The following is a 115,343-nucleotide window of genomic DNA, read 5'->3' as shown; positions in this document are numbered from 1 at the left end:
TCGAAGCAATCCGCTACCAAGACCGGTGCGCAGACTTCTTTCGAAGCGCTGAAGCAGATCGAAGCCGGTGTGCTGAATGTCGGTTATGCCGAGGCCGGTCCGGCGGACGGCCCTGCCGTCCTGCTGGTGCATGGCTGGCCTTATGATATCTACAGTTTCGTCGATGTCGCACCGGTCCTCGCTTCGGCCGGTTATCGCGTCATCATCCCCTACCTTCGCGGTTACGGCACGACGCGCTTCCTGTCCAAGGATACACCGCGCAACGGTCAGCAATCGGCACTCGCCGCCGACATGATCGCGCTGATGGACGCACTCGGCATCGAGAAGGCGATCGTTGCCGGCTACGACTGGGGTGCACGCACTGTCAACATCATGGCGGCGCTCTGGCCGGAACGGTGCAAGGCCATGGTGTCGGTGAGCGGCTATCTGATTGGAAGCCAGGAAGGGAACAAGAAGCCGCTGCCGCCGGCGGCGGAGCTTTCCTGGTGGTACCAGTTCTATTTCGCAACCGAGCGAGGCCGTCTCGGTTACGGGGCGAATACGCGTGAATTTGCCAAGCTGATCTGGCGGACGGCATCGCCGACCTGGAAATTCGATGACGCGACCTTCGAGCGGTCGGCCGTCGCCTTCGACAATCCGGATCATGTCGCGATCTCCATTCATAACTATCGCTGGCGGCTGGGTCTTGCCGAGGGCGAGGGGCAATACGATGCCTACGAGGAAAAACTTGCCAAGGCTCCGGTCATCGCCATTCCCACGATCACGATGGAGGGCGATGCGAACGCCGCGCCCCATCCCGATCCGGCGGTCTATGCCAAGAAGTTTTCCGGCAAATACGAACACCGCACCATCACCGGCGGCATAGGCCACAACCTGCCGCAGGAGGCGCCGCAGGCCTTCGCCCAGGCGGTTCTCGACGTTGCGAAATTCTAGAAGACCGTTGGCTGCCGCGAGGACATTTCTCCGCTTCGCGGCGGCATTTTTCAGGGTTAGAAAAGAACAAAGCATACAGCCATAGCGGGCGAGGGATTTGAAGAGCTATCCATGGAGCATGTTGACCATATTCTGATCGTCGATGACGACCGCGAAATCCGCGAATTGTTGTCGTCCTATTTGAAGAAGAACGGCTTGCGGGCATCGATGGCCGCCGATGGCCGTCAGATGCGCAATTTTCTGGAAGCCAACGCCGTCGATCTGATCGTTCTCGATGTGATGATACCGGGTGATGACGGGCTCGTGCTCTGCCGCGAACTGCGCGCCGGCAAGCACAAGGCGATCCCGATCCTCATGCTGACGGCTCGCAGCGACGAAATGGATCGGATCATAGGCCTCGAGATGGGGGCCGACGACTATCTCGCCAAGCCCTTCGCCGCGCGCGAACTGCTGGCGCGCGTCAAGGCCGTGCTGCGGCGGACGCGCATGTTGCCGCCCAATCTCCAGATCAGCGAGGCCGGGCAGGTGCTGGCGTTCGGCGATTGGCGACTCGACACCATCGGCCGCCATCTTCTCGACCCGCAAGGCACGGAGATCGCTTTGAGTGGTGCAGAATACCGTCTGCTGCGGGTCTTTATCGACCATCCTCAGCGCGTTCTTAATCGAGACCAGCTTCTCAATCTGACTCAGGGCCGGGAAGCCGAGCTGTTCGATCGTTCCATCGATCTTCTGGTCAGCCGTTTGCGCCAGCGGCTCGGCGACGACGCGCGCGAACCGACCTACATCAAGACGGTGCGCAGCGAGGGGTATGTATTTTCGGTGCCTGTCGAGATATCGGAACCGCGGCCATGAAGGCCGGTGATCTGGTCCGCTCATTGCCATGGCCGAGCACGCTGCGCGCCCGCATCTTCGTCATCCTCTTTGTCGGGCTTGCGATTGCGTACGGTCTCTCTTTCAGCGTGCTCTATCTGGAGCGCTACATGTCGGCGAAGGCGGTGATGCTCGGCACGCTCGAGAATGACGTCGCCACGTCGATCGCTGTTCTCGACCGGCTGCCGGCGAACGAGAGAGGAAAGTTCACCAACTGGCTCAGTCGCGGCAACTACCGGTTCGTGCTGGGCGATGGGCTCAAGGGCGTCCCGGACGCATCGCCTCGGAGCGCCGAAATCGCCGCCAGGATCGAGGATGCGGTCGGTCATCGTTTTCCGCTGCGGGTTGAGGCCATTCCCGGTGATGTGATGCGGCTTCAGGCGCATCTGGCGCTCACCGACGGAAGCCCGCTGACGATCGATATCACGCCGCGCGGCGTCATGCCCGTTGCGGACTGGCTGCCTTACGTCTTCGCCCTGCAGATGGTGCTGCTCGTTCTGTGCGCCTGGTTCGCCGTCCGGCAGGCGATCCGGCCGCTGGGTGCGCTTGCGGATGCCGCTGATGCACTCGATCCGAACCGGCCGGGGCCGGCTCTCGGCGAAGCGGGACCACGCGAGGTCGCGCATGCGGCGCGCGCTTTCAACTCCATGCGCGAGCGTATCGCCCACTATCTCGAAGAGCGGGTGCAGATTCTCGCGGCGATTTCCCACGATCTCCAGACGCCCATTACCCGCATGCGACTGCGTGCGGACATGGCCGAAGATTCGCCGGAGAAGGACAAGCTCATCAACGACCTACGTGAGATCGAAAGACTGGTGCAGGATGGGATAGCCTATGCCCGCAGCTCCCACGGCAATGGCGAAAAGACAGCCCGCATCGATCTTGCCTCATTCATCGACAGCATCGTCTATGACTATCAGGACACCGGAAAAGCGGTCACCGTCCTCGGCATCGTCCAAGGCACGGCCTCGACCAAGCCGCATGCGCTGCGGCGTATCCTGACGAATTTCATCGACAATGCCCTGAAGTTTGCCGGTAGCGCCGAGGTCGGAGTCGAGAAAAAAGAGGACGGCAGCACCGTCATCACGGTGCTGGATCGCGGGCCGGGTATTCCGAAGGACATGCTGGATGCTGCGATGCAACCCTTTTTTCGGTTGGAGCAATCCCGCAGCCGCGAGACTGGTGGCGCGGGGCTTGGGCTTGCCATCACCCAGCAGCTCGCCGGGACCATCGGCGGTTCGGTCAAGCTCTACAATCGCTCCGGCGGGGGACTGGCGGCGGAAGTGACACTCCGCTGACGGACATTCGGCACCTTGTATGAGAAGATGTCCCTCCGGTCCGCTGCTATGCTTCGATACACTTCGGCCGTTCTGTGAAACATGCCGGATACGTCAATCCTTCAAATCACCTTTCGTCAACAAACGTCGCGGTGAGCGACAAACGAAGGAGTGTTCCATGACGAAGATCGAAAAGGTTCTCTACACCGGCAAGACCCACACGACCGGCGGGCGCGACGGCTTTGCGCGCAGCGACGATGCCGAACTCGACGTCAAACTGTCTCCTCCGGGCACAACCCAGCCGGGCACCAATCCCGAACAGCTCTTTGCAGCCGGCTGGTCGGCCTGCTTCATCGGTGCGATGGGGCTGGCTGCAGGCAAGCGCAAGCTCAGGCTTCCTGCCGATACGGCGGTCGACGCGGAAGTCGATCTCGGCACGACGGACGGCGCCTATTTCCTGCAAGCCCGCTTGAATGTCAGCTTGCCGGGCCTCGATGCGGAACTCGCCCGGGCGCTCGTCGGGGAAGCCCATGAGACCTGCCCGTATTCCAAGGCGACGCGCGGTAACATTCATGTCGAGTTGAATGTCGCTTGACCTTCGTGTCGCATCCAAGGAGCGTTCGATGAGGCGCATCATCCTTGTCGGCATGCTGGCGATGGCCATTTTTGCGGCGCCTTGCGCTTATGACGTGTTCTCACCGGAACCCTCGCCGCTCGCAGGTCTCGTGGCGATGTCGGCGATTTCCGGCAATTTACAGCGATAACCGCGGCCGCCACCGTTTGCGTAAAATGCGTCCGCAAACGGATATGATGCTGAACGAGGCGATATTGCAGATAGCCGCCTCGTTCGACCTTCTCATGGTTTGTCGCTGGGAATGGAGTTCATGGCCGCCTTGAAAATTGTCCAGCGGCTCTCAAAGAGCATCAGGCATTCGGCTTCGCTGAGGCTCTTCGACAGACCAAGACGCATCCGGTTGTTGGCGCCTTCAAGCAGATCGACGAGAACTCCACAAATCTCGGCAGCATTTCCCGGTGCGATCTCGCCCGCCTCCTGGGCGGAAGCGATCACGGCAACCAGCGGCTACGGGATCAAAAGCAGTTTACCAGTGGTCACGCGGCTTTCCATGTCGGCATGGGCGCGGGCCGCGTCGGCGAGGGGATAAGTTCCGCCGATGCTCACTTTGAGCGATCCGTCCTCGATCCAGCGGAAAAGCTGATGCGTACGGACCCGAAGGAGTTCGGGCGTGTGGATATGATCGAAGAAGGTCGCATAGCCGATCTTGATGCTTTTCGGCAGGCTCATGATGTCGAGCGGTCCCGGGCCGCCGAGCACCGGACCGTACCAGCAGAACGTACCGGAACGGCGTAGCGCCTCTAGCGAACCTTTGAAGGTCGCCGGACCTGAGCCATCATAAACGACATCGACACCCCTGCCGTCGGTGAGGCGCAAAACCTCATCGGCGAAGCGTCCTTGGGTATCGACGATGACGTGCTCGGCGCCCGCCTCTTTGGCGATTGCGATCTTGTCATCGGACGAAACGCGACCGATCACACGACCGCCTCTCAGCCTGATGATCTGGGTCAGCAGAAGGCCCACTCCGCCTGCCGCGGCGTGAATGAGAGCCGTGTCGCCTGGCTGCACAGGATAGAAATCGGTAGCGAAGTGGCTGGCCGTCAGCCCCTGCATCATCACAGACGCGGCTGTCCTGTCGTCAATGGCATCGGGAACCTTCACAAGGGACGTCGCCGGAATCGAGTGGTACTTCGCATAACTTCCCGGCGCATAGACCCAGGCGACGCGGTCGCCGGCCCCCAAATCGTTCACTCCTTCGCCGACGGTGAGCACACGGCCGACGCCCTCGACGCCCAGGACCTTTGGGTTCGGGATCTCGCCCCAGGCCATGCCTTGACGCACGCCGATATCCATGAAGTTCACGCCGGCGGCGGCGATCTCGACCAGAACATGCCCGGGTGCTGCTGCGGGCTCCGGACGATCGACAAATTCCATCACGTCGGTCCCGCCGACCTTGTTCATAACCACGGCTTTCATCGGATTTCCTTTCTTGATCGTTTATTCCAGAATTGTCCAAATTTTTTGCTTCAGGTGAGGGTCCGAAGCGCCAGCCCCGCGATGGAATGCAATTGCTCCCGGCTTGCGCCCCCGCGAGCTGCAATTCGAATTCCGGCAACGCTGGCGAAGAGGAAATCGGCTGCGGCGTCCGCGGATAATGAGGTGTCGACGTCACCTGCGGCCTGCGCTTGCCTGATGTGTTCGGTGGCGACTTTCTTGAGACGAAGATCGGCTGCGCGATGCAATGCTGTCAGTTCCGGCTGGCTCTGGCCGAACTCGCAGATCGAACTCACACCGAGACAGGCTTGGCCGGCATTCTCCACGACCCGCTCCATCATCGCCCGGATACCATCGAGGGCACGCGGTCCGCCGCGCACCATCGCGATATGGGCATCGGTCTCCGCGGCCGAATAGCGTTCCACGGCGAGGCAATAAAGCGTCCACTTGTCGCCGAACGTGTCATAGAGACTTTGCCTGCCGATCTTCATCGCGCGCACCAGCATTTCCGTCGACGTGCCCTCGAAGCCATGTTCGCGAAACACGTCGATTGCGGCGTCCAGTGCCTGATCTTTGTCGAATTCCTTGGTTCGCGCCATAGCCGGCATGTAGCTATATTGGAATGATCTGTCAAGAAACCATCGTCACCAGGCGCCTGTTCCTTATCGTTGAGGTATCATTGTTGCCTCCGTCGGGACAGGGCATGCGTCCGCCGCGGCGATGCCCGTCTTACTCGTGGCGTCGGGCCGTACAGGCAGGCGGGTCTGCTCCTTCCACCCTGCGACCGCCGCTTACCTAATCACCGCGCGAGGCTCGAGGAAGGCTTCGAGACCGAAGACTCCGAATTCGCGGCCGAAGCCGGATTGCTTGAAGCCGCCGAAGGGTGCAAGCGGCTCGTGCGGTGCGCCATTGATGATGACCCGCCCGGCTTCGATCTGATCCGCGACCCGTTTCGCCCGATCGGGATCGGAGGAAAAGACATGCGCCTGCAAACCGTAGTCGGTGTCATTGGCGATCCTGATCGCCTCGTCCTCGTCGCGATAGGAAATGACGGAGAGAACCGGCCCGAAGATTTCCTCGCGGGCGATGCGCATGTCGTTTCTGACACCGGCAAAGATTGTCGGCCGCACGAACCAGCCACGATCGAGACCTTCGGGGCGTCCTTCGCCACCAGTCAGCAGGATGGCGCCTTCTTCCTGGCCGAGGCGCAGATAGCTCTGGACGCGCTCCCACTGTTTGCGGCTGACCATCGGCCCGACACGGACTTCTCTGTCGGCGGGATCGCCGACCTTGAAGGCCATGGCCGCTCTCTTGAGGCGGGCTTCGATCTCGCCCTGCATAGGCTCGGGAACGAGGATGCGGGTTCCGGCGATACATGCCTGGCCGCTGTTCAGAAAGCCGGCGGAAAGAACTTGAGGTATCGCCACATCCAGATCGGCATCATCCAGAATGATGCTCGGGCTCTTGCCGCCGAGTTCCATGGTCACCCGTTTCATCGTCGCCGCTGCCGAGTGGACGATTGCCCGGCCGGTGGCGGTCGAGCCGGTAAACGTAACCTTGGAAACGTCACGATGCGCGGTCAGGGCTGACCCGACGACATTGCCGTAGCCGGTTACGATGTTGAGCACCCCTTTCGACAAGCCCGCCTGGTGCAAGCATTCAGTCACCACCTGCGTCTGGATCGCACTCATTTCCGAGGGCTTGATGACCATGGTTGCTCCCGCAGCGATTGCCGCCGAAAGCTTGCCGCAGATGAAGCTGTAGTTGCTGTTCCACGGTGTGATTGCCACGGCGACACCGGAGGGACGCATCTCCACCTCGGCGCGACCGATATGGCGCCGGAAATCGTAGCTCTCCAGCGTGTTCGCCATGTCGAGAAAGACGTTGCCTGCCCGCGGCGCTGCGAAATCAATGAATGTGGACGGTGCGCCATATTCCTCGCGCATGGCGTCGACAAGATCGCTTGCCCGCGCCGCGACCGCGGCATGTAGCCGCTTCAGCATGTCGATCCGCTCCGCCTTCGTCGTTGTGGAGAATGCCGGGAAAGCGCGCTTCGCCGCAGTCACGGCGCGTTCGGCATCTTGCGCGTCGGCGAGACGAACGGTGCCGATCTGCTCCTCGGTCGCCGGATTGAAGAGCGGCGCCCATTCCCGGCCGTGAGGTTCGACGAACGCCCCGTCGATATAGATCTTGTCGATTATACGCATTTCATTCTCCCATGTTGCCTTCACGGAAGAAATGGCGTGCGCTATCTGTTGTTTGTAGTAGGATAAAGTTTGACAGACTGATGAGCTATATCGAGCAATGAGGGCGAGCCTGATTGAACTTCAAGCGGTTGCCGCGGTGGCGCGCCATGGAGGTTTTCGTGCCGCCGCACGGGAACTCGGCATGTCGTCATCGGCCCTCAGCCATGCGATCGCCGCTCTGGAAGAACGTCTGTCGGTTCGCTTCTTCAATCGAACCACGCGCAGCGTCGCGCTGTCGGCAGCGGGCGAGCAGTTCCTCTTGGAGATCGCGCCGGCATTACGTTCAATCGAAAACGCGATCGAACACGCGGGCGAACACTCCGCTCGTCCTTCGGGCAGGCTTCGGCTCAACATGGCGCCCGGCGCTGCGCGAATGCTGCTTCAGCCCCTCATTCTCGAATATAACCACCGCTATCCGGAGGTCGATCTCGAGGTGGTAACCGAGAATGCGCTTGTCGACATTATCGGCAAGGGGTTCGATGCCGGTATCCGACTTGCCGAGTCGATCTCGCCCGACATGGTAGCCGTCCCGATTATCCCGACACTCCGTTCCCTCGTTGTCGCGTCACCCGAATATTTCGAGGAGCGGCCCAAGCCGGCCGTTCCGAGCGATCTGTTGCATCATCGCTGTATCCAGATGCGCATGACAAGCGGTCGGCTTTACCGCTGGGAGTTCGAACGGCGGGGCGAGGCGCAGATGGTCGATGTTCCGGGAAATCTCACGCTGGACGAGACCGGCCTGATTCTGGACGCGGCTCTTTCGGGTGCCGGCCTCGCTTATCTCGGCGAGCATTCCGTGGCCCTGCATATCGCCGCTGGTCGACTTGTGCCGGTGCTGGAAGACTGGTGCCCAGCTTACCCCGGGCTTCATCTCTACTATCCTCAAGGCCGACACATGCCCGCCAAGCTGCGCGCCTTCGTTGATCTCATCAACGAACAAAAGAGGAAATAGATGGGGCCGGCAGCGACTCGGTTCTTGGTCTTCGATTTTGCAGAAGTGCAAGGACGCGGGGTTAACAAGATCCCGAGGTCGGTTCCTCCAGTTTTTTGCGACTGGCGCTGCTCCAAAGCCTTATCGCATCGATATCTTCGTGTTGTTTGAACCACCAGTATTTCGCGCAAAGGTTCTCATCCAACAAAAATGATCGTTTTCGATCATTCCCTGCCAGCGAATATCTTTTCACGGTCATCGCCTTCAATTTCGGCCCTTCCGTCATGTGAATGTCATTCAAGGAAGATAGATATCGCTCACACGAATGAGCGATATGCGTCAATTTGGTGACATGGGGTAAGCCGGTGCTGACTCAAGCGGAAGATCGTCAGGCGAAAATCGTCGAGCTGTTGCGCGAACGGAACTTCGTCGACATTCGCACTCTGACGGAGCGCTTCGATATTTCGGTGGCGACCGTTCGCCGCGACCTGGGTGAGCTCGAGGAGGCCGGCCTTCTGCGCAGGACGCATGGCGGCGCCGTCAATCTCAACCAGGTTGCGCTCGATGTGACGAATGCCGCGCGTCTGGTCTGGAAACAGACGGAGAAAGCCGCCATCGCCGCGGTCGTTGCCGGAATGGTCGTCGATGGCGACACGGTGCTCCTCGATGCCGGCACCACCGCGCTGGAAGTCGCCAAGAAGCTAACCGGACGAAGCAGCCTCACGTTCATCTCGAACGGTCTCGACATCGTCGCCGAACTGACGCGTGTCGACGGGCAGAGCATCTATTCGGTCGGAGGCGAATATACCGAAACGAACCGGTCCTTCCGGGGACCGTTGGCGGAGCAGTTCATTCGCCAGTTCAATGTCGACAAGCTCATCCTCAACGCCGCGTCGATCGATGTCGATCGCGGATTGATCTGCACGGTCTCACCGGTGAACGCGAGTGTGGCTCGCGCCATGATCGAGGTGTCGAGGCGGGTGATCGTCGTGGCGGATCATTCCAAGTTCACAAAATCCAGCCTTTCAGTCGTCGCGAAGATCGAAGACGTCGGCGTCATCGTAACCGACTCCGGCACGAAATCCATCATCGATGCCGCGCCGGAGAAGCTGCGGAAGAAGTTCGTCATCGCGAACTAGGCAAATCCAAGTTTCCATCAACAGCATCTTCCAACCAGGAGAGAGCAGATGCTCAAGACCAACCGTAGAAAGTTCATGATCGGCGCAAGCGTCACGGCACTCGCCTCGACAGCGGGTGCCAGGTTCTCCTTCGCTGCCGAGCGCCGCGCGCTGAAAATCGGCGTCAACGGGATCCCGGTTACGCTGGAGCCGATCAACGCCATCAGCAATGTCGGCCCTCGCATCGTCAACCAGATTTTCGACACGCTCCTCGTGCGCGACTTTTTCGGCAAGGGCGCGCCGGGCAATGGCATTGATCTGATGCCTTCGCTGGCCGAAAGCTGGGAGCGGATCGACGACAAGTCGGTGCGTTTCAAGCTGCGCCAGAAGGTCATGTTCCACGATGGCGTCGAGATGACGGCAGACGATGTCGCCTACACCTTCTCCTCGGAACGGTTATGGGGTCCGGAAGCGATCAAGACGATCCCGCTCGGCGGTTCCTACTCGCTCGATTTCGACGAGCCCGTTGTCGAGGACAAGTACACCGTCGTACTGCGCACCAAGACTCCCACCCCTCTGACCGAATCCTACGTGGCATCCTGGATGGGACGCATCGTTCCCAAGGAATATTACAAGAAGCTCGGAACGGTTGCCTTTGGCAACAAGCCGATCGGCACGGGTCCATATAAGTTCGTGGAATTCGTCGCCAACGACCGTGTCGTCGTGGAAGCCAACGACGCCTATTGGGGGCTGAAGCCGACCGCATCGAAAATCACCTACCAGCTCGTTGCGGAGCCGGCTACGCGTGTCGCCGGACTGATCAGCCGCGAATACGATATCGTTACGACGCTGACGCCGGACGATATGGCGATGATCAACAGCTACCCTGACCTGGAGACGCGTGGAAATATCGTCGAAAACTTCCACATGTTCACCTTCAATATGAACCAGTCCGTCTTTCAGTCGAAGACCCTTCGTCGCGCACTGGCGCTTGCGGTCAATCGTCCGTTGATCGTCGAATCCCTCTGGAAGAACAAGGCGACGATCCCACACGGCTTCAACTTCCCGAACTATGGCAAGACCTTCGATCCGAACCGCCGCGCCATGGATTACAACGTCGAGGAAGCCAAGCGCCTGGTAAAGGAAAGCGGCTACGACGGCACGCCGATTACCTATCACACGATGGGCAACTATTATGCCAACGCCATTCCCGCCTTGATGATGATGATCGAGATGTGGAAGCAGATCGGCGTTACCGTGGTGCCGAAAGTCTATGCACCGGGCGGAGCACCGAAGGATCAGGACAGCTATATGCGCAACTGGTCCAACGGCCAGTGGATGACAGATGCCTGGGCCACGATGATCTGCGAATTCGGACCCAAAGGCCAGGTTCAGAAGCGGTGGGGCTGGAAGGCTCCGGCGGAATTCAACGAACTGTGCACGAAGGTATCGCAGATGCCTGACGGCAAGGAGCGTTTCGACGCCTTCAACCGCCTCCGCGACATCTTCGAAGAAGAAGCGCCGGCCGTGATCCTCTACCAGCCCTTCGATGTCTACGCGGCCCGCAAGGACGTTCACTGGAAGCCGATCAGCTTCGAGATGATGGAATTCCGCGACAACCTTACCTTCGGCTGAGCCTAACCTGTCGAACCGGCGGTGCGCATCCGTGCGCACCGCGCCTGGAGATTCGCCATGTCCAAACTCTTGACCGTTCGCGACCTCGTCGTCGAGGTCCCGGCGCGGAACATAAAAATCCTCGACGGCATCAGCTTCTCTCTGGAGGCAGGCCAGACGCTCGGTCTCGTCGGCGAATCCGGCTGCGGCAAGAGCGTGACCTGCTGTGCGGTGGCCAATATGCTTCCGCGCGGCATCGTTCGTAGCGGCGGCAGCGTGACCTTCGAACCCGGTGGCCCGAGCACCCGCAAGCCGGCTGTACCGAAAATCGCGATGATCTTTCAGGACCCGACCAGCAGCCTCAATCCCGTCCATACAATCGGCTATTATCTGGAATCGGCGCTCTACCGCCACCAGGGCCTGAAGGGCAGGGATGCCCGGATGGAGGCCATGCGACTTCTGGAGCGCGTCGGCATCGACCGCGCCAGGAGCCGGCTGCGTGCCTATCCGCACCAGTTCTCCGGCGGCATGAACCAGCGCGTCATGATTGCCCACGCGCTTGCAGCCAAGCCCCAGTTGCTGATTGCCGATGAGCCGACGACGGCGCTCGACGTTACCATGCAGGCCCAGATCCTGCATTTGCTGGAAGAGTTGAAGGCGGAAACCGGCATGTCGCTGATGATCGTATCGCACGATCTCGGTGTCATCGCCCGCCTCGCCGACAGGGCGGCCGTGATGTATTGCGGCAAGATCGTCGAGACCGCATCCGTCGCCGAACTGCTTGAGCGACCGTCGCACCCTTATGCGCGCGCGCTAATCGACTGCATGCCGAGCATCGATCCGGATGACCTCGCACCGCCGGTTCCGATTCCTGGCTCCGTCCCGCTTCTCGACAGCCTTCCGGAAGGGTGCCATTTCCACCCGCGCTGTTCGCGTGCGAGCGGCGAATGCTCCGCCCGCTTCCCGGCGCCCGCTAACATCGGCTTCGCCCACGAGGCCTCCTGTTACCATCCGGTGGCGGCATGAGCACTCCTCTTCTTCAAGCCAGCGGCCTGACCAAGGCATTCCGCCACAAGACCGGGCTCTTCGCACGGCCGACCACTCAGCTCGCGGTGAACTCGATCGGCTTTGAACTTGCAGTTCGTGAACGCATCGGCGTCGTTGGCGAATCCGGAAGCGGCAAGTCGACACTCGGCCGGCTTCTGCTCGGATTGACGGAGCCCACGCAGGGCGACGTGTGGTTTGAAGGCATCAACCACAAGCAGCGCCGCGCGCGGGACTGGAAAGAGTTTCGGGTTCGCACCTCCCTGGTGCAACAGAACCCGCTCTCCGCCCTCAACCCGCAGATGACCATCGGACAGCAGGTCGCGGAAGGACTTCTGGTCCATCGTATCGCTGGCCGGGCGGGCGCTTACGAACATGTCGCCGCAATGCTTGAGCGCGTCGGCCTGTCGAGCGCGATGATGACCCGTTATCCCCACCAGATGTCGGGTGGCCAGCGACAGCGTGTCGTGATTGCCCGAGCTCTGGTCCTCGACCCGAAACTGGTCGTCTTCGACGAGGCGGTATCCGCTCTCGACGTATCGGTTCAGGCCCAGGTCGTCGCGCTTCTACGATCGCTCTGGCAGGAGCTCGATCTCGCCTATGTCTTCATCACCCACGACCTGCGCATTGTTCGTCATCTCGTCGACCGCATCGCCGTCATGTATCTCGGCCGCGTCGTCGAGACCGGCGACATCAGATCCGTCTACGAATGGCCGCGCCATCCCTATACGCGGGCGCTCCTCGCCTCGGTCCCGACCATGGACTCGACAGTTCGCAATATCGAGCCGCCGATCAAGGGGGAACTCGACGCGTCGAAAATATCGCAGGGCTGCTCTTTCTGGTCACGCTGTCCCTTCGCGATCGACAGGTGCGCTATTGAAACACCCGAACTCCGTCCAATTCCAGCACATGGCGCCAGCCAGCATGCCGCATGTCATCGTGCCGAGGAATTCCCGCGATCGATAGCACCGCAAATCGACATGGTGACGGAGAGGGGGACGGCATCACAGAAGGAGATGGCACTGTGACGGCCTTTATCCTTGCTCGCCTGGTTCGAGCGATTGCGGTACTCGTGTTCACCGTCACGCTGGTCTTCATCGTTCTGCGCCTGAGCGGAGATCCCGCCCAGCAGATGCTATCCGACAATGCGGGTCCCGAAGCCCTGGCTGCCTTCAACGCCAAATGGGGCCTGGATCGGTCGATCCCCGAACAATATCTGTACTATGTCACCAACGTCCTTCGTGGCGATTTCGGGGTCTCGTTCGCGGACGGCCGCGAGGTTTTCACGGTCGTTAGCGAGCGTATTCCGAAAACCCTGATCGTAACGGTGTCGGCCTTCATCGTCAGCATGCTGATCGGCATACCTGCCGGAATCCTTGCGGCGATGCGCCGAGAGACCGCGCTCGACAAAGGCGTCATGGCCGGCGCTGTGCTGGGCTATAGCGTTCCCAACTTCCTGCTCGGCCTGACCTTCATCTTCGTCGTCGCCGTCTGGCTTCGGGTGCTGCCGAGTTCCGGCAGTTCGACCTGGAACCATGCAATCCTGCCCGTCGCGACTTTCGCCCTATTCAATGCAGCTGCGGTGGCGCGCTTCATGCGCTCGACCCTGATCGACGTGCTGGGCCAGCCCTATATCGCAGCCGCCCGCGCCGACGGCATTCCGCGCTGGGAGATCATTATCCGTCACGCGCTTCCGAACGCCGCGATCCCGATGGTGACCACGCTCGGCTTCGTTGCCGGTGGCCTGCTCGGCGGTTCTGCGCTCATCGAGCCCGTGTTCGCCTGGCCCGGCCTCGGCAGCGGTTTCGTGAATGCGACGAACACCGGCGACCTGCCCGTGGTACAGGCGATGATCGTGCTGTTCACAGCCTTCATGGTTGCCGTCAATCTGATCGTCGACGTCCTTTACGCGGTCCTCGATCCGAAAATCAGGAAGCATTGACATGGCGGTTGCGACATCATTCCGCTCGTTCAGGAGCATGGTGTGGACGCCGTTCCACCGCATGCCAGCCAGCATCGCCCTGTGCTGCGCATGGATCGCCATCGCGGTGATCATCGGCATTACGGCCCACTGGTCGGCACCTTACGACTATACGCATCAGGATCCTCTGGCACGGTTCGCGCGCCCATTCATATCTGCCGCGCATCTGCTCGGGACCGACTATCTGGGGCGGGATGTGGTCAGCAACCTGCTGGTCGCCACCCAGACGACCTTGATGATCGCGCTGGTGGGATCGGTGATCTGCGCGTTGATCGGAATAAGCCTCGGCCTGCTCTCCGCCCATTTCGGCGGCTGGGTGGACAACGCCATCATGGGCTTCGCCGATGCGATGGCGGCGGTGCCTTTCATCATCGTCGCCCTCAGCGTGCTCGCCCTGTTCGGAACCAGCCCGCTGCTGTTTGTCTTTCTCGTCGGTTTCGCGAGCTGGGAACGTTATGCGCGATTGACGCGCGGCCTGGTCATCAGCGCCAAGGAAGAGGGCTATGCGGAAGCGGCCCGCATTGTCGGCGTCCCGTCGATGCGCATTTACCTCCGTCACATGCTGCCGAACATCGCCGGCCCGCTCATCGTGCAGTTCACCGTGAACTTCCCTGAAATCATCCTGCTGGAAAGCGGCTTGAGTTTCCTTGGGCTCGGCATCCAGCCGCCGGAAACAAGCCTGGGACTGATGGTGGCCGACGGCCGGAACTATCTGGCGATCGCCTGGTGGCTCGCAGCTTTCCCCGGTGCGGTCATCGTCCTCACGACCCTCTCCATCAGTCTGCTCGGGGACTACCTGCGCGATCGCCTCGATGCGCGGCTCCGCTAACGAAAAGGAAAATATGATGAATCCGCTTAGAATGACCATTGAGACGATGCGCCTTGGCGGCCATCGCGGTCATAGCGCAGGCGCTCCGGAAAACACGCTCGCCGCGTTTCGAAAGGCTTTTGAATACGCCGGCCGCCTCGTCACGTGCGAGACCGATCTCGGCATCACGAGCGATGGTGAACTGGTGCTGATGCACGACAAGACCGTCGACCGGACCACCAACGGTCACGGTATCGTGCAAAAGATGACGTATTCGGAGATATCCAGGCTTGATGCGGGGAGTTGGTTCAGCGAGGAATTCGCCGGAGAACGGGTGCCGCTTCTCAGGGATGCGCTGCAGCTCGCCCGCGAGCTCGGCATCATCTATCAGCTCGAGCTGAAGATCTACGACCGCAATGACGTCTTCTTCCCGAAGCTGAGGACGCTTATCGATGAATTGGGCTGCGCCGACCTTCTGCAGTTTTCCTCGTTCGACTACGTTCAGCTGAAGGCGGTGAAGGAAGCGATCCCTGAAGTGCCGACCGTTGGCCTGATGCACTCCCGACTGATCGACCCCGCCGCCATTGCCCGGCAGGCGAATCTCGATGCGATGAACATCGAGGTCTACCACTTCGCCAGCGGCGAGGCACACCAGCTTCATGAGGATGGTTTCGCCGTATTCACCTACCTGCCGGCCCTGTATCACGAGAAGCTCATGCAATACGGCACCGATATCGAAGCCCAGGTCGTGCAATGGGTTCGCGAGGGCCAACTGGACCAGCTTCTCGGCGACGACGTGGCGCAAGTGACAAGGCTCAGGGATAGAGCCCGTGGCTGATATGCATAACTCGGCCTCGGCCGCTTGCGCGGTCAAGGCTGTCGTCGAGGACATCGCAAGGGAGGCCGGAAAGCTGGCCCTGACCTACTTTCAATCGCTGGCGAGCCTGCCAGTCGAGAAAAAAGGTCACCTCGATCTCGTGACCGAGGCCGACAAGCAGGTTGAGGAACTGCTGATCGCCAGACTGCAGGAAGCCTTTCCCGATGACGGCATCTTCGGCGAGGAGGGCGGAGAAATCCCCGGAACCTCCGGTCGTATCTGGGTTATCGATCCAATCGACGGGACATTCAACTTCGTCCGGGGCGGCCAGAACTGGGCGGTTTCCATCGGTATTTACGAAAGCCGTCGGCCGGTATTCGGAGTGATCCATGCGCCTGCACGGGGCCTGACCCTCGTCGGAGGCAAGACGGTGCCGACACGGCTCAACGGCAAACCGGTCAAGCCGCTTCCCGCCCTCGACATGTCGCGAGCCTCGATCGGGTTGAGCTTCCATCCCTCGGTATCGACGGCTGACCGGCTTGAAGTCATACGCTTCATCTCGGACGACCTTGGCATCAGCTTCCGCGTCGGAGGGGCAGCCACGATTTCGCTGGTCGAAGTGGCGATGGGCGAAACGGATGGCTATCTGTCGCTTGGGGATTCGACCTGGGATGTGATGGCAGCACTGCCGATCCTCGACAATCTCGGTATCTTGCACACGATCGATTGGGATGGGATCGACCTGTCATCGAAGCTTCGTTTCGCATGTGGAAGCCCCGAGTTCTTGAACAAGGTGCATCCGCTGCTAGAGCGCGTCCCGCTGCCCGCAAAATCGCTCGAAGCCATGGAACAAGGGGCCTAAAAGGCGCTGTGCCACCTACGTATCCCTGATCGCTGCGACGAGCCGATGCTTCGATCGCGGCGACGCCGAAGGAAATGGGCAAGGCGGCCGCAGCCGCCATTCCCAGGGTCTCCGGTACGACCCAGGTTCTTGCCGCTTTGACCGCCCGCAAGGATGCATGCGATCCGCGCATGTCAAAGCTTGCGACCTTTTGGTCGACGAAACGGTCATGAACCACCGACGGCCGCGATCTCGCCCGTGGCTGCCTAACCTAGGCCGTGGGCTGGTGCCAGGGGGCGGCAGACGACCGATTGATAAGGTCCGGGGGGCCCATTACGTCCATCGCGGAGCCAGACCAGACACCGCCGAAGGCCGAAATGATCGGCTCGGAGTTGGGCCGCGATCCTGCGATACTTGTCACATCAAACCCTCTTGCTGGGCCTGATAAACGGTTCGGACGCTGGGTCGAAAACCCAGGCTGCGGGCGAGAGACGTGTCAACATGCAGATACCACGGATTTGGGAGAGACTCGAACCTTGATTCCAACCGGTTACCCAGCAGACCCGCGAGCTCGTAGATGGACGAGGGCGCCTCGTCCGCAACGTTCACGATACGGCGATCGAATGTACCGTTCAGTGCAAGCTTGATCGCCTTGGCGATGTCACGATGGTGAATCGTGCTCATTCGTTGCGCCGGATGCCAGGTGCCGACGTATTTGGGAAGAGATTCGAGATGTCCGTCGCCGTCGCCATACACGAATGGAAACCGGACGATGGACCAGTTCAAACCGCTTTCGCGCAGTTCCTTCTCTGCGGCCACCTTGCTCGCCGGATAGGCGTGCTGTGGATCGACCGGATCGTCTTCTCGTCCCGGATGGGGATTGTCGTTGTTGTAGACATGGCTGGTGCTCGACAGGATGAACCGCGCGTCGGGAGCATGAGCCTTCGCGGCGGCAATCAGGTTGCGTGTCCCATCGAGGTTGCTTTTCCAGATGAGATCGGTGTCCTGCGTGCGAAACACCGCGGCAAGGTGCACGATGGCGGAAACGCCATGCACGGCGTTCGGGAGGGTCGAAGGGTCGAGAATATCGCCCGTCATGGCCTCTATGCCATCAGGGCAGGCTTTGCCCGCCCGGAGCAAGGCACGGCAGGCAAACCCGGCTTCCACCAGCCGCGGAAGAAGTCGTTCGCCAACGAGCCCAGTGGCTCCGGTTATCAGTACGGTCATCTGCTCAATCCTTTCGCAACAGGTTCTGCAGTCGTTCGGTCGCCGATCGCAGGACACGGATGGTCGTGGCCAGCTCGGCCTCATCGATGCCGCCGAAAGCAGCTTCGTGAATGAAAGAAAGATCGGGAAGTTTGCGCCACAGCGCCTTACCTGCGGCTGTCAACGTCAGCAGACGCTGGCGCTGATCTTCTCCGATCGAGGTCTGCTCGACCAGGTCTTTGCGGACGAGGGTCGCGATGATGCCGCTCAAGGTCGCCCGTTCGAGTTCGAGGGCGCGTCCGAGGTCGCGCTGAACGGACGGGCCGTGGTTCGCGAGATGCCAGAGAACGTACCATTGCGTGGATCCCAGATCGTAGGGCCGCAAGGTTGCGTCCATAAGGGCGCGGCCCGCGAAGTAGCACCGCTTCGTCCACGCTCCCACGGAGAGGTGCTCGGTGTTCGCCTGATCCCGCATGTGAAAGTCTCGCCATTTCGTTCGCTACCATACAATAATTGCAAGGTAGCGAACGAATGTCAAGAGCGGGTGGGTCCCAGCCTGGGGCGCGGCGTTCTAGAGATGCTCGGTTAGGAAGGTGCGCATGATCGCCGCGATCTCGCCCGCGTGCGTCTCCAGCGCGAAATGGCCTGTATCGAGCAGATGAACATGGCCTCGCGGCAAGTCGCGCTTATCGAACGGGCGGATGCAAAAGGCTTTACGGCGCCAAGGCCGGCGGCTGCAACTGAGCGGTCGGCAGCAAGAATGTGCGAACGCCCGTTTCGACTTTATCCTCTCTTCAGCGCTTGTTGCCGTAACGGAAGCGAAAGTTGCCGGATGATCAGTGACGCTGGAGGAAGGAAACGCGGTGGTCGCGCCGACGCCCTTACAGCCGATCTCCAAGGCGTGGCATTTGGCAACTGTTAGGTCGCTCCTTCCCTGTTCCGTTCCGGGAGAAACGGCTTGCGGCGCTTAACGCGTTGGCAACTAAAGGGAGGGCAGCGGAGATTTTTTTCATCCATATCGGAAGATTCTGCAAAAGATATTGGTTTCCTGAAAGACAAATCACTCCGGCCTATGCACCCCTATCGATGCGGCGCTATCCGTTCTGGGGAATCAATCGCGGCACTTGGCGGACCTAACTTTATAGCCGCGAGCGATATCGGGACCCCTGGTTGAGGATAGCTTAATTCGACGAGGGGACTTTGCATGCGGAAGCCAATTTCGCTGCGCGATATCGCGCGTCATTCGTGCAGCATAGCAGAGATCGCATCTGATGATCGACGTACACGCTCGAGGCATGTTGCGGATGCAAAAAAACACAATCGAAAAGACCGGTTTTCGGGCGCGGGATCGCGAGCCGGCGCGTCGCCGTCGCTATCAACGAAGCTTTCGGCTTTCGGTTTTCCGGCATTGGCCCTGCTCGGCAGCGTCGCGCTTCCGTTCGATGCATCGGCAGATCCGGGAACGCCCGGCGTTCCGCAGGCTCCCGTTGCGATCTATGCGGATAACTTCCAGAACCGGCCCGGCCCCACCCCGATCGTCAAGCTGAACACCTACACCAGCACTTCCGGCCAGACCTACACGGCCGATCCGAAATGGCTGACGAACTGCAATGGCTGGATCGCCTCCGCCAACCAGTCGACAACTGCTGCCGGCCCAGCCGGTGCCACGGAATGCACGAATACAGCGACCTGGAACACGGTTCAGCGCCTTTCCTGGGCGCTTGGACTTCATGCAGGCCAGACGCAGGCCACCGCACAGGGCAATTTTGCGGTTTCGGCCATGACCGCAGGCAATCCTGGCGCCGGACTTGTAGAGTTCCAGACGGCAACGAATATAGCATTCCCCACAAGCAATCGTTTCTTGACCTTCAGTGTCGATGTCGCGGCCGTCAATTGCCAGGTATCTCCGCCGCTGCTGCAATTCTCACTCGTGAACGAAGCAGGCAACGCTACGCCGGCAGGCACGCAGATCAACGGCTGCTCAAGTGGAACGACACAGACGCCGCCAGCGCTCGGCGGCGCGCCGGCTTCCACGATTACCACGGGAACCTACACGTCTAACGGGGCGGTGCTGATCAGCGGCGCCTCCTTCGGCATCCGCATGGTCAACAACAACGGCAGCGGGACCGGTAACGACCACGCGTTCGACAATGTCAGCGTCCTCGATGCAACGCCGCAGCTCGACAAGGAGTTCGGCCCGACCAGCGTGGCCGTCGGGGGCGTGTCGACCCTGACATTCACGATCACCAACACCAGCGAGTTGGGGGCAAAGACCGGGTGGTCGTTCACGGATGCTCTTCCGGTCGGCCTGAGGGTGGCATCCGATGAGATCAGCACGACCTGCCCATCGGGTGTCGTGACGGCAGCCGTCGGTGGATCGACCATAGACGTCTCGGGAAATCTCACCGCCGGCATGGCTTCGTGCACGGCGACCGTGCCGGTAACGTCCAGTTCCGCCGGAACCTATACCAACGACGCATCGAACATCACGTCGGCCGTCGGCATCAACCCGCCAGGCAGCACCTCGGTCACGTTCGGCACCCAGCCGAACTTCGTGTGCGATTCGACGATGTATTTCGGAATCAATGCGCCCACGCGGCTTCATCGGGCCGATACCAGCACCAATCCGTTCACCTTTCCCGGAATCGGCGCAGTGAACAGCCCCGGCTACAATGCGATGGGCTACGACGTTGTCAGCAACTATATTTACGCGACGCGCTGGGACAGCACCACGAGCAGATACCGCCTGTTGCGGATCGGCAGCAACGGTTCCGTCAGCGACCAGGGTCCCATCGTCGGCGGCGGCATCAATAACGGTTCGGGGCAGGTAGCCTCGGGTGTTGTGGGCCCGGACGGCTACTACTATGTGAAGGAGAACTCCGCCTCCAACGTGATGTGGCGCGTGGACCTGACCACCCGGACGGCTACCAGCATTCCGCTCAACCGCACGATCTCGAACGCGGACCTGGCCTGGCACAACGGGCTCATCTATACGCATGATAGCACTTCGGGCATCTTCTATTCGATCAATCCGACGACGGGAGCGGTAACTGCCATCGGGCAGTCGGGTCTTTCCGTGGACGCGTTCGGATCGTTGATCAGCGCCTCGAACGGTATCTTTGGCCGTTACAATAGCGGTGGGTTCTATCAGTTCGACCTTGCAACAGGCGTGGCGACACTCATTTCGGATGCGCCATCGGGTGCCGGCGACGGTGCCAAATGCCCTGTCACGGCTGTAAGTCTTCCCGCCGACACGCAGATCACCAAGACCGACGGCAGCAACACCTATACGCCGGGCACCAACGTCACCTACACGATGGTGGTCTCGAACAGCGGTCCGTTCGGCGTTCAGAACGCGTCGGTAAACGATCCGCTGCCCGCCGGTATCACCGGGGCGAGCTGGACTTGCGGCGGCGCAACGAATGGCGGTGTCTGTGGGACGGCGAGCGGCACAGGCGCCATTAGCGACGTCAAGGTGAGCCTGCCCGCAGGCAGCTCCGTCACCTTCGAATTGACCTTGACGGTGCCAGCGGACTTCACCGGCGATCTGGTGAACGCCGCTACGGTAGCCAATCCCTCGAGCGTGCCTGACCCCGATACGAGCAACAATTCGGCAACGGACACGGACACCGCTGCGGCTCCGGCACTGACGATCGAGAAGACCGGCACGCTCAACGACCTCGACGGTGATGGGCTCATCGATGCCGGCGAGACGATCAGCTACAGCTTTGTCGTGGAGAATACCGGCAATGTGACGCTGACCGATGTCACGGTGGACGATCCGCTGCTCACGAATGCCGGTGTTTCCGTGTCCCCAGGCCCGCAGACTTTGGCGCCCGGCGGGACGGCGACATTTACGGCGACCTATACGCCGACACAGGCCGACATCGATGCAGGACAGGTGTCAAACACCGCCACCGGCACCGGTACGCCGCCGTCCGGCCCGCCGATCGACAGCCCGCCGGATACGGTCGTCGTGCCGCCGGACCAAACGCCGGGGCTGACGATCGAGAAGACCGGCGTGCTGAACGATGCCGATGGCGACGGGCTCATCGATCTCGGAGAAACGATCAGCTACTCCTTCCTGGTGCGTAACACCGGTACGGTGACGCTGACCGGCGTGACGGTGGACGATCCGCTGCTTGCCAATGCCGGGATTTCGGTAACGCCCGGCCCGCAGACGCTTGGACCCGGTGGAACCGCGACCTTTACAGCGACCTATACACCGACCCAGACCGACATCGATGCGGGGCAGGTGGAGAACACCGCGATCGGCAGCGGCACACCACCGTCCGGCCCGCCGATCGACAGCCCGCCGGATACCGTTGTCGTGCCTCCGGACCAGACGCCCGGGCTGACGATCGACAAGACGGGTACGCTCAATGATGCCGACGGTGACGGGCTCATCGATCTCGGCGAGACGATCAGCTACTCCTTCCTGGCGCGCAACACCGGTTCGGTGACGCTGACCGGCGTGACGGTGGACGATCCGCTGCTCGCCAATGCCGGCATATCGGTCACGCCGGGACCCCAGACGCTGGCGCCCGGCGGAACGGCGACGTTTACGGCGACCTATACGCCGACCCAGGCCGATATCGACGCGGGCCGCGTGGAGAACACGGCGACCGGCACCGGCACGCCGCCATCCGGGCCGCCGATCGAAAGCCCGCCGGATACCGTCGTGGTCCCTCCGGATCAGTCGACCGGCCTGGTTATCGACAAGACCGGCACGCTGAATGATCTCGACGGTGACGGGCTCATCGATCTCGGCGAGACGATCAGCTACTCGTTCCAGGCCCGCAACACCGGCGCCGTGACGCTCACCAATGTGACGGTGAACGATCCGCTGCTCACCGATGCCGGCATCGCGCTGGATCAGGGGCCGCAGACGCTGGCACCGGGGGCGACCTTCACCTTCACTGCGACTTATACGCCGACCCAGGCCGACATCGATGCGGGGCGGGTGGAAAACACGGCGACAGGCACCGGCACGCCGCCGTCAGGTCCGCCGATCGAAAGCCCGCCCGACACAGTCGTGGTGCCGCCGGACCAGACGCCGGGACTGACGATCGAGAAGACGGGTGTGCTGAACGATGCCGATGGCGACGGCCTCATCGATCTCGGCGAGACGATCAGCTACTCGTTCCTGGTCCGCAATACCGGGGCGGTGACGATGACGGGCGTGACCGTCGACGATCCGCTGCTTGCCAATGCCGGGATTTCGGTAACGCCCGGTCCGCAGACGCTGGCGCCCGGCGGAACCGCTACCTTTACCGCGACCTATACGCCGACCCAGGCCGATATCGATGCGGGCCAGGTCGAGAACACGGCGACCGGCACCGGCACGCCGCCGTCCGGCCCGCCGATCGACAGCCCACCGGATACGGTCGTGGTGCCCCCGGACCAGACGCCCGGACTGACGATCGAGAAGACCGGCACGCTGAACGATGCCGATGGCGACGGCCTCATCGATCTCGGAGAAACGATCAGCTACTCGTTCCTGGTCCGCAACACCGGCACCGTGACCATGACAGGCGTGACGGTGGATGATCCGCTGCTGACCAATGCCGGCGTTTCCGTGTCCCCAGGTCCGCAGACGCTGGCGCCCGGCGGAACGGCGACCTTTACCGCGACCTATACACCGACCCAGGCCGATATCGACGCGGGCCAGGTCGAGAACACCGCGACCGGTACCGGCACGCCGCCGTCCGGCCCGCCGACGGAGAGCCCGCCTGACACCGTTGTCGTGCCTCCGGACCAGACGCCCGGATTGACGATCGAAAAGACCGGCAGACTCAATGATGCCGATGGCGACGGGCTCATCGATCTCGGCGAGACGATCAGCTACTCCTTCCTCGCCCGCAATACCGGCACCGTGACGCTCACCAATGTCACCATCGATGACCCGCTGCTAACCAATGCCGGGATTTCGGTCACGCCGGGACCGCAGACGCTGGCTCCGCGGGGGAGTGTCACCTTCACGGCGACCTATACGCCGACGCAGGCCGATATCGACGCGGGCCGCGTGGAGAACACCGCGACCGGCACCGGCACGCCGCCGTCCGGGCCACCGATCGACAGTCCGCCTGACACCGTTGTCGTGCCGCCGGACCAGACGTCCGGACTGACGATCGAAAAAACCGGCACGCTGAACGATGCCGACGGTGACGGTCTTCTCGATGCCGGAGAAACGATCAGCTACTCGTTCCTCGTCACCAATACGGGTGCCGTGACGATGACGAATGTCACGGTCAACGATCCGCTGCTCGCCAATGCCGGGATCTCGGTGTCACCTGGCCCGCAGACGGTGGCGCCTGGTGGAACGGTGACGTTTACTGCCACCTATACGCCGACCCAGGCGGAGATCGATGCGGGCCAGGTCGAGAACACGGCGACCGGTACCGGCACGCCGCCATCCGGCCCGCCGACGGAGAGCCCACCGGATACCGTCGTGGTCCCTCCGGACCAGACGCCCGCACTGACGATCGAAAAGACCGGCACGCTCAATGATGTCGATGGCGACGGGTTCATCGATCTCGGAGAGACGATCAGCTACTCCTTCCTCGTCACCAACAGCGGTGCCGTGACGATGACGAATGTCACGGTCGACGATCCGCTGCTCACCGATGCCGGCATATCGGTCACGCCGGGACCCCAGACGCTGGCGCCTGGCGGTACGGCGACCTTCACGGCGACCTATACGCCGACCCAGGCCGACATCGACGCGGGCCGTGTCGAGAACACCGCGACCGGTACCGGAACGCCGCCTTCCGGGCCGCCGATCGACAGCCCGCCCGACACCGTCGTTGTGCCGCCCGATCCGGCATCGGATCTCGTGATCGAAAAGACCGGCACGCTGAACGATGCCGATGGCGACGGCCTTCTCGATGCCGGGGAAACGATCAGCTACTCGTTCCTGGTGCGCAACACCGGGGCGGTGACGATGACCAATGTTACGGTCAACGATCCGCTGCTCGCCAATGCCGGCATATCGGTCACGCCGGGACCCCAGACGCTGGCGCCCGGCGGAACGGCGACCTTCACGGCGACCTATACGCCGACCCAGGCCGACATCGACGCGGGTCGTGTTGAAAACACCGCGACCGGCACGGGCACGCCTCCGTCCGGGCCGCCGATCGAAAGCCCGCCGGATACCGTTGTCGTGCCTCCGGAGCAGACGCAGGGACTGACGATCGAGAAGACAGGCACTCTCAACGATGCCGATGGCGACGGTCTTCTCGATGCCGGCGAGACGATCAGCTACTCGTTCCTGGTCCGCAATACCGGTGTCGTGACGCTGACCAACGTCACGGTCAACGATCCGCTGCTCGCCAATGCCGGCATATCGGTCACGCCGGGACCCCAGACGCTGGCGCCCGGCGGCAGCGCGACGTTTACGGCGACCTATACGCCGACCCAGGCCGATATCGACGCGGGCCGTGTTGAGAACACCGCGACCGGCACCGGCACGCCGCCATCCGGCCCGCCGACGGAGAGCCCGCCCGACACCGTTGTCGTGCCGCCTCAGCCTGCCAGCCTGAAACTGCAGAAGACCGGCCGCTTCACCGATACTGATCGAAACAGCTATACGAACACTGGTGATACGGTGACCTATACCTTCACGGTCACCAACGACGGCGGGCAGACGATCACCAATGTCTGGCCGGTAGATGCAGGGCCTACCTTCAATGGGCGACCAGCCGGAGCTTCCCTGTCCAGGTTCACACCGGAACCTGTCACATTGGCTCCCGGCGAAAGTCAGGACTTCACTGCAGTCTACACGCTGACGCAGGGAGATGTCGAAAACGCGGCGGGCATCCCGGATGGCATCGCCAACTCTGCCACAGCAAGCGGTCGCACCCCCGACGGCGAAGTCAGTTCGGACAATTCCACGTCCGTTGTCACACCGCCCGCAGCCGTTCCAGGTGACATTTCCGTTACGAAGATTGCCAACCTCAGGTTCATCCGTCGTGGTGAAAAGGCACCGTTCACCATCCGCGTCACCAACAACTCGGGCGCGCGGGTGGATGCTCTGACGGTCATCGACACGATGCCGGCAGGCTTCCGCTATGTGGAAGGCTCGGCGACCGTCGACGGCACCAAGGTGACGCCTGAAGTGGTCGGCCGACAAATCCGCTTCCGCGACGTGTCCGTCGGCAGCAAATCCACGGTCGAGATTCAGATCAGGCTGCTGGCGCTGAGCACGGCCGGGCCGGGTGAGCATGTGAACCTTGCCCATGTCGTGGATCCCAGCGGCGATCAGGTCGGCAATGAAGCCCGCGCGGTCGTCGAGATCATCGTCGAACCGGTCTTCGACTGCGGCGACATCATCGGCAAGGTGTTCGATGATACCAACCGCAACGGCTATCAGGACGAGGGCGAGCCGGGACTCCCCGGCGTAAGGATCGCGACGGTCAAGGGCTGGTTGATCACCACCGACCAGTATGGCCGCTTCCATGTCGCCTGCGCGGATCTTCCCGAGACACGCATAGGGTCGAACTTCATCATGAAGCTCGATCCCAGAACCCTGCCGACCGGCTACCGCCTGACGACGGAAAACCCGCGTGTCGTACGCCTGACGGCCGGCAAGATGACCGAGCTCAACTTTGGGGCTTCGATCGGCCGCGTGGTCCGGCTCGACCTCAAGGGCGAAGCCTTCGTGTCAGGAAAGGCCGAACTCGACAAGCGCTGGGCGGATGGCATCGACCAACTGATAACCGTCCTGGCTCAAGAGCAGTCGGTGCTCCGTCTCTCCTACATCGATGCGGCCACTGAGCCCGAACTCGCCGAGGCGCGCGTGCGCCACATCAAGGAGCTGGTTGCCGACCGATGGCGGCAGCGGAAGCGGGCCTATCCGCTCAACATCGAGACGCGCGTGGAGGCGGGACAATGAGGCTTCTTGTCACGAACATCGATCTTTCCCGGCTGCTCCTGAACCGCCGGCTCGGCCTCCTCCGCTGCACCGCGATGGCAGGCCTGCTTGCCATGTCGCCGCCGGCGGCAGCGCAGGAGAAGGCCGAAAAGGGCGGCAGAATTTCTGCGGACAGTTCGGTGCACCGTCTGGCGATCGGCGAAAATACGGAAGCCGAAACACCTGCGGATGCTCCCGCCATTCCCTTCATGATCGAGGTCGATGGGGAAACAGTGGACAAGAGCGCCGAGCCGGAGGCAACCGATCGGCCGGCCGCCAAAACCAGCCGCTTGACGTCTGGCGAAGCAAAGCCGAGCGATCGTCCGGTGGACCGGCAGCGGCAGACGGATCTCGATTTGTCCGCGGTCGATATTCAGGTTAAGTTCGATGGGCTCGATACCGATCCTCTGCTCAATGTCTCGACCGTGCCCGTGAAAAGGACATATCGGGCCGGAGAGGAGGTCCGCTTTCTTGCAACCTCCAACTATCCGGCCTTCATCGAACGGGCGGAAGTCCGCATCTTTGAAACGAAGGGGCGCGATAAAGATCGGCCAATCGCCACGATTCCCGTTGCGGTCAACGGTGAGGCAGCCTGGATCATGCCCGAGGCGAAGGAGGCCGATTTTGCGTATGTGCTGCGCGTCTACGATGCCAAAGGGCGTTACGACGAGACGGTACCGCTGACCATCGCCAGAACCGATCGCGGGTTTGCTCCCGATCGGAAGCAGGACAAGGCCACGGCACCGGGGACAGGCGAAGACCGGACGGCCTTCCGCAACATTCCCGTTGTGGGAGGGGCGGTGACGGTCTATGGGAAGCAAGTCCCGGCCGGACATGCGGTACGCGTGCTGGGCGAGGAGATCCCCGTCGATCCGAAACAGGCCTTTGTGGTCCAGCGGATCTTGCCGCCCGGGGACCACGCCGTTGATGTCGCCATCAAAGGCGTGTCAAAAACCGGTGGGCTGTCCTTCAGCCGTGATGTCAACATCCCTGACAACGATTGGTTCTACGTGGCACTCGCCGATCTCACGATCGGAAAGCGCACGGGCGATGCTCATATCGAGGAAGTCCGCCCCGGTGAATATGACGAGGTTTATTCGAAGGGAAGATTGGCTTTCTATCTCAAGGGCAAGGTCAAGGGGAAATACCTGCTTACGGCCGCCGCCGACACGGGGGAGGACGACCTTGAAAAGCTCTTCCGCAATCTCGGCAGCCAGGATCCAAGGCAGATCCTGCGCCGGCTTGATCCCGATGACTATTACCCCGTCTATGGCGACGATTCCACCTTCACGGAAGACGCACCCACCAAGGGCAAGTTCTATGTTCGGCTGGAGCGCGGAGACAGCCACGTGATGTGGGGCAACTACAAGACCCAGATTACCGGCACCGAGTTCCTTCCTTCCGACCGTGCGCTTTATGGGGCCTCCGCCGTCCACCGATCGGAAGAGACGACGTCCTTCGGCGAGCGTCGGACGGAGATTACCGCCTATGCCGCCCAACCTGACACGCTGCCGCAGCGCGAGGAGTTCCTGGGCACTGGCGGCTCTGCCTATTTCCTGAAGCGCCAGGACATTGTCGAAGGTTCCGAGACGGTAACCGTAGAGACCCGTGATGCGGTGACCGGCCGGGTCCTCGAACGGCGCGTGCTTACCTATGGCGAGGATTACTCGTTCGATTACATGCAAGGCGTCATCATCCTGCGTCGGCCGATGTCCTCCATGACCGGGACTTCCGAACCGGTCCGCAATGGAGCGCTTGGCGGCGGCAAGCTTTATCTGGCCGTGCAGTACGAGTTCGAACCCATCGTGAGCGACGTCGACGGCTATGTCTATGGTGGCCGTGCGCAGCACTGGATAAACGACAAGATACGTGTCGGCGTGACCGGCATGAACGACAGTACCGAACTGGCGGATCAGAAAGCCTATGGCGCCGATGTCACTCTCCGGCACTCCGACAATACCTTTCTGAAGGCCGAGGTCGCCCATTCAAAAGGGCGGGGCTTCGACCTGTCGCACTCGAGCGATGGCGGTCTGACCTGGGGCAACGACGAAACAAGCTATTATGGCGATCCAAACGACGATGAAGGATCGGCCTATCGCGTGGAAGGTCAGGTCGATCTCGAGGAGCTTGGGACAAGCATTAAAGGCAAGATCGGCGGGTATTACGAGAAGAAAGAGGCCGGTTTCTCAACCCTCTTTGACGATGTGACCGTCGATCAGCGTATCTGGGGAGCGCATGCCGATCTCGATCTTACCCCGAAAACCGGTGTCAAGTTCACCTATGACGATCTGACCGACGATCGCGGTCAGGTGCGCCGCGACGGTACCGGGAGTGTCAGCTATAAATTCGACGAACATTGGAAGCTGTCGCTCGGCCTCGACTACACTGAATTGATGTCTCCCTTGGCCATAGCATCCGGCAAATCCGGCTATGACGGTTCACGTCTGGATGCGGGGATGCGTCTGGATTACCGGATAGATGACGACCGGCTGATTTATGCCTTCGCACAAGGGACCCTTGATCGCTCCGGTGACATCGACCGCAACGACAGGGCCGGCGTGGGTGCCAAGGTTCAGCTTACCGACACGATCGGGGCGGAAGGTGAGGTCTCTTATGGCACGAACGGCCTGGGCGGTCTTGCCGGCCTTACCTATGATCCGAATGCCGACAGTCACTACTACCTAGGCTATAAGCTCGATCCCGACCGCGCGTTCGATCTCCACAATACCCATGACCTGTTCGGCGACGACAAGGGGACCGTTGTTCTCGGCATGCGCCGCAAGATGAATGATCTGCTCTCTGCCTACAGCGAGAGCACTTACGATATGTTCGGCAATCGCAACTCGCTCACCCAGACCTATGGCGTCATGTACACACCGGATGCCATGTGGACCCTGGACGGTGGGCTGGAAATCGGCCAGGTGCGCGACGAGACGGTCAATGCCGATACCGATCTACAATATGAAGACTTCGAGCGGTACGCGCCGTCGCTCTCCGTCGGCTACAAGGACGAGGAGAGGGGCATCAACGCTCGTGTGCGAGGGGAAGTGCGCATCGAACGTTCCGACAATGGTACCCGCGACCAGAATACCTATCTCTTCGCGGCAGGGCTTGGCTGGAAGACCAATCCCGACTGGCGGCTGGTCACCCATCTGGATGCCGTTCTTTCCGACAGCCAGTCATCCGATGCGTCGTTTGCAGATACCGACTACGTGGAAGCATCGATCGGATATGCCTATCGGCCGGTGGACAATGAACGTCTCAACGCCCTTTTCAAATACACCTGGCTCTATGACCTGCCGGGCAACAACCAGCTGATCAGCGGCGCCACGGGCGACCAGTTCGCTCCGGCGCAGCGCAGTCATATCCTCTCGGCGGACGTCAATTACGACCTGACGCCCTGGCTTACCATCGGAGGCAAATACGGGTTTCGCCTGAGCGAGGTCCGCTACCGGACCAGCAACGGCTCAGGTTCCGGTTTTGAGGAGGAGTGGCAAAAATCGACCGCCCATCTTGGCATCGTCCGGGCCGATCTTCACGTCATCAAGAGCTGGGATTTGTTGGTTGAAGGCCGCGTCATGCATATGCCCGAAGCTGAGACGACCGACTTTGGGGCGCTCGCAGCGGTCTACCGCCATGTGGGAGACAACTTCAAGGTCGGCGTAGGCTACAACTTCGGCAGGTTCTCCGACGATCTGCGTGATCTTACCTTTGACGATGAGGGCGTCTTCCTAAACGTCGTGGGAAAGTTCTGATCCGCGGGACATGTCCCTGGCAGCGACGGCTCCAACGGTCTCCTCAGAGACGTCCGGGCGAAGCCTGCCTGGTTGATCTGTGATCCTCAGGCAGCGGTCATGCTGGTGCCTCATCATTCGCACTATTGAACGCGACACGGTCCATACATCGGCTGATTCCACTTCTGCGTTCATTGGTCGTTCTGATGCGCCAGTGCCACATCGATACACAACTATGAGTACAAGAAACCATGTCGTCTAAATTGTAATCGTCGACGAACTGCATCCTTTTCTACTGACGCCCTGTGTGGTGGGATGCGCGTTCGCGGGGTGGCGGGTTATCGAATTAAATGCTGAAAAAAATTGCAGACGCGCGCCTGTTCGGATCTTTGCCCGAGGACGCGGGGCCACGGAAAATGACTTTTCGAGGCGGTGCGATGCACTCTGTGCGGTCTCCAGGATCGCAGGAATTCGTATCCGAAGGTCACGTTTTCGTCGTCATGCTGGCTCCCTGCGCGGGTATCAGCGTGACGTTCGGGGCTGATCGGGTGCAGAATTTTGACGCGACGGCGGGCCAGACCGTCGTGATCCCCGCCGGGGTGGTTAGCAGGACGAGCTGGAATTCGCGGCGGGAAAACATTGTCGTAGCGATTTCGCAAGAAAGCATGCTCGATCTCGCGGGACATGCGCTGGATCGCGTGGACTTCGAGATCAGGCTGGCGAACCAGGCCGTTGATCATACTGCTCTGCATTTCGCGAAATTGATGAAAGCGGAACTCAAGCATCCCGATTACGCCAACGAGCTCTATCTCGACTCCCTGATCACCGCCTTCGGCGTTCATATTCTTCGCAACTATTGCATCGCAAAGCTACAACGTCCGGTGAGAGCGGGGCTTTCCACCATCGCGGCCAGTCGGGTGCGGGAGTATCTGGATGTGCATTTCAGACGAAAATTGACGATTGCCGAGCTTGCCAACATCTGCGGGCTTTCTCCGGGGCATTTCGCTCACGCTTTCGTGAAAACGTTCGGGACCACTCCACATCGCTATCTTATTGAACGACGCTTGGAATTTGCTGAGGGCCTTCTTACGCAAACTGCTTTTCCCATCTCCGAAGTGGCGTTCCTGAGTGGATTCTCCAGCCAAAGCCATCTTACCAACATGATGAAGACATATAGGGGCAAGACGCCAAGTCAGCTGCGCTGAACCGGATCGCAGGCGGCGGATCATGCAAGTATAGCTGAGCACGCATTGGCCGATGCGGCAGGGACAGCGGCGACTTTTCATTATTGAACCAGCCCACCAAAACAGCACTTCACCCACGATTCGAAATACTCGGTGATAGCGGTTTATGCTTTGTGGATGTTTGCTATCAATGTATATATCAAAATATTCTTAGGTATTAATATTAACATACAATATGATTTGCCAGCCTCTGGATTTCTCTGGTAAAGTTATTCTTGCCAGTTGCGGGAGCGTATTCACTCTCCGGTCGAAGTCGCGAATGCCAATGGAAATATGCATCGCGTGATGCCTGCTTTCGTAAAAAATACCCAAAAAAAAACAAAGAAGGAGGAGGGGTATGGCAAAATTAACATGGATATGCGCTGGATGTGATGTTGAGTTCGAATTAAGAAAGATCGATCAGTGGAGAATGTTGCACGTGGAGATTTCGTCCAGGCGAGGTCCCCCACGCCTGAGCGAGACCTTCGAGCTTTGTCCGGACTGTCAAAATCGTCTCGTCAATATGGCGGATCCCCGTAAATGGCCCAGGTCCGAGGTCGGGTTATCTCGATGATCTGGCCAATGGAAATCTCCTCCATCGCATACCGATGCTGAGAAATGATGCCTCTCCGAAAGAGGCTCTGATCTTTTGTTGACGTTATCCAGGCGATTCTGACGCCTCTTGAATTGCTTTTTTGCTGCATTAGCTCCGCCTTAATTAGCTTCGTTCGTCCTGGAATTTGGAGAAGCAATTGTTTTGGCGCTGTGACGGGTGTGGCGAAAAGAGGCGACTTCGCAAGATCGACGAATTCCGATGGACCACTATCAGCGTCACGTCGGCCTCAGGGGCCCAACTTGCCCACGACAAATATGAGCTTTGTCCGGACTGCGCCTGCCGGCTGCTCCAATATGCAAATCCGAGGGAATGGGGGACGGTGGCAACGATCCAACTTTTGCAGGAAGCTAGTCTCAAGACCGCCCGTCCATAGGCAGGGCTTCCATTCGATGCCGCATCCATTGAGAAAATCTCTTATGAATGAGATGATGAATATCAATTCCTGATCAGAATCACTGTCTGCAGAAGCACTTGACGACAAATTCATCGCCCGCCCCCCTGGCACGCAAAGAGCCTTATCACACCGTCCGGCAATACGAGCAGCGGCATGTCTGGCGGCTTGGGACGGAATTCTTGCAGCATGAGCATCTGGGGCGACATATTCTGCAATATTGCGCGACGATGAACCAGGAGCCGTCACCACGAAAGTCTTCGAATAAGATCTTCGCTCAGCAGTTCCGCTATATGACCTGCTTTAATCTGATCAGCAATTATATGAGCTGGAAACGGGGCGAGGGAAAGCCACCAACCTTGAAGGCGTTACAGGAAACCGTTTCCGCCAGCCCCCGGCATGTCGCCGACCTGATTGCGGCTTTGCGGGACAGCAACCACGTCACCGCCCAACGGCAGGCGACGGACCGTCGTTCGATTTATCTCATCCCGTCGCCGAAGCTTCTGCTCGAAGTGGCGCGCTCACCGCTGTCTTTCCTGAAAATATCGGAAGGCATGAGACCAGCCGATCGGTCGCTCGCCGATCTTCTTGTGGGAAACTCAGATCTCCTTGCTCTATGGATCGCCCGATCCATAGAGGAATTCAAGAAGCTCGATATCGTCTTCCGGCCTTTCCCTAATGTCGTGCAGTTCAGCACGCGCGATGCCGGCTACCTCATACTCACGGCAGTGATCGGATCTTATTACAGCAAAATACACGAAGACGAGCCATGGCAGGGCGGCTTGGCGCCGGAGAACCTTGCCGGGCGTTTCGGGGTGTCGCGCCAGCACGTCCGTAATCTTTTTTCGGAAGCAAGAGAAAACGGTGTGTTTGCCGTCAGCAGCGGCCAACTTTCCGAAATCAGTCCGGCGCTCGTCGACGAGTTCGAAACATGGTCTGTCGGGCAGATGGCCCACTATCGGCTGCTTGCGGAAGAAATGCGTGATTTGGCCGGGACCGAGACAATTTCTGCACACCCCTGAGGCAGATCAAACCCGCGACATCGCTTGTCATTAACATTGCCGCATCGCGTCATGGATCGATGCAAAGTTTGGACTGCCACCCAGCGTGCCTGTCTCCTATAAGACGCGGGGCTAAAAAGAACTCAACTTGATGTCGTCCGCGGACTGACCGACGGGCAAGAGTAGAAGGGTGTGAACGCTTTTGCGGCGAGGAACCCTGTACACTTGCACCAAAGGCAACACGGGGAATTTTTCCGTGGACTGTTCATGGGCTGGCGGCCACCGGGGCAGGGATCATGATTCCATTCGGCTTTGCAGGCTTGAAGGCGCAACTGTTGTCGACGACCGGATTGGCGCTTGCGCTTGCCGCAGGCGCCGGCCTCGCGCGGCCGGCCCTGGCCGATCCGCTTCCCGCCGGGGCAAGTGTTGCGGCGGGGCAGGTATCGGTCGGCTCCGCAGGAAAGTCGATGACGATCACGCAAGGCTCGCAGAATGCCATCGTCAACTGGAACAGCTTTTCGGTCGGCCAGGGTCATGCCGTCAACTTCGTTCAGCCCGGAAGCTCCTCCGCAATCCTCAACCGCGTCACCGGATCGACCACATCGACGATTGCCGGATCGCTCACCGGCAACGGCCATGTCTATCTGATCAATCCCAACGGGATCGCGATCACCAAGACCGGCAATGTCAAGGTCGGCGGAGGCTTCGTGGCTTCGACGCTGGATACCAGCGACGAGGAGTTCCTGAAGGGAAAGAGGACATTTGCCGGCAAGGGGGCTTCCGCGGCAGTCGAGAACAGCGGCGTGATCACCATCGGCCGGGGCGGATATGCAGCCTTGATAGGTGGGCGGGTCAGCAATGACGGGCTGATCAGCGTGCCGATGGGCAAGGTGGGACTGGGATCGGGCGAAGAGGCCACGCTCGACCTGTCCGGCGACGGCTTTCTGCAGGTCGCAGTGCCAACCAAAGCAGGCGGTGCGGATGCGCTTGTCAAGAACGGGGGCCGGATCTCCGCCGATGGAGGCCGTGTCGTCATTTCGGCGGCTACTGCGCGAGAGGCGGCGAGAAACGCCATCAACCTTCCCGGAACGGTCGAGGCCAGAACGATCAGCGGCAGGCAGGGCGAGATCGTCATCGGCGGTGGAGCAGGGGGGAGCGTCTCCGTATCCGGCCGTCTGAATGCGACCGCCAAAGGCGGCGGCAAGGGCGGAAAGGTGAAGATCACCGGCAAATCCGTGAAGCTGAATGGTGCCGTAGTCGATGCATCCGGCGCGGCGGGAGGCGGCACGGTGGAAGTCGGTGGCAATCGTCAGGGCAAGGGACTGTTGCAGCGAGCTGAAACCACTGCGGCGGATCGGAAAAGCATAATCCGTGCGGATGCGACCGAAGGCGGTACAGGCGGAGACGTCGTCATCTGGTCCGACGAGATGACTGTTTTTGACGGGTTGATTACGGCAAGGGGCACCGGTCCCGGATCGGGCGGAGAAGTGGAGGTCTCGGGCAAGGCGAAGCTCGACTTTGCCGGCGCGGTGGACCTGACCGCTGAAAACGGCCGCTTCGGTAATTTGCTTCTCGATCCCTACAACGTCACCATTGCCCTTAGGCCGTCCAGCAATTCCAACGGCATGACCCCCACGGGGAACGACAGTGTCATAGACGTCCTTACGCTCCAGAACGCGCTGGCAACCGCAAATGTCACGATTGCAACTGGTGGCTCTGGGTCGCCCGGCAGCCAGGCAGGCGACATTACCGTGGCGGTTGCCGGCGATCTTTTCTGGTCGAGCGACTCGATTCTCACTCTTTCTGCCTATGGCGACATTCATATCGATTCCCCCATCGTCGCCACCGGCGCCAATGCCGGCCTGGTGCTGAACTATGGCGACTTCGCCACGAGCGGCAGCGCGTCGACCGGCAGCGACTATTTCGTCCACCGGCCGGTCACTCTTTCAGGCGCCAATGCCGGTCTGACGATCAACGGGGAGGCGTATACGATCATCCGCAGCGCCGAACGGCTGCAGGCGATGAATGGCAACCTTGGCGGCAACTATGCCTTGGCCGGCACGCTCGATCTCGAACCCGCCATGGCGTGGAATGACGAGACCGGCATGGTCCCAATCGGCGATTATGCCGACCCGTTTACAGGCACGTTTACCGGAATGGGCAATAGCATCGAATGGCTCTTTTTGATGAAGCCCGACCGGGAGGCCGCCGGTCTCTTCGGCGTTTCATCCGGCACCATTCGCGACGTGAATCTCCATCTGGGCGTCGCCAGCGGTGCGAAATATGTCGGCTCTCTCGTGGGCGTCAACAGCGGCATCGTCAAGAACGCTTCCTCCAGCGGCGTGTTCGCGGGTGGTAGCCTGTATTCGGGAGGGCTTGTCGGCCTCAACACCGGTACGATTTATGGGTCATACACTGAAGCAATGCTCTCCAGCACCCAGACCGGATATGGCAATGGCGGTCTGGTTGGACGCAATGACGGCACGATTGAAAAGAGTCATGCCGAAATCACTATTTCCGGAAGAACGTCGATCGGCGGACTTGTCGGCGAAAACAACGGGACGATAACCTCGTCTTATGCAGGATCGAGCGTCAGCGGTGTTATCTCCGTTGGCGGACTTGCCGGCACAAACAACGGGACAATCACCGATTCCTATGCCACAGGCGCGACCAACGGAGCAAACAATGTCGGCGGACTGGTTGGCGACAACAAGGGGGCGATCTCCAGCGCATATGCGACCGGCGGTGTCGGAGTGGGCGGCGGCACAGGGGTTGCGGCCGCCGGAGGACTGATCGGCTCCAATTCCGGCCAGGTCCACGATGTCTACGCGACGGGAAACGTTCAAGCGACCCAGGATCTTGGCGGCGAGATCGTCAATGATCCCATTCCTGATCTTTTCATGCCCATCTTCGGGGATAACGTTCACGGTTCCTACCCGCAAACTACCGACCTGCGAGGCATACAGAAGGTCGGCGGCCTGGTTGGTTTCAACAGCGGAGTGGTCACCGATGCCTATGCCACCGGCGACGTCACCGGCACGGTGACCGGGTTTCAAGGTGTGATCTACCAGTTTGTCGGCGGATTGATCGGTGAGAACGGCGGTGCCATCAGCAACGTATTTGCGACCGGGGACGTGGATACCAATACCGGCGGTGCGGACGGTGGGCAGATGGGATACGGGACCGGGGGGCTTGTCGGCCTGAATATTGCATCGACGAGCGGCGGTGAGGCGACAATTTCCAATGCCTATGCAGCGGGCAATGTGAACGGCGGATATGGTACAGGCGGACTCATCGGGGTCAACGGTACCGGCGGCGCTGTCAGCAGTTCCTACGCAACCGGCGATGTTACGGGATTCAGCCTGATCGGTGGGCTGGTCGGACTGAACCAGGACGCTACGGTCAGTGGCTCCTATTCGACAGGCGCCGTGAGCGGGCAGCTCGATCTCGGAGGGCTTGTCGGAAACAATCTCGGAACCGTGGTTGGCAGTTTCTGGAACACCACGTCCTCAGGCCTCGCCAATGGATTTGGCAAGGGCACCATCGCCGGAGCGACGGGTCTTGATGACGCGCAAATGATGCAGCTGGCGAGCTTTGAAATGGCCGGCTGGGATATAGACGACGCAGGGGGCACCGGTTCCGTTTGGCGAATCTACGACGGATACACCTCGCCCCTGCTGCGCAGCTTCCTGACGCCGGTCACCGTCAAGGCCAATGATGCCAGCAAGGTCTATGACGGCACGGACCAGGGCGGCGAATCCGGCTACAGCATTTCGGTTGATGGCGCAGAGCTTCTCGGCACCCCCTCATATGCCGGATCCGGCAGGAATGTCGGCAGCCACGAGCTGACCGTTTCCGGCCTTTATTCCAGCCAACAGGGCAGCGACATCAGCTATGCCTCCGGCACGCTGACGATCACACCACGCGCCATCACCGTCATCGCCGGGGATACGAGCCGGACCTATGGCGATGTCAATCCGGCACTCGGCTACACGGTGGGCGGCGCAGGTCTCGTCGAAGGCGAAACGCTTTCGGGGGCTCTCTCGACCGCGGCTACCACTTCCTCCGGTGTCGGCTCCTATGCGATCGGACAAGGCAGCCTTGCGGCCTCGTCGAATTACGACGTCACTTTTCAGGACGGAACGCTAACGGTGACGCCGCGGGCTATCACCGTCTCGGCGCATGCCGCGAGCCGCATCTATGGCAACGACAACCCCATTTTCAGCTATTCGGTGGGCGGTCAGGGACTGGTGAATGGCGACAGTCTCGGCGGGACACTCTCAACCGACGCTACGGCAAGGTCCAATGTCGGCTCCTACGCCATCGAGCAGGGAAGCCTGGCGGCTTCGTCAAACTACACGCTTACGTATGTGGGTGGAACACTCGCCATCGTGCCGCGGTCGATCACGGTCACGGCCGACGATCTGACGCGCGACTACGGCGACGCGAATCCAGCACTCACCTATACCGCCGGCGGGCTGCTAGACGGAGACATGCTCTCCGGTGCTCTTTCAACCACGGCGACGGGGGCGTCGGGAGTTGGCCGCTACACGATTTCCAAGGGCACGCTCGACAACGGCAATTACGATATCAGCTTCACGCCCGGGACGCTGGCGATCACGCCGCGTGCCATCACTGTCACTGCTGGCGACACGAGCAGAACCTATGGCAATGCCAATCCGGCTCTTGGCTATCTGGTCGGCGGCAAAAGTCTCGTCAATGGCGACATGCTTTCCGGCGCTCTGTCGACGGCGGCCAGTACCGCCTCGGGTGTTGGTTCCTACACGATCGGCAAAGGCAGTCTCACCGCTTCCTCCAACTACGACGTCACTTATCAGGGAGGGACGTTAACGATCATCCCACGCGCCATCACCGTCATCGCCGGCAACACGAGCCGCACCTATGGCGACAACAATCCCGTCCTCGATTACACGGTTGGCGGCGAAGGGCTCGTCAACGGCGACATGCTTTCCGGTGCGCTTTCGACGACGGCCACCGCCACCTCGGGTGTTGGCTTCTACGCGATCGGCCAGGGCAGCCTCGCCGCTTCCTCCAATTACAACGTCACCTATCGGGGTGGCACCCTGACAGTGACACCCCGGGCCATCACGGTGACCGCAAGCGGAGCGAGCCGGATCTATGGCAACGAGAATCCGGCACTCGCCTATAGCATCGGTGGCCAAGGGCTGGTGAACGGCGACAGCCTCGGCGGCATGCTCGCGACGGAGGCGACGGCACAGTCCGACGCCGGCAGCTACCTTATTACGCAAGGCACGCTGGACAGCGACAATTATGCGATCAGCTATCAGGGCAATGTGCTGACGGTACTGCCGCGAGATATCACGGTCACGGCCAATGATATCGTCAGAAGGGGCGGTAGCGCCAATCCGGCGCTCACCTACTCCATTGGCGGGCCTGGCCTGGCCAACGGCGACGTTCTGACCGGCAGCCTTGCAACGGCAGCCGGTATCGGATCGGCCGCAGGACGCTACGATATCTCGCAAGGCAGTCTCAGCGGCTCTGCCAATTACGCCATGACTTTCCGGCCGGGAACCTTGACCGTGGTCGAACAGGGGTCTGCCACACTCCCCCCGGTTACAAGCGGGCCGACCATTCAAAGTCCTGCGGGAATCGTCGAGCAGTTCATCCGGCAGCAGCAGGCTCTTTCCGGCATAATGGACGGCACGGATTATGACGAGTCGGAGAAGCCGACGAGCAAGCCGAGTGTGCAATCATCCGGCATCAGCGGTGACAGAAACGGAGACAGCGGTAACAGCACTCTGGAGGAAGAACTGAATGATCTGCTCTGAGAGCCGGGCAGAAAGGCTCTCCGTCCGGGCGGCTCTGGCGTTTCCAATCGTTTACGTTTCCGCTGCGGCGGTGCTCTCAATGGCCTTGGCCTGCAGTCCAGCTTTCGGGCAGACTGCGAGCCAGATCACACAGCCCTCCTACGCGCCGCCGCAGACGCGGCAGCCAGGCGGCATTTCCCTGCCCGCCACAACCGGCCTCGACACGCCCGCGGGTGCCGAGCGGCTTTTTGTGACGTTGGACGGTATTGACGTTGAGAACGGCTTTCCCGAACTGGCCGCCGCCGGCAAAGAGGTCGAGGCCAGGCTAAAGGGGCGGAAGGTTTCCGGTTCGGATCTCTTTGCCGCGGCGCGCGACCTGGAGGCGGCATATGCACGAGCTGGTTACTTGCTGGTGCGTGTGAGCCTTCCCCCTCAGACGATCCGGGATGGCGCACGCTTGAGGATGGTGGTTACAGACGGTTACGTCGAAGCAATCGACGTTTCGGCACTCCCCTCCAATGCACGCATGCGCATTCGAAACCTTCTTGCTCCGCTTGTCGGTGCGCGGCGCGTAAAAAGGCAGGAACTGGAAAAGCGGCTCCTTCTGGCGGACGACACGCCGGGCGTCGTGCTGAACTCAACACTCAAGCCGGGAGCGAAGCCGGGTTCGACATTACTGGTCATAGGCGGTCGCTACGATCCGGTGACGACCGATCTCTCGCTGGACAACAGTCTGTCGGAGGATCTCGGGCGCTATGTCTTTGGCATCGGAACGCAGTTCAACAGCGTGTTTGGCCTCGGCGAACAGATATACCTCCGCATTGGAGGCTACCCGGACGATGATCTCTTCGGCGCCGATCCGCGCAACCGCCAGATGTCAGCAGGCTTCATTCTTCCGTTGGGGCTCGACGGGCTGTCGCTGAATGTCGAGGCGACGGATACGAAAACCAATCCGGACTCCGAAATGGGCTATCGCCTCAGCGACCATTACGAGCGCTTATCGCTGCGGTTGAATTATGACTGGCTCCGCTCGCGCGATCTCAATCTTTCGAGCAGTCTGGCACTGGATGTGGCAAACGAACGACAGACGATCGTTCTCGGTTCCAGCGAGTCTCCTTTTAACGAGGATCGCTTGCGTGTTTTGCGCCTTGGCCAGTCGCTTGATGCGGAAACGCCCTGGGGCGCCTCTTTACGGGGCGCGGTTACCGCATCCTTCGGCCTGGATGCATTGGGCGCGCGCCAGGCGACGTTTGACCTGCCCATGACGCGTTACGGCGCAGAACCTGATTTCCAGAAGATGGATGTCCGATGGAGCTACAGCCAATCGGTGATGGATGGCCGGCTGCTTTTGAGTATCGACGGTCGCGCGCAGACGTCCTTCGGGCAGGCGCTGGCGGCTTCCGAGCAGCTCGGTCTTGGCGGGCCGGACGGGCTTTCCGCTTACGATTCCGGCACGCTTGAGGGCGACAGCGGCATTGTTTCGCGAGCCGAATTGGCTTTTCCCTTGGCCTTCTCTCCCCTTGCCGACAAGACCGCTCTCGGGGGAGCCTTCACACCCTATGTTTTTGCGTCCGGCGGGTCTGCGGTTCTGCACAAACCCACTGCACTGGAGTCGGAGATCGTGCGGGCTGCGGTTTTCGGAGTGGGGTTCCGGGCCGCCTTGGGGCAGATAGCAGGCCCCGGCGCCGCAAGCTTCTCGCTTGAATATGCACATGGCAGCGACAGTGACGGCGGGCGGGAAGATCGCATCACCCTGCGCTTCGTGGGGAGCTTCTGATTTGAGGCACAGCGCCGCGACAACAGTTATCTCACGCTGAATTCAAAATCGATACCGGCGAACCGCGTCACTCAGGCTCCGAGACCGACATGCCGGCCCCACCGTAGGAGGGCTCTGGCGAAACGGCAGATAAGCTGAATGTTGCGGCTTCAACCGCTCCAGAAGCGGACTACCAGACATGAGCGGATCTGCGTGTGGGCAAGAGCTGCATCGTCTCCGGTTGCCGCCAGACGAACTGGTCCAGGCGGGGTTGGACATCGCTGACCCATTCAGTGCTGTCGGCCAGATCTGCCTTGAATACCGCATAGGCATGTGCCGATTCAAAAGCGTCGACCTGCACACAGACCGTTTCTCCCTCGCGAACCGGCAATCTGGGGAAGGTGTTTTCGCTCCGTTCGGTTACGAAGCACGCATCGCTGCGTGCACCAGCTCGCTGCATAAGGGGGGCGACATAGTTGCCGAAAAACGTCACAAATTCGTCTTCGCGCCGAGGCGCCAAAGAATAGGTCGTCACCGTTACAAGCGGCTTGCCGCCGTCGGCCGAACGCGCCGCGGTGAACGGCGGTTGCCCGGCAGAGTGGAGCAGAAGCACGTTGTCGGAGTTGATCATCGTATCATTGGCGGTCGCTCCGAACGCCTTCCATACGGGGCCGCCGTAGAACTCTGCAAGCGACCTGGCCCGGGAGGGCATGTCAGGGAATGACCGGACCCAGACAAAAGCGTCGGGATCGTCGCAATCACGATACATGCCGTGCAGGGTCATGCCGGTGGCAATCTGGCTTTCGATAAATTCGCGTTCAAACAATTCGATGAGGTCATCGCGCCTGCCGCGCTTCAGGCGGTAGCGGCGTAATTCAAAGACAGGACCTTCCGGCATTCGGTTCTCCAAAACAGGTTGATTGACCTGTTTTTATAACAGGACGATTGACCTGTAATTGTCAAGCGTCTAGATCAGGGTGTCGATATTTTTGGCTGGGCGCGATGACCAAACGCAGGAACGACCCCATTCGAATGAGAGAGCGGATTGCGGAAGATGCGTTTGCCGCTTTCACGCAGCGCGGCTATGCCTCCACTGGCATGCAGGACATCAGGCAAATCGCCGGCGTATCCGGAGGCGCGCTGGCGCACCATTTTCCTGCAAAACGGGACTTGCTCCTGGAAGTCATTCGCACCCAGCTTGGCCGCGCCGTCTATCGCACGTGCATTGAACCGTTTCTCACAGCGCCTGACGCACTTGACGGGGTGCGCGCCATGTCCGGCGTCGTTCGATCGGAACTAAGGGATGCCGAAGTGATAACCGGCTGCCCTTTGAACAATCTTGCGCTTGAGCTTTCCACGCTCGATGTTGAAGCCCGAGAGGAACTCGACAGGCTGTTTCAGAAATGGCGAGAAGCGATTGCCGAGCGTATCGGCAAGGATGTCGAGCTTGGTCTCGCACAATCCCTTGACCCCGGAAGAATGGCCACCTTGATTGTGGCCAGCTTTTCGGGTGCCATGTCTATGGCCAAGGCTTCGCAGAGCGTCGAACCATTGGAATCCTGCGGTACCCAAATCGATAACCTCATGAGCCCGCATTATCCCCGCCTTAGCGAGTATTAAGGGCAGTAGGCCAATGACCTGGTATCGCGCTTCAATCTACCGACGCGGCCGTTTCCCGGTCGATGTTATTGCTCGCGCCGCCTGGCTTTCACAAGCTAAAGACGCTTTGCATAATGCGATGCAGGGTCTTTCCTCGCCATCAGCATAACATGGTCCTCGGAGGCATCCGCAAGCGTCAGTGCCAATTCCGCTGCGGACCATCCGCGTCTCTCCAGATTATCGAGCATTTCCATCATTGCGATTTCGACCTCTCTTCTGCAGTTCGAAATCAGTTTCAGTTCGATGAGGTTCCCTTTGCAACTGGTAATCATCCTAGCCTCCGTTTGCCACATGAGAGGGGCTGCTTGATATGAAAGTTCGTAACATCGGTGGAATGGCGAGGGTTGCGAGCAACCTCTCGCTTCGCCGTCACTTGCCTTGACCGACGATTGCCTCAATGCTCCGCAGTCGCGAGCTTACGTAATCGCCATGCCGAAGCTTTGCGAATTCGTCGGTCGTTTGTGCCGGCGCATTTTTGAAAACGTACCACTGGCCATCGGGCTCACGCTTCTGATAGATCAGGCCTCCCTTCTTGCGGTGGCTGAAGCAGGTGATTGCAGCTGCCGTTCCGTTTTTGGCGTGCCAATCGGCGTTGAAGCAGAGTTTACCCGGCGCGGTGATGAACCAGCGGCCTATGCCGTAGGACGCTGCCCCATTTTCCCGCGACCAGGCAGTGAAGGTGCGGGCCTTTACTGAAAAATAGCCTGCGCCAGCTTTCCAGATCCAAGAATTCTGGCCGTAGAGTTTGTAGATTTCTGCATTGCTCAGAGGCTTCGAGGTTTCGATTCCGGCGGGTTCCCGAGTTCCGGCCGCAGACGCGGCCGTGGCGATGCTGCCGGCTAATGCGACTGCAAGAAGCACTTTTTGAACTGTCGACATGATTGGGTTCCTTCTTGGTCAATTGATGGACTGGCGGACAATCCGCCAGTCAGGCCGGCCATAGCCGTCTGGCCACGGGTAGACTTCACGATCGTTGAAGTAGATGACGGCGCTCAGCGCAGGGAACTCGGCATATCGCTTCGTCACGCTTTCGGCCCAGTTTCGCACATACGAGTCGTCGCCCTCGTAGCCGAGTTCGGCAACCATGACCGGCTTGCCGTAGCGCGCGACACGAGCATATCCGGGCGAGAGGCGCTCGGAAAACGTCTGGTCACGGCCGGTTTTATCCCTGTCGTACTGCTGCAGGCCAAATACCGAGAGGCCGACGAGATCAACGACATCGTCGCCAGGATAAAAGGCTTCGAGTCCTTCGTTGCCCTTGGGCGACCACATGTATTTGGCCGTCTTCAGATGAGTCTTGCAGACACGAACCACCCGGCGAAAAGCTTCCACATAATCCGCACCACGCCAGTGCGACCAGGAGAACTGATTGTCCGTCTCGTCCATTTCCTGCCCCCACCTTATGATGACCGGACTTTTCAGTGTAGCGGCGGCCGAGCAAACGGCGGCCATGTTGCCGTCGCGCGAACCGTTTAAGATGCTGTGCAGCAGTTCTTGCGACGTCTGGCGCCAGTCGGGCGACCACGACCAGGGTTCGACGGAGATCAGTAAGGTGCGGCCGCGAGCTTGCGCATAGTCATCGGCAAAGGCCAGCGTGGAGAGGTCGACGTCTTCCCATGGCAGAAAGAGATGTTCGATCTTCGAACTGGTCGCTTCGGCGAAATCGCCATGCGGATCATAGGCGCCGAGAATTATCGATTCAGGAGTTACGATCGGCCTCTTGATCGACGGCGTCGTTGATGGCGCGGTCATCGCAGGTGACTGCGCTTTTGGAATCCCGCGCGGGGCGGTTGCCGTGAGCACGGCTCCGGACAGCAACAGGCTGGTTAGCGACAAGGCTACTACTTTTGACAGGCTATGCATTGTCAACCTCCTTCAGGCTTAGACGCCACCAATCCGGATGAGCGGCCTCTGTTCTCATTTCGATTCCCGCCGGAACGGAAATCCATCGTGGCTTCAGTATGGTTCTGCGTAATGCGGCTCCGCCCTTGCCGGCGCCGGCAACTGCGTAACGCTCTTCGAAGATCTGCAGGCGCCCACTTCCCCAGGCGAGCGCCTCGGCCCCGTCTTTCCCGTGTATGGTCGTCGCGACCCCCGGCAGTGCGATAAGCGCCAGGAGTGCCGTCACCATTGCCGGGCGGTAGAAACGGGGGGCTGCTGCGATCGTGTTTTCCCGCGTATGCCGGACGACTATGACCACAAGCAGCAGCGTGTAGATTGCCGCGTTCAAAATGGTGAAGAGATAGAACCCCTTGGGCGTTCCGGCACCATTGATGGACAGGGCGGGCAGCACAGCTGCGATTGCGAGGAAGACGTAAGGCCCCAGAACGCGCAGCGGCAGCGGATCGACTTCCGATCGACCTTTCGGGGTGACCCGGAAATCGACGAACGATCCGGTGAACCAGTCATAGATCGCAGCCAAGGTACCGGCGACTGCCCAGGGCCAGCGCGCAAAAAGAAAGAGCATGCATTCCCAGCTCAGGATCTTCGCGTCGTAGGGCCGGAACGAACCGCTGGCCCGCCAGCGGTAGGCCATCAGCACGAGAATGACCGAGAGCGGCGCGAAATGCGCCAGAAAATCCGGATAGGTCACGGTCACGAAGTTTTCGCCGCGCGCCAGGGCGATGATCGGCATCGCAAACATGAGCAGCATGAAGAATGCGAAAAGCGGGTACCAGAGCTGGGAGAACAGGAACTGGAACTTGAGCCTGAGCGGCAACCGGCCGACAAGGCGGGGTGAGTACCTCAACAGCAGCATGACGAGGCTCCGCGACCACTGGAATTCCTGTGTCACAAGGTCGCTGAAGGTGCCGGGTCCGTCGCCATGGGCGATCGCGTCGAGAGCGTGTACGCCCCGCCAGCCGGCAGCATTCATCATCAGTGTCGTCGAGTGGTCTTCCGCCAGTTCCGGGCCGAGACCGCCGATCCCCCTGAGCGCCGCCGTGCGAACCGCATAATGCGATCCTATGCACAGCGGCGCCAGCCCCCCATTGTAGCCGGCTTGCAGCGAGCCGTGCATGCTGGCTTCGGCGTGGAGTCTTCCGCGTGCCGACCAGCTTTCGGACGCGTTCTTGTCGCAGATGCTGGGCGCCGAGACATAGCCGACTTTCGGATCGGCGAAGGGGCGCAGCATCTGGAAAAGATAGCCGGGCTCAGGAACATGATCCGCATCAAGCTGTGCCACGAAGTCATAGCGGTCGTACCCGTACTGGTCGTAGAAGAAGGCGAGATTGCCTTCCTTGCAACGCGTGCGCCTGGGCCAGGAGGTCCTGTGGTAGTCGGATCGTCCTTTGCGGGTCGAAACGAAGACGCCGTGCCTGCTGCACCAGTCGAGGGTTTCGGCGGAAGGGTCCTCGTCGGCAATCCAGGTATCATGCGGTACATCCTGGGCAAGCATCGCCTGCAATGTCTCCCTGACGACGGAGAAGGGCTCCGACGGTGCCTTGGTCACGACCATGGCTACGCGACTGCCGGCCGGTAGACGCAAAGGGCCGTTTGGTTTTGCTGCCCGGTAGAAGACGATGATGAAATAGGCCGGCAGAACGGTGATCCAGGCCAGCACGAGGCTCACGATAATGGAGCCGAACGCGTCTATGTGATGGCGTGGCTCCAGCCACCAGGCCCAAAAATAAATGAAAGCAACGGCCCATACGCCCGCTCCGGAAAGATATTCCGCTCGGCGATACCCAGTCAGAACCGGCACGAGCAGCGGCTCTTGGGATCGCTCCGAGGCATCCGTCGTTCTGACGATTGAAGGTTCGTTCACGAGCGCACCTCCAATCCAAAGAACGGAGCGGCCGTTCGCACGATGGTCTTCAGGTCGGAGTGTTGAGGCCGGAAGCCCAGCGTCTCACGCGCTAAGCCGGGGTCCGCGTAAAGGCTGGGCGGATCGCCGGGCCGGCGCGGACGGATCACGATCGGAACCTCGCGCCCGGTCGTTTCCTCGATCATGAGCAAGACTTCTTTGATGGAAAAACCACGTCCGGTGCCAAGGTTGAGAGCAAGGTTTGGCCCGCCTCTGACGAGATGATCAAAAGCCAGGACGTGGGCGCGTGCGAGATCGGCGACGTGAATATAATCCCTTATGCAGGTACCATCCGGCGTGTCGTAGTCGTCACCGAAGATCTCCAGGTGCGGGATCTGGCCGGCTGCGGCCTGCATTGCCCGCGGAATGAGGTGGGTTTCTGGAAAATGCCATTCACCAAGCTCGCCTTCCGGATCGGCTCCGCAGGCGTTGAAGTAGCGCAGCGCGACGTAACGCAGGCCGAAAGCAACCGCGTAGTCGGCGAGCACATTCTCACCGATCAGCTTGGTCTTGCCGTAGGGATTGATCGGAGCCTTTGGTGTCGCCTCATCAATCGGCAGTGTGGGAGGGATCCCATAGACGGCGCAACTCGATGAAAATATGATGTTCTGAAGCCCGGTCTGCCGGCAGGCATCGGCAAGCGACAATGCACCGCAGACATTGTTGTTGTAATATTTTGCGGGATTTTGCACCGACTCGCCGACATAAGCCGATGCCGCGAAATGAATGACGGCGTCGGGGGCATATTTTTCGATGACCTCGATCAGACCGTCGGAATCGAGGATGTCGCCCTCGATGAAAGGCCCCCAGCGGACAGACGATCGGTTCCCGGTCGTGAGATTGTCGTAGACGATCGGCTCGATCCCTTCCAATCGAAGCAACTTGGCAGTGTGACTGCCGATAAAGCCGGCACCGCCTGTGACAAGGACCCGGGGCGCACCCATCAGATCGCCTCCGCCAATTCGGGGGTCGCGCGGGTGAGAAGGCGATCGAAATGGCCGATCGTCTGCACGAGGCCGCTCGCCAAATCCACATTCGGACGCCAGCCGAGTTCCTGCGTGGCGAGCGAAATATCGGGGCGGCGCTGGCGAGGATCGTCGGCGGGCAGCGGGCGATGGATGATTTTCGACCGGGATCTGGTCAGTTCAATCACCTGTTCAGCCAGTTCTCCAATCGTGAATTCTCCGGGATTGCCGAGATTGATCGGCCCCGTCAGCGACGCCGAGGACGCCATCATGCGAATGAGGCCATCGATCAGATCATCGACAAAGCAGAACGAACGGGTCTGTGAACCATCGCCGTATATCGTGATGTCCTGTCCCGTCAGTGCCTGGACGACGAAATTCGAAACTACGCGGCCGTCGTCCGGGCGCATTCGAGGACCGTATGTGTTGAAGATGCGGACGACCTTGATCTCGACGTCGTGCTTTTTGTGAAAGTCGAAGAACAAAGTCTCTGCGCAACGCTTACCTTCATCATAACAGGAGCGCGGGCCAAAAGGATTGACGTTGCCCCAGTAACTTTCGACTTGCGGGTGGACATTGGGGTCTCCGTAGACCTCCGAGGTGGAAGCCTGAAGGATGCGTGCACCGGTGCGCGCGGCCAGCTCCAGCAGGTTGAGCGACCCTATCACGCAGGTCTTCGTGGTGTGGACCGGGTCGGATTGATAGTGCGGGGGAGATGCCGGGCACGCGAGATTGTAGATCTCGTCAACTTCCAACTCGGTGGGCAGCACGATGTCGTGGGCGACGACGCTGAAGGCATCGAGGTGGTTCAGACGAGCTATATTGCGCCTCAAACCTGTGGAGAAATTATCGAGACAGATTACCTGATGCCCTGCTGCCAGTAGCGCCTCGCATAGATGTGATCCGAGGAAACCTGCACCTCCGGCGACAAGAACTCTCTTTCGCGATTGATGGCTGTGTGGTGAAGAATTCCTGCCGTAGACCAAAGCCTGTGCAGAACGCGCACGAATGTTACCAAGATAGTTCACAGCTATCCTCCCATGTTTTCATATTTTGTTTTGGATATGCGTAGTTTCACATTGAGAGCGCCAAGAAACTACATCGCGCTGGAATGTGAATGTTTGATTATTCCGGCTTGTGTTCGGAATTAATCATTACTTACTTAGATACAGTCTCAAGACGCAATTGTCGTTATCCCCGCATCCTAAAAATTGTCGTTCCGTACATTTCTGCTTAAAATGGAATATGATAGAAGGCTTATGTGCGTGACGTTTCAGCCACTTCCGTTGTTCCAGGCGGATTGTGCGGAGGTTCAGCTGCGAAAACGAGTGTCTGCTCTCGATTTCAACGGCTGGGATCGACTTACGCGCTGGAGAAATTGGATGGCTACAAAGTCCGGGTCTGAAGATAAACCCGCTGAGGAACAGGAATGGCCGGCCCAGATGGAGCGACGGCGCTGGCCGCGCGAACCGTCGCCGGAGAAAGAAGATCGCCTGGATGTTCCACCTGCTTTGGTGCCATTGCGATTTTCGACGCAAGACCTGCCGCCGAAAGAACAATTCAAAGCCTGGCGGTCGCATATGGCGCCGCTTGTGGATGTTCATCTGCCGGACGAAAGATCATCGGACGACGGTTTTTTCGCCGAACAGATTGGTTGGCGCCTCGGCGAGATACTCATCGTCCAGCAGCGCGCGCAGGCATACAGCTATGTCCGGGATCAGGCGATGCTGCGGTCGAGCCCGATCGATCATTGGAATGTCGGTGTGCTTCGCAACGGGCGGGCCTGGACCGAAGTCAGTCGCCATGTGACGGAGACCGGCCCGGATGAGATATTTTTCAGGTCCCTTGGCTATCCGTACCGCGGGCGGATAACCGATTCGACCACTGTGCTTGTCTTCTTGCCCTATGAACTGTTGGCTGGCGATGCAAGTCTTCTTCAGAACGCCAACAACGTGGTCCTCTCCGGCAGTCTGGCTGAATTGCTCATCAGCTATATCAACGGCCTGGAGACGAACCTGAGCAATTTGACGGCAGCGGAGGTGCCGCGGATCATACGAACGATCGGCGATATGGTCGTTGCCTGCGCTGCATCGTCCACAAAATTGAATAACAATCAGGATCAGACGATGGGCCCGATGGAGCGGGCGCATCGCTACATTCACCTCAACCTTCATTCAGATAATTTGACGCCTGACGTCATGTGCCGCGCGTTGGGTATCTCCCGTACACGGCTCTACCAGTTGTTCGAAGCGAACGGGGGCGTCCTCAACTACATTCGCAAACGTCGATTGCTGCAGGCATATGCCGATCTTAGCAACCCGTCAGATAACAGGCCGATTTCGCAGATCGCGGAGGCGGCAGGTTTCGACGTCGCCGCCAACTTTACCCGCGCTTTCAGCCACGAGTTCGGGCTCAGCCCGCGTGAGATCCGGAAGACTGCGGCAAGCGAGCACCCGACCGGTCCGGTCGCTCGTGCCACGCAACGTTACGGGACGACGATCGGCGACTGGCTAACCCTTGGAGGTTGATCCGGGGTTATTGCCAGGGCTTTCGTCAACCAAGTCTGAGATCGATCGCCGGATGCAACTTCTTCAAGTTTGGAAGAGACTTTGATTGCCAATGATATTCGGAGCTTCCGCGTACCGTTAAGTGAACATTCGGCTTATTGCGTATCTCAATCGTGAGCTTCGCGAGCAGGTTGATTCCGGATGAATTGAGAAACTGCAACCCGGTAAGGTCCACGGTAATGTGATCCGGCTCGGTTTCCAGAATACTCATGACGAGGGAAAAAATCGGCGCATAGGCTTCCGTGCTGGGCAGGCGCATGGACCCGTCGAAATAGATCTCCGTACCCTCCGACCAGACGCGATATTCTTCTTGCTTGATTTCCATATTGAACAGCCCAATCAATTCGAGACATTCGGAACTGCGATAGACGCATAGGTTTCCAGCGGAATTTTGCCGTCTGGCTCTTCAGATCCAAAAACCCACGCAAAGTGGGCGCCATAATCGCTCATTAGCGTTAGAAGCCCGAGGCCTGAGCTGCTTGTGTTCGTGCCGATCGCATTCGCCTCGATCCGCTTTATGAGAAGCTCGCCAGGATCTCCCATGGTGATTTGCGACAGCAAATGCTGGAACTGCGTGGCTGGTTTCTCCTCGATAAGATTGGAGACTTTTGCCCGGAAGACATTGTCCTCAATCGAGGCTTCCACGACGATTTCGCCGGCAGCCCGGAACTTTACCGCGTTCTCAATGAGTTCATTCGTCAGATAGCCGACATTGTGCCGAACCTCCTTGTAGAGGCTGCGGGATGCGCGGTAGCGCAGGGCGACGAACTCGGCGACGAAATCCGACGTGATCGCGCAGTGCTTCCAGCCAAGATCGAGAGGCCCCTCGAAGAGGCAAAGCCTGGTTATATTTTCGCCTGTTCCGATCGCCAGATCTTCCAATCCGTACAAAGTCGTCATTCGCTCACCTGTGTCTCATAACAACGAGTGTGATGTCGTCATGAATCTTCTGAGTTCCGATATGGGTCATCAGGTCGTCGATGATGCCGACTTTGACATCCTCGGCGCTCTGGCCGTATCGCCGACCGGCGCTTTCGCAAAGTCGCTCGATGCCGAAAAGCTCACCGGCGCGATTCTCGGCCTCGGTCACGCCGTCGGTGTGGAGAATAATCATGTCGTCGCGATCAAAGGAGACTTCACGCGTTACCACGAATGGCGAAATATCCGGTTCCAGCCCGATCGGCAGGCCGAGATCCAGCGTATCGATCCGCTCCACCTTTCCCAACTTGCGGACAACGATCAGTTCCTCATGCTGGCCCGAAAGGGTCAGGCGCTTTCCGTCATAATCCAAGAAGGCGAGCGACAGGTGTTTGTTGGTGCTGGTCCTGACGAGGTTCTTGTAGATGGCTCGGTTCACACTGTTCAGAAATTGCGACGGATCCATGTCGCCCGCTTCCTGCAAGGCTCGTGCGGTCGATTGGACCATCAGCATCAGGACGCCGCTTTCGAGGCCATGTCCGGTCACGTCGCCGATGCCGATTTTCAGGCGCTTTCCGTCCCTCAGGACATCGTAGTAATCGCCTCCGACCTCGTCGGCTGGCCGCATATAGGCTGCGATTTCCAGATCGGTAATTTCCTCCAGCTCACGGGCCTTGGGGAGGACCATCATCTGGATGCGGCGTGCGACGGCGAGTTCTGCGCCGAGGCGCAAATTTTCGCTGCGCAACTTATGATTCAAGGCGGAGATTTGCAGGTTTGCCTCTTCGATCTCCTTGGTTCTGTCCTCGACGAGCTGCTCGAGATTTTCCGTATGGAAGCTGATCTGTTCCGCCATGCGATTGAAGGCTAGGCCCGCCTCGCCGACCTCGTCGTGTGTCGGGATATCGAGCCTGACTGAATAATCCTTGGCCTGTATGCGCTTGGCGGCATCGGCGAGCGCGCTGATGCCTCTGGTTATACGCTTCGATATGGCGAAAACGGCTCCGATGACGAAGCACAGGGATACGAGGAGGGCGAGAATCTGGTAGATCAGGATCCGGTTCGTCGCTTGTGAAATTCCTGCCTGGGCGGCAAACAACGAGGCGTAGATCTCGCGCTCCGGCACGACGATGCCGAGCAGCATGGCCTCACGCCGGACAGGGCCGGAAACCCAGAGGTTCGTCGGCTGCAGCTGTTTCAGGACGACCAGGTAGGGGACCTTCTCGCCGTTTTCATCAAGGAGAATGTGGCGCAGCAGTCCGTCCTCCCCCAGCGGCAGTTGCGCGATTTCGGGCTGCAGGCTTCTTCTCAGAGAGCGGTTCAGGCCCGTCACGCCTTCGCCACCCGTATCGCTCGATGCCTGCAGGCCGATGATCTTCTCGCCGATGGGATTGATGGCGACGACATTGCCGTCCGACATGGTCAGGAAGCCGAAGCCATTGTCGGCGACTTTGACGTTCTCGACGATTTCTGCCAACTGGTCGAGGGTGATGTCCGTGCCGGCGGCGCCTGCAACCTTCGTGCGGTCCGGGGACCAGAGAGGCTGAAAGAAGCTGACGATGAGCTTGCCGGTGATCGCATCCGTATAAGGCGCCGTTTGAGTGATGACGTCGCTGACCGGACGCTGCCCCGGATCCGTGGCCCATTGCTCCCAGGACTCGTAGAGCCCGGGAAAGAAGAAAGTCCAGAATTCCGCGCTGTTATGGCCCGGATAGAGCCTGTCGAACGTCTGGGCCTGCTCCGTGTAAGGTGCTGTCCTGAAGATCGGGCGTTCCTTCGGGCCGATGTAATACATCTGCAGCTTCGAAAGACCGTTTGCCAGGAGGCTCGGTGCGACCAGATCAAGGACGGCACTGTTTTCGATGTCCCTCTCAACTTCGGGCAACGGAACGTGATCGGGGCCTAAGAGATATCCCCAGACGCTGACGACGGATAACGGGCCGGGCAGGTTCTGGGCCCATCCTCCTTTCGCATCGTAAACCACGTCGACGGTTCCCGGAGCGCCGCGGGCCATTGCCTCCCCGATCTGGGTTTCCCTCAAGGGGCGATCGATCTGCGACTGAAGGACGCCTGCCAATGTGTTCACGTCGGAGTGGACCTGGTTCAGGAGCAGATTGACGTGTTCGGCCGTCGTTTCCGCGTAGGAACGGATATAGCCCTGATTGGCCTGTTCCAGCCCCTGGCCGACCTCGGCGGTTGCATCGCGGGAGAGCCTTTGCACATTCCAAAGCGCCAGGCCCCCGGTCACGAGCAGATCGAAGAGCACGGCGCTCCCGACGACGAGAACGAACTTCGCGCGGAACGAGCGCAAGCCAAAACGTGCGATCTGCTGACTGGGCGTGCTCATGGCGGTTTGCGTCCGGATGCCGCCCAGATTGGCCAGCCGGCATAGCCCTTGGGATGAAGGGCTGCAAAGATGTGGTCGCTGAAACCCTGGCGGAAGCGTTCCATGAACTCGGGAGGATCGCCACGTTTCATGGCCATTTCTCCGGCGTAGACGTTTTCCCAGGCCGCGATGACATCGGCGAAGTCCTGCGGGTCTCCGTCGAGGTTGGTGACCATGAAGGATTCCATGAGGATATCGTCAAAGCCGGCGTCAACGAGATATCGGCGGCTCTTGGGCCCAAGCTCCACATCCATGTCAAAGTGGCTGAACAGCTTCGCAACCTCGTTATATGTCCATTGAATACTCTTCGATCGGGGTTCTCCCAGGCAGTGCGAATTCTTTTCGTTGGTTATATATACCCGCCCGCCCGGTTTGCAGATCCGGTAAAGCTCCTTCAAAAGCACGGTTGGCCGGTTGAATATCTGAAGCGAATGGCGGCAGGTCACGAAGTCGAACTGATTGTCCTCGAGCAACATTTCGGACGCGTCGCCATAGGTATATTCGATATCGGCAATGCCGAAGCTGGCTGCCATATCGCGTGCATAGGCGAGGCTCGCCTTCGAATGGTCGAGCGCCACGATGCGGGTCGGCTGGAACTCCCTTTTGACAAGCATGGCGAAATCGCCGATGCCGCAGCAGATATCGGCCATCACGATTCCCGGCCGCATGCCGTGACGGGGAAGGATCGTTCGCTCGTGGCGCCAGGTCATCTTGGTCTGCGTGCGCAATATCGGAATGAAACTCGTATCCTCGACGAAGGCTTGGCCGGGATAGAATTTTGAATCGTAGACCTCCACTGTTACCCGCGGCTCGATCCTGTTCAGGTGCTTGAACATGCGTTCGGTCCAGCCGACGACGCTTGAAGTCACTACCACGAAGCGAAGATCGGACCTCGCCCGACAAGCGTCCAGAACGACACGTGCAAAGGCCTGGAATGCTGTGTTGTTCATCTGGACGAGACGTTTCACATTGATGTAGAGAACCCCGCGCACGTCATCGATAGCCCCTTTGAGCACGGAAATGCTTGCGGCGATCTCATCGACCGAGCGCGGCCGGATGACGCCGGCCAGCGAGAACTCCTGGCTATTGGCGTCGAACTCCGCATTGAAGGGCGCTGAGAAAACAGTCGTACTCAATTTATGGCCCTTTCAAGTGGCAGGTCGACGACGAACGTTATGGATGCCGGAGCACGTTCCTCCAGATGCACGTCGGCGTCGAAGTTGATCGCCAGATCAAGAAGAACGACTTCCCTGTTTGGCGTCTGATCCGTTGAAATGGCACCGAGATAGCGCGAGAACGCATCTTCCTGATGGGTTCTCGCAACCGCCTCACGGTAGAATTCCTGCTGCCCTGAAGGGCACGTGAAGCTGAGCTTCACACGCTCCATCAAGTCGCGTCGATAAACGATGCAATCTATTCTGCCTTCGGGCGAACCGCCCCGGAATGATACCTCCAGCAGTTCATTGAGAGCAAACGAGAAGAAATTCGAATGCCGGATGGGATCCGTGCGGTTGTGGCTGATCATCCGCGCGATGAAGGTCGAGAGTTGATCGCAATGCTGCCAGTCCGAAAGAAAGGTTCGCATGTCCATCTCGAACTGGAGCAGAGGCGCGAAGGCCGCTTCCGCAGGCTTCTTGCTGGCTGCACACATGCCGGTCCCTCCTTCCATATCCACTCCGAGGAAGTTCAAAAATTGACTGTCACATTCGCCGAGGATCCAAAGGTCGCATTGGTTTGGGAATGGGGAAATTCCCGAAAGGGACGGGCAGCGTAAACTTCCTGAGGAACGCGCCTATCCTCCCGGCGGGCATCGGCTTGCTCAGAAAATATCCCTGCAGCCGATCACATGCTTTCTTGTTGAGCCAAGCGGCCTGTTCTGCCGTTTCTACACCTTCGGCGGTGACGCTCATGCCGAGCCCGTGGGCGAGCGCGATAATGGATCGGACGATCGTCTGACTTTTGTTATCGACCTCGAGATCCTTGATGAAATACTGGTCGATCTTGATCGTATCGAAGGGGAAGTTTTTCAGATAACTGAGCGACGAATAGTAGGTTCCAAAATCGTCAAGCGATATCTGCACTCCCAGCATTTTCAATGTATTGAGTGTATCAAGATTGTTGATCGTTCGCTCTAGAAGCACAGATTCGGTGATTTCGAGCTCGAGCCGGTCGGCGCGAATTCCGACAAGATCCAAGGTTTGAGCAATACGATCGGTAAGCCCTGCGTGCAGGAATTCCGCCGGAGAGAGATTGACGGCAACCGTGAAGTGGGGTGGCCACGTCATTGCCTCGCGACAGGATTGTTCAAGAGCCCATTGGCCGATATCGCTCATCAAACCGTCCGTCTCGGCCATCGGAATAAAGAGACCGGGTGGAATGATGCCCATGACGGGATGGCGCCATCGCAATAGCGCTTCGAAGCCTACGATCGAGAAAGGCGGCTGCACAAGTGGCTGATATTCAATGAAGAATTGCCCCTCTTTGAGCGCAGTTCGCAAACTGCGACGCAACGTCTCCCGCTGTTCCAGAACCATGAGCATGGAGCGATTAAACCTCCTCGCCCTGCGCCGGCCATCCTCCTTCGCAGCGTAGAGTGCAATGTCTGCCGCTTTCATGAGCTGTTCGAATTCGTCTCCATCTGCTGGGGCAACCGCAACTCCAACGCTTGCACCGACAAAGACGTTAAGGCCCTCGACCATGAATGGCTCCCTGAAAGCATGGACGAGGGCTTCTGCCAGGCGTTCCGCTTCCCCAGGTTGAGCGTTTCTCCGCTGAATGATTGCAAACTCGTCGCCGGCCAAGCGATAAGCGAATTCCTGCTCTCCGAGCACGCTCCTTATCCGTTCGGCAGCCATCTTCAGAACCATGTCGCCTGCACTGTGGCCCAGTGTGTCGTTGACCGGTTTAAAATCGTCGAGGTCGATCTGCATGAGGGCGAACTTTTCCCTCTTCGATGCGGCCAGAACGTCTCGCAATTGATCGCTGAACTGCCGTCGATTTGGCAGCCCTGTTAAAACATCATGGGTAGCTTGGTAAAAGAGAAGCGCTCGGTCGTTCTCAGCCTGGCTGTAGGTCCCGCGCAGGCTTGAGTCACCATTCGTTTCGACAACACCCAAGCCGTGAGGGCTGCGGAAAACGATGAGTGTGCGCTGATCTGCTGTTTTCGCGTTTGCAACCTCGATCTTTCGCGGGAATCCATTCGAAAGTACGAGTTCGACCGCAGATTTCGTTAAAGGAGCCAGCAGCTCCGGATACACGTGCCACAAGGTCGTATCGACCAGAGACGGGAGGCCATATTTCTGTCGGCACCTTGCCGAATATTCCGTAAGATGAAAGCTCTCGTCATAAAGAGAGACCACGTCGTCGGTGTCGGCAAGGAGATCGGTCTCGACAGAAGCAGACTGTGTCGCATCCCGGTCCGGCATCCTTTCCTCCCCTTCCATAAGGTCCTCTCGGAAAACAATCCTGCTAATCCATTTACATTCGCTTGGCTTTGATGCGGCTCAACTGCATTTTCTAATTTAGTTATTTCTGAATAAATATCGCAAAACGTGTTGCATTCAATGCCACGCCGCCAGCGAAATAATAATTTTCTCAGTTACTTCTTGTCTCGGGGGAGGTTTCGAGATGCAATTCTCGGCGCTCGCGTGCGTCCAATTACCAATGCTGTCGTAGAACCTTGGCAATACCGCGGAAATTCTCGGCCTTGTCGGATATGGCCGCCAGCCTCAGTACACTCTCCGTGGAAACCAAGTTCCTTTGAGCCGCCGGTCAGATGCCGGGTCGGAGTGCCTGCTCCCAGCTCGATCCGACGGATCAGCTCGCCGAATGCCGAGAGGCGGTGAAAGGCGCACGACATGTCGGACGGAACGAGGCATCCGGCTCTCTCGTCTGCCTCCGGACTTCCGATCTCAACCGTCGCCCTGATTAATAGTCGAGGGAAGCTTTCGATGTGCACTGTGATTTCATGCCAAATCCGCTTGGGGTGCAAATCCAAGGACTGGGTCCGCCATAGGCCAGTACCGACTGCGAAGACTGGAACCTCGAGCGCTCAACCGTGGTTTTGTTGATTGCTGCAGTGACCGTCATATCCCTCTTTGCAGAACCGGTCGCCGACGACGTCATCGACGTCACAGCCTGGGAATGGTCGGGCATAACCGTGCAGGACGACAGGAATGCCATCATTAAAATCGTTGTACGAGTCACCAGCCAAATCTCCCATTCGTGCGCTCTTCACACCTGTAGAAGAAATTGCTGAAATAATGCTTATTGCCAGTTATCAAGCTCCATGGTCAGGATTCACGACAGCCGCCATATGAAGGTGTCTGCTGATCGTGGATTTGGGTATTTCCAGAAATTGCGAAGCCTTGTTGATTAACAGGGAGCCTGTTCATTGCCTCACCTGCCGCGCTCTCGCCTATTGCCTGGAAAATTTCGCTCTTACCAAATCAAAAATCCTGATACAAAGGACCGACAACAGCAGTTTTGAACATGAAACCTAATTTTCTTACCATATCCGCAAATACAGGCGGTTCGGTACTTAAAGGCCTTGCGTCTCCTATCCGGATCAACATTCTGCAGCTCCTGCACGATCGCGGCAAAATGAATGTCAACGAGATCAGTGCCGCACTGTCGCTGCCTCAATCGACTGTGGCCGTAAATATATTGACGCTGGAAGAGGCGGGGCTGATTGATGCTCATTCGGTGAAGGCGACCAAGGGGAATCAGAAAGTATGCAGCGCCCGATATGACGAGATCATAGTTCGTTTCGATACCCCCGAGAAAAGCCAGAACAGTAACCAGATCGAGGTTGCGATGCCGCTGGGCCTCTTCACGAGTTGTGAGGTGTCGGCGCCGTGCGGCCTCTGCTCACCCGAGGGTGTTATCGGATTGCTTGACGTGCCGGACTTTTTCCTGGATCCCGGTCGGGTCCAGGCGGCGCTCATTTGGTTCGGGCGCGGGAATGTGGAATACAAGTTCCCGAATAACGCCAGGCTTCTCAACTCGACCATCGAGGCGGTGGAGTTTTCCATGGAGCTGTCGTCTGAAGTTCCAGGGACGAATGTCAATTGGCCGTCCGATATCACGTTGTGGGTCAATGATCACAAGGTAGGGACGTGGACATCTCCTGGAGACTACGGTGACAAGCGCGGCGTTTATACTCCCAAGTGGTGGAAGCTCGAAGGTTCGCAATACGGCAAGCTGAAAACCTTCCGGATTACCAAACAGGGATCATTTGTTGATGGAGTTTCCATCTCGAATGTCACTATCGACGATGTCGGCATGGCCGACCATCATTCCATTCGAATGAAGATCGGGATCGAAGAAAATGCCCCCCATCCGGGAGGCATCAACATCTTTGGCCGCGGCTTCGGCAATTATGACCAGGACATCGTGATGCGTCTTTATATCGCCTGAAGCCGGAGCTTATGCGGCAGCGTTAAACCGGACGACATTCCATGAAGCCGGCGGGACAGTCACGGTGGTCCGAGAACTCAGTGCCTCCACGCCCTGCAAGGTGCGGGGGGCGATCTTGTCAGGATTGTTTTTCGTGTTGCTGGCCTTAAGCTCCTCGTGGTGAAGCGTATGGGCGCGCTGCAGCCCCAGGTTTCCGAAACCTGTCGCAGCAATATCGATTTGCATGTCGTCGGAGAGATGCCGGTTCAAGATGAACAGCGTAACGGTTTTGTCCGCCTCCGAATGCACGGCTGAAAATTTGAGATAAGGCACCGGATCGATCTTGTCATAAAGATCTTCCGTGTGGGTTGGATCATAATAACGCGTTGAATACGTCGGCGTGTCAACGTTGGTTCTCAACACCCGACCTCTGCCGAGGTTGCTGAAATCCGAGAATGGCCAGAAGATCGTCTGGCGCCAGGCCGGGCCACCGGTCTCGGTCATGATCGGGGCGATCGCGTTGACCAACTGGGCAAGGCAGCCCGCCTTGACCCGATCGGCGTGATTGAGGAGCGAAATGCAGGCGCCGCCGAAGGCAAGCGCGTCCTGCATGTTATACTCCTCCTCCAGAATGGGCGGGGCGACCGGCCAGCCCTCCTTGACGCGGTTATGCTCACCGCGCCTTGTGCGGTACCAGACGTTCCACTCGTCGAAGCTGAGCATAATGCGTTTGCGCGAGCGGCGCCGCGCGGCCACCGCATCTGCGATCGCAACCACCTCATCGATAAAGCTGTCCATCAAGTCAGGACTTGCCAGGAAGGAAGGCGTGTCATCGGCATAATTGTTGAGATACGTATGCAGAGATATGAACTCGACATGGTCGAAAGTGTGTTCAAGCACGATCCTTTCCCACTCGCCATAGGTCGCCATCTTTCGGCCGGAGGATCCGCATGCCGCCAGTTCGATCGTTGGGTCCGTCATCCGCATCATCTTGGCTGTCTCAGTGGCAATGCGACCGTATTCTTCGGCCGTTTTTGCCCCCATCTGCCAACCTCCGTCCATCTCATTGCCCAGGCACCAGAATTTGATGTCGTGCGGCGTCTCCCAGCCATGCTTGCGGCGAAGGTCGGAAAGATGGGTGCCCGATGGATGGTTGCAATATTCGAGCAGGTGACGCGCTTCGTCAGGACCACGCGTGCCGAGGTTGACTGCCAACATCGGTTCGATATCCGCAGCCCGGCACCAGTCCATGAACTCGTTGGTCCCGAAGTGGTTCGTATCGACCGACTTCCATGCGAGATCGAGCCGACGGGGGCGCTGCTCGATCGGCCCCACGCCATCTTCCCAATTGTAGCCGGAGACGAAGTTTCCGCCAGGGTAGCGCATGATGGTCGGATTGAGCTCCCGTACGAGCTCCAGAACATCTCGCCGGAACCCCTTGCCGTCGGCCGTCGGATGGCCGGGTTCGAAAATCCCGCCATATACGCAACGGCCGAGGTGCTCGATGAATGCACCGAAAAGACGCTTGTCGGTTTCACCAATAATGAAGTCCCGGTCGAACCGGACTTGGGCCTTGATCATCTTAAATCTCGCTCCGATGAAAGAAAAAAGGATATTTCAGCCGCTAGCGCACCTGCGGCTCTGAACTGCTGACATGCGGGTGTGGCGATGCCCGCGCCTGCTGCGAAGCGGCGCTGTCGCCGATCAACACGCCGTGACCATGCGGATCGGGGGACAGAACGGCGGACTTCAGGAGTTGGGAATAGGAATGCTGCGGGTTTTCCAGAACAGTGCGTGCCGGACCACTTTCGACAACTTCGCCCTTGCGCATGATGATGATCCTGTCGCTGACGTAATAGGCCGTCGCAAGGTCGTGCGTAATATAGATGATCGACACCTTCAGGTCGTCGCGAAGCGTCCGAAACAGATTGACTATGGACATTCTCAATGAGGCGTCGACCATCGAGACAGGCTCGTCGGCGACGATCATCGAAGGGCCGGGGATGAGCGCGCGGGCAATCGCAACCCGCTGCAACTGTCCTCCGGACAGCTCGTGAGGAAACCTGCCGCGAACCTCGCCGAGCGAAAGGCCAACCTTGTTCAAGGCTGCATCGGCCGCCGCTTCATGCTGTGCGGATGAGCTTGCGCCTGTGAAGTTCTTCGCGGTCATGAACAGATAACGATCGACGCGCTTCAGGGGATTGAATGCCTCGAAAGGGTTCTGGAAGATCGGCTGTACTTCCTTCATGAATCTTCGCCGCGCACCTCCGCCGTGGATCGATGCCAGATCCTGCCCTTTGAAGAAAATCGTCCCGGCGGTCGGCCGGACCATGTTGAGGATCATTCTGGCCAACGTGGTCTTGCCGCTTCCGGATTCGCCGATGATCGTGAAGACCTGCGGTTCTTTATCATCGAGATGGAACGAGACGTTATCGACAGCCCGAAATTCTTCACGGCCGAGAAGACCACCGCGTTTATAAAGTTTCGACACGCTATCGAGGTGCAAAAGAGGCGTGTTCATCAAACCGCCCCCAACGTTCCCGCCTCGACGGGCTTTTCGTGGTCGCTCGGCTGGACATTTGCGCTCGCTGCGAAGCATGCCACCCGATGATCCTCGGCAAGCGTCGTCAGCGCCGGGTTTTCATGCCGACAAATCTCCATGGCGAGAGGGCAGCGGGGATGGAAGCGGCACCCCTTGGGTGGATCGGCCAGGTTGGGTGGAGATCCGCTTAGTGCGCTACGTGGTTGCGTGTCGCCGATCTTCGGAAGGCTCGCAATCAAATGAGCGGTATAGGGATGCATCGGGTTGGAAAAAACATCCGCCGTTCGACCTTCCTCAACAAGCCTTCCGGCATACATGATACCCAGCCGGTCCGTGACGTTGGCGTGAACCGCCAGGTCGTGGGTCACGAAGATCATCGATGATCCGAATTGACTTTGCGTCTCGCGGATCATGGCGAGGACGTCTTTCTGGACAACGACATCAAGAGCGGTCGTGGGCTCATCGGCGACGATGAATTCAGGCTTGCAGAGGGTGGCGAGCGCTATGCAGACGCGCTGTCGCATGCCGCCCGACAATTCGTGCGGGTAGGCACGAAGGATTTCGGCAGGAAGGCGCAGCCGCTCAAGATGACGCTTAACCTCGAGATCGAATTCGGCGCGCCCCAAATGCATGTGCCGGAACGCAAAATCTTCAAACGTCTTATGGATCCGCCGAACGGGATTGAGAACGTTCATCGAGCCCTGAAGAATATAGGATAGGTGGCGCCAGCGAATGGCGGAGCGTTCTGCCGCAGGCAGCTCATACAGACCGTCCTTGATGAAGCTGTATTTCACTTGCCCTGCGACGATTTCCAAGGGCGGCCTGATCGCTGCGGCGATCGCCTTTATGAAAGTTGTTTTGCCGCAGCTGGATTCGCCGGCGATGCCGTAGATCTCGTTCTTGCGCACGTGCATCGAGATGCCATCGACCGCCCGCACTTCGCGGTCGATACCGAAATATTTCATACGATAATAGGCGCGCAGATCATGCGTTTCTAACACGTGCGAACTATGCCGGACGGATGAGGCGGGGATCTGGGCCATCACGAATTCCCCATCCGGTCGAGCCGGCTTCGCGGATCGATGTACTCGTTCATGGAAATGGATAGGAGGAAGAGGCCGATGAACGTCAGCGTCACGAACAGGGTGGGGAAGAAATACCACCACCAGATGCCTGACACCATTGCGCTGTGCTGGTTGGCCCAGAAGATCATGCCGCCGATTGTCGGCGTATCGACATCGGTAAAACCCAGCACCGCAAGCGTGACTTCCAGCCCGATCGACCAGTTCATGTTGTTCATGAAGGTCGAAAAGACAATCGGCAGCACGTAAGGCAGGTGCTCCTGGGTGACGATCCTCGGCATCGACATGCCGGAAAAAACGCTGGTGTTGGTGAACTCCCTGGTCCTCAGGCTGATCATGACTGATCGGATCAATCGGGCGTCATAAGCCCAACCAAGCCCTGCCATTACAAGTGCAAGTACGAACCAGGTCATGTCGTCCCGCAGGACGAAGTAGAGGAGCACCAGAAGGGGGAACAGTGGGATGACGATGAAGGTGTCGTTAATCGACATCAGGACGCGATCGACGGCTCCCCCGACATAGCCTGAGACCAGCCCGATCGCCAAAGAGAGAATGCGACTGATCAGCGCGACGATGAAGCCGAAGGCGAGCGTGTTGCGGATCGCGAACGTCAGCTGCCAGAAGATGTCCTGGCCGCGCGAATTGGTGCCGAACACATATTCGGCTGACGGTGGGGCGTCCATTGCGACCAGATAGGAATCGATCGGCTCATAGGGCGAGAAAAACGACGCGGCGGCGATGCCGAGGATGATCACCATGATCATGAAGCCGATGGCGAATTCGCCGTTGTAGCGGAACAGGTCCCTAAAGACGGCAATCATTGGGTCACCTGTACGCGTGGATCGATCAATGGGTAGATAATGTCGATGATGAAGACGGCGGCCGACACCGCGATGATGGCGATCGACGTGATACCGAGGACGAGCGAGTAATCGGCCGCATGAACCGCCTCGACCAGAAGGCGGCCAATCCCTGGATATCCGAAGACCTGTTCGGTGATGACTGCGCCATTGAAGATCGCACCAATCGACATCGCAAGGCCGGTGATCTGCGGCAGGAAGGCGTTGCGCATCACATAGGAGGTCACCAGCCGTCTCTCGGGTACTCCGGCAAGAGACGCGTAGGTAACATAATCGTCGGTCACGATGTTTGAGACCAACGCGCGCATGCCCATGAACCAGCTTCCGACACCGACAAGGATAAGGGAAAACGAAGGCAGGATGGAATGAAGCAGAACACTGCCGATGAACTGAAGCGTCCATCCGGGCCTCATGTTCATCTCGTAGCCGCCGCTGCTTGGCAAGATCGGCAGCACGAAGGTAAAGGCGATCAAGAGGACGAAGGCGACGATGTAATATGGGACCGGATGCAGGCCCATCATGATCATGCCAATTATCCGGAGGACCCGATTTCGGCTGTAATAGCCGGCCAGTCCGCCGATGATATTGCCGATGAACCAACTCAAAATGGTTGATACCGTAAGGAGTCCTATCGTCCAGGGGATGGCTCTTCCGATCAGTTCACTCACGGGTGTGGGGAATGCCGACAACGATGGACCGAAGTCGAGCGTGGCAAGTCGTTGCCAGAAGACGAGATACTCCTCCCATAGATTGTCGCCCACTCCGTAAAGCTCCCGCAACGACTGCCGGAGAAGCTCGATGGATTCAGGGCTGGAAAAGCCAAATGTACTGACTTGTGCGACGGCATGCTCGACCGGATCGATCGGCGTCAGATGGGTGATCAGAAACGTGATGCTGATACCGACGAAAACGACAAGCGCGAATTGCAAAACGCGCTTGCCCACGTAGATGACGTAGGATCGCATTGATGCCTCATGTCTTGGAAAGAGGTTCCGCCCGGTGCTGGGAACGCCGGACGGGCCCGGTCACTTCGCCGGTTTGGTCGGCTTCAGATTGACCATCATGTATTTTGTGTTGCCCCAGTTGGAGACCGGATTCGTGTAGGGCTTCGTGGCAAGGCTCGGGAAGCCGGTCCAATAGGTTGTGTCCATCGTCGCGAACACGTTGTATGCCATCAGCGGAATGATCGGCATCTCAGCCGCCGCCAGCTTCAGATACTCGAGGCCGAGTTCAACGCCGCGCGGATCGTCGAAATCAATCGTGCGGATCTCTTCGATGATCTTGTCCAGCCGAGGTTCGGCCCAGCGCTGCCAGTTTCTCGGCGGCTGCACCTTGCCGACATCGACCACGAACTGCGAATGCCAGCTGTCAAGGAAGAAGGAGAGGTCTGGGTGACCGCCCCAGGTTTCGACGCTCCAGCCGATGAACGTATCGAAGTCGCCGACACCACGACGGTCGAGCATTGTTCCCTGAGCGACGTCGATATTGGCATCGATGCCGAAACGCCGCCATTGCTGTGCAATGATCGAGCCTGCACGCGTCATGACGGGTCGAAGGTCGCCTTCGACCATAACCTTCACGGTGAACGGCTCGCCATTCGGCTGGAACCAGCGCTCACCCTGTTTGGTGAAGCCTGCCCTCTGGAGGAGCTCGGTTGCCGCTTCCGGGTCGGGCTTCCACCAGCCTCTGCCGAAGGCGGTCGCAATATCCGCGGGGTCCGATGGTATCTGATCCTTGAGCGAAGGCCGAAGCATATCGGCGATCTGCTTGCCCACCGTCGGGTCGTAAGGTTTGATCTTCCGTTTGCCGGTATCGAGCTCGAAGCCAGTAAGCCATTGCTCCATTGGTTCGAAGTAATATTTCGGATATAGTCCCGTAGGCGGCACGCCGATGGCCGAGATTGTCGCCGCGCCACGATAGGAAGCCATGCTGACGGCCTTGATATCGATCAGCAACGCGAGTGCCCAGCGGACATCCTTGTTCTGGAACTTCTCCAGCCGATGATTGAAGATGACAGAAGGAAGCGTCGGGTCCGGGTGGGCATAAGGGAAACCCTTGAACCAACTCACCGAAGACGGAGAATCCTTCGCGAGCGTAAACATGCCTTCGGGCGAAAGATCGTGAATGACGTCGAGCCGGTGATTGAGCTGCTCGATGACGCGCTTTTCAGGTGGTCCCGGATCGATGTACGCGAGATAGCCAGGACCGGGCTCGCCATAGCGCGCGACTGTCGTCCGTTGCCAATCGTCCCGCTTCTTCCAGATGAACCATTTGCCACCACGGTCGAAATTGTGGAGCGTATATGCGCCCAGCGACACTGGCGGATTGAAGTCGAATTTCAGCACGTCGCCAACTTTCTCGAAGACGTGTTTCGGCATCATCCACATCGCGTTCCAGCGGACGGTAAACAGAGCGTGGAAGCGTGAGTTGGGTTTCTTGAGCTTGAAGAGTACCTCAGTCGGGCTCTTTTTCTCGATCGCGGCCACATTGACCTGAACCGGAGCGCTCCAACGCAGTCCACTGGTCTTCATGTGCGTCTCGATCGTGAACACCACGTCGTCAGCCGTGAATTCCACCCCGTCGCTCCAGAAGATACCCGACCTCAACTTCACGGTCATTTCCGTGAAGTTTTTATTATAGATCGGCTTTTCGGTTGCTAGAGAATTGTCCCAGACGCCGTTGATCCCGTGATCTGGGTCAATATACCAGAATGTATCCATCGCGTTCTGGTGCAGGCCGGTAGTCTGGCCACCTGCATTGATGGCCCAAATGTTGAACCAGCCGGCATTCTTAATTGTGCCTTCTGGATTTTCCAGGATCAGCAACTGATCTCGGGGCAAATCGCCGCCCGGCACCTGCCCAAGCGCCGGCCTGGTCGCGAGAAATGTACCCGCGAGCCACATGAATGTCCTTCTCGAAAGCATGCCGTTATCCTCCCAGTTTCCAGCGTGCTCATCGGCTATCCGAACGGGAGTGATAGTCTAACAGCCGGAGATAGAAGTCAACATATAATGTGATCTATATCACAATATCGGATATAAACTGAGCTGATGTCGATGATTGAGCTAACTCTGCCAGCAGTGAGCGAGCTAGGCTCAGGGTCTATCAATTGAGATGTGATTCATGCCTTAGCCGTCCGGGAGTTCGGGCGGCGTGATGCGCAGAGCGCGCAAGGCGTTCAGGATGACAGCAACGTCAATGATTTCCTGAAGCAGTGCGCCCTGAACCGGCGTGAGGTAGCCGAAGGCTGCAGCGACCATGCCAAGCACGGACAGACTGATCCCGGCGACGACGCTTTCAATCGCGATGCGGCGGGCGCGCCGGGCGATCACGATCCCAGGTCCGAGCCGGTCGACCTGGTCGACGAGCAGCACGACGTCGGCGGCCTCGGCGGAGGCGGCAGCGCCTCGAGCCCCCATAGCGACGCCCACATCCGCAGCGGCGAGCGCCGGTGCGTCGTTGACTCCGTCGCCGACCATCATGACAGGGCCGTTCTTGCGCTCGGTGAGGACAAGGAGAACTTTCTGATCCGGGGTCAGCCCGGCCCGAAGACCATCGAGACCAAGACCTTCCGCCACGCGTTCGGCCACCTCGGGACGATCGCCGGTCGCCAGAAGGATCCGCGCCACGCCCTCCTGCCGAAGCCGCTTGAACATGGTTTCCACCCCTTTGCGCAAGGGATCGGCCATTACCAGATGTCCCGCCATCTTACCGTCGACCGCCACGGCGACGAGAACGGATCCTGCCGCGAGAGATGAATGATTGTCCGATGTCTGCCCGATGCGCCTTGCCACGAAACTTGCGCCACCCACTACAATCTTGCGACCCTGGACACTTCCAACGACGCCCTCGCCGGGAATCTCGGCGACTTCCGAGGGTACCGGCAGAGTGAGGCCCTGTTCCTTCGCGATGGCGACAATAGCCTGTGCGACGGGATGCTGCGATGCCTGCTCAAGCGCCGCGGCGAAGCGGAGGATCTCCACTTCGGAGATGCCGATGTGACTGTCGATCGAGACGATCCGCGGACGCCCTTCCGTCAACGTACCTGTCTTGTCAACAATCAGGGTTCGTATTCGCGCCATCGCCTCGAGTGGCTTGGCACCCTTGATGAGAACTCCGAAATGCGCTGCGCGCGAAAGGCCCGCCACCAGCGCCACCGGCACTGCAAGGATCAGAGGGCAGGGCGTGGCCACCACCAACACGGCAACGGCCCGGATCGGATCGCTTGTGAACCACCAGGCGGTCGAAGCCAGCGCGACCGTCACCGCGAGGAAGCCGAGCGACCAGCGGTCTGCCAGCCGCGACATGGGTGCTTTCGACTTCTGCGCCTCCTCTACGAGGCGGACAATCCCGGCATAGGTGCTTTCCCTCGCGCGGCGTATTGCTTTGAGGTCGAATGCCTCGCCCGCATTGGTCGAACCGCTCATCGCCTCCCTGTCGCGAGCAAGCCGGACGGGCAGGGATTCTCCCGTCAGCGCGGAGGTGTCGAGGAAGGCCGTGTCGGACGCAATCGTGCCGTCCACGGGCACCGTATCGCCTTGCCGGATCAGCAACCGGTCGCCCGGTTCGATATCGTCGAGCGGTACATCCTCCAGCGCCCCGTCGCGATGCCGGGTCGCGACCCGTGGCACGCGCGAGAGGAGATCCTGCATTTCGCGCCTAGCGCGGCCTTCGGCGAAGCTCTCGAGGAAAGTGCCGCCGGAAAACATCACAGCGACGACGGCGGCCGCCAGCGTCTCGCCGAATGCCAGCGCCGACGACATGGACAAGGCCGCCACGATGTCGAGCCCGACCTCTCCCCTGAATAGACTGCGCAGAATCTCCACCAGAAGCGCGGCCAGGACGGGGACGACCCCTGCCGACCATACGATGCCGGCCGCATCGATCCTGCCTGCAGAGTAAAGGGCAAGTCCCGTCACGAGGCCGGCCAGCGCAATCAAAAGGAGGGCCTTCTTCAATCGATCGGCGCTTGCATATTCCACGCGGCTCAACTCCCTCGGCCGAGGCGATTGCCGCAGGCGCTCCGAAAAACAGCGGCCCAACTTTCAGATGACGGACACCACCTTATTTTGTCCGTCAGAAAAGCGCGTTGAGCAGACACTGCCATCCTGACCATGGTGATGCCGGTCCAATTCGTGTCGGAGACTTCGGCCGAATCATGCAGCATGTCATCATTGCCGATTCCGGCCCCGGCAGCATCCGCCCTCGGTGTTTCCACCCAACTTCTGCCTTTTCATCACGATCTCCGAAGGGCCGGTTATATCGCCTGAACGACGACCGCCAGCATTCCCCTAACCTTCCCCGCCGTTTCCTTCAAGGCGTCATTATCGATCGCCTGCATGGAGGCTACGGGGTCGATGGCGCTGACCATGACGCCCTCATCGCCGAGGGATCGAATGATGACGTTGCAGGGCAGCATCGCTCCGACCTTTGGCTCCATCTTGATCGCCTCGAAAGCCATGCCCGGATTGCATGCGCCCAGGATGAGGTAATCATCAAGATCGGTATTCAGCTTCTTCTTCATCGTCGCCTTGACGTCAATTTCGGTGAGAACGCCAAAGCCATTGTTCGAAAGAGCCGCTTTGGTCCTTTCGACCACCTCGTTGAATGTCGACCCGTCGATTGTCTTGTCTAAGGTATAAGCCATTATCTCAACTCCCAACTCTACGTCGCATTGGGTTATGTAGGGCATCCATCATGGCGGGCACTGATCTTGCGCAATGCAGCCCTGATTTCGGACATCAGTTCGGGGGGAACAGAATATCGGCGCGGAAACCGCCGTATCGCCGTGCGCGCCCATTTGGTGGCGTTTTCGAGCAGGCCGGCCGGCCAATCCTCAAATCGAGCTCAATCATCCGCCTCGATCTCCGCGAATATTTCCGATGCGACCTGCTTCGCCTTGCCGGGAAATTTTATTGCCTTGACAGCTTCGAGATTCACCGGTTGGCCTGCAACGATGGCGCCAATCATTCCCATGCCGAAATGCGGCGTGCATTGGAACATATACACGCCGGGAGCCTCGATCTTTACGGTAATTTCCTGATTGATCTCGCCTTTCCACTCAGCAGTGCCGTCGGGAACGCCCTTCTTTATGGCGCTGGAATTGTGGCCCTTGTCGATCGCGACGAAGGTCACCGTGTCGCCGACCTCAGCCCTGACCAGGCGCGGTTCGAATATCATCGCGCTCCCATCAGAGCCCTTGTTCCTCATCTCGACCCTGTGATCGGCGGCTATCGCGAAACCAGGGGTTACAGTCATCAGGGCCAATACGGCTGCCAGGATAATCCTCTTCATGTAATTCTCCCTTGTATGAATGGGGATCTGATCTTGATCGCGGGTTGGTCATCGGCGGCCGTGTAGCAACGGCTTTGTCATCGATTTCAGAGCGGATCGGATCCGAACTGGCGACCCGTCTATTCTATTCCACCGCTCGCCGGCTGGTCATCCTCGCCGGCATCTTCCGGCGTCACGTCGAGGATCGCGGCATGCGCCTTTATGGTCGCCTTGTCGGGTTTGCAATTTTCCATGCACGGCTCCGATTTGTCGGCATAGAACGGTTCCTTCGTACGGTCGTCGTCGGTGAAGTTGACCTCGTTCGGTAGCTTGATGTCGGCAAAATTCTCCTTGGAGAGTTCGAACTCGTCATCCGTCACGACGTCGTTGAGGTAGAGGAGATATGCGGTCAAAGCGTAGACGTCGTCATCCGATAGTGACCGGGCATTGCCGAATGGCATCGCACGGCGGACATAGTCGAAAACGGTGGAGAGATAGGGCCAATAGGAACCGATGGTCTTCTCCGGCCGATCTGCCTGAAGCGTCCCTTTCCCGCCCGCCAGGACAGGCCACCGGCCGACGGCTTCGCCGAAATCGCCATGGCAGGACGCGCAGTTCTCGTCAAAGATTTCCATCCCATGGGCCACTGTACCCCGTCCATCAGGCAATCCGAGACCGTCGGGACGAACGTCGATGTCCCAGGCAAGCAGCTCATCGGGAGTTGCGACGCGCCCGAGCTTGAAATGTTCTCCATCTCCCGCCAGAGCAGTGGCGGCGCTAGCCAGAACGGATAGGCCGATGATGAGCAGCGGCTTACGAAATTTCGACATTCTCGATCCTCCCTTCCTCGGTGACGTGCCAGGTCTGGATGCCGTTGTTGTGATAGATGGAATTGGTGCCGCGCACGCTTCTCAACTGGTCCTTTGTCGGCTGCACGAAACCAGCCTCGTCGATCGCGCGGGATTGCAGGAACAGTTCAGAGCCGTCCCAGTCGAATTCGTAGTAGAAGCGGTGCAACGCCTTTGGCAGGCCCGGCCCGTCGATACGCGCCGTGTGCCAGTTGCGGCCGCCGTCGACGGAGACGTCGACGCGCCTGATCCGCCCGTTGCCGGACCATGCAACCCCGGTCAGCACGAGCGGACCTTTGCCATGCCTGATCGGCGCCTGCGGGCTGGGGTTGGTGATGACGGATTTCACGTCCATCAGGAAGGTGAAACGGCGCGCCTTGCCGTTGGCGAGAAGGTCCGTGTATTTCGACGTCTCTTCGCGTTGCTGCCAGGGCTGGTCCCCGATTTCGAGGCGCCTTAGCCATTTGATCCACATATTGCCTTCCCAGCCGGGAACCACGAGGCGGACGGGATAGCCCTGTTCGGGACGGAGCGCCTCTCCGTTCATTCCGAAAGCGACCATGCAGTCGTCCAATGCCTTCTCAAGCGGGATCGATCGCGTCATCGCCGAAGCGTCTGCTCCTTCCGCCAGAAGCCACTTGCCTTCCGGCTTCACGCCTGCCTCATTCAGGATAGTCTTGAGCGAGACGCCGGTGTACATGACGCAGTGCACCATGCCATGCGTGTACTGGCAGCCGTTCAGTTGCGCTCCGCGCCATTCCATCCCCGAATTCGCCGCGCATTCCAGGAAGTAGACGCGGTTCTCCCTTGGGAAGCGCTTCAGGTCGGCCATCGTAAAGACAAGGGGCTTGTCCACCATGCCGTGGACCATGAGCCGATGCGCGTTCGGATCGATCTCGGCAATGCCGCCATGATGACGCTCGAAACACAGGCCGCTCGGGGTAATGATGCCGTCGATCTCATGCAGGGGCGTGAAATTGACTGACGAGATGGGATCGGAGGTCAGCCAGGGGACGTTCTTGCGGATGACATGAGCCTCGAATGAAGAAGGCGACCCATAAGGCGTTGCATCCACCCCCTTTCCCGGATAGCGGTTCCAATCCTGGATTTCGGTAATTGCCGGATCGCCGGCGGCCCGCGCACCGGCCGCCGTGCCGGTGGCAAGTGCCGCCGCGCCGCCTGCGAAACCGGCCCTGAGAAGGGCACGGCGCGTTGTCTTGGTTGTCTCGGTCTTCATCAGTTCCTCCCGAACAGATGACTCATAAAACATATTCAATTTTTTCTATATATCACGCCGCAATCCATCTGCCAACGAGGCTTTGCCTCATGACTTCCGATTGATGATTTTTACGGATTGGTTCTCTTCCACGCTGACGACCGGATTTTGCGCCAGGTACTGCTCCACGACGTCCCAGATCGGCGGTCCTTGCGTGCTTTCATTGATCGAGGCCCAACCCGCAACGACGTATTCTTTCGAAGCCTCGATCGGCTCGCCCGATTTCAGCAAGACCATGCTGGAAATGCGGGATCCGATCGCCGCTTCGGGATCGATCGAATATCCCATGCCGCCCACCCGGACCATGTCGCCGCCCTGCTGATAGTAGGGGTCTTTGTTGAACAGGTTGTCGGCCACGTCCTCCAGGATGTCTTTCAGCATCTGACCGGTCATCATGTTGCGGTAGGCGTTCGGGTAGGTCATGGAGCATGCATTGTGCAGGTCCTCGACGGTAATCTTCTGCCCGGGCAGAACTGACGTGCCCCAGCGAAAGCCCGGAGAGAGGGCTATATCCGCCTCGCGTATGTCGAGCAGAGCCTGACAGATCAGGTCGTCGAACGTCCCGTTGAAGTTTCCGCGCCGATATAGGAGACCGTCGCAGGTCGCAAGTTCTCGCGAGAGTTCAGCCTGATACGGCGCCCGAATGTCGGATATTGCCTTCGACATTTCGGGATCCGGCGCAATGATATCCGAGAACACCGGGATGAGCCGGTGCCGATAGCCCCTCAGAGCTCCATCCCGGATATCGAGATCGAGCCGTGTAATAAACTTTCCATGCGAGCCTGAGGCAATCAGCAAGGTCTTGCCGACAAGAACGGGCTCCGGAATCGCATCATGGGTATGTCCAGTCAGGATGATGTCGATTCCGCCCACGCGTGATGCGAGGGCTCGGTCGACGTCGAAACCGTTGTGGGAAAGCAGCACGACGATGTCCGCGCCATCCGCGCGTGCGGCCGCGACGTTCTTTGCGACCTGCTCCTCGCGAATACCGAAGGACCAGTTGGGAAACATCCAGCGCGGGTTGGCTATCGGCGTATAGGGAAACGCCTGTCCAACGACGGCGATCTTGGAGCCTCCCTTCTCGAACATCTTATAGGCATCGAAGGCGGGTTCATCCCATTCGGCGTCAAAAATGTTTCCTCCGAGGAATGGAAAGGGAAGGGTCTCGATAATCTCCTGGACGCGTTCCGTACCATAGGTGAACTCCCAGTGCCCCGTCATGGCGTCGGGTGCAAGCGCGTTCATGGCGTCCACCATGTCCTGACCCTTGGTCTGGTAGGAGGTGTAACTGCCCTGCCAGGTGTCACCGCCGTCGAGCAGCAAGACATCTTCGCCGCGCTCGGCCCTGACCCGCTTGACGATCGTCGCAATCCGGTCCAGCCCACCCATCTTGCCGTACCCTTGGGCAAGCGCCACGAAATCCTCGGAGGTGAATGCATAAGCCTCGGGGGTTCCAGGCTTTATGTCATAGAGGCGAAGGAAATCGGAACCGGTGACGTGCGGCGGCAGGCCCGCCACATCACCCACACCGAGATTGACCGACGGCTCCCTGAAATAAATCGGCATGAGCTGGGCGTGTATATCCGTGAGGTGAAGGATCGTCACATTGCCGAGCGGTTCGAAGCGGAGCAGATCGTCCTCGCTCAGAGACTGCTGTGCGGCGACCCTCGACCACTTGCCGGCAAGCCCGGAGCCGACGATGGCCGACAGCGCTGCGCCGGCCATGAGCATTTCACGTCTCGATAACATCAAGGACTCCATAACCAGGGGAGGGGACGGCTTCGAACCCTCCGCGCATGAGAAACAATCTTGGTCTTCGGTCCTGTTATTGGCGAACCGCAGGCGTCTCGACCGAAAGGCCGGTGCCGCGCCAGGTGACGTAGACCTCAAGCGCCATCAATTCGTCCGAAAAGGCCTTTGGCATTTCGGCGCGGGTATCCCGGATGCAACCGCGGAAGCGATTGTGGAGGGAGACCATGCCGGCGGTGTTGAAGCGGTAAGTCGGAAATCCGTTGACCTGCCCCTGGCTGAGGTGATCGGCGCGAATGAACTTGCCCATGCTTTTCTCGTGACAGGAGGCACAGGAGAAATCCAACTGGCCCGTACGGGTATAGTAGAGTTCCTTGCCCTTGTCCCACCACGACTGCATTTCGCCCTGAGACAGGTCGATCTGTACCGGAGTGCCCAAGGACTGGTGCTTGATATAGGTGGTCAGCGCCACCTGCTCCTCCGCGTCGAACTTGTAGGGTTCGGCACCCATACGCTCGGTACGACAGTCATTGATCTTCATCTCGATGTTGACGGGCTTCCTGGCCTTCGCATCCCACTTGGGAAAATGCGCGCCGACATCCTTCATCGTCGCGGATGCATCATTGTGGCAAGAGGAACAGGATTTCCCCATCGATCCATCGACGGTGTTCCAGAGTTCCTCGCCGCGCTCCACCGCAAGCATTCCTGGATTGGCGAACGAATCGGCTTCCGTCGCACGGGTTTCCGACTCCCGGAAAAGCCAACCGGACAGCACTTCATCGAACGGATGCCCTTCCGGCGCCTTCGCCCTTATGATCATCTCGCGATCATCGATGGTCAGGGTATCATCGACAGGATCGGCGTAGGCCATCACTGCCAATCCCGAGATAGATGCCACCGACACCAGCAGCAAGACGGATAGTCTCTTCATCGTTATCCCTCCCAAGATAACCTCCCCAATGAGGCGATGACGACCGATGGGTGTCCACTCGCCGCCCGTTGCGGCGAGTGGAATGCTCAGTTTACGGTGATCTTCTGTTCATCCGTGTAGATAGCGCCATCGTCATCGATCCACGTGAATTTGAACGTGCCGCTTTCGGTCAGTTTCGCGCTGAACTCGAAATAGGGATTGGCCGAGATCGCCGGATCGATATCGCAGGAGAAAACGGGAGCCCCGTTGAACTCGCATGCAAATTTGTTGATGATCTTGCGCGGGATGACCTTGCCGTCCTTGTCCTTGCGCTGGCCCGATTCCATCTCATGGCTGATGAGGGTCTTTATCGACACCACCTCGCCAGCTTTCGCTTCCTTCGGAACCTTGATACGCGGTTTTGGTTGCGCTGCCATTTGACTAGTCTCCTTCCACCTCTGTTGTCGTCAGCCGCCGCAACCGCCGATCGTCACCTTGACTTCCTTCTTGTCCATGAAAACCGAGCCGTCGGCCATCTTCGCGACGGCGATGACGTTCTGTGTCTTGGCAAGGCGCATGCGGGTCGTCGCGACAGCCGTGCCACTCAGTGCGGTGAAGTGAAAGGTGGCCACTTCCGGATTCGGATTGCCATCCGCGATGATGATGACGGAGTCGACCATGTCTCCGCCAGTCATCGCGCTTTCGACGTTTACCGAGATCGGGACCGTGTTGCCGTTCTCGGCGATCTCGGGTGCAGTCAAGGTGATCTTGCCGGATGCGGGCGTCTTGCCGCCTGCAAAGTCCATAATTCGCTTTTCGGCAGCCGGCACATCCGCCCATGTGGAGCGATGTCCCGCTATCGAGAAGAGTGCTGCGCCCGCCGAGAGGCTCAGCATCTGTCGCCTGTTGATCTTCATGCATTCATCTCCTCTTCCGGAAAATTACTTTGAGCCCTTCAGCGTCGTGAGATAGGCGACGACGTCCTCGACCTGCTGTGCCGTCAATATCGTCTTTCCAGCCAGGTCCTTGCGGACGTTGATGCCGACTTCGAGGCTGTAGAAGGCGGGCATGACGGTCTCTTCGGAGAAAACCCGCTTGGCGTCGACCACGATTGCCCGCAGCTCGGCTTCGGACCAGCGATCGGCGACGCCATCCAGGGCAGGGGCTACGTTGCCGTGGAACTGTTCCTTGGCAAGCGGTGTGACGACATGACAGGCAAGACAATTTCCAAGGCCGCGATTCGCCAGAACTTTCGCGCCCTCTTCGGCATTCCCGGTCGCGCCAGTCAGAGACTGAGAGACCTTCATTTCGTCGATCTTGACGGCGTCCGGCGCAATTTCTACCGCCGCAGCCTGACTGCACAAGAAAGCAGGCACCGCGACACAGGTCAGGAAACGCTTCATTTCCATGAGTCCTCCCAAACTCACCGAACCGGCATGACCGGTTCAAGCCTCCATTTTTACGATAGCGCTATGTTCAACAGCCATCAATAGAAAAATATAAATCTTTGAATATATCGGCTGCCGACACGGATCAGTCCTCGCTGATGAGCTTCCCCGAGTTGCGGAGTTCCTGGATAATGCGCGCGTGGTAGGTCTGGAAATGTTCGCTTCCTTCATACGCCTTTTCGCGCACCCAGCGGAACATGTTGAGGAAGGTCCATTTGCCGAAAGCTCCCGGCATCGTCGCGATGGCGGCCTTGCTGACGGAGACCCGCGCCCCGGCATCTTCGGGAAGGAAGACAATCGTCGGCGTGAAGATATAACCCCATTTGCGGGCAGCGCTTTTTTCCGTTAGCACCTCGCCGTCGAGGTCCGTCACTTCCTCGTCACCGAACATGTTGTACTGCACGACGAGGAAGTTGGCTTTGATATAGTCGCGCACCTCCGGATCGGAGAGAATCTTCTCGTGCATCTGGCGGCAATAGATACAGCCTCGCTGCTCGAACACGATCGCCAGGCGCTTACCCTGGGCTTTGGCTTCGGCAATATCCTCCGCAATGTCGCGAAAGGTCGTCGAAAACCACTCTTCCTTGTGAAGGCCATCCTCGCCGATCGTTGCAGCCGCTCCGGCGGAAGCACTGACGAAGAGGGCGAAGAACGCCAGAAAAATGAATTGCAGCATTGCGACCTCCTAACCGATTGTCTGAAACGCCGGAAATGTCTCGAGGAGCCAAAGCGAAATCGTCGACATCTGTCCGGTCATGAAAAGCAGTCCCGTCACGATCAGGAAGAGGCCGAGCGCGACCTCCACCTTACGCATGTGTCGCCGGAAGCGCGCCGCCCAACCAAGGAACCGGCTGGCGAAAACGGCCGAAGCGATGAAGGGCAGTCCGATGCCAAGGGAATAGGCAGCCAGCAGAATACTTCCGCGCGTCGCCGTCCCTTCTCCCCCTGCGACGAACAGAATTGCGGCCAGAACCGGTCCCACGCACGGCGTCCAGCCGAAGGCGAAGGCCAGACCCATCAAAAAGGCGCCAGCCAAACCAGCAGGCTTCTCCGTAACCTGTACCCGCGCTTCCCGATAGAGCATCCCGATCTGAAGGATTTTGAGGAAGTGCAGGCCCATGACGATGATCACCACGCCTGCCGCCACCGAAAGCACATTGAAATATTGGGCGATCGTCTTGCCGATCAGGCTCGCTGTCGCACCCAGGGCAACGAAAACCGTCGAGAAGCCGGCAACGAAAGAGACTGCTGAAAATATGACCTGTCGCCGGTCGTCCGGGTTCGGCTGGGCATCCCGCAATCGATCGAAGCTCACCCCCGCAAGCCAGGCCAGGTAAGGTGGAACGATGGGCAGAACGCAAGGCGATACGAATGACAGCAACCCAGCCAGTAACGCGCCCCCCACGCTAATATCAAGCATTCGATCCCTCCCAAGACCACCCTGCATCACAGCATTGCCACATGTATTCAGAAAATGCTATATGTTGCAAATGATGATTTCGGACGCTTCTCCATCCTTGCGGACATCGACCCTTCTTGCGGTGCTCATCCTCGCCGGTGCGACTTCGGGGAAGGCGGCCGAGCTGGTCATGCTGGAGCAGCCGGGTTGCGTCTGGTGCGCACGCTTCAATGCCGAGATTGCCCCCGCATGGCCGAAGACGGAAGAGGGTGCACGCGCGCCTCTTCGCCGCGTTGACATCACCGAGGCGTGGCCTGAGGATCTCGACCATATACAGCGGGAGCGGTTTACGCCGACTTTCATCCTGATGGATGAGGGTGAGGAGATCGGCCGCCTGCGCGGCTACGCGGGAGATGAGTTTTTCTGGTTTTCAATCGATGAGTTGATCGCCAAGCTTCCGTAGGAAATGGACATTGCGTGGTCCTTTCTGCCAATATGGCCTCGGATGCGAATTAGGAGGTATGGGCGAATGAGCCTGCCACAGTTGAACACGCTGCAAACGCCGGAAGAGCGGGAGAAGCTCTTCGCGCAGGCGCGAAAGGCGAGTGAGCTGCTCAAGGCTTTGTCGCACGAGGACCGATTGCTGATCCTGTGCCTGCTCACCGAAGGCGAAAAATCCGTCTCGGAGCTGGAAAACACGATGGGAATGCCGCAGGCCGCCGTATCGCAGCAACTGGCGCGCCTCCGTTTCGATCGCCTTGTCACGACCCGCCGGGATGGGCGTGTGATCTACTATTCACTTGCCAACAAGGAGATCGCACCCGTGATAGGCTCTCTCTACGAGCTCTTCTGCGCACCGGTGCGACAGGGTGAGAAGCCATCGTAACACCAGTCAACGGAGGGACTGGCGTTACGACCTTTGCGAACCGGGGAGGGTTCGCGGGAGGATAAAATGGATAATATCGTTGCATCGGCATGGTTCTTGCCCGTTGCCGGGCTGCTTGCCGGTTGCGTGCTCGGATTTGTGGCCCGCAATCAGCGTTTCTGCACGATGTCCGCGTTGGAGCGCTATTGGTATGCCAATGACAGCACCGGCCTGAGAACCTGGATTCTCGCCGCTGCGACCGCTCTTGTCCTGACCCAGAGCCTTCAGGCCTTGGGGCTTGCCGCATCCGACGAGAGCTTCTACATCCGTTCGAGCTTCGCTTGGACCGGAGCGATCCTGGGTGGCGTGATGTTCGGCTTCGGCATGGCGCTCGTCGGCACCTGCGGCTTCGGCGCGCTCGTCAGGCTTGGCGGCGGAAGCCTGCGATCCCTTGTCGTTCTCATCATCCTCGGCGTCAGCGCGCTATCCGCCCAGAAGGGGCTGATCGCCCAGGCGCGCGTGCCGATCGTGGACAACCTGGCGATTGACTTCGGTTTTGCCGGCGGGCAATCCGTCGGGCTTGTTGCGTCCTACTTCACTGGCGTCGATCTTCGTCTTGCCATTGCCGGCATCGTCGCGGCTGCCATGTTCGGCTGGGTATTCCGGGATTCCGATTACCGGCGTCGGTGGTGGTCGATTGGCGCGGGAATGACCATTGGAGCAGTCATTGCCTTCGGCTGGGTTGCCACCACTCTGGCCTCGAGGAATTCCTTCGAAATCGTCCAGCTCGAAGCCGGCTCCTTCGTCGTTCCGGTGGGCGATGCCCTGCTTCAACTCATGACATTTACGGGGAGTGTGCCCGATTATGGTGTCGGTTTGGTCATGGGCGTCATCGTCGGCTCGGCCATCAATGCGCAGGTTCGCCGCACCGTGCGCTGGGAAGCCTGCGACGATGCACGGGAACTGAGCCGGCATCTGCTGGGCGCGCTCCTGATGGGGGTCGGCGGCGTATTCGCCATGGGGTGCACGATCGGACAAGGGATTACCGGCGTTTCCGCACTCGCCATCTCGGCACCGCTCGCTTTCGCTTCGATAGCGCTCGGCGCCAGAATCGGTCTCGCCTATCTCATCGAGGGCTCCGGATTGGCAATCTTTCGCGAGAGTTCCGTCAGCCTTGACCGATAGCTCGAGACGGTCGCCGCTCAGGCCCCCGGTACAAAAGCGTAGGCACCTTCTCGCTGCTCTACGCGGCCAATTCCTTCGTGGTCAAAGTGATAGCCGATGATCCGCGCCTTGTCGCCTGCGAGGCGAGCAAGCAACTGCCGGCGCATCGCGACGCCGCGCTCCGGATCATGATCGCTCTGCGTACGCCATTCCGGATGTCGGAAAGATATGGCCGTATTGCTGAGCGCGTCGCCTGCAATCAGTGTCTGGTCACCGCTACCATGGACCATGAAGGACAGATGCCCCGGTGTATGGCCGGCGGTATCGATGACCTCGACCCCCGACAGGATCTCCTGCCCGGGCTTGAGGAACGCGATCCGGTCCTTCAGTGCGGCAAACCTGTTCTGGGCGCCGACCACAAAGGTCTGCCGATCCGCAGAGACGGTTTGCAGGGCGTTCGGCGAAGACCAGAAGTCCCATTCCGCTTGCCCGATGTGATAACGGGCATTGGCAAAGACCAGCTCGTCCAGATCATCGGTTACGCCCCAAAGGTGATCCGGATGCGCGTGGGTGAAGACAACATCGGTGACGCTGCCGGGGTCGATGTCGGCGGCGGCGAGATTGTCGATAAGCGTTCCGGCAGACGGCATGAAATTGGCGCCTGAGCCGACGTCGAATATGGCCAGACGCTCTTTCTGTCTGAGCAGCGTTACATTGCAGTCCGGATGCAGAGCATCGGTCGGCATGTTTTGGGCGACCAGGAACGACTGCAATTCATCCTTTGGAACATCCGGAAACAGGAACCCCATGGGTAACGTCAGTGTTCCGTCGCTGACCGTGATGAATTCGCTGTCGCCCATCGAAACTCGCCCGACCGCATGAGCCGGCCGCGTCAGGACTGCGGATGCCGCAAGGGCGAGACCGCCCGCCAGAAACCCCCTGCGGCTTGATCGCCCCGATGCCTCATAGACACTCAACGACGCCATGATGCTCCTCCTATTTATACATTTATATTTTTGCATGTTTTTGAAGTCTCGGCTAGGCTGATCTTTTCTGCGATGAGGATATGGGAGGAGAAGATGATAAAGATCGTGATGGCATCGCTGGTCGCTCTGCCGGCGGCCCTGGGGTGCACCGGGGCAACGGCGTCGGACGTTTTGAAGATCTATGAAAGCAAGGCACCCTTTGCGGAGGTACTAGCCGATCTGGAGGACGCCATCGTCAATCGAGGCTATGTGGTGGACTATCACGGCCACGTTGCCGAGATGCTGGCGCGTACGGCAGGCGATGTCGGCGCCGGGAAAGTGCTCTACCGCGAGGCGGAGTTCATGCAGTTCTGTTCGGCGACCGTTTCCCGCAAGGCAATGGAGGCAGATCTCGCAAACATCGGCTTCTGTCCCTACGTGCTCTTCGCCTATGAGGCAGAGGCAGCGCCCGGAACCGTGAAGGTCGGGTTTCGCCGACTACCGGAAGGAGAGGCCCGGGATGACGTCAACAGTCTCCTTGACGACCTCGTGCGCGAGGCATCCGGTAATTGACAGGATAAGCGCACCAATCAGATGCTCGGAGCTTGCTGCGGATCGGTAGTTTATGCGACGCCGGCTTGCTCCAGCCATTCCCTCAGCGCGCCGGCACTGATCGCGCCGCTGCGCCGGTCGAGTTCCCTTCCTCCCTTGAACAATATCAGGGTGGGAATGGCCTGAATTCCGTATTTTTGAGCAAGGCCTTGTTCCGCTTCGGTGTCCACCTTGGCGAATCGCACCCTGGGCTCGAAATCGGCGGCAGCGGCCTCGAAGGCAGGAGCCATTGCACGACAGGGACCACACCACGATGCCCAAAAGTCGACGACTACCGGGAGATCGTCGGAGCCAGTCTGACGGTCGAAATTTCCCTTGTGCAGGGAAATCGGCCGGCCGGTGAACAGCGGCGACTTGCAGGCCGGGCAATGGGCCAATTTTCCATCCCGCTTGTCATCCAGCCGGTTAAGTTGCCCACAGTTGGGGCAGGGGACGATCTTCGCCATGATGCCTCCGTGCGACGGGTGTCCATTACCACTCCGCGGTTTCGGTTTTAGCATATCCTATCCATGGTCAAATTCATTGATCTGAAACAACCGTCCGCAACCGCACTGGGTAACGTGTCCAGTGCGGAGCCGAGGATGTTGAGGCGGACTGCGTTCGGCCAAGACCCAACTTTCCTGCAATCATGAATCAGGCTGCCCGGGCCTCGGCGATCGCCACCTTCAGTTCCTTTTCATCCAGGACGCTGCCGAAGGTTGTCCCGTGGATGACGAACGAGGGTGTGCCTACGAAATTGAAGGCGAGGGCCTGGTTGCAATTGCGGTCTAGCAATCCGGATATGCGCGTATGTTCGGCTTAGTTAGATGCACCTATCTGAACTGACCGTTGGACGATGCGCAGAGAAAAATGTGGGAGTTTGTGTGGCTTTGTTGAACTGACAACATAAGTTCAAAAATGTGTCACGCCGCTGCAATGTTTGCGTCCTAGAACACCGCCATCAGAAGAGGCGATCGTCTATGTCGAAGATTCCGGCAGCCAGCCGACACCAAACCATCATCCGCCTGGTCAATGGCGGCAGCGGCATGTCGATCAGCGCGATTGCCGAAACCTTCGGGGTATCGACCGAGACGATCCGCCGCGATCTGGTCGCCCTAGAGCGGGGCGGATCGCTGCAGCGGGTCTATGGGGGAGCCATCCCCTCCGGCCGCGAGGCGGCACTTGACGAGCGCGTCAACATGGAACGGGCGGAAAAGCAGGCCATCGGCACGCTGGTAGCGGCGATGATCCAGCCGGACCAGTGGATCTTCATGACGGGCGGGAGTTCGGTTCTTGCGGTCGCGCAGGCGATGCGCAACGGTCCGCCGGTCGCCGTCATGACCAACATGCCGGCGATCGGCGACGCGCTGCAGGCAGGCCAGCGCCACAAGGTGATCCTGACCGGCGGCGATTACGACTGGAACGCCAAGACGCTGTTCGGCGACGAAGTGTTCGGCGCGATCCGCAATTGCAGCTTCGACCTGTCGATCATCGGCGTCTATGGGCTCGACGCTGAGTTCGGGCTCGTGGAGCGGACCAAGCACAATATGGAGCTGAAGACCCGGCTTGCGACGCAGAGCCGCGCCAGCATCTATGTCGGCGATCACACCAAGATCGGCGCCGTCGGCCGCTATCGCAGCATTCCGTTCGCCGGCATAGAAACCTTCGTGACCGATATGCCGCTCGACGAGCCGTTTGCCGGGCTTCTGACCGAGGCGGGCGCCAGCGTTTTCTATCCTGAGCAATCCGCCTCACCCGAGGTGTCCGAATTTCCGCACCTGCAAGAAAAGGTCAATGACAATGGCTGATATCCGCCATGTAATCGTTGTAGGCATCGATGGCCTGCGCCCCGACATGATCAACGAAACCACCATGCCCAATCTCGCCGCCATGCGGGCGCGGGGCGTGTCGAGCAAGGATCATCGCACGGTGTTCCCGAGCGAGACGCGCGGGGCGCTGACTGCACTTGCGAGCGGCGCCCGCCCCGAAACGACGGGTATTCTCGGCAATGAGTTCTATTCCCGCGACGGCTCGGGCCGCCTGACCGGCACGGATACGGTCCACGACTGGCGTGCCGGCGAGCGCCGCATTGTTGGCGGCATGGTGACGGCCACCAATCTTTCCGAAACGCTCGCCAAGAACGGCAAGTCCTTCGCGGTGGTCAATTCGAGCGGGCAGGGTTCGTTCACTGCGCTCAACTGGAAAGGGGCGGACTGGGGACAAGCCGGCTTCAACGTCCGCCATCCGGCGATCGGCTTCCCGCCCGAGCTCGCCGTCGACATAGCCGAGCAGCACCGGGTTCCGGCCAACGGCTTTGACCGTGGCGCCGAACGCCAGGCCGTTGCCGCCTTCACCGATACCGTCTGGCCGCAGAGAAAGCCGGCGGCCGCGATCATCTGGATCACCGAAGTGGACAGCGCTTCACATCGTCATGGTCTCGGCGCCGAAGGCATGCTCGCCTCGATGCGCGATTGCGATGCGGCGATCGGCAATCTTCTCGAATGGCGCGACAGGCAGCCGGAAAAGGACGACATTGTCATCTTCGTCACCTCCGACCACGGCCACTCGACAATCAACGAATTCATTTCCGTCGGCGATGCCCTGAAGCAGGCCGGCATCGCCGCCGACACGCGCTTCGACAACGACATCGACGTGCTATATCGGCGGGGGCGCGCACCGGGCTTCTGGCTCAAGCAATTTGACAAGGGCCTGTTGCAGGGCGTTTTCGATGTGCTCGCCGCGCAACCCTGGTATGGCGCCACTTTCACCCGGGCGGTCGAGCCGGGCGCGCAGGAGGGCATCATCGCCGGCACGCTGGCGCTGGAACTGACCGGTGCCGCGCATGACCGTGCACCGGACCTCTACATCAACCTTCGAGGCACCGACGCTGAAAACGAGTTCGGCGTTCCAGGCACGTCGATCTGCGACGCCGGCAGCTACAGCGGCATTCCGCTCGGCGGCGGGTCGCACGGAGGTCTGCATGCCGCGGAACTGGCGGCCGTGTTGATCGGTGAGGGCGCCGGCTTGAAGAGCGGCGGTGAGGTCGTCGCCTCGCGCACGGCGATTTACGATCTTGCGCCGACCATTCTCGCACTTCTTGGCCTCGAACCTGCAGCCAGCATGACCGGCCGGCCGATGTTCGAGCTCCTCGAAGACGGCGAAGCCGTGCCGGCCCCGGTCGTGAAGGAATTCACGGCGGCCATCGACGGCAAGGTGTCGCGCATCATTATCGGCCATGTCGGCGAACGTCCCTATGTCGACGAAGCTGATCTTGTGACCGAGAGGGCGGCTGGAATGGACGCTGCAAGGGTCGCAGAACTGCAGGATTGATCGTTCCATGACGATGCGCCCGGCCTGACCGGGCGCCCCGGTAAGACATCGAGACCTCGAGATACCGAGCGCCGGCGGGACAGCGCCAGTCGGCGAGCGGCGAAGCCATGCCGCCCGACAAGGCGGTCTCACTTTCCACTGCATGTCCCCTTGAAGGAGATTTCGCAATGATCCAGAACCTCAAAACCCTGTCGCTCGCGGGCGCCTTGCTCGCCGGCACTTTCCTTTCCCATGCCGCCTTTGCCGAGGACCGGCCAAACATCACAGTCGCCCTGCAGAGCATGGGCACGGCCGGTACGCTCGACACGAGCGACAACGGCGGGACCGCCGCCCGCAAATACCAGAACATGATCTTCGAGCAGCTCATCGAGCTTGATCTTTCCGACCCCAATCTTAGAGCCCGGCCCGGCCTCGCCACCGAATGGAAGTGGCTGAACGACACGATGCTGGAAGTGAAGCTCCGCCATGGCGTCAAGTTCCACAACGGCGACGAGATGAAGGCCGATGACGTTGTCTTCTCGTTCTCCGACGAACGTTACGGCCGCCTGCCGGAACAGGTCAAAGCCCGTGAGGCCGGCCAGACAACCTTCACCCACGCCGACGGCACGAAGGGCATCGTCCCGCCGGCCATCACCGCCGCCAACCGGAAGTCGGAATGGCCGCTGCTGAAGTCGGTCGAGAAGGTCGATGACTATACGGTCCGCTTCGTCATGGAAAAGGCGACGCTCGATACGGAAGCCCGTCTTGCCCGCGTCAACTATGCGGCGATCATTTCCAAGCGCGGCTTCCAGGAGGCCAAGTCCTGGGCAGACTACGCGCTTCATCCTGTTGCGACCGGCCCCTACAAGGTCGTCGGTGTCGACCAGGGTTCGGCAATCCATCTCGTTTCCCATGACGATTACTGGGGCGGCAAGCCGCCGATCGCCAAGCTCGACTTCATGGTCGTTCCGGAAGCGGCGAGCCGCGTGAACGGCCTGATGTCCGGCGAATACGATATCGTCAGCGACCTCGGCCCGGACCAGGTCCCACTCTTGAAGAATACCGAGGATTTTGACGTCGTCGGCGGGCCCGTCGCCAATATCCGCTTCATCGCGCTCGACACCAACAACGGTCCACTGAAGAACAAGCTGATCCGCCAGGCGCTTTCGCATTCGATCGACCGCGACACGATCGTCAACTCGCTCTGGGGTGGCATGACCGCCGTGCCGCAGGGCTTCCAGCACAAGCTGTTCGGCGATCTTTTCGTCGAGGACTTCAAGTCGCCGGCCTATGATCCGGAGCTTGCCAAGAAGCTTCTCGCGGAAGCCGGCTACAAGGGCGAGAAGATCACTTATCGCGTCCACAACGACTATTATCCGAACGAGTTGACTGTTGCCCAATTCGACCTCGACAACCTGCGCAAAATTGGCTTCAACATCGACTTCTCGGTCATAGATAACCCGAACGATCCGGCTCCGGATCGCATGATGGCCGACCTGTCGAACACGGCCTATTTCGCCTATCCGGTTGCGCTGCTTGCCAATAACTGCCCCTACGGCTCGTATAATACAAAGACCAATCCGAAGAGCGGCATGTGGCAGAACGACGAGTTCGATAAGCTCTGCGACGTGTTGAACACCTCAACCGACAAGACTGAAGTGAAGAAGTCCTTTGCCCGCGCACTGGAGATCATCGAGGCTGAAGACCCGGCGATGGTCGTCCTGCACCAGAATGCCATCCTCTACGGCAAGCGCGCCGACATCCAGTGGAAGCCGTCGGCGATGTTCGTGATGGATTTCCGTCCGGGCTCCTTCTCAATCAAGAAGTAATCGAAGGGCGGCGGGTGCTTCAGCGCCCCGCTTTTGTCATCCGGAGCTCTCGTTGCCATGCGCCATCATCGCCGCCCGCTTGCCATTGAACGTCAGGGAGAGCCCTGGCCGGAATTCGAGGATGCCGTCAATCCTGCGATCTCTGGCGGGCGCGTCTATGCGGTCGGTGATGTGCATGGTCAAGCAGACCTTCTCGCAGCCATGTGGACTGCGATCGCCGAGGATATGAAGCGCCATCCGGCGGATCGGGCCCTGATCATCTTCCTCGGCGACCTCATCGATCGCGGCCCGGATTCGGCGGGCGTTGTCGAAGCGATCATCAACGCTCAGGAGCGGCGGGGAGACGGTATCGAGATCATGTGCCTGCGCGGCAATCACGATCATTGGCTGGCGACCTTCCTGACCGATCCTTCTGTCCTCTCGGCTTGGGCGGTGAAGGGCGGGCTTGAAACGCTCGTCTCCTACGGGCTGAAGGAAGGCGAGATTCTCGCGGGCATTGCCGATATCGGCCGCGCCGTCGCATTGCAGCAGATGTTTGCGGCCGTAATCCCCATTCGTCACAAGGAATTCATGCTTTCGCTGCCATTGTGGCACGACGATGGGGACTATTTCTTCGCCCATGCCGGCATCGACCCGGATCGTCCGCTTGCCGATCAGCGGCTCGATGACCTCACATGGATACGCGACAAATTTCTCCTCTCGCGGAAGAATTTCGGCAAGGTGGTGGTTCATGGCCATACGCCGCGCCAGGAGGTCGAGAGCCTCCCGAACCGCATCAATGTGGATACCGGCGCCTATATGCGGCAGGTGCTGAGCTGCGTCATCCTCGAAGGCGCCGAGCGATATCTGCTGCAGGTCGGGCCTGGCGTTCCAGTATCCCCCAATGATCCAGCTACGGAGGCAGGCGCATGACCGGATCCACCGATCTCATGGATATCCGTGGCCTCACCGTCGAGTTTGAAGGCCGCTATCGCTTCACCCGTGCGCTGCACGGTATCGATATCACACTCAAGCGCGGCGAGGCGCTCGGTATCGTCGGCGAATCCGGCTGCGGCAAGTCAATCACCTGGATGGCGGTGCTGGGGCTTCTCGGTCGTAACGCCCGGGTCGGTGGCTCCGCAAGGCTTGAAGGGCGGGAAATCCTTGGCGCCGACGATGCCCGGCTCAGCGAAATCCGCGGCGGCCGCATCGCGATGATCTTCCAGGACCCCTCGAGCTCGCTCAACCCGCTTCACAAGATCGGCTGGCAGCTGGGCGAGGCGCTGCGCCTGCATCAGGGCTTGACCGGCGCGGCAGCCCGCAGGGAGGCCGAGCGCCTGATCGACCGCGTCGGCATCGCCAATGCGCGCCAGCGGCTCGGCGAATATCCGCACGAGTTCTCCGGCGGCATGAACCAGCGGGTGATGATCGCCATGGCGCTTGCCGGCAATCCGGACCTGCTTGTCGCCGACGAGCCGACGACGGCGCTCGATGCCACCATCCAGGCGCAGATCCTTGATCTCCTCGATGATCTGCGCCGCGAGCGCAACATGGCATTGGTTCTGATCTCCCACGATCTCGGGATGGTCGCCGAAATGACCGAGCGGGTGGTGGTGATGTATTGCGGCCGTATCGTGGAGGACAGCCCGACCGCTGATCTCTTCGACAATCCTGCCCATCCCTATACGCGTGGGTTGATCGATGCCATTCCGTCGATCGACGGGCCGCGCCAGAGGCTTCTCGCCATTCCGGGCTCTGTGCCGCCGCCGGACCGGCTGCCGTCCGGCTGTACCTTCGTACCCCGATGCGCCGTTGCCGGTCCCGAATGCCTGCGGGCCGTGCCGACGATGATCGCTGCCGGGACAGACGGACGCCACAGGGCCGCCTGCGTGAAGCTCGGCGACATACTACCGCCGGCCAATGCTCGCCTGCCTGCTTCTGTAGAGATCACTGCGGAGTTGGTGTGATGAAAGGTCAGCTTACCGTCAAGAACCTCACGCGCCATTACAGGCTCCGCCAGCGGGGCAATCTGTTTGCCCGCACAAAAACGCTGAAAGCGGTCGATGGACTGACTTTCGACGTGGCGCCGGGTGAGATGCTCGGCATCGTCGGCGAAAGCGGCAGCGGCAAATCGACCACGGCGCGGCTGCTGCTCGGCCACATCCCGCCAACCTCGGGCGAGGTCGTGTTCGGCGGCGAGAAGGTCGGCGCGGTGCCCGATCTCGCCTGGCGACGGATGCGCCGGCGCATGCAGATGATCTACCAGGATCCACTCGGCGCGCTCGATCCGCGCATCACCATAGGTGAGCAGATCGGCGAGCCGCTCATCGTCCATTTCCCGGACCTTACTCGGGATGCACGTCGTGCCAAAGTACGGGCGGTGATGGGCAATGTCGGCCTTTCCTCGCACCACGGCGATCGGTTCCCGCACGAACTTTCCGGTGGCCAGCGGCAGCGCGTCATCATCGCCAGGGCGCTGGTCATGGAGCCGGAACTCCTGGTCTGCGACGAGCCGGTCTCGGCGCTTGACGTCTCGGTTCAGGCGCAGGTTCTGAACGTCTTCCAGGATATCCGCGCCCGCAACAGCTTTACCGGCGTCTTCATCAGCCACGATCTGAAAGTGGTGCGCCAGATCGCCGACCGGGTGGCGGTCATGTATCTCGGGCGCATTGTCGAGATCGGCCGGCCGGGCGAGGTCTTCCATCAGCCGCTGCATCCTTACAGCCGTGCGCTCGTCTCCGCCGTGCCGCGAAAGGGTCGGTCGGCGCGCGAGCGCATCATCCTGGCCGGCGATCCGCCGAACCCGGTCAATGTTCCGCCCGGCTGTCCCTTCCATACCCGCTGCCCGCAGGTGAAGCCCGTCTGTCGCATCGAGCGACCGGAACTCATGTCGGAAGGCGGGCGGGCGGTTGCCTGCCATCTTGTCAACAATCCGTCGACCGCCGGCGTAGCGGTTGCCAATGGGGAGGCTGCCTGATGTTGCAATTCGTCTCGACGCGTTTCCTGCGCGCCCTGGTGACGCTGTTCATCATCGTCACCTTCGCCTTTATCGTCCTCCGGCTTGCGGGCGACCCGGCCGAACGCTTCTTCGATCCGGCTACGCCGCAGGAAGTGGTCAATGCCTTCCGTCACGAATGGGGACTCGATCAGCCGATCTGGGTGCAGTTCTATCGCTATATCATCGCGGTCCTTCACGGCGACCTCGGCAATTCCATGCGCGAGAACCGGCCGGCAATGGAAACCGTACTGGCCCGGCTGCCGGCGACGCTGTGGATCATGGTGCCGACGCTGTTCCTCAAGACGATCATCGGCGTTGCTGCCGGCATGACCGCGGCGCTCTACCGCAACTCGACTTTCGACAGGCTGATCATGTCGGCCTCCGTTTTCGGCTTCACCGTGCCTGCCTTCGTCCTGGCCCTGGTTCTGGCGCTGATCTTCGCGGTGCAGCTCCGCTGGCTACCCTCCGGCGGCTATGCGACGCCCTACCATATGATCCTGCCGATCGCGACGCTGAGCATCGCGGGAGCGGCGACAGTCGCACGCTATACCCGCTCTTCCATGGTGGAAGTGCTCGGACGGCCTTTCGTGCGCACCGCCGCCGCCAAGGGCGTCCGCTCGAGACAGGTGGTGACGCGGCATGTTCTGCCGAATGCGGCGATACCGATCGTAACCGTCTTCGGTTTCATGCTGGGCAATGTTGTGGGCGGGGCAGTCGTCGTAGAGAGCGTTTTCTCCTGGCCCGGCATCGGCCGGCTGCTGGTCTCTTCGGTGCAGTCACGCGATCTGGCGGTGGTGCAGGTCATCCTGCTTCTGATCGGCGTGATGATGGTCTTCTCCAATCTCTTCATCGACCTTCTCTACGGTCTGATTGACCCGCGCATGCGCGGCGGCAAAACACAGGCGGCGTGACATGGCCATCGAACAGGACGGACTTTCGACCGATGGCAGTGTGTTCACCGAAAAAAGCGGATTGCAGGCCTTTCTGCAGGACTGGCCGCCCATGGTCATCCTGGCGATTGCCTGGCTGGCGCTGATGGTCTTCATCGCCATCTTCGCGCCGCTTCTGACGCCCTATGATTTCATGGCCGTGGACGTGCTGGCGCGGCTCAAACCTCCGGTCTTTTTTGGTGGCACCTTCAACCATGTTCTCGGCACCGATCAGCTCGGCCGCGATGTGTTGTCGAGGGCGATCGCCTCGATCCGTGTTTCGATCACGATCGCGCTGTGCGCCACGCTCATTTCGACAATCGTCGGCGTGACGCTCGGCTTCATCGCCGCCTATTTCCGCGGCTGGGTCGACCAGGTCATCCTGACGATCGTGGATGCACAGCTTGCCATGCCCTTCATGATCATCGCGATCGCCGTGCTCGCCTTCCTCGGCAATTCGCTGCCGATCTTTGTCATGCTGCTCGGTCTCTACGGCTGGGAACAGGTGACGCGCATCGCGCGCGGTCTCGCCATTTCCGCGAATACACAAGGCTATGCGGCGGCTGCGCGCGAGATCGGCGCATCACCCGAGCGCATCTATCTGCGCCATATCCTGCCGAACATTTCCGCGACGATCGTGATTGCCATGACGCTCAATGTTCCCGGCGTCATCCTCCTGGAATCGAGCCTGTCCTTCCTCGGCATCGGCCTGCAGCCCCCGCAGACCAGCCTTGGCAACATGGTGGGTTACGGCCGCGACTATGTCCAGTCGGCGCCGTGGATCATGCTGATGCCCTCAGCGGTGATCGTCGTCACAACACTGTCAGTCTCGATCATGGGCGACTGGCTGCGCGACCGGATCGACCCGACTGTGAAGTGAGGGAGGTCGGAAGGCATCCAAGTGGGATGAAAACGATATGAATACCCGTGGGCTACGGCCATACTCGAAAACGGCGAAGTGGTCCCTCTTTTCCGTCAGACCGTCATGCAACGGTCATCTGCCTCCGCTAGTAGCTGCACACCAACGGGCACATGGCGCGCTTGCAGTAGAAGAGACCGCGGTGTCTTCCTGCAGTCGCCGATCGTCGAAAATTCCAAAACATGATCCGCGCGTGCCCCGGGTATGCGCGGATGAGTCGATTTGTCTAGCTGACGAATGGTCCGTCTGTTTGCCGACGGACCCCTTCGCCGTCCCAAGCAGGAGCGACCAACATGCGCGGCAGCATCACGCTCGAAGAACTAACCGTTTCCTTCAACGGCGTCAGGGTTCTCCACGGAATCGATCTGGCGATTGGTCGGGGCGAGACCCTCGGCCTCGTGGGCGAATCCGGGTCGGGAAAATCGGTGACCTGGCTTGCAGCGCTAGGCCTCCTGCCTCCCAAGGCAAAAGTCTCCGGCCGGGTCATGCTGAATGACCGGAATCTTCTCGACATGCCCGACTCCAAGCTCACCGGTATCCGCGGTGGGCGCATCGCGATGATCTTCCAGGATCCCGTCAGCGCGCTAAATCCGATGCTGACAGTGAAACGCCAGATCGGCGAAACGCTCGCCTTGCATCGCGGCCTGTCCGGTGCCGCGATCAAGGCGGAAGCAAAGCGGCTGCTCGATCTCGTCGGCATTCCCGATGCCGAGCGGCGACTCAATGCCTATCCGCATGAATTTTCCGGCGGCCAGAACCAGAGGGTGATGATTGCCATGGCACTTGCCGGACAACCGGATCTGCTGGTCGCCGACGAGCCGACGACAGCGCTCGATGTGACTATCCAGGCGCAGATCCTCGATCTCCTGGCGCTGACCCAACGCGAAACCGGAATGGCGCTCGTCCTTATCAGCCACGATCTCGGAGTCGTATCGCAGGTATGTGATCGGGTGGCGGTGATGTATGCCGGCCGCATCGTCGAAGAGGCACCGGTGGAACGCCTTTTCGAGCACCCGGCGCATCCCTATAGCCAAGGCCTCATGGGATCCTTGCCCGCCATCGATGGGCCGCGACGACGGCTCACGGCGATCGGCGGAACCGTGCCGGACGCGAGCAGTCTGCCGGCCGGCTGTTCCTTTGCCCCGCGCTGTGCATTTGCAGAGACGCAATGCCATGAACAGATTCCGCTGCTTGCCGGCATCGGCCGTGACCATAGTGTCGCTTGCCTGGTAAGCGAGGCGCAACCGCCCGCAGCGATCCATTATTCCAGGCAGAAAGAACAGCGGATCGAAGCATGAGTGCACCGCTTTTACACGCAAGGAATATCGCGCGCAGCTATGAGCTTAATCGGCATATCTGGGGCAACGCTTCCGTCGTCCATGCCGTTTCGGATGTGACGCTTTCGGTCGGCCGCAACGAGACGCTCGGCATCGTCGGGGAATCGGGCTCCGGCAAATCGACGACGGGACGGCTCCTCCTCGGGCTCGAGCCGCCGACGCGTGGCGCGATCTCTTTTGACGGCAGGCCGCTTCCCGTCATCGGCTCGCCCGAATGGCGGAAATCACGGATGCGCATGCAGATGATCTATCAGGATCCGCTGGCCGCGCTCGACCGTAGACTGCCGATTGCGAAGCAGATGCGGGAGCCGCTGGACATCCATCAAGCCGGCAGCCTGCGGGAGCGCGACGCCCGCGTCAGCGAACTGCTGCGCGCCGTCGGCCTGTCCGATGCGGTTGCCCGCCGCTATCCGCACGAACTCTCCGGCGGGCAGCGCCAACGCGTGGTACTGGCGCGGGCGCTGGTCACCCGTCCGGACCTGCTGGTCTGCGATGAACCGGTCTCCGCACTCGATGTCTCGATCCAGGCTCAGGTCGTCAATCTCTTGTCCGATCTGCAGGCCGAATTGGGACTGGCGATGATCTTCATCAGTCACGACCTTCGCGTTGTTCGTCAGGTCAGCCATCGGATCGCCGTCATGTATCTGGGACGCATTGTCGAGGAAGGAGAAGCGGACGATCTCTTTGCTCGCCCGGCTCATCCCTACACGCGTGCACTCGTTTCGGCGGCTCCGGTTCCCGGCACGAAGCTTGGCGGACGCATCATGCTGCGGGGTGAGCCACCCAATCCGGCAAATCAACCGAGTGGCTGTGCATTTCATCCGCGCTGCTCCGCCGCAGTCGCCCGCTGCAAAAGCGAGATGCCGGTGCTTGCCGAGCTTGGCGGCGGTCGGAAGGTTTCCTGCCATCTGGCCGGTTCGCCCTCGGAAAACCAGGCGGACCCGTCGCCCGCCCGAACGCGCGCGCCTTTGAATCCTGTCAGAGCAGCCAGCGAGGACGTTGCGTAAGATGAAGATGTCGAGCCTGAAGGCGATAGGCTTTCGCGCCGTCCGCTCCTTGGTCACGCTGCTTTTCTGCGTCACTCTGGTCTTCGTGATCCTGCGCGCAGCCGGCGACCCCTCCGAAGAGCTGCTGCCCCCGGAAACACCGCCGGACATACGCCAGGAATACCGGGTGCAGTGGGGACTCGATCGGCCGATTGTCGTCCAGTATCTCAACTTCCTCGGCCGCGTTGCCCGCGGCGATCTCGGTGAATCTTTCGCCAGCGATCTACCGGCAACGGAATTGGTCATGCAAGCGATACCGAAGACCATTCTCCTCGGCGGCTCGGCCTTTTTGCTTGCTACACTGATCGGGATGTCGCTCGGCGTCACAGCCGCTCTTCGCCACGGAACCGCCGTCGACCGATCGTTGATAGCGGCCGCCGTGCTCGGTTATTCCATGCCGGTCTTCTTCCTCGGCATCCTGCTGATCCTGGTATTCGCGTTGCAGCTTCGTGTCCTCCCATCCTCCGGTTCGTCGAGCCCAGTCCACCTGATCCTGCCTACCATCACTCTGGCGCTGCCGCTTGCCGGCCGGGTCGCCCGTTTTGCCAGAACCGCTACGCTGGAAGTGATGGGAAAACCGTTCATCCGCACGGCCCGCGCGAAAGGGCTGAGCCAGCTTGCGGTGATCCTCGGCCATGCATTGCCGAATGCCATGGTGCCGCTCCTGATGTTCTTCGGTATCGAGATCGGCCTTATTCTCTCGGGCGCGGTCGTCACCGAAACCATCTTTGCCTGGCCGGGGCTCGGGCGCCTGCTGGTCGATTCCGTCAACATGCGTGACCTACCCGTCGTCCAGGCAGTCATCCTGATGATCACGCTGATCATCGTCCTTTCCAATCTTTTCGTCGATATTCTGCATGCGCTGCTGGACCCGAAGGTCTCTCTCGCGCGGACATTGGGAGGTACCGGATGAGCAGCGCATCGGAACAGGTCGACATCCGCTCGACACTGCGGCTCTGGGGTGCGTCGCCCGTCATCGTGCTTTGCATCGGCTGGCTCCTGGCCATGATCCTCATCGCCATATTCGCGGATTTGCTGGCGCCAATCCATTATACGACGCAGGATCTGACCGCCCGCTTCCGGCCTCCGGCTTTCATGACCGGCGGCAGCGCGGATCACCTGCTCGGCACGGATCATCTCGGCCGCGACGTGCTGAGCCGGATGATCTATGCCCTGCGGACATCCATCCTGATCGCAACCCTCGGCACGCTGATCGGCGCAGTCATGGGAACGCTGATGGGACTTGCCGCAGCGCGATTCCGAGGGATCGTGGACATGGTCGCGATGATGCTCTGTGACGTGCAAACGGCGCTTCCCTCGCTTTTCATCGCCATCGCCTTTCTCGCCTTCTTCGGCAACAACATCGTGCTCTTCATCATCCTGGTGAGCTTCGAGGGATGGGAGCGCTATGCGCGCCTTGCGCGCGGGCTGGTGCTTTCGGAGCAAACTGCGGATTACATCCGTGCCGTGGAGGCATTCGGCGCCGGAACGGGGAGAGTCGTGTTCCAGCACCTACTGCCGAATATCGCCGCGTCGCTCGTCGTGCAGGCGACGCTCAACTTCCCGGGTACGATCCTGCTCGAAACCTCGCTGTCCTTCCTCGGTCTCGGCGTCCAGCCTCCCGATACGTCGCTCGGCCTCATGCTCGGCGAGGGCCGTCGCTATCTGCTCAACGCATGGTGGATCGCAGTTCTGCCCGGCATCATCATCTTCCTCACAACACTGGCCATGAGCCTATTCGGCGACTGGCTGCGGGATCGCCTCGATCCCACCATCGACAAAGAGGGCTAATTGAAAGGTATGGCGCTGCGCACGACAATCTGGACCGGATACCCTGCTCGTTCGCCTCTTGTTGGCGCCCATCGCGGGGCGAGCGCCGTCGCGCCAGAAAACACCCTCGAGGCTTTCGAGGCGGCGATTGCGGCAGGGGCGGATTTCATCGAAACCGATTTACGTCTCAGCCGGGATGGTATTCCGGTCGCTTTTCATGATGCGGACCTGAAACGTCTTTGCGGCGATCCGCGAAAGGTTGCCGAGCTCGACATGGACGAGCTGCGCAGCCTTCGTTCCGGCATCGTCGCAATGACGGACGCTATTGATATGATCGGCGGACGCGCTTCCATCCTGCTGGATACGAAGCTTCATGAACAGGTAGCGCTGGAACGATGCATCGCAGCTCTGGAATCGAGGACAGCTGACGGGCGGATTGCTTTCGGTGTGCGATCGCTCGACGCATTCGACGTCGTCCACACCCATCTTCCACAATGTCCGACTCTCGGGCTGTTTTCCAACATCGGGGACTATCCGGCGCTCGCACTTCGCGGGGGGACCTGGGCCCGCCTCTGGGAGGCGGACGCTTCCGCAGACAATCTCGCGAACTTGCGACGGCTCGGTTTGAAAACGGTGATCATGACCGGCGATCCGATGGATGGCAGCGTCGGGCTCATCAAGGCGGATGCCTTGGCGGAGCTCTGCTTCAACGGTCCCGACGCAGTGATGGTCAATGATCCTTCACTTGCGGTTGAGGTCATTGGACAGGCGACGCAACCTGTCTGAAAACGGTCATTTAAAGTTCATTTTGGGGTCACCGCCCTGTTATGAAGCCCGCCTAACAGGGGGCCACCATCCGGATTTCGCCAATATATTCCAGGAACGTTGGAGCACTCCATGTATTCGATCAAGCGTCGTCATTTCATGCAAGGGGCGGCAGTCACCCCATTCATCCTCAATGCTCCATTTGCCTTTGCCGCGGACGGGGAGCGCCCCGACTTCACGGTGGCCGTTGCGGCTTTGCCCGCAACGCTGGAACCGGCGCGGGAGCTCTCAAATGTCGGCACGCGTGTAACTTATTCGATCTTCGACACACTGATCCGCCGAGACTTCCTGGGTTCTCCAGATGGCGGTGGTTCCGAACTGAAGCCACATCTGGCCACCTCATGGGAGCGCAAGAGCCCGTCCGAGCTCATCGTTACGCTGCGCCAGGGCGTAAAGTTCCATAATGGCGACGAGCTGACGGCCGATGACGTGGCCTATACATTCCGCGATGGTCGCCTGCGTGGCGAAAAGGCTCAGATTCCCGGCGGTAAAGCCTATTTCAGCATCCTTTCCGATGTGAAAGCTGTCGATAAATACACTGTTCGCTTCACGACGCGTGTCCCGGATGTCCTGCTTGAGCAGCGCCTCGCCTCCTGGTGTGCCTGGATCGTCAACAAGCGTGCCTATGAAGAAATGGGCTTCGAAGGCTATTCACGTGCGCCGGTTGCCACAGGTCCCTACAAGGTCGTCTCGCACAACCAGAGTGATGCCACGGTTCTCGAGGCTTTCGACGACTACTTCCTCGGCAAACCGACTGCGAAGCGGGTTACCTTCCGGGCGGTTCCGGAGCTTGCCGCCCGCGTCGCCGGCCTCGTCTCCGGTGAATTCGACCTCATCACCAACATTCCCCCGGATCAAGAAGCTGTCGTCGGCGCCTATCAAGATATTGACGTGCGTTCGGTCGTTCTGGCCAATTCGCATGTCCTGGTCTTCGATACCCGCGATCCCGTTCTCGCCGACAAGCGTGTGCGCCAGGCGCTAGCCAGCGCCATCGATCGCCAGAAGCTGGTCGACACGCTCTGGCTCGGCAATGCGAAGGTTCCAGCCAGCCACAACTATCCGGAATATGGCCAGATGTATGTCGAAGGCCGCAAGCTGCCTTACGATCCGGAGAGGTCGAAGGCCCTTCTCAAGGAAGCCGGTTATAACGGCCAGAAGATCACCTACCGCACCCAGGCCGGCTACTATACCAACGCTTTGGAGGCGGCCCAGATTCTCATCGAGATGTGGAAGGCCGTAGGCATCAACGCAGAGCTTCAGGTGGTCGAGGGTGCGGCGCTGCGCGGCCCGGGATCGCAGGTTTTCAACTGGTCGAATTCCACCCGTCTGCCCGATCCGCTTGGTGCCCTCTGGGTTGCCTGGGGCCCGGCAGGCGAGATCCAGACCGCTGGCATCTGGGAGGCGGCGTCGGCCAAGGCATTTGATGATGCCGGCCGCGCGCTGGAGGCCGAGACCGATCCGGCCAAGCGCAAGGAACTCTTCGTGAAGATGCTCGATCAGTGGGAAGAGGAAACTCCGGGCACCATCCTCTATCAACCTTCCGAAGCCTATGCCATCAAGCGCTCGATCAGCTGGCGCCCGACCACGTTCTATTTCATGGACCTGCGGCCGGACAATCTCCGGTTTACGCAGTCCTGAGGTGAGCGGCATCTGGCGTCAGATAGGCTTCCATGAGCAAACGCCGCACACCATCGCGGTCAACGGAAGTGGCGATCGACTGATCAGGTGCATCGTCCCAATCGCCCGGCGGATGGAAAGTCGATCGGTCCTTCATAATGGTCTGGCCGATTGCTATCCCGTCGGTAGCGACCCTGATCGGTCCTTTTCGAGTCTCGAATAGCGAGCGATCAAGGACAAAGGCCATCGCCGTTGAATCGTGGACGTAGAAGCCGTCGAGCCCGAATCGCCGATGATAGGTCATATAGTGTCGCGATATCTCGGCGATGAACCGGCCGGCATCGCCGCCGTCGCGGGCCAATATCTCGATATCTGCAGGTCGCATGATCACCTGCCGGGTCACATCAAGTCCGACAGCCGTCACCGGCCAGGACGCAGCGAACACCAAGTCGGCGGCATGCGGATCGCCTATGATGTTGGCCTCCGCCACAGGGGTGACGTTGCCGTTGGGACCGGCAAGGCCGAACGCCCCTCCCATGATCACCACTTCCTTCACTCGCTTCGCAATCGTCGGGTCTTCCGAAAGTGCCAAGGCGAGGTTGGTCAGTCGACCCACGGCGAGCAACGTGACCTCATGCGGAAAGGCATGCACCTGGTCGATGATGAAGCGATGGGCCGGACGCGGATCAAGCGGGGGAAGGTCGTTTTCGTCGATCGGCACATCGCCCAGACCGTTGATCCCATGCACATGGATCGGCGGCGGAGAGGCGCTGAGTCCCAGGGCACGATCCGCTCCACGGGCAATTGGTGCGGCAATGGAAAAACGACGCTTCAGGTAGCGCGCATTGCGGGTGACCGTATCGATGTTGCCATTGCCGAACACTGTGGTGATGCCGAGCAGCTCAATGTTACGGCACGCGTTGAGAAACAGCAGTGCCGTCGCGTCGTCGATGCCGGGGTCAGTGTCAAAGATGATCTTGGGCGACATGTCGTCGTCCTAAGCCAGATCGGCAATCAACGATGGAAAGAAATGAGGCTTGCCGGCCGCTTGTTTCCTCGCATCCCAGCCAGCCAGGATCACGACAGCGCGGCTCGCGACGGCGCAACAGCGCTTGATAGAGTCCGCCGAATCCGCGCGCTTGCGCGTGATGCGGTTTGCTCCCACTGAGCAGATCATGCCTCCCCGGAAGCCGAAGAGCTGAGCCAGCGTAAAGATCGTTGCTGCTTCCATCTCGAAATTGGCAACCTTGGACCGCTGCAGGTCCTCCAGAACGTGGTCCATCTTCGACTGCCAGAAACCTCCGGGCATAGGATTGACTTCGCCGGCGTAGAAACTGTCCACGCTGGCTGCCAGACCCAGATGGTATTTTTCGCCCATCTCTTCCGCTGCCTGGATCAGCGCCATAAGGACTTCGTGATTGGCGACAGCCGGGTAGGACCTGTCGACATAGGCATCCACCGTGCCCGTCAGACGCAATGCGCCGGTCGAGATTACGAGGTCGCCGGGCTCGATTTCCGGCTGCAAAGCCGCGCAAGAGCCGACGCGAATGAAGGTGTCGGCGCCGCAGTTCGACAGTTCCACGACCGCAATGTCCGTCGAAGGGCCGCCAACGCCGTGGGAACATGCGGTGATATCCACGCCGTCGAGCGTGCCGCGAGCAGTCCGATATTCACGAAAATGCGCAACCTCCTCATAGGTATCCCAACTGCTTCCCACGACGGGGACGCGTCCCGGATCTCCCGGTGTCAGCACGTAACGCGAGACGTCGCCCGGTTTGATCTTCAGGTGCATCTGAACCCCGTCCGGATGGATGGGCGTGTGCTGAACGTTCATGGCCGTGTTTCCTCTTGAAACCTTATTTGTGGGGAACGAAGTCGGTGGAGTAGAGCGTCTCCACATCGACATCTGTCGTGAGGCCGCCGAACTCCATGAGCGTCGCCTTCGTCTCGCGAATGACATCACCATCGAAGGCGCACGCGCCGCTGGCTTTGGTAAAGTCCGTGTAGACGTAGCTTTCCTGAAGTTTGAGCTGCTCGGCCTGCTGTTTCGGATCGAGTTGATTGTTGAGTTCCAGGACGGCTGTCACCGTCTCCTTCTGATGGGCGAAGGCGTAGTCGTATCCCTTCTGCGTCGCCGCCACGAACCGCTTCACGAGATCGGGATTTTCATCGACGATCTTCCGGGTCGTGAAGATGACTTCGGCATAGGTCTGCACGCCGTAGTCGGAGGGCAGGAGCACTGAGGTTTTTTGGCCCTGTAGATCGAGTGCGACGGCCTCGTTGATGGCAAAGCCGGTTTTTGCATCCACTGAACCGTTGAGCAGCAGTTCGGTGCTGGGCGAGACCACAAGCTGAACCTGGTCGAGGGCAACACCTGCCTTTGCCAGCATTGCCCGTGTGAGGACCCATGGCCCTCCCTCGTTATACGCGAGCTTTTTGCCGACGAGATCCTTCGGCTTCTCGATGGTTTCCGATGCCAGCGAGATCACGCCGCCCGGATGACGTTGGAAACAGGCGCCCACCATGACAAGGTCCATGCCGTTCGCTGCGCCCAGGATGATCTGGCTGACGTCGTTGGTCCCGAAGGTATTGGCACCAGAGGCCACCAGTGCCGTCGAATTGAGATTCGGCCCCCCAGCCATGATCTCGACGTTTAGTCCTGCCTGTTCATAAAAGCCCTGCTTCTTTGCCATCACGTAGCCTGCCGACTGGACGTTGAGGAGCCACGGAAGGCGCAGCGAGATCTCATCGGCGGAAGAGGCAGGTACTGCCGTCGACAGGCAGGCCGCCGATAGGAATACGAGGGCAAGCAGGGTCTTGAAGCCAGCTGTCATGACGGGTTTCTCCGGAAAGGGTTGATCAAACATCGGCGGTGGCCTCCGGCCAGAAGAGGCAGAGTTTTTCGACGGCGACGACGAGATAGAACATGAGGATGGTGGCAACCGAAGAGACGACGATTGCGGAAAAGAGCATCGCGGAATCCTGCTGATAGCCGGCGGTGACGATAACCGTGCCGATCCCGAGATTGGCTCCCGTGAATTCGGCGACGATCGCTCCAATGACAGCCATGCTGGAGCTGATCTTGGCGGCTGCGAAGATGTAGGGCAGGGCGGCGTAAAGCCTGGCGTGACGGAACGTCTGGCTGCGCGAGGCCCCGATGATCGTCATGAATTCGAGCGACTGGCGATCGATGGTGCGAAAACCCTTCGTGGCATTCACGAGTGTCGGAAAGAAGCAGACGATCGCAGCGATGGCGACCTTCGGCGCCAGGCCGAAACCCAGCCAGATGGTGAGCAGCGGCGCAATCGCAAGGATGGGGATTGTCTTGAGCGTGATTGCCCAAGGGAAAAGCGCGCGTTCTGCAATACGCGAGTAGAGGAAAAGAACAGCCAGAAGAACGGCAAAGGCCGTGCCGATCGCAAAGCCGAGAAAGGCGGCCGTCATTGTCGATATCAGATTATCGAGCAGCATTCCGTGCACGGCGTACATCTTGCCGACAATCGCGCTCGGTGCGGGCAAAAGGTATCCGGGAATCTGGAACAGGCGCACTGCTGCTTCCCAGAGGCAGGCAACGGCCAGAAACAATGCAAGAGAGGGGCCGAGTTCCGCAGCACGCCGAAACGCGCCGGAACGGCTGCGAGAGCCGGGTGTCGTCTTGTCATTGCTCATGAAGCAGCGTCTCCAGTTGCTGGATCTGGCGAGCATAATTGGCGCTCGCCCGGATCGCGGGATCGGCTACACGCGGTTCGATCACGGGCACGACCGCCCTTATGCGGCCCGGACGTGGTGCCATCACGACGATCTGGTCGGAGAGGTACAGCGCTTCGGAAAGGGAATGCGTGACGAACAGCACCGTCAGGCTGCGCGATTTCCAGATGTTGATGAGCTCGTCATGCATCTCGCGACGTGTGAAATCGTCGAGCGCACCGAAGGGCTCGTCCATAAGCAGGAACTCCGGCTCGTAGGATAGAGCTCGGGCGATCGCGACCCTCTGGCGCATTCCACCGGAAAGCTGGGCCGGATAGTGATCCTCAAATCCATCGAGACGGACCAGACCGAGAAGCTCGCGGGCTCTTTCGCGCCGCTTGGACGTCGACTTCATCCCCATGATCTCAAGCGGCAATTCCACGTTCTGGAGCGCGGTTTTCCAGGGGAAGAGACACGCCTCCTGAAACACGAAGCCAAACTTGCGCCGACGCTGGTAATCTTCGCTGCTCATCCCGTTGATGCGGACGTTACCCCTCGATGGCGCGATGAGATTGCTGATGATGCGCAGGAGCGTGGATTTTCCGCATCCGCTACGGCCAACGACCGAAACGAACTGGTCGCGGGGGATGGTCAGGCTGATATCTTCCAGCACATCAACCTGGCGGCCATTGCCGGGAAAGGACATGGATACGTTGCTGATTTCTATGGCCGCGGGCATCGTTTTCGCAACCTCAGCGGCGCTTGGCGATAAAGCGAAGTCGCCGCCTCCTACTGCCAAAGGTGATGCTATCATCCTGTTCCCCATGTGGAAGCCGGCAAGGATAAGAACGGCAAGGCGGCATTCCGGCATCGCCTGACGGTGCTCTAGCGGCACTTTCGTTCAAGCATCGGAATAGAAGCATCATCAAAAGCGTTGCACCAGCAGTAAATTTCGCGCTTACTGCACGAATTATTGGATCGCTTCGGGGTGTAAGCGATGGCCCTTTTACGCACGGCATTACTTCATTTCGACACTGCCATTCGGCATGGCTCAATCAGAAAGGCTGCCGAAAGCCTGCATGTGGCGTCCTCGGCGATCAATCGCCAACTCCTCCTGCTCGAGGAAGAACTCGGTATCGAATTGTTCGAGCGGTTGCCGCGTGGCATACGACCGACGGCGGCGGGAGAAGTGCTGCTCGGACATATCAGACGCTGGAACCGCGAAAGTGCACTGCTGAAGCAGGAGATCGGCAGCCTGCGCGGCGGGGTTCGAGGTACGATCAGAATTGCGGCCGCGGAGACTTTCACCGAACATGTGCTTCCAGGCGCAATGACGAAACTGCATCAGCGCTTTCCGCACGTCGACTACACGATCATCTCCGGTGACAATCAGCGCATCACCAATGAGCTGTTGGCGAAGGATGCCGATGTGGTGCTGGCCTACGACGTCAGCGACAATGTCAGGGCCGAGACTGTTTACACGGTGAGCGAGCCGATCGGTGTCATCATGACGCAAGACCATCCGCTCGCACGGCGATCGGTCGTCTCCTTATCCGATTGCGCCGATTATCCGCTGATCGCTCCGGGGCGGGATTGGCTTTCCCACAGCGGGCTCAACGTCCTGTTCCAGGGCAATTATCCCCTTGGCCAAGTGATCGCTCACGCCGAGCGTCCCGGCATATTGAAGGCGCTCGTGCGCGCTGGCCTCGGCATTGCATTTCTTACCTCGCTTGGCGTCGAGAAGGAAGTCAGCGAAGGGGCGTTGGCCTGGGTTCCGCTTTCCGAGGGAACGATCGAGCCTGCCCGGATCTCCATGCTCATACCGGGGGGACGCGTCCATCCCAGCTATCTGGCGGCATTTATCGAAGTCCTTAAGAACGAGTTCATGGATTATGTAACCGTCAACAGGCGCTCGGCCGCGCCGACCGTCGCGTCCGATACACGCTGATTGAAGTCTCCGAAGCCGGCCGTCCCTGGAAGGTCTGCCCTAACTAGGCAGGTCGACGGCACATGCGCAACGCACCTCCTGAACCGTGGCAGGTGCTCTCAAGTTGAATAGGCCGGAGAGCCCGCGTTCTACTCTCGACGCCCGGATTGCATCCTTGATGGCAAAGAAAACCGAATTCGCAAGCACCAGGGGCGGCTCGCCGACTTCCTTGGCGGAGAAGATCCCCTGATCGTCCGGTGGGATGTTGACGACCGATGGATCGTTTCGCGGAAACAGCGACACATTGAATTCGAGCGGAATCGTGACCTGAGCAGGGATCTTATATCGCCATGTGTTGGTCGTATTGAGTTGCCCCTTCTCGTTTCCTGCATTGGTTTCAGGCTGATAGACGAGATCTTCGGTCATGAGGAAGCCTATGCCCTGGACAAAGGCGCCCTCGACTTGCCCGACATCGAGCGCAGGATTCAGGCTCCAGCCAACATCGTAAACGACATCGGAACTCAATATCTTGGTCTCACCGGTGAGGATGTCGACCTCGACAACCGAACAGGCTGCCGAGTAGGTGAACCCCACGAACTGGTTCTGCACATCTGTGACCGTTGGGACGTTCGCCCGGGTGATGCCTGGGATATTCGGCTGATCTCCGGCCTGCTTGAAGGTCAGGACCGGCATATCGAAGTCGCCGTGCTCGATATTGGCGTTGAACGTCGCGGTCAGCGGCAGTCGCTGTACATAGGCGTAATTAACCAGGTTTTGCCAGATCAAGGCTGTGTTGTTGTTGATGGTGACTTCCGTGTTCCAGCCGGCCTCGCCATAGTTCCAGAAGTCAAACCCGTGCGCTTGACACCAGTCATTTCCATTGTCTTTGAGCAGCCTATAGCCGAATTCGGTCAGCTCTTGCCGAAGCTGCTCGCAGGTGCGTTTGACCGCCTCCGCACTATAGGGCGTTCCCGTCGAGGCGCCGGTGCTGCTGGTGTTGGGAGTCGTATCCGTTTGCGGACTTTCCACATGGATGAGCGACTGTGGAATATTGAGCACATACGCAGCCACCTGCCTGGCCTGGGTCAACAAGCCCTGGCCCATGTCGACGCCGCCCTGATGAATGACCAGCGAGCCGTCCGACTGGTTGACGACGACGATCGCGGGGGATTGCTTCAATTGCTCGAAATTGTATCCCGACCCGTATTTGACGGGAATGAGCGCAATGCCTCGCTTCCTCCATTTGTTCTGCGCATTGTAGGCTTGGACGTCCATAAGCTTATATTCGAACTGACATTTTGCCTTCAGGTAGTTCCAGACCTCCAGCATGTAACAGGCAGTCAGGGTTTGGCCGTAAGGAGTGACTTCACCCCGCTGGTAAAAATTCTTCTCCCGTAAATCCTCTGGGCGAAGGCCAAGCGCGGTCGCGGCATCGTCTATCAGGTTCTCAAGGATATTGGTCGCCTGAACGTCCCCGAATGCTCTCATCGCCGTATTTGGCGGCGTATTGGTCCTGCAAGCATCGATCTGGCTCTCGAAGTTGTCGATCATATAAGCGTTATCGATGCGGGTCTGGATGCAGTTCGTGACCACGAAGGAACAGTCATAATATGCGCCACCGTCTGCCCAGAGAGTCAGATGCGTGCCCTTAATCCTCCCCCTGTCTTCCGGACGCGCCGAGCCGTCATCGACGGCTATCTGTCCCACTCCATAAAGGGCGTGCCGTTTGCCGATCATCGTCATATCGCTGTCGCGAGCCATCGCCAGCCGAACGGGCGCATCCATCACTGCCGCGGCCACGGCCGTCGGCCCCGTCGTGAAACGCGCCTGCTCGGTTTTTCCGCCAAAGGCGCCACCCAGCAATCGCGTCTGGATCTTGACCTTGTTGTATTGTCGTCCCAGTGCCGAGGCGACTGTCTGATGCATCTCCATCGGACTCTGGGTCGATGAGTTGACGATGATCCTTCCTTCGTCCGCCGGAATTGCCAGGCAGGCTTGCGTTTCCATGTAGAAGTGCGCTTGACCGCCGGTTTTCTGGTTATTCACCACCCGAATGCAATTCGCTCCGTCGACAGGCACGTTGTCTGTCGTCACTGGTTCTGCGTCGAAGTCGCTCGGGATGGCTGGCTGGGAGGCCATCCAATCAAATCGGCTGCGCAGGCGGGTCACCTTCCAAATGTGGCAGAGATACGCTGCTGTGGATGGAGTGTCCGGGAAGATACTCTCCTTTGTGATGGCGTCCTCAATCGTCAAGATCGGTTCTTGCCAGTTCGCATCCCAATTGATCGGCTGATAGCCGAGGCAATGTTCGGAAACATAGTCGGCAATCAGGTTGGCATCCTCCTCGGTATCGGCAAGCACCATTGCGATCGCCTGCCCGAAATAAAGAACGGAGCCTTCGGCAAACATGGGTTGATCGCCGCCCATGCCTTGGAAATTGGCAGGCCGGACCGGTACGTCCTCGCATGTCAGCAGTCGGCGGAAGTGCGGGAACATGTCCGCCAGCTTGTCGTTGAGATCACCGGGTTGAATCCCGTAGCCTTCCCACTGGAATGAAAACCGGGCCAGGGCATTGCGGCTCTGCACAAAAGCGGCATGCAAGGTTCCTTGGGGATAGGCGAGTTCGTGGGTATAGTGTGTGCGGCCCGAGCACTGCTCCAGAGCCGTCGTTTTGACATATGGCTGACCGACTGGCGCCTTGAAATTCTGCGCCGTGTAATCCTGGCGGCCATCGCTGACCGGCCAGGTTCCCCAGGTCATTTCTCCGGCGGAATTGGCGTTGACCGGCATGGCGAAGCCCAGTTTTACAAAGACCGCAACTCCCGCCTTGTAAAGCATCGCGACGGCAAGGTTCGCCTTGTACTCGTCGGTGAAACCTTCCCATGGAGCCTCGCTCCTTCGAGCTGCGGAATCCGCCAGAGCTTGCGTTACGTCTGCCTTGAGTTGCGCGCAGGCGGACAGCAGGTTTTCATACGAGAAGATACTGCCAGTCGAAAACGAGTTCTCAATGGCCGATGCCCTCCAATACGAGGCATTGATCCCTCCGAATATAATCTTGGAAGGGCTATCCAAAGTCCCCGATTGGGTATCGACATCGAATGAAATGAACGAATTCACGATCGAATGCGAATTCACCTCCCGCAGCGCCGCCTTCTGGGCAAAGGAGTGATAGCGCTCATAAAGATCCGTGATGGAAGTACGGGCGGGAGTGATCTGAAAGCTGACGACTACAATTCTGCTCGGGAACGTGGGATCAGTCTGGATCTTGGCAAGCAGCGTATCGACCTGCTCGGTCGACTGCTGTCCAGGTACTCTATTGACGAGATCCAGTTCGTAATAGGTGATCGTCATGTTTGTGCCGATCAGGGCAAGCGTCAGGTCAGACGGGAACGGTTCGCCGCTGCCGTTCGCGATGTGGTGGAGCCAAAGCATGAAGTTTCCGCCGATCGAAGCGGCATTCCGCACGATCCGTCCAGCCGTTCGTTTCGCCATGTACAGGATGGCGGCAAAATCGGGAGAGTCATCGTCGAGGTTGGTGATAAATTCGATGAGCTCACTGTAGGTGGTGGCGGCGGGAAGCGTGTAATCAAGCTGGTCGTGAAATGCCGGGCTGGGTTTGCCTTGCAGTTCCTGCACGTATCGCAGGTCGATAAAGGCATCGACGGTTTCGAATTCGGTCTTGTAGACCCCGTAGGACGTTCCGCCGTGAATGAAACGGAATGTCTTGCCGCTATTCGTAAGGTCGGCCGCGTCCGCTGCCAGTTCATCCATGTTCGATGGTGTAAACCATTGCACCGACCCCGGGACATCTAGAGGTTCCACCGGAAATGGCGAGGCCGGTGCGTCGATTTTGACCGGTGTACCTTTCGGAATATCGATTTCCGGGTCCTCCAGGCACTTCATCCGACTGTCCTCATCTTCCGAGTTCCAGTCGCTGGCCATCGTTTTCATGCCGGTGAGGATTGGGCGATATCCCGTGCAACGGCAGAGATTGCCGTCGAAAATGTCCTCGATATCTTGCTTGGTGGCCTGGGGGTTGTTCGTGATGAACTCCGACATGTTCATCACGAATCCAGCACTGCAATAGCCGCATTGGCTGCCATTATTGCTTGAGAGTGCATGGGCAACGGGATTGATTTGAGAGATATCGGGCCCGGCGGCAAGTGCGAGATCACCCTTGGTGCTTGCCTTCACCAGCCTGACCGCTTCGATCAGGCTGGAGGGTAAGGAATCGTGGAAATCCGGGCCACCGCGTGAGGCCGTCGGATGATGGGCGGGATAAGCGGCCAACGAGGCGGCCAGGCTGCCTGTCCCCTCGATCGTTGTAATCGCCATTCCATTCAGCGAGCAGAGCCGGCGCAGGCAGGAATTGATGGCGCGGTGCCTGATGAGACCCCCATCCGGCCAATCAGAAAGAATGACGGTGCAGCCACCACAGCCGCCTTGCCCGCAGGGCTTTTTTGTACCCGTTAGCCGCACCTCGGGTGATCGCAGATAGTCAACGAGCAACATCGAGGGAGAGGGACTTTCGATAGTCACCGATTTCCCATTGAGATAGAACTGCAAGGTGGATGTGGTGGCTGTCATTTACCGCTCCTGGCTGGCTACGATGAAAATTCGCCTTCACAATGGAGGGATTGCTCCGCTGGTTGTGAATCGGTGCGCCTATCTAAGGTTGCCTAATCTGCCGGAGGAACCGGATTTTACCAGCACTAATTCATGCGCGGCCTGTCCGAATTATTAGGGCGCTGCTGCGTGAATTGAGGCGCAAAATCGGCAATTCGGAGCGATGCAACCTGATCATCGGGGCGGGCAATGGCCGTTGGGTGGTTGTATTGATGATGCTGGTTTTGAAGGAAGAGAGTGAACTAATTTCCTTTCGGTCCGCATTCCGGGAGCTCAGATGGCCCCCGTCCTGCAGCCAAGCGCAAAGGTGTGAAGCTCATCTGCGTTCGATATCGAGCGCTCTTTAAACACCAGGCAACCGCGGATCATTGGCGAACGACAGGTAGTCTCACGCGGACCTCAACACCCTGGTTCATGACCGGGCGGGGAGATATCACGTCGATGGTGGCTCCGACCCGGTCGGTGATCACCTTGACGATCGCGAGTCCCAGGCCCGCACCGCCGATCTTGCCAGTGCCGCGCTCGAACCGGCGCGTCAGCCGGTCCATCGCCCCGGCCGGAAGCGGCGGTCCATCGTTTGCAATGCAAAGCATGCCGTCCGCCTCAAGCGTCACTTCGACCGGACGATCCTGCGCACCATGTTTCAATGCGTTTTCGATGAGATTGCGGGCGAGAATGCCAACTGCGTCGGGATCGAGCAGCGACAGCACAGGCGCTGCCGGCAGGGTGAGCGCGAGCCGCCTCTCGCCGGCCTGCTCGAAATCCTGGGTGATCATCTGGACCACGATCCGAAGGTCGGAGGGCTCGTCGGCACGAAGCCTACCACCTTCTGCACGCGCGAGCTGCATCAGCTTCTCCGACATGCGCATCAGCCGCTTGAGCGTTGTCTCGATCTCGTTCGCACGCTGCGCCGTCAGCGCTTCCTTCGTCTCGGTGCGGACGCGCTGTGCCTGCGCGATCGCACCGGCAACAGGGGTCCGAAGTTCATGCGCCGCGTTTGCCGCGAAGGTGCGCTCAGCATCGAAAGCGGCCTTCAGCCGGGCGAGAAGCTGATTGATGCCGGCGGAAATAGGCCGGAGTTCACTCGGCAAGCCATTGTCCGGCAAAGGTGACAGATCCTGTGCTCCGCGCAGGGACAGTTCCTGTCGGAGAGCGCGGACCGGACGCAGCGAAACCCGGACCGCGAACAGGATCGCCACCAGACTGAGCGGAATGACGATAAAAAGCGGCAACAGCAGACCGAGCAGCATTTTCTGCGACAGCTCCCGGCGGTGATCCAGCGGTTCGGCCACGGCGATGGTCAAGTTGCCGTCAGCGCTTGCCGTATAGTAGAGCTGATGTGTCCGGGTCCGGAAAAATCCCTGTCTCTCAAATGGAGGAAAGATCGAGGCGTCCGCTCCCCGCGAACTCAGCAACACACGGCCTTGCTTGTCGCGCAGGAGGAAGGTGACATCCTCGCCGTAGCGAGCTTCTCGTTCAGGTCGCGCGTCACGACTGATGTCGTCTTCGTCATCATCGTCGATGCTTTCACGTCCCGGATGTCCCTCTCGAAGGTCATGCCGGGCGATCGGCAGGATGCGTTCCGCAGTCGCTTTCAGACCGTCGTCAAAAACCTCTTCCATTTCCTGTCCGAGTCGATGCGCGGTGGCGATGGCGGCCGCGAGCCAAAGGACGGTCACGGAAACGCCGACCGCGATCGCTAGCCGGGCCTGAAGCGAGGACATCATCTTCATGGCCGCCCCAATCGATAGCCCAGTCCGCGCTCGGTCTCGATCACGTGCGCGCCGAGCTTCTTGCGCAAGCGGCTGACATGGACCTCGATAGCGTTGCTGTCGATTTCCTGGTCGAAGGAATAGAGCCGTTCCTCAAGCTGCGATTTCGACAGCAACTGGCCGGGACGCTGGACGAAGGCCTGGAACAGCACCCATTCGCGCGCTGTCAGAACCACCGGCTTGCCGTTAAGCCTGACGCTGCGGGCGGCGAGGTCGATTTCCAGCGGTCCAAGCGTAACGATCGGGTTCGGGTTCCCCGTATAGCGACGGGCGACAGAGCCGATACGGGCGGAGAGTTCGGCAAGGTCGAAGGGCTTGACCAAGTAGTCGTCCGCGCCGGCGTTCAGCCCGGCGATCCGGTCGGAGACCTGATCCAGCGCCGTCAATATGATCACGGGGGTGACGTCGCCGCGGGCCCTCAAGGCCTTGAGGAAGGGAATGCCGAGGCCGTCGGGCAACATCAAGTCGAGCAGTACGAGATCGTAGGCGGTCGTGGCGAGCGCATCGCTCGCCTCGTCGAGGCGACCCATCCAGTCGACGGAATGACCATCCGCGGCGATCTGATCCCGGATAGCCGCCCCCAATGCCGTATCGTCCTCGATCAGCAGAACTCTCATGCCGGATTTCTCCCTTTACCCTCCTCTCTAGTCCACCCGGCAGCTTACGGGAAGCTGAAGCAAAGTTCCGGCGTCTGTCAGGTGGCGGTCAGTTTGCGGGCTGAATGATCGTTCCGACAAAGAGAGGAAATGACGATGAAGACCGGCATCCTGCCAGCCGTGGCCCTTGCAATCATGGCGGCAACGTCAGCCCAGGCAAGGGAAGATTGCGACGCTCCGCTCCGCGACTGGAAAGGACGCGAGGCGGTCCGCGCACTTGCCGAGGAACGCGGCTGGACGCTGAGACGCATCAAGATCGATGACGGCTGCTACGAGGTCTATGGCACGGACCAGACCGGTCGTCGCTTCGAAGCGAAAATCGATCCAGTGACGCTCGATGTCATCGAAATCGAGGAACACCACGGCCACCGGTGATCCCGATGGTCGCCAACCCCAAAGGAGATGGCATGAAAGAGGCCGCGGCCGTTGAGAGAACGGATCACTGACATGCAGGTGAAGATCGAGGGACAGTCACACTTCCGGCCTTTGGGCTTACCTTATTGGGGTTTTGCAGATCTCAACAAGGGAGTTGGAAGCATGACTGCCTCTTACGATTACCATATCGGCGTGGACTACCACAAATCCTACAGCCATCTGGTCGTCCAGGACAGCGGTGGCAAGACGTTGCGCTCCGGTCGGGTGAAGAACGACCGCCAGTCGCTCGGCGGGTTTCTGGAACGCTACCGCGACAACAGCCACGCGGTTGTCGAGGCGACCCGCAACTGGATGGTGATGTACGACTGGCTCGACGACATTTGTGATGATGTCGTTCTCGCCCACCCGTGGAAGGTCAAGGCGATTGCCGATGCCAAGATCAAGACCGACAAGATCGATGCGACGGTGCTGGCGCATCTGCTCAGGGCCGACCTGGTGCCGGAGGCCTGGGCGCCCAGCGAAAAGGCACGACAGCTGCGTGTCGCGCTACGCGAGCGGATGTTTTATGTGCGGCTGCGCACGATGGTGAAGAACCGCATCGTCACGGTGTTTGATCGCTATCCCGAGCAGACGGCGCAGTTGAAGAAGCTTGGTGATCTGTTCGGCAAGGCCGGCCGCATTCAACTTGCGCAGGTCAAGGTCTCGGAGATCGACCGCATTCAGATCGACCGAGGTCTTGCCTTCATCGGCGACATCGATGTCAGGATCAAACAGTCGGAAGCAACTATCCGGGCGATGACCAAAGCCAATGCCAATGTGAAGCTGTTGAAGACGATCCCCGGCATCGGCGAGTTCTTCGCCCGGCTGATCGATGCGGAGATCGATGACATATCGCGGTTTCGCAACCCGAAGAAGCTTGCCGCCTATGCCGGGCTTGTGCCGTCGACCTATTCGAGCGGCGGCAAGACCTTTCACGGCAAAATCATCAAGCAGGGCAACAAGTGGCTGCGCTGGGCCTTCGTCGAGGCGGTCGCCCCCGCCATCGCCAGCGATGCGCAGCTGCAGGCCCAATACGAGCATCTGAAGTTCAGAGGAGTGAACAAGGCGCGTGTGGCCATCGCGCGCAAGCTTTTGACGATCGCCTTCCAGATCCTGCGTGATCAGCGCGCCTATGAGCAGCGCGACACCAGCACCACGGAAGGCGCGTCGACAATATCCCGGTTGTCCTGATGAGTGGCTAGCGAGCCCGGTAAAACTGGGCTGCGCTCTTAAAGGAGAATGGGAAACCGGGAGCCGAACGCCATTCTGTGACCGAAGCTGACGCATCAGGGTCACGCATTGGAGCATGGTTCAAGACCGAAGGACGGGAACAACCTGTCCAGCGGAGGGAAGAGATTTAGCCGATCGGTCAAAACGCCGGTCAAAACATAACCGAACCCAAGGAAAAGCCGCCAACCGAAGGTGTTTTGCCCCTTGTGTTCTTTCATTGGAGATCCACCCATGATCAACCGCAGACTTCTTCTTGCCGCTGTCGCCGGCACCGCCATTCTCGCCGCCTTCGCCAGCCAGGCCCTGCCACTCGATGAACTGAGATTCAACGGCACAAGGAATGACATCGTAAAGGCGGACTACCGCGAGCACGAGAGCAAAGGCCATCGTGAGGGACATCGCCGCCACGGCGACGAGGACGGCCGCTACGCTGCCCACGACGATGATGATGATGATGATGATGATGACGAAGGCCGTGCTGCCTACGGCGATCGTGGCGCTCCCGTGCAGCAAATTACCAATCCTCCGGGCAACGGCCTCTTCATGCCCGGCAGCAAGCCGCGTGCCCAGATGAACTGACAAGTCCCGAACCGGAGAATAACAATGAGGATCAAATCCTTTCTGGCCATGCTGGCTGTCACAACCGCACTGACGGCGCCCGGTCTTGCGCTTGCAGGCGAGGTGACCTTCACCACCAATATGCGCAGCTACGGCGGAGACGGAGCCTATCTCGCCTATTACGTCACGGATGCGCAGGGCAAATATGTCGGCAGCCTGTGGATGGCCGGCGGCAAGGCCCGTTACTACGAGCACCTGAGCGGCTGGTATCGCGCCACAGGTGGCGACACGGGCGAAATCAGCGGCATTACCGGCGCCAGCGTCGGTTCCGGCCGCTCGCTCAAGATCACACTCGATCTTGCCGATACGCTCTTTGATGCCGGCTATCAGTTGCACATCGATTCCGCCGTCGAAGACATGCGCGACAGCCCCAACGAGGTTGTCGTGCCGTTGACCTCGGCCGGATCTGGCCAGGCGGCCACGGGCAGCCGCTACGTCGCCGACTTCACCTATACGCGTTAATCACGAAGGAAAATTGCCATGATCCGGTCGCTCCACCGCTGGTTCGGGCTGGTCGCCGCTGCGCTCCTCACAGTCATTGCCTTGAGCGGTACGGCACTTTCGGTCTTCCCGACCTCCGAGGCGCTCACTACCCCTGCCGCTCAGCAGATCAGCGTGGCCAAACTCGCCGCGCGGATCCAGGCCGTAGAACCCACGGTGGAGCAGATCAGGCGCGCACCGTCCGGCCGGATCACGGCATACTATTTCGATGGCGACCAACCGGTTTCCTCCGTCATCGATCCGGCAACGGGCACGCCCGTCGGCAGCGCCGACACATCCGGCCTCGAGCGGTGGCTTACCGATCTGCATCGCTCGCTGTTTCTCGGCGATACCGGCCGCCTCGTAGTCGCCGGTGGAGCAGCGGCGATGCTGACGCTGGCCCTCTCCGGTCTTTTGCTGCTGGCACGCCGCGCGGGCGGCTGGCGCCATATCCTGAAACCCGCCAAGGGTACGGGCGATAGACGCCTTCATGCGGTCATATCGCGGCTTGCGCTACCCGGCCTCCTGCTGTCGTCGCTGACGGCTCTCTGGATGACCGCCGCAACGTTCGGCTATCTGCCCGAGGGCGCCGGCGCTCCGCCCTTTCCGTCGGAAGTCAGCGGCGCTACGGGCATTCAGATCGCCTCGATAACCGTTCTGCAGGAGACCCCGGTCGGCACACTTCGTTCTCTCAGCTTTCCTGCTGCCGGCGATGCAACCGACGCGTTCACCATCAAGACGGATGCGGGCGAAGGCTATATTGACCAAGGCAATGGCGAACTGCTGGCCTGGAACGATGCGAACTGGTTCGATCGCGTGACGAATTTCCTCGCCATGCTGCACACAGGTCAGGGCATGGCCTGGCTCGGCCTGCTTCTCGGTCTCTCCGCGCTTTCCGTTCCCATCCTCTGCTGGACAGGCCTGGCCGTCTGGCTCAGGGGGCGTGGTGAACGGAGGGGAGCTTCGGCTCCAGCAAATCACGCCGACACCATCATTCTTGTCGGCAGTGAGGGCGGCGCGACCTGGGGCTTTGCCGAAACGCTTCGGAAATCCCTCTCCGAGCAGGGCATGCAGGTGCATGTTGGACCCATGTCGTCATTCAATCCGGCGCGATGGACCAGCGCCCGGCGGTTGATCTTGCTTGCCGCGACCTATGGCGACGGCGAAGCTCCGGCATCGGCGCGCGGCTTTATCGAGTGCTTCCGACGTACACCCGTCAGGCAGGGTCTTTCGCTTGCCGTTCTCGGCTTCGGCGACCGCAGCTTCCCCGCTTATTGCGGTTTCGCGGCCGACGTCGCCCGGGCCGCGGAAGAAAAGGGCTGGGACACGCTGCTGCCCTACGACACCGTGGATCGCCAGTCGCCACAGGATTTCGCCCGTTGGGGCCGCGATCTTGCCCGGACACTCGGTCTCGGCTTCGAGCTCAACCATCTGCCGACCAGACCGAAGGCCTGGGAACTGTCGCTGATCGCGCGCCGCGACTACGGCGCAAACGTTCAGGCGACCACCGTCATCCTGCGCTTTTCCCTGCCGAAGACATCCTTCCGGCAGCGCCTGACCGGCAAGGCGTTTCTTCGGTTCGAGGCGGGCGACCTGGTCGGCGTCCTGCCCGAAGGTTCGGACGTGCCGCGCTTCTATTCGCTCGCTTCGGGCACAAAGGACGGGTTCCTCGAGATCTGTGTCCGCAAGCAGCCGGGCGGCCTCTGTTCCCGGCAACTCACGGCACTTGAGCCGGGCCAGTCGGTGACCGCCTTCGTTCGCTCCAACCCGGGCTTCCGTCCGGCACGCGGTCGCAAGCCGGTCATCCTCATCGGTGCCGGTACCGGCCTCGGACCGCTTGCGGGTTTTGCCCGTGCAAACAAGGCGAGCCGACCCATGTATCTCTATTTCGGAACCCGCCATCCGGCGAGCGACGCCCTTTATGCGGAGGAATTGTCGAACTGGAAGACGGAAGGCCGTCTGGCGGACGTTGCCACCGCTTTCTCGCGAACCGCGAACCCGGCCTATGTTCAAGACATCCTGCGCAAAGACGGCGCAAGGATCGGCAAGCTGATTGCGGCGGGCGGCCAGATCCTGGTCTGCGGCGGTCGTGAGATGGCAGCGGGGGTGGCCACTGCTCTTTCCGATATCCTGGCGCCCCAAGGCGTCAGTCTCGCGACACTCAAGGCGGAGGGCCGTTATGCCGAAGACGTTTACTGATCTCACCCGTCATGCCCTGAACGGGCCTTCCATGGGGACCCGCTGGTCGGCGCTCTTCCACATGCCGGGCGACTTCAAGACCGTAGAAGTCCACGCTGCCATGGCGGACGCTGTTGCAGAGGTCGACCGGCAGATGTCCATATGGAAGCTCGAAAGCGATCTCAATCGCCTGAACGCTGCCGCATCCGGCGAATGGGTAGCCCTCCCCGAACACCTGATGAAGGTGCTCGGGATCGGTTTGGCCATCGGCGAAGCTTCGGGCGGAGCCTTCGACATCGGCATGGGCGACGCCGTCGCCGCCTGGGGTTTTGGAGTTGCAGAGGCTGACGAAA

General features: G+C 59.7%; 96 protein-coding genes and 1 pseudogene (2 of these 97 cut by a window edge). 49 read left to right on the top strand and 48 right to left on the bottom strand.

Annotation, left to right across the window (positions count from 1 at the left end):
• From QEO92_RS20050 to QEO92_RS20030, 5 genes are all read left to right on the top strand, one after another.
• Positions 1-933, top strand: partial view of an alpha/beta fold hydrolase gene (locus QEO92_RS20050; RefSeq protein ID WP_037153581.1) — the 3' portion only. Its footprint begins 120 nt before the window's first position; the window shows 933 of its 1,053 coding nt (coding positions 121-1,053); the start codon falls outside the window, past its left edge; the stop codon is at positions 931-933.
• 111 nt (positions 934-1,044) lie between these two features.
• Positions 1,045-1,785, top strand: a complete 741-nt coding sequence (locus QEO92_RS20045) for a response regulator (protein ID WP_037153578.1) — start codon at positions 1,045-1,047, stop codon at positions 1,783-1,785.
• A complete protein-coding gene (locus tag QEO92_RS20040) occupies positions 1,782-3,101 on the top strand; it encodes an ATP-binding protein (protein ID WP_037153567.1) in 1,320 nt (439 codons plus the stop codon). The genes QEO92_RS20045 and QEO92_RS20040 overlap by 4 nt, the downstream gene beginning before the upstream one ends.
• 157 nt (positions 3,102-3,258) lie before the next feature.
• Complete coding sequence (locus QEO92_RS20035; protein WP_037153564.1) at positions 3,259-3,675, top strand: organic hydroperoxide resistance protein; 417 nt, start codon at positions 3,259-3,261, stop codon at positions 3,673-3,675.
• 28 nt (positions 3,676-3,703) lie between these two features.
• The gene (locus tag QEO92_RS20030) at positions 3,704-3,844 is read left to right on the top strand and encodes a hypothetical protein (protein ID WP_200883973.1); all 141 of its coding nucleotides are present in this window, start codon (positions 3,704-3,706) and stop codon (positions 3,842-3,844) included.
• A gap of 92 nt (positions 3,845-3,936) precedes the next feature.
• Here the strand turns inward: QEO92_RS20030 and QEO92_RS20025 are convergent, their stop codons facing one another.
• The 4 genes from QEO92_RS20025 to QEO92_RS20010 all read right to left on the bottom strand — a co-directional run bounded on the left by QEO92_RS20025 (position 3,937) and on the right by QEO92_RS20010 (position 7,355).
• On the bottom strand, positions 3,937-4,149 hold the full coding sequence (locus QEO92_RS20025; protein WP_052182961.1) for a hypothetical protein: 213 nt from the start codon (positions 4,147-4,149) through the stop codon (positions 3,937-3,939).
• A 12-nt stretch (positions 4,150-4,161) separates the two neighbouring features.
• Positions 4,162-5,130: a quinone oxidoreductase family protein gene (locus QEO92_RS20020; RefSeq protein ID WP_227704195.1), complete on the bottom strand. Its 969-nt coding sequence runs from the start codon at positions 5,128-5,130 to the stop codon at positions 4,162-4,164.
• A 50-nt stretch (positions 5,131-5,180) separates the two neighbouring features.
• On the bottom strand, positions 5,181-5,747 hold the full coding sequence (locus QEO92_RS20015) for a TetR/AcrR family transcriptional regulator (RefSeq protein ID WP_037153548.1): 567 nt from the start codon (positions 5,745-5,747) through the stop codon (positions 5,181-5,183).
• 192 nt (positions 5,748-5,939) lie between these two features.
• The gene (locus tag QEO92_RS20010) at positions 5,940-7,355 is read right to left on the bottom strand and encodes an aldehyde dehydrogenase family protein (protein WP_227704194.1); all 1,416 of its coding nucleotides are present in this window, start codon (positions 7,353-7,355) and stop codon (positions 5,940-5,942) included.
• A gap of 97 nt (positions 7,356-7,452) precedes the next feature.
• On the opposite strand from QEO92_RS20010, the gene QEO92_RS20005 reads away from it, so the two are divergent.
• From QEO92_RS20005 to QEO92_RS19965, 9 genes are all read left to right on the top strand, one after another.
• Positions 7,453-8,346 (top strand): LysR family transcriptional regulator, encoded by an 894-nt coding sequence (locus tag QEO92_RS20005; RefSeq protein ID WP_037153540.1) that lies wholly within the window; start codon positions 7,453-7,455, stop codon positions 8,344-8,346.
• Between the two features lie 344 nt (positions 8,347-8,690).
• Positions 8,691-9,464, top strand: coding sequence for a DeoR/GlpR family DNA-binding transcription regulator (locus QEO92_RS20000; RefSeq protein ID WP_227704193.1), 774 nt, complete (start codon positions 8,691-8,693; stop codon positions 9,462-9,464).
• A 48-nt stretch (positions 9,465-9,512) separates the two neighbouring features.
• Positions 9,513-11,078 carry an ABC transporter substrate-binding protein gene (locus tag QEO92_RS19995; protein ID WP_037153537.1) on the top strand — a complete coding sequence of 522 codons (1,566 nt, stop codon included), beginning with the start codon at positions 9,513-9,515 and terminating at the stop codon, positions 11,076-11,078.
• A gap of 57 nt (positions 11,079-11,135) precedes the next feature.
• Positions 11,136-12,083, top strand: a complete 948-nt coding sequence (locus tag QEO92_RS19990; RefSeq protein ID WP_037153525.1) for an ABC transporter ATP-binding protein — start codon at positions 11,136-11,138, stop codon at positions 12,081-12,083.
• Complete coding sequence (locus QEO92_RS19985) at positions 12,080-13,129, top strand: oligopeptide/dipeptide ABC transporter ATP-binding protein (RefSeq protein ID WP_037153523.1); 1,050 nt, start codon at positions 12,080-12,082, stop codon at positions 13,127-13,129. Before QEO92_RS19990 ends, QEO92_RS19985 begins: the two co-directional genes overlap by 4 nt.
• Positions 13,126-14,043, top strand: coding sequence for an ABC transporter permease (locus QEO92_RS19980; RefSeq protein WP_227704192.1), 918 nt, complete (start codon positions 13,126-13,128; stop codon positions 14,041-14,043). Before QEO92_RS19985 ends, QEO92_RS19980 begins: the two co-directional genes overlap by 4 nt.
• Position 14,044: 1 nt before the next feature.
• Positions 14,045-14,911, top strand: a complete 867-nt coding sequence (locus QEO92_RS19975) for an ABC transporter permease (RefSeq protein ID WP_037153520.1) — start codon at positions 14,045-14,047, stop codon at positions 14,909-14,911.
• 16 nt (positions 14,912-14,927) lie between these two features.
• On the top strand, positions 14,928-15,728 hold the full coding sequence (locus tag QEO92_RS19970) for a glycerophosphodiester phosphodiesterase family protein (RefSeq protein ID WP_037153518.1): 801 nt from the start codon (positions 14,928-14,930) through the stop codon (positions 15,726-15,728).
• A 1-nt stretch (position 15,729) separates the two neighbouring features.
• The gene (locus QEO92_RS19965; RefSeq protein WP_037153516.1) at positions 15,730-16,569 is read left to right on the top strand and encodes an inositol monophosphatase family protein; all 840 of its coding nucleotides are present in this window, start codon (positions 15,730-15,732) and stop codon (positions 16,567-16,569) included.
• A gap of 396 nt (positions 16,570-16,965) precedes the next feature.
• On the opposite strand, the gene QEO92_RS19960 is transcribed toward QEO92_RS19965, so the two are convergent.
• From QEO92_RS19960 to QEO92_RS19950, 3 genes and pseudogenes are all read right to left on the bottom strand, one after another.
• A complete protein-coding gene (locus tag QEO92_RS19960; RefSeq protein WP_037153503.1) occupies positions 16,966-17,775 on the bottom strand; it encodes an NAD-dependent epimerase/dehydratase family protein in 810 nt (269 codons plus the stop codon).
• Between the two features lie 4 nt (positions 17,776-17,779).
• On the bottom strand, positions 17,780-18,229 hold the full coding sequence (locus QEO92_RS19955; RefSeq protein WP_037153496.1) for a MarR family winged helix-turn-helix transcriptional regulator: 450 nt from the start codon (positions 18,227-18,229) through the stop codon (positions 17,780-17,782).
• Positions 18,230-18,325: 96 nt separating this feature from the next.
• Positions 18,326-18,442 (bottom strand): annotated as a pseudogene (locus QEO92_RS19950) (alpha/beta hydrolase); the annotation flags it as partial.
• A 720-nt stretch (positions 18,443-19,162) separates the two neighbouring features.
• Between QEO92_RS19950 and QEO92_RS19945 the strand changes: the two are divergent.
• From QEO92_RS19945 to QEO92_RS19920, 6 genes are all read left to right on the top strand, one after another.
• Positions 19,163-26,647 (top strand): DUF11 domain-containing protein, encoded by a 7,485-nt coding sequence (locus QEO92_RS19945; protein ID WP_227704191.1) that lies wholly within the window; start codon positions 19,163-19,165, stop codon positions 26,645-26,647.
• The gene (locus QEO92_RS19940) at positions 26,644-30,420 is read left to right on the top strand and encodes a TonB-dependent receptor (RefSeq protein WP_227704190.1); all 3,777 of its coding nucleotides are present in this window, start codon (positions 26,644-26,646) and stop codon (positions 30,418-30,420) included. Before QEO92_RS19945 ends, QEO92_RS19940 begins: the two co-directional genes overlap by 4 nt.
• Positions 30,421-30,749: 329 nt before the next feature.
• Complete coding sequence (locus QEO92_RS19935; protein WP_227704189.1) at positions 30,750-31,604, top strand: helix-turn-helix domain-containing protein; 855 nt, start codon at positions 30,750-30,752, stop codon at positions 31,602-31,604.
• 1,207 nt (positions 31,605-32,811) lie between these two features.
• Positions 32,812-33,651, top strand: coding sequence for a MarR family transcriptional regulator (locus tag QEO92_RS19930; protein ID WP_227704188.1), 840 nt, complete (start codon positions 32,812-32,814; stop codon positions 33,649-33,651).
• Between the two features lie 275 nt (positions 33,652-33,926).
• Positions 33,927-39,440, top strand: coding sequence for an MBG domain-containing protein (locus tag QEO92_RS19925; RefSeq protein ID WP_227704187.1), 5,514 nt, complete (start codon positions 33,927-33,929; stop codon positions 39,438-39,440).
• Positions 39,427-41,196 carry a ShlB/FhaC/HecB family hemolysin secretion/activation protein gene (locus QEO92_RS19920; RefSeq protein ID WP_227704186.1) on the top strand — a complete coding sequence of 590 codons (1,770 nt, stop codon included), beginning with the start codon at positions 39,427-39,429 and terminating at the stop codon, positions 41,194-41,196. The genes QEO92_RS19925 and QEO92_RS19920 overlap by 14 nt, the downstream gene beginning before the upstream one ends.
• Positions 41,197-41,365: 169 nt before the next feature.
• Here QEO92_RS19920 and QEO92_RS19915 read toward each other — a convergent pair whose 3' ends face one another.
• On the bottom strand, positions 41,366-42,073 hold the full coding sequence (locus QEO92_RS19915; protein ID WP_037153479.1) for an NIPSNAP family protein: 708 nt from the start codon (positions 42,071-42,073) through the stop codon (positions 41,366-41,368).
• Between the two features lie 200 nt (positions 42,074-42,273).
• Between QEO92_RS19915 and QEO92_RS19910 the strand changes: the two genes are divergently transcribed.
• Positions 42,274-42,795, top strand: coding sequence for a TetR/AcrR family transcriptional regulator (locus QEO92_RS19910; protein WP_280107466.1), 522 nt, complete (start codon positions 42,274-42,276; stop codon positions 42,793-42,795).
• Between the two features lie 408 nt (positions 42,796-43,203).
• On the opposite strand, the gene QEO92_RS19905 is transcribed toward QEO92_RS19910, so the two are convergent.
• From QEO92_RS19905 to QEO92_RS19885, 5 genes are read right to left on the bottom strand one after another with little or no spacing between them, the layout of a single operon-like run.
• Positions 43,204-43,713 carry a DUF995 domain-containing protein gene (locus QEO92_RS19905; RefSeq protein WP_227704184.1) on the bottom strand — a complete coding sequence of 170 codons (510 nt, stop codon included), beginning with the start codon at positions 43,711-43,713 and terminating at the stop codon, positions 43,204-43,206.
• Positions 43,714-43,731: 18 nt separating this feature from the next.
• Positions 43,732-44,697 carry a glycoside hydrolase family 26 protein gene (locus tag QEO92_RS19900; protein ID WP_227704183.1) on the bottom strand — a complete coding sequence of 322 codons (966 nt, stop codon included), beginning with the start codon at positions 44,695-44,697 and terminating at the stop codon, positions 43,732-43,734.
• Positions 44,690-46,600 (bottom strand): glycosyltransferase family 2 protein, encoded by a 1,911-nt coding sequence (locus tag QEO92_RS19895; RefSeq protein ID WP_227704182.1) that lies wholly within the window; start codon positions 46,598-46,600, stop codon positions 44,690-44,692. Before QEO92_RS19895 ends, QEO92_RS19900 begins: the two co-directional genes overlap by 8 nt.
• Positions 46,597-47,583 (bottom strand): UDP-glucose 4-epimerase GalE, encoded by a 987-nt coding sequence (gene galE / locus QEO92_RS19890; RefSeq protein WP_037153459.1) that lies wholly within the window; start codon positions 47,581-47,583, stop codon positions 46,597-46,599. Before galE ends, QEO92_RS19895 begins: the two co-directional genes overlap by 4 nt.
• Positions 47,583-48,632, bottom strand: coding sequence for a UDP-glucuronic acid decarboxylase family protein (locus tag QEO92_RS19885; protein WP_227704181.1), 1,050 nt, complete (start codon positions 48,630-48,632; stop codon positions 47,583-47,585). Before QEO92_RS19885 ends, galE begins: the two co-directional genes overlap by 1 nt.
• Positions 48,633-48,986: 354 nt before the next feature.
• On the opposite strand from QEO92_RS19885, the gene QEO92_RS19880 reads away from it, so the two are divergent.
• Complete coding sequence (locus QEO92_RS19880) at positions 48,987-50,132, top strand: helix-turn-helix domain-containing protein (RefSeq protein ID WP_227704180.1); 1,146 nt, start codon at positions 48,987-48,989, stop codon at positions 50,130-50,132.
• Between the two features lie 25 nt (positions 50,133-50,157).
• On the opposite strand, the gene QEO92_RS19875 is transcribed toward QEO92_RS19880, so the two are convergent.
• From QEO92_RS19875 to QEO92_RS19850, 6 genes are read right to left on the bottom strand one after another with little or no spacing between them, the layout of a single operon-like run.
• On the bottom strand, positions 50,158-50,496 hold the full coding sequence (locus QEO92_RS19875) for a slr1659 superfamily regulator (RefSeq protein ID WP_037153852.1): 339 nt from the start codon (positions 50,494-50,496) through the stop codon (positions 50,158-50,160).
• A 14-nt stretch (positions 50,497-50,510) separates the two neighbouring features.
• Complete coding sequence (locus QEO92_RS19870; protein WP_227704179.1) at positions 50,511-51,071, bottom strand: slr1658 superfamily regulator; 561 nt, start codon at positions 51,069-51,071, stop codon at positions 50,511-50,513.
• A gap of 4 nt (positions 51,072-51,075) precedes the next feature.
• The gene (locus tag QEO92_RS19865; RefSeq protein WP_227704178.1) at positions 51,076-53,436 is read right to left on the bottom strand and encodes a SpoIIE family protein phosphatase; all 2,361 of its coding nucleotides are present in this window, start codon (positions 53,434-53,436) and stop codon (positions 51,076-51,078) included.
• A complete protein-coding gene (locus QEO92_RS19860) occupies positions 53,433-54,611 on the bottom strand; it encodes a class I SAM-dependent methyltransferase (RefSeq protein ID WP_227704177.1) in 1,179 nt (392 codons plus the stop codon). Before QEO92_RS19860 ends, QEO92_RS19865 begins: the two co-directional genes overlap by 4 nt.
• On the bottom strand, positions 54,608-55,126 hold the full coding sequence (locus QEO92_RS19855; RefSeq protein ID WP_227704176.1) for a ubiquinone biosynthesis methyltransferase UbiE: 519 nt from the start codon (positions 55,124-55,126) through the stop codon (positions 54,608-54,610). Before QEO92_RS19855 ends, QEO92_RS19860 begins: the two co-directional genes overlap by 4 nt.
• Before the next feature lie 49 nt (positions 55,127-55,175).
• Complete coding sequence (locus tag QEO92_RS19850) at positions 55,176-56,900, bottom strand: putative bifunctional diguanylate cyclase/phosphodiesterase (RefSeq protein WP_227704175.1); 1,725 nt, start codon at positions 56,898-56,900, stop codon at positions 55,176-55,178.
• 1,066 nt (positions 56,901-57,966) lie between these two features.
• On the opposite strand from QEO92_RS19850, the gene QEO92_RS19845 reads away from it, so the two are divergent.
• On the top strand, positions 57,967-58,893 hold the full coding sequence (locus QEO92_RS19845) for an ArsR/SmtB family transcription factor (RefSeq protein ID WP_227704174.1): 927 nt from the start codon (positions 57,967-57,969) through the stop codon (positions 58,891-58,893).
• A gap of 9 nt (positions 58,894-58,902) precedes the next feature.
• On the opposite strand, the gene arfA is transcribed toward QEO92_RS19845, so the two are convergent.
• From arfA to QEO92_RS19755, 18 genes are all read right to left on the bottom strand, one after another.
• On the bottom strand, positions 58,903-60,450 hold the full coding sequence (gene arfA / locus QEO92_RS19840; RefSeq protein WP_407722142.1) for an arabinosylfuranosidase ArfA: 1,548 nt from the start codon (positions 60,448-60,450) through the stop codon (positions 58,903-58,905).
• A 46-nt stretch (positions 60,451-60,496) separates the two neighbouring features.
• Positions 60,497-61,393 carry an ABC transporter ATP-binding protein gene (locus QEO92_RS19835; protein ID WP_407721597.1) on the bottom strand — a complete coding sequence of 299 codons (897 nt, stop codon included), beginning with the start codon at positions 61,391-61,393 and terminating at the stop codon, positions 60,497-60,499.
• Positions 61,393-62,457, bottom strand: coding sequence for an ABC transporter ATP-binding protein (locus QEO92_RS19830; RefSeq protein WP_227705222.1), 1,065 nt, complete (start codon positions 62,455-62,457; stop codon positions 61,393-61,395). Before QEO92_RS19830 ends, QEO92_RS19835 begins: the two co-directional genes overlap by 1 nt.
• On the bottom strand, positions 62,457-63,317 hold the full coding sequence (locus tag QEO92_RS19825; protein ID WP_037153437.1) for an ABC transporter permease: 861 nt from the start codon (positions 63,315-63,317) through the stop codon (positions 62,457-62,459). The genes QEO92_RS19830 and QEO92_RS19825 overlap by 1 nt, the downstream gene beginning before the upstream one ends.
• Positions 63,314-64,321 (bottom strand): ABC transporter permease, encoded by a 1,008-nt coding sequence (locus QEO92_RS19820; protein WP_227704171.1) that lies wholly within the window; start codon positions 64,319-64,321, stop codon positions 63,314-63,316. The genes QEO92_RS19825 and QEO92_RS19820 overlap by 4 nt, the downstream gene beginning before the upstream one ends.
• Positions 64,322-64,381: 60 nt before the next feature.
• Positions 64,382-66,280: an ABC transporter substrate-binding protein gene (locus QEO92_RS19815; protein ID WP_227704170.1), complete on the bottom strand. Its 1,899-nt coding sequence runs from the start codon at positions 66,278-66,280 to the stop codon at positions 64,382-64,384.
• A gap of 204 nt (positions 66,281-66,484) precedes the next feature.
• Entirely contained in the window at positions 66,485-68,338 is a 1,854-nt protein-coding gene (locus QEO92_RS19810; RefSeq protein WP_037153427.1) for a heavy metal translocating P-type ATPase, read from the bottom strand.
• A gap of 275 nt (positions 68,339-68,613) precedes the next feature.
• Positions 68,614-69,003 (bottom strand): DUF302 domain-containing protein, encoded by a 390-nt coding sequence (locus QEO92_RS19805; protein WP_227704169.1) that lies wholly within the window; start codon positions 69,001-69,003, stop codon positions 68,614-68,616.
• Positions 69,004-69,203: 200 nt separating this feature from the next.
• The gene (locus tag QEO92_RS19800; RefSeq protein ID WP_227704168.1) at positions 69,204-69,650 is read right to left on the bottom strand and encodes a pseudoazurin; all 447 of its coding nucleotides are present in this window, start codon (positions 69,648-69,650) and stop codon (positions 69,204-69,206) included.
• Between the two features lie 119 nt (positions 69,651-69,769).
• The gene (locus tag QEO92_RS19795) at positions 69,770-70,459 is read right to left on the bottom strand and encodes a c-type cytochrome (RefSeq protein ID WP_227704167.1); all 690 of its coding nucleotides are present in this window, start codon (positions 70,457-70,459) and stop codon (positions 69,770-69,772) included.
• Positions 70,443-71,714 (bottom strand): sulfite dehydrogenase, encoded by a 1,272-nt coding sequence (gene soxC / locus QEO92_RS19790; protein ID WP_227704166.1) that lies wholly within the window; start codon positions 71,712-71,714, stop codon positions 70,443-70,445. Before soxC ends, QEO92_RS19795 begins: the two co-directional genes overlap by 17 nt.
• Before the next feature lie 87 nt (positions 71,715-71,801).
• Entirely contained in the window at positions 71,802-73,502 is a 1,701-nt protein-coding gene (soxB, locus tag QEO92_RS19785; RefSeq protein WP_227704165.1) for a thiosulfohydrolase SoxB, read from the bottom strand.
• A gap of 76 nt (positions 73,503-73,578) precedes the next feature.
• Entirely contained in the window at positions 73,579-74,433 is an 855-nt protein-coding gene (gene soxA, locus QEO92_RS19780; RefSeq protein WP_227704164.1) for a sulfur oxidation c-type cytochrome SoxA, read from the bottom strand.
• An 86-nt stretch (positions 74,434-74,519) separates the two neighbouring features.
• Positions 74,520-74,849, bottom strand: coding sequence for a thiosulfate oxidation carrier complex protein SoxZ (gene soxZ / locus QEO92_RS19775; RefSeq protein ID WP_227704163.1), 330 nt, complete (start codon positions 74,847-74,849; stop codon positions 74,520-74,522).
• Between the two features lie 30 nt (positions 74,850-74,879).
• Positions 74,880-75,329, bottom strand: coding sequence for a thiosulfate oxidation carrier protein SoxY (soxY, locus tag QEO92_RS19770; RefSeq protein WP_037153410.1), 450 nt, complete (start codon positions 75,327-75,329; stop codon positions 74,880-74,882).
• A 24-nt stretch (positions 75,330-75,353) separates the two neighbouring features.
• On the bottom strand, positions 75,354-75,815 hold the full coding sequence (gene soxX, locus QEO92_RS19765) for a sulfur oxidation c-type cytochrome SoxX (protein ID WP_037153837.1): 462 nt from the start codon (positions 75,813-75,815) through the stop codon (positions 75,354-75,356).
• Positions 75,816-75,945: 130 nt separating this feature from the next.
• The gene (locus QEO92_RS19760; RefSeq protein ID WP_227704162.1) at positions 75,946-76,536 is read right to left on the bottom strand and encodes a SoxW family protein; all 591 of its coding nucleotides are present in this window, start codon (positions 76,534-76,536) and stop codon (positions 75,946-75,948) included.
• Positions 76,537-76,545: 9 nt separating this feature from the next.
• Positions 76,546-77,280 (bottom strand): cytochrome c biogenesis CcdA family protein, encoded by a 735-nt coding sequence (locus QEO92_RS19755; RefSeq protein WP_227704161.1) that lies wholly within the window; start codon positions 77,278-77,280, stop codon positions 76,546-76,548.
• A 61-nt stretch (positions 77,281-77,341) separates the two neighbouring features.
• Between QEO92_RS19755 and QEO92_RS19750 the strand changes: the two genes are divergently transcribed.
• The 3 genes from QEO92_RS19750 to QEO92_RS19740 all read left to right on the top strand — a co-directional run bounded on the left by QEO92_RS19750 (position 77,342) and on the right by QEO92_RS19740 (position 79,309).
• Positions 77,342-77,722: a thioredoxin domain-containing protein gene (locus tag QEO92_RS19750; protein ID WP_280107465.1), complete on the top strand. Its 381-nt coding sequence runs from the start codon at positions 77,342-77,344 to the stop codon at positions 77,720-77,722.
• 66 nt (positions 77,723-77,788) lie between these two features.
• The gene (locus tag QEO92_RS19745; RefSeq protein WP_037153397.1) at positions 77,789-78,145 is read left to right on the top strand and encodes an ArsR/SmtB family transcription factor; all 357 of its coding nucleotides are present in this window, start codon (positions 77,789-77,791) and stop codon (positions 78,143-78,145) included.
• A 66-nt stretch (positions 78,146-78,211) separates the two neighbouring features.
• Positions 78,212-79,309: a YeeE/YedE family protein gene (locus QEO92_RS19740; RefSeq protein ID WP_227704159.1), complete on the top strand. Its 1,098-nt coding sequence runs from the start codon at positions 78,212-78,214 to the stop codon at positions 79,307-79,309.
• A 17-nt stretch (positions 79,310-79,326) separates the two neighbouring features.
• Here the strand turns inward: QEO92_RS19740 and QEO92_RS19735 are convergent, their stop codons facing one another.
• Complete coding sequence (locus tag QEO92_RS19735; protein WP_227704158.1) at positions 79,327-80,274, bottom strand: MBL fold metallo-hydrolase; 948 nt, start codon at positions 80,272-80,274, stop codon at positions 79,327-79,329.
• 93 nt (positions 80,275-80,367) lie between these two features.
• Between QEO92_RS19735 and QEO92_RS19730 the strand changes: the two genes are divergently transcribed.
• Positions 80,368-80,826: a DUF302 domain-containing protein gene (locus QEO92_RS19730; RefSeq protein WP_227704157.1), complete on the top strand. Its 459-nt coding sequence runs from the start codon at positions 80,368-80,370 to the stop codon at positions 80,824-80,826.
• A 50-nt stretch (positions 80,827-80,876) separates the two neighbouring features.
• Here QEO92_RS19730 and trxC read toward each other — a convergent pair whose 3' ends face one another.
• Both trxC and QEO92_RS19720 read right to left on the bottom strand, forming a co-directional pair.
• Positions 80,877-81,311, bottom strand: coding sequence for a thioredoxin TrxC (trxC, locus tag QEO92_RS19725; RefSeq protein ID WP_227704156.1), 435 nt, complete (start codon positions 81,309-81,311; stop codon positions 80,877-80,879).
• Between the two features lie 187 nt (positions 81,312-81,498).
• Positions 81,499-81,639, bottom strand: coding sequence for a thioredoxin domain-containing protein (locus tag QEO92_RS19720; RefSeq protein ID WP_280107464.1), 141 nt, complete (start codon positions 81,637-81,639; stop codon positions 81,499-81,501).
• 185 nt (positions 81,640-81,824) lie between these two features.
• Between QEO92_RS19720 and QEO92_RS19715 the strand changes: the two genes are divergently transcribed.
• From QEO92_RS19715 to QEO92_RS19650, 14 genes are all read left to right on the top strand, one after another.
• Positions 81,825-82,652, top strand: a complete 828-nt coding sequence (locus QEO92_RS19715) for a DeoR/GlpR family DNA-binding transcription regulator (protein WP_227704155.1) — start codon at positions 81,825-81,827, stop codon at positions 82,650-82,652.
• A complete protein-coding gene (locus tag QEO92_RS19710) occupies positions 82,639-84,174 on the top strand; it encodes an alkaline phosphatase family protein (RefSeq protein WP_227704154.1) in 1,536 nt (511 codons plus the stop codon). Before QEO92_RS19715 ends, QEO92_RS19710 begins: the two co-directional genes overlap by 14 nt.
• 167 nt (positions 84,175-84,341) lie before the next feature.
• On the top strand, positions 84,342-85,982 hold the full coding sequence (locus QEO92_RS19705) for an ABC transporter substrate-binding protein (protein ID WP_227704153.1): 1,641 nt from the start codon (positions 84,342-84,344) through the stop codon (positions 85,980-85,982).
• 57 nt (positions 85,983-86,039) lie between these two features.
• Entirely contained in the window at positions 86,040-86,894 is an 855-nt protein-coding gene (locus QEO92_RS19700; protein WP_227704152.1) for a metallophosphoesterase family protein, read from the top strand.
• Positions 86,891-87,928 (top strand): ABC transporter ATP-binding protein, encoded by a 1,038-nt coding sequence (locus QEO92_RS19695; RefSeq protein ID WP_227704151.1) that lies wholly within the window; start codon positions 86,891-86,893, stop codon positions 87,926-87,928. Before QEO92_RS19700 ends, QEO92_RS19695 begins: the two co-directional genes overlap by 4 nt.
• Positions 87,928-88,938: an ABC transporter ATP-binding protein gene (locus tag QEO92_RS19690; RefSeq protein WP_227704150.1), complete on the top strand. Its 1,011-nt coding sequence runs from the start codon at positions 87,928-87,930 to the stop codon at positions 88,936-88,938. Before QEO92_RS19695 ends, QEO92_RS19690 begins: the two co-directional genes overlap by 1 nt.
• Positions 88,938-89,870, top strand: a complete 933-nt coding sequence (locus QEO92_RS19685) for an ABC transporter permease (protein ID WP_081952885.1) — start codon at positions 88,938-88,940, stop codon at positions 89,868-89,870. Before QEO92_RS19690 ends, QEO92_RS19685 begins: the two co-directional genes overlap by 1 nt.
• Before the next feature lie 91 nt (positions 89,871-89,961).
• Positions 89,962-90,768, top strand: a complete 807-nt coding sequence (locus QEO92_RS19680) for an ABC transporter permease (RefSeq protein WP_407722137.1) — start codon at positions 89,962-89,964, stop codon at positions 90,766-90,768.
• A 332-nt stretch (positions 90,769-91,100) separates the two neighbouring features.
• Entirely contained in the window at positions 91,101-92,105 is a 1,005-nt protein-coding gene (locus QEO92_RS19675; protein WP_227704148.1) for an ABC transporter ATP-binding protein, read from the top strand.
• Positions 92,102-93,151: an ABC transporter ATP-binding protein gene (locus QEO92_RS19670; protein WP_227704147.1), complete on the top strand. Its 1,050-nt coding sequence runs from the start codon at positions 92,102-92,104 to the stop codon at positions 93,149-93,151. Before QEO92_RS19675 ends, QEO92_RS19670 begins: the two co-directional genes overlap by 4 nt.
• A 1-nt stretch (position 93,152) precedes the next feature.
• The gene (locus QEO92_RS19665) at positions 93,153-94,103 is read left to right on the top strand and encodes an ABC transporter permease (RefSeq protein ID WP_227704146.1); all 951 of its coding nucleotides are present in this window, start codon (positions 93,153-93,155) and stop codon (positions 94,101-94,103) included.
• On the top strand, positions 94,100-94,981 hold the full coding sequence (locus QEO92_RS19660; protein WP_227704145.1) for an ABC transporter permease: 882 nt from the start codon (positions 94,100-94,102) through the stop codon (positions 94,979-94,981). The genes QEO92_RS19665 and QEO92_RS19660 overlap by 4 nt, the downstream gene beginning before the upstream one ends.
• Before the next feature lie 9 nt (positions 94,982-94,990).
• The gene (locus tag QEO92_RS19655) at positions 94,991-95,746 is read left to right on the top strand and encodes a glycerophosphodiester phosphodiesterase (RefSeq protein WP_227705221.1); all 756 of its coding nucleotides are present in this window, start codon (positions 94,991-94,993) and stop codon (positions 95,744-95,746) included.
• 111 nt (positions 95,747-95,857) lie between these two features.
• Positions 95,858-97,423 carry an ABC transporter substrate-binding protein gene (locus tag QEO92_RS19650; protein WP_227704144.1) on the top strand — a complete coding sequence of 522 codons (1,566 nt, stop codon included), beginning with the start codon at positions 95,858-95,860 and terminating at the stop codon, positions 97,421-97,423.
• Here the strand turns inward: QEO92_RS19650 and QEO92_RS19645 are convergent.
• From QEO92_RS19645 to QEO92_RS19625, 5 genes are read right to left on the bottom strand one after another with little or no spacing between them, the layout of a single operon-like run.
• Positions 97,410-98,390 carry a nucleoside hydrolase gene (locus QEO92_RS19645; RefSeq protein WP_227704143.1) on the bottom strand — a complete coding sequence of 327 codons (981 nt, stop codon included), beginning with the start codon at positions 98,388-98,390 and terminating at the stop codon, positions 97,410-97,412. The two genes, QEO92_RS19650 and QEO92_RS19645, sit on opposite strands and share 14 nt — an antisense overlap.
• Before the next feature lie 9 nt (positions 98,391-98,399).
• The gene (locus tag QEO92_RS19640; protein WP_052182950.1) at positions 98,400-99,236 is read right to left on the bottom strand and encodes a nucleoside phosphorylase; all 837 of its coding nucleotides are present in this window, start codon (positions 99,234-99,236) and stop codon (positions 98,400-98,402) included.
• Positions 99,237-99,258: 22 nt separating this feature from the next.
• Positions 99,259-100,236 (bottom strand): ABC transporter substrate-binding protein, encoded by a 978-nt coding sequence (locus QEO92_RS19635; RefSeq protein ID WP_227704142.1) that lies wholly within the window; start codon positions 100,234-100,236, stop codon positions 99,259-99,261.
• 25 nt (positions 100,237-100,261) lie between these two features.
• Positions 100,262-101,071, bottom strand: coding sequence for an ABC transporter permease (locus QEO92_RS19630; RefSeq protein WP_052182949.1), 810 nt, complete (start codon positions 101,069-101,071; stop codon positions 100,262-100,264).
• The gene (locus QEO92_RS19625) at positions 101,061-101,795 is read right to left on the bottom strand and encodes an ABC transporter ATP-binding protein (RefSeq protein ID WP_227704141.1); all 735 of its coding nucleotides are present in this window, start codon (positions 101,793-101,795) and stop codon (positions 101,061-101,063) included. The genes QEO92_RS19630 and QEO92_RS19625 overlap by 11 nt, the downstream gene beginning before the upstream one ends.
• On the opposite strand from QEO92_RS19625, the gene QEO92_RS19620 reads away from it, so the two are divergent.
• Together QEO92_RS19620 and QEO92_RS19615 are read left to right on the top strand one after the other, a co-directional pair.
• The gene (locus tag QEO92_RS19620) at positions 101,794-101,967 is read left to right on the top strand and encodes a hypothetical protein (protein WP_200883979.1); all 174 of its coding nucleotides are present in this window, start codon (positions 101,794-101,796) and stop codon (positions 101,965-101,967) included. The two genes, QEO92_RS19625 and QEO92_RS19620, sit on opposite strands and share 2 nt — an antisense overlap.
• A gap of 119 nt (positions 101,968-102,086) precedes the next feature.
• On the top strand, positions 102,087-103,037 hold the full coding sequence (locus QEO92_RS19615; protein WP_227704140.1) for a LysR family transcriptional regulator: 951 nt from the start codon (positions 102,087-102,089) through the stop codon (positions 103,035-103,037).
• Between the two features lie 39 nt (positions 103,038-103,076).
• Here the strand turns inward: QEO92_RS19615 and QEO92_RS19610 are convergent, their stop codons facing one another.
• From QEO92_RS19610 to QEO92_RS19600, 3 genes are all read right to left on the bottom strand, one after another.
• A complete protein-coding gene (locus QEO92_RS19610) occupies positions 103,077-107,603 on the bottom strand; it encodes a molybdopterin cofactor-binding domain-containing protein (RefSeq protein WP_227704139.1) in 4,527 nt (1,508 codons plus the stop codon).
• A gap of 404 nt (positions 107,604-108,007) precedes the next feature.
• Positions 108,008-109,375: a sensor histidine kinase gene (locus QEO92_RS19605; protein ID WP_227704138.1), complete on the bottom strand. Its 1,368-nt coding sequence runs from the start codon at positions 109,373-109,375 to the stop codon at positions 108,008-108,010.
• Positions 109,372-110,031, bottom strand: coding sequence for a response regulator transcription factor (locus QEO92_RS19600; RefSeq protein ID WP_227704137.1), 660 nt, complete (start codon positions 110,029-110,031; stop codon positions 109,372-109,374). The genes QEO92_RS19605 and QEO92_RS19600 overlap by 4 nt, the downstream gene beginning before the upstream one ends.
• A 129-nt stretch (positions 110,032-110,160) precedes the next feature.
• Between QEO92_RS19600 and QEO92_RS19595 the strand changes: the two genes are divergently transcribed.
• The 6 genes from QEO92_RS19595 to QEO92_RS19570 form a co-directional block, all read left to right on the top strand.
• A complete protein-coding gene (locus QEO92_RS19595) occupies positions 110,161-110,445 on the top strand; it encodes a PepSY domain-containing protein (protein ID WP_227704136.1) in 285 nt (94 codons plus the stop codon).
• Between the two features lie 162 nt (positions 110,446-110,607).
• Positions 110,608-111,675 (top strand): IS110 family RNA-guided transposase, encoded by a 1,068-nt coding sequence (locus QEO92_RS19590; RefSeq protein WP_210059136.1) that lies wholly within the window; start codon positions 110,608-110,610, stop codon positions 111,673-111,675.
• Between the two features lie 270 nt (positions 111,676-111,945).
• A complete protein-coding gene (locus QEO92_RS19585) occupies positions 111,946-112,293 on the top strand; it encodes a hypothetical protein (RefSeq protein ID WP_227704135.1) in 348 nt (115 codons plus the stop codon).
• A 30-nt stretch (positions 112,294-112,323) separates the two neighbouring features.
• Positions 112,324-112,794 (top strand): DUF2271 domain-containing protein, encoded by a 471-nt coding sequence (locus QEO92_RS19580; protein ID WP_227705220.1) that lies wholly within the window; start codon positions 112,324-112,326, stop codon positions 112,792-112,794.
• A gap of 18 nt (positions 112,795-112,812) precedes the next feature.
• Positions 112,813-115,011: a PepSY domain-containing protein gene (locus QEO92_RS19575; RefSeq protein ID WP_227704134.1), complete on the top strand. Its 2,199-nt coding sequence runs from the start codon at positions 112,813-112,815 to the stop codon at positions 115,009-115,011.
• Positions 114,992-115,343, top strand: the 5' end (the start) of a protein-coding gene (locus tag QEO92_RS19570) for an FAD:protein FMN transferase (protein ID WP_227704133.1). It continues 593 nt past the right edge of the window; the window shows 352 of its 945 coding nt (coding positions 1-352); it begins with the start codon at positions 114,992-114,994; its stop codon lies beyond the right edge, outside the window. The genes QEO92_RS19575 and QEO92_RS19570 overlap by 20 nt, the downstream gene beginning before the upstream one ends.

Source organism: Neorhizobium petrolearium, from assembly GCF_029854435.1.
GTDB lineage: Bacteria > Pseudomonadota > Alphaproteobacteria > Rhizobiales > Rhizobiaceae > Neorhizobium > Neorhizobium petrolearium.
This window is presented reverse-complemented; position numbering and strand designations above follow the sequence as displayed.

Excerpts from the sequence above, each read along its gene's own strand:
- QEO92_RS19635 (WP_227704142.1), bottom strand. The coding sequence starts at position 100,236 with ATGACAGCTGGCTTCAAGACCCTGCTTGCCCTCGTATTCCTATCGGCG.
- QEO92_RS19795 (WP_227704167.1), bottom strand. The coding sequence starts at position 70,459 with ATGTCGAAATTTCGTAAGCCGCTGCTCATCATCGGCCTATCCGTTCTG.
- QEO92_RS19715 (WP_227704155.1), top strand. The coding sequence starts at position 81,825 with ATGTCGAAGATTCCGGCAGCCAGCCGACACCAAACCATCATCCGCCTG.
- QEO92_RS19875 (WP_037153852.1), bottom strand. The coding sequence starts at position 50,496 with ATGGAAATCAAGCAAGAAGAATATCGCGTCTGGTCGGAGGGTACGGAG.
- QEO92_RS19760 (WP_227704162.1), bottom strand. The coding sequence starts at position 76,536 with ATGCTGCAATTCATTTTTCTGGCGTTCTTCGCCCTCTTCGTCAGTGCT.
- soxX (WP_037153837.1), bottom strand. The coding sequence starts at position 75,815 with ATGAAGCGTTTCCTGACCTGTGTCGCGGTGCCTGCTTTCTTGTGCAGT.
- QEO92_RS19645 (WP_227704143.1), bottom strand. The coding sequence starts at position 98,390 with ATGTCGCCCAAGATCATCTTTGACACTGACCCCGGCATCGACGACGCG.
- QEO92_RS19655 (WP_227705221.1), top strand. The coding sequence starts at position 94,991 with ATGGCGCTGCGCACGACAATCTGGACCGGATACCCTGCTCGTTCGCCT.
- QEO92_RS20015 (WP_037153548.1), bottom strand. The coding sequence starts at position 5,747 with ATGGCGCGAACCAAGGAATTCGACAAAGATCAGGCACTGGACGCCGCA.
- QEO92_RS19975 (WP_037153520.1), top strand. The coding sequence starts at position 14,045 with ATGGCGGTTGCGACATCATTCCGCTCGTTCAGGAGCATGGTGTGGACG.
- QEO92_RS19920 (WP_227704186.1), top strand. The coding sequence starts at position 39,427 with ATGATCTGCTCTGAGAGCCGGGCAGAAAGGCTCTCCGTCCGGGCGGCT.
- QEO92_RS19620 (WP_200883979.1), top strand. The coding sequence starts at position 101,794 with ATGGATACGTTGCTGATTTCTATGGCCGCGGGCATCGTTTTCGCAACC.
- QEO92_RS19985 (WP_037153523.1), top strand. The coding sequence starts at position 12,080 with ATGAGCACTCCTCTTCTTCAAGCCAGCGGCCTGACCAAGGCATTCCGC.
- QEO92_RS19605 (WP_227704138.1), bottom strand. The coding sequence starts at position 109,375 with ATGAAGATGATGTCCTCGCTTCAGGCCCGGCTAGCGATCGCGGTCGGC.
- QEO92_RS19625 (WP_227704141.1), bottom strand. The coding sequence starts at position 101,795 with ATGTCCTTTCCCGGCAATGGCCGCCAGGTTGATGTGCTGGAAGATATC.
- QEO92_RS19865 (WP_227704178.1), bottom strand. The coding sequence starts at position 53,436 with ATGAGCACGCCCAGTCAGCAGATCGCACGTTTTGGCTTGCGCTCGTTC.
- QEO92_RS19740 (WP_227704159.1), top strand. The coding sequence starts at position 78,212 with ATGGATAATATCGTTGCATCGGCATGGTTCTTGCCCGTTGCCGGGCTG.
- QEO92_RS19965 (WP_037153516.1), top strand. The coding sequence starts at position 15,730 with ATGCATAACTCGGCCTCGGCCGCTTGCGCGGTCAAGGCTGTCGTCGAG.
- QEO92_RS19590 (WP_210059136.1), top strand. The coding sequence starts at position 110,608 with ATGACTGCCTCTTACGATTACCATATCGGCGTGGACTACCACAAATCC.
- QEO92_RS19710 (WP_227704154.1), top strand. The coding sequence starts at position 82,639 with ATGACAATGGCTGATATCCGCCATGTAATCGTTGTAGGCATCGATGGC.
- QEO92_RS19870 (WP_227704179.1), bottom strand. The coding sequence starts at position 51,071 with ATGACGACTTTGTACGGATTGGAAGATCTGGCGATCGGAACAGGCGAA.
- QEO92_RS19850 (WP_227704175.1), bottom strand. The coding sequence starts at position 56,900 with ATGCCGGACCGGGATGCGACACAGTCTGCTTCTGTCGAGACCGATCTC.
- soxZ (WP_227704163.1), bottom strand. The coding sequence starts at position 74,849 with ATGGCAGCGCAACCAAAACCGCGTATCAAGGTTCCGAAGGAAGCGAAA.
- QEO92_RS19925 (WP_227704187.1), top strand. The coding sequence starts at position 33,927 with ATGATTCCATTCGGCTTTGCAGGCTTGAAGGCGCAACTGTTGTCGACG.
- QEO92_RS19940 (WP_227704190.1), top strand. The coding sequence starts at position 26,644 with ATGAGGCTTCTTGTCACGAACATCGATCTTTCCCGGCTGCTCCTGAAC.
- QEO92_RS19970 (WP_037153518.1), top strand. The coding sequence starts at position 14,928 with ATGAATCCGCTTAGAATGACCATTGAGACGATGCGCCTTGGCGGCCAT.
- QEO92_RS19695 (WP_227704151.1), top strand. The coding sequence starts at position 86,891 with ATGACCGGATCCACCGATCTCATGGATATCCGTGGCCTCACCGTCGAG.
- QEO92_RS19585 (WP_227704135.1), top strand. The coding sequence starts at position 111,946 with ATGATCAACCGCAGACTTCTTCTTGCCGCTGTCGCCGGCACCGCCATT.
- QEO92_RS19595 (WP_227704136.1), top strand. The coding sequence starts at position 110,161 with ATGACGATGAAGACCGGCATCCTGCCAGCCGTGGCCCTTGCAATCATG.
- QEO92_RS19990 (WP_037153525.1), top strand. The coding sequence starts at position 11,136 with ATGTCCAAACTCTTGACCGTTCGCGACCTCGTCGTCGAGGTCCCGGCG.
- QEO92_RS19600 (WP_227704137.1), bottom strand. The coding sequence starts at position 110,031 with ATGAGAGTTCTGCTGATCGAGGACGATACGGCATTGGGGGCGGCTATC.
- soxB (WP_227704165.1), bottom strand. The coding sequence starts at position 73,502 with ATGTTATCGAGACGTGAAATGCTCATGGCCGGCGCAGCGCTGTCGGCC.
- QEO92_RS20030 (WP_200883973.1), top strand. The coding sequence starts at position 3,704 with ATGAGGCGCATCATCCTTGTCGGCATGCTGGCGATGGCCATTTTTGCG.
- soxY (WP_037153410.1), bottom strand. The coding sequence starts at position 75,329 with ATGAAGATCAACAGGCGACAGATGCTGAGCCTCTCGGCGGGCGCAGCA.
- QEO92_RS20010 (WP_227704194.1), bottom strand. The coding sequence starts at position 7,355 with ATGCGTATAATCGACAAGATCTATATCGACGGGGCGTTCGTCGAACCT.
- QEO92_RS19660 (WP_227704145.1), top strand. The coding sequence starts at position 94,100 with ATGAGCAGCGCATCGGAACAGGTCGACATCCGCTCGACACTGCGGCTC.
- QEO92_RS19880 (WP_227704180.1), top strand. The coding sequence starts at position 48,987 with ATGGCTACAAAGTCCGGGTCTGAAGATAAACCCGCTGAGGAACAGGAA.
- QEO92_RS19755 (WP_227704161.1), bottom strand. The coding sequence starts at position 77,280 with ATGCTTGATATTAGCGTGGGGGGCGCGTTACTGGCTGGGTTGCTGTCA.
- QEO92_RS19820 (WP_227704171.1), bottom strand. The coding sequence starts at position 64,321 with ATGCGATCCTACGTCATCTACGTGGGCAAGCGCGTTTTGCAATTCGCG.
- QEO92_RS19690 (WP_227704150.1), top strand. The coding sequence starts at position 87,928 with ATGAAAGGTCAGCTTACCGTCAAGAACCTCACGCGCCATTACAGGCTC.
- QEO92_RS19805 (WP_227704169.1), bottom strand. The coding sequence starts at position 69,003 with ATGGCTTATACCTTAGACAAGACAATCGACGGGTCGACATTCAACGAG.
- QEO92_RS19960 (WP_037153503.1), bottom strand. The coding sequence starts at position 17,775 with ATGACCGTACTGATAACCGGAGCCACTGGGCTCGTTGGCGAACGACTT.
- QEO92_RS19835 (WP_407721597.1), bottom strand. The coding sequence starts at position 61,393 with ATGAACACGCCTCTTTTGCACCTCGATAGCGTGTCGAAACTTTATAAA.
- QEO92_RS19910 (WP_280107466.1), top strand. The coding sequence starts at position 42,274 with ATGCAGGACATCAGGCAAATCGCCGGCGTATCCGGAGGCGCGCTGGCG.
- trxC (WP_227704156.1), bottom strand. The coding sequence starts at position 81,311 with ATGGCGAAGATCGTCCCCTGCCCCAACTGTGGGCAACTTAACCGGCTG.
- QEO92_RS19640 (WP_052182950.1), bottom strand. The coding sequence starts at position 99,236 with ATGAACGTTCAGCACACGCCCATCCATCCGGACGGGGTTCAGATGCAC.
- QEO92_RS19610 (WP_227704139.1), bottom strand. The coding sequence starts at position 107,603 with ATGACAGCCACCACATCCACCTTGCAGTTCTATCTCAATGGGAAATCG.
- QEO92_RS20020 (WP_227704195.1), bottom strand. The coding sequence starts at position 5,130 with ATGAAAGCCGTGGTTATGAACAAGGTCGGCGGGACCGACGTGATGGAA.
- QEO92_RS19855 (WP_227704176.1), bottom strand. The coding sequence starts at position 55,126 with ATGTGTGCAGCCAGCAAGAAGCCTGCGGAAGCGGCCTTCGCGCCTCTG.
- QEO92_RS19830 (WP_227705222.1), bottom strand. The coding sequence starts at position 62,457 with ATGGCCCAGATCCCCGCCTCATCCGTCCGGCATAGTTCGCACGTGTTA.
- QEO92_RS19680 (WP_407722137.1), top strand. The coding sequence starts at position 89,962 with ATGGTCATCCTGGCGATTGCCTGGCTGGCGCTGATGGTCTTCATCGCC.
- QEO92_RS19905 (WP_227704184.1), bottom strand. The coding sequence starts at position 43,713 with ATGTCGACAGTTCAAAAAGTGCTTCTTGCAGTCGCATTAGCCGGCAGC.
- QEO92_RS19955 (WP_037153496.1), bottom strand. The coding sequence starts at position 18,229 with ATGCGGGATCAGGCGAACACCGAGCACCTCTCCGTGGGAGCGTGGACG.
- QEO92_RS19915 (WP_037153479.1), bottom strand. The coding sequence starts at position 42,073 with ATGCCGGAAGGTCCTGTCTTTGAATTACGCCGCTACCGCCTGAAGCGC.
- QEO92_RS20005 (WP_037153540.1), top strand. The coding sequence starts at position 7,453 with ATGAGGGCGAGCCTGATTGAACTTCAAGCGGTTGCCGCGGTGGCGCGC.
- QEO92_RS19630 (WP_052182949.1), bottom strand. The coding sequence starts at position 101,071 with ATGAGCAATGACAAGACGACACCCGGCTCTCGCAGCCGTTCCGGCGCG.
- QEO92_RS19675 (WP_227704148.1), top strand. The coding sequence starts at position 91,101 with ATGCGCGGCAGCATCACGCTCGAAGAACTAACCGTTTCCTTCAACGGC.
- QEO92_RS19800 (WP_227704168.1), bottom strand. The coding sequence starts at position 69,650 with ATGAAGAGGATTATCCTGGCAGCCGTATTGGCCCTGATGACTGTAACC.
- QEO92_RS20040 (WP_037153567.1), top strand. The coding sequence starts at position 1,782 with ATGAAGGCCGGTGATCTGGTCCGCTCATTGCCATGGCCGAGCACGCTG.
- soxC (WP_227704166.1), bottom strand. The coding sequence starts at position 71,714 with ATGAAGACCGAGACAACCAAGACAACGCGCCGTGCCCTTCTCAGGGCC.
- QEO92_RS19575 (WP_227704134.1), top strand. The coding sequence starts at position 112,813 with ATGATCCGGTCGCTCCACCGCTGGTTCGGGCTGGTCGCCGCTGCGCTC.
- QEO92_RS19705 (WP_227704153.1), top strand. The coding sequence starts at position 84,342 with ATGATCCAGAACCTCAAAACCCTGTCGCTCGCGGGCGCCTTGCTCGCC.
- QEO92_RS19815 (WP_227704170.1), bottom strand. The coding sequence starts at position 66,280 with ATGCTTTCGAGAAGGACATTCATGTGGCTCGCGGGTACATTTCTCGCG.
- QEO92_RS19735 (WP_227704158.1), bottom strand. The coding sequence starts at position 80,274 with ATGGCGTCGTTGAGTGTCTATGAGGCATCGGGGCGATCAAGCCGCAGG.
- QEO92_RS19730 (WP_227704157.1), top strand. The coding sequence starts at position 80,368 with ATGATAAAGATCGTGATGGCATCGCTGGTCGCTCTGCCGGCGGCCCTG.
- QEO92_RS19700 (WP_227704152.1), top strand. The coding sequence starts at position 86,040 with ATGCGCCATCATCGCCGCCCGCTTGCCATTGAACGTCAGGGAGAGCCC.
- QEO92_RS19900 (WP_227704183.1), bottom strand. The coding sequence starts at position 44,697 with ATGCATAGCCTGTCAAAAGTAGTAGCCTTGTCGCTAACCAGCCTGTTG.
- soxA (WP_227704164.1), bottom strand. The coding sequence starts at position 74,433 with ATGAAGAGACTATCCGTCTTGCTGCTGGTGTCGGTGGCATCTATCTCG.
- QEO92_RS19650 (WP_227704144.1), top strand. The coding sequence starts at position 95,858 with ATGTATTCGATCAAGCGTCGTCATTTCATGCAAGGGGCGGCAGTCACC.
- QEO92_RS19845 (WP_227704174.1), top strand. The coding sequence starts at position 57,967 with ATGAAACCTAATTTTCTTACCATATCCGCAAATACAGGCGGTTCGGTA.
- QEO92_RS19665 (WP_227704146.1), top strand. The coding sequence starts at position 93,153 with ATGAAGATGTCGAGCCTGAAGGCGATAGGCTTTCGCGCCGTCCGCTCC.
- QEO92_RS19935 (WP_227704189.1), top strand. The coding sequence starts at position 30,750 with ATGCTGAAAAAAATTGCAGACGCGCGCCTGTTCGGATCTTTGCCCGAG.
- QEO92_RS19750 (WP_280107465.1), top strand. The coding sequence starts at position 77,342 with ATGTTGCAAATGATGATTTCGGACGCTTCTCCATCCTTGCGGACATCG.
- QEO92_RS19615 (WP_227704140.1), top strand. The coding sequence starts at position 102,087 with ATGGCCCTTTTACGCACGGCATTACTTCATTTCGACACTGCCATTCGG.
- QEO92_RS20045 (WP_037153578.1), top strand. The coding sequence starts at position 1,045 with ATGGAGCATGTTGACCATATTCTGATCGTCGATGACGACCGCGAAATC.
- QEO92_RS19685 (WP_081952885.1), top strand. The coding sequence starts at position 88,938 with ATGTTGCAATTCGTCTCGACGCGTTTCCTGCGCGCCCTGGTGACGCTG.
- QEO92_RS19670 (WP_227704147.1), top strand. The coding sequence starts at position 92,102 with ATGAGTGCACCGCTTTTACACGCAAGGAATATCGCGCGCAGCTATGAG.
- QEO92_RS19995 (WP_037153537.1), top strand. The coding sequence starts at position 9,513 with ATGCTCAAGACCAACCGTAGAAAGTTCATGATCGGCGCAAGCGTCACG.
- galE (WP_037153459.1), bottom strand. The coding sequence starts at position 47,583 with ATGGGTGCGCCCCGGGTCCTTGTCACAGGCGGTGCCGGCTTTATCGGC.
- QEO92_RS19745 (WP_037153397.1), top strand. The coding sequence starts at position 77,789 with ATGAGCCTGCCACAGTTGAACACGCTGCAAACGCCGGAAGAGCGGGAG.
- QEO92_RS19825 (WP_037153437.1), bottom strand. The coding sequence starts at position 63,317 with ATGATTGCCGTCTTTAGGGACCTGTTCCGCTACAACGGCGAATTCGCC.
- QEO92_RS20035 (WP_037153564.1), top strand. The coding sequence starts at position 3,259 with ATGACGAAGATCGAAAAGGTTCTCTACACCGGCAAGACCCACACGACC.